This window comes from Amycolatopsis sp. NPDC024027 (genome assembly GCF_040638975.1).
Lineage (GTDB): Bacteria > Actinomycetota > Actinomycetes > Mycobacteriales > Pseudonocardiaceae > Amycolatopsis.
The window spans coordinates 37,212-147,140 of the sequence record NZ_JBEZYY010000022.1; the positions used below are offsets into that span (position 1 = coordinate 37,212).

Sequence of the window (109,929 nt, forward strand, 5' to 3'; positions counted from 1 at the left end):
CGGGCCCGGCGCCTTCCTCGACCGCCGGGCCCGCGCCACGCCCCTCCGCCTCGGCCCTCCGCCGCTGTCCTCCGCCTCAGCCCTGCGGGCGGGGGGTGCCGACCGGCGGTATCGGGTGCGAGGTGCCCGCTCCCGGCTCGGTCCGACGCCGGGCGGCCGAGGGCGGTCGCCGTCGAAGCGTGCTTCGCGACCTCCGCCACGGCCCGCCGCTCCCCTTCACCGACACATCTCCGGATAGCGCGACAGCTCGCGGAGCGCCGAATGCCACAGCGCCGCGACGGCTCCCATGGCCCGATGCCCCCGCGACCACCATGGCGCGCATCTTGGCGTAGCCGGCGAGCGCGAAGCACGCGGCCCCGCCCAGCACGACGAGCGCCTCGCCGCCCGGGCGGGGCCCCGCCCCCTCCCCCCCCCCCCGCCCCCCCGCCACTCCCCTCCGATCAGCCCTGCGGGCGCGGGGTGCCGACCGGCGACGTCGGGGTGCTGTCCACGCCGACCGTCGCGCGCGGGGCCGCCGGGCCCGTGCCCATCTCGCCCGTGCGCTGCGCCGGGGTCTCCAGCTGGTGCTCCATGTTCGCCATCCAGCCGCGCCAGCGGTCCTGGGCCGGCTTGATCAGGCCGCCGCCGAAGCCGACCACGATCACGCCGCCGATCGTCGCCAGGACCGCGATCAGGATCGGGCCCGTGATCGCCGTCGCGATGTTCACCTGGCCGAGGGCCGCGATGATGCCGAACGCCATGATCAGCCAGTACGCCGCCACCGAGAGCGGCCGCGCCGCGCCGCGGCCGGACAGCGCCGACGCGACGACGTCCCGCACCACCTTCGCGATCGCCGCGGCCACCACGACGAGCACCAGCGCCACCACGATCCGCGGCAGGAACGCGATGATGTCGTTGAGCAGCTGGCTCACCGGGTTGGTCGGCCCGAACACGCCGAACGCCAGCTGCAGCGCGATCAGCAGAATGAAGTAGTAGACCAATTTGACGAGGATCCCGGTCGCGTCGATCTTCTGCTGGCCGATCTTTCCGCTCAGCCCGGTCCGCTCGACGAGTTTGCCGAAACCGGCTTTCCCGAGCACGAGCGCCAGCCCTTTCGACACGGCTTTCGCGATCAACCAGCCGATCAGCAGGATGATCAGGAATCCCACGAGTTTCGGGACGAACGTGGCCACCATGGCCCACGCCTGCCCGAGCCCGTCCTTCAGTTGCTCGCCCATACCGACTCCCTCCACGGATTTGCACCGGATCGTCGATCAAGTACCCAGGGGCGGCAACTCGTGCGCCCCACGATCGAGTGAGACGACTGGCGCGGAAAGATCACCCGTGGCCATACTGGTTCTACCGGTGGGGACCGGGGAGACGAGGCCGTCCGGCGCAGCGTAAACCGCAAGCGCCGGGCGGCCTCGAGCATTCTCGGCAGACAAGCTCGGCGGACAGGCACGGTCCGGACGAATCCGGCCCCCGGGGTCGCCGGGGGCCGGATCAGGGAAACGTCAGGCGGCGCGCAGGGCGTCGCGGAGTTTCACTTTCGCGCCGGTCCGCATCACAGCGTTGCGGTAGATCCGGGCGGCGAACCAGATCAGCCCCGGAATCATCAGCACCACCAGCCCCACCGACACCACCGCTTCCCAAACGGGCACCCCGCCCATCGCCAGGCGCATCGGCATCAGCGTCGGCGAGAACACCGGAATCACCGATAGCACTTCGACGAACGTGTTGCCCGGATCCGACGGCAGCACGGAAATGCCGATCACGTACCCGGCGATCACGAACATCAGGGCCGGCATCGTCGCGCCGCCGACGTCTTCCTGGCGCGAAACCAGCGCCCCGAGCGCGGCGAACACGATCGAGTACAGGAAGAACCCGAGCAGGTACCACACGATCAGCCAGACGACCGTGCCCACGGCCGCCGAGATGCTGATCGGGAACGCCTTGGTCGCCAGCACCGTGGCCATTCCGCCGACGCCGATCACGAGCATCTGGATCAGCCCGACCACGCCGATGCCCAGCACCTTCCCGGCCATCAGCTGCCACGGCTTGATCGTCGACAGCAGCAGCTCGACCACCCGGGACGTCTTTTCCTCGACGACACCCTGCGCCACGCTCTGGCCGTTGATCATCAGCGAGAGGTAGATGAGGATCCCCGCCGCGATGCCGAGCCCCAGCTGTGCGCCGTTGTAGTCGTACGGCTCTTCCAGCGGCGGGTCCTCGATGAACTTCGCCGAAGCGACGGCGGCCTGGAACTGCGCCGGGTTCCCGCCCAGCGCGGTGATCTGCCCGTCGATCGCGACCTGGCGGGCCAGCAGCTGCAGGACGTTCGCGAGCTTGCCGTCGAGGTCCTTCTTCACCTGGACGTGCACGCTCTTGCCGTCGCCGGTGAGCAGCGCGTCGAGCGAACCGTCGGCCAGCTTCGCGCGCCCGGCGGCCTCGTCGGCGACCTGGACCGTCTCGATCTTCACGTCGACGGCCTGGCCACCGGCCTTCAGCGGCGCGGCGAGCGGAGCGGACGCCGAGGTGTAGCCGACCGTCGAGTCGGCGCCGTTCCCGCCCGCGAGCAGCTTGATCGCCACGATGCCGACCACGATCAGCAGCAGCATGATCACGGTGCTGACGCGGAAGGCCTTCGACTTCACGCGGGTGCTGATCTCGCGGGAGGCGACCAGGCCCACCGCCGCCGTGGGGCTCATCCGGACGTCCGGAGCCGGGGTACTCATGCGGAAACCTTTTCGGTCGTGACGACGGAACGGAACAGTTCGGTCAGCGACGGCTGCTCACGGGCGAACTCGCGGACCGGCCCGGTGGCCAGCGCCGCCTTGAGCACGGCCTGGTCGTCGGCGCCCTCGCCCAGTTCGAGCTCGGTCACCGAACCCGTCCGGCCGAGCACCTTCACCCCGGGCAGGCCGTCGGCCCACCCGTTCCCGGCCTCGGGAACGTCGACCCGCAGCCGCACCGCGCCGCCGGCCCGCAGCTCGTCGACCGTGCCGACGGCGACCATCTGTCCACTGCGGACGATCCCGACCCGGTCGCACAGCCGTTCCACCAGATCGAGCTGGTGGCTGGAGAACACGACCGGCACCCCCTCGGCCGCCTTCTCCTTGAGCACCTGGCTCATCACGTCGACCGCGACCGGGTCGAGGCCGGAGAACGGCTCGTCGAGCACCAGGATCCGCGGCTCGTGCACCAGCGCCGCGGCCAGCTGGACGCGCTGCTGGTTGCCGAGGGACAGCTTCTGCACCTCGTCGTCGCGGCGGCCGGCGACGCCGAGCCGTTCGGTCCACGCTTCGGCCGACGCCCGCGCGTCGGCCGCGGGCATGCCGTGCAGCCGCGCGAGGTAGGTCAGCTGCTCGGCCACCTTCATCTTGGGGTAGAGCCCGCGTTCTTCGGGCATGTACCCGATGTGACGGCGCGTTTCGTGCGTCACCGGCACGCCGTCGTAGCGGACTTCACCGGCGTCGGCGGACAGCACCCCGAGCGCGATCCGCATGGTCGTGGTCTTCCCGGCGCCGTTGCTGCCGACGAACCCGAACAGTTCGCCCGGCCGGACGTCGAACGTCATTTCCCGCAGGGCGACCACGTCGCCGTAGCGTTTGGACACCCCATCGATCTCCAAACCGGTCATTCCGGTTCCCCCGTTCTGTGTGGCGTCGATCCTAGGCAGTGCGTACACGCCCCGCCTACCCTCGCGCGTTGCCGCGAGGGCCTACCAAAGTTGCGGGCACGTAGGATCGCCTCGCCATGGATGGAACCACCGCCCCGCGCCAGGTGCCGAAGCACCACGGACTGTCCGCGAAGACGCTCCGGCGGCTGGAGCACGCGTCCGGCAGCCTGGCGAGCGCGAGCATCGCGGTGATGGAACGGCGGCTGCCCTGGTTCGCCCGGCTGCCCGCCGACCAGCGCGCGAGCGTCCTGCTGATCACCCAGGCCGGGGCCGCCGGCTTCGTCGACTGGCTGCGGGACGCCAAGGAAGCCCTGAAGCTCACGACCGAGGCGTTCCGCGACGCACCGGCCGAGCTGTCGCGGTGGATCAGCCTGCGCCAGGCGGTCGGCATGGTGCGGCTGGCCATCGAGGTGTTCGAGGAGCAGCTTCCCGATTTCGCCGCGAACGAAGCGGAACGCGCCGCTTTGATCGAAGGAATCCTGCGCTACGGCCGGGAAATCGCCTTCGCGGCGGCGAATTCCTACGCTGCCGCGGCCGAAGCGCGCGGTGCCTGGGACGCGCGGCTGGAGGCGCTGGTCGTCGACGGCATCGTCCGCGGCGACGCCGAGGAGTCGGTGCTCTCGCGGGCCACGGCGCTCGGCTGGGACCCGTCCGCGGCGGCGACCGTCCTGGTCGGCAACCCGCCGTCGGAGGACCCGCCGACGGTGGTGTTCGAGGTCCGCAGCCGTGCGGCCCGCGTCGGGCGTCCGGTGCTGCTGTCGGTGCAGGGGTCCCGGCTGGTGGTCGTGGTCGGCGGCCCGACCGACGGCGGGGTGAAGGAGCGGGAGATCCTGACCCGGATGTCGGTGGCGTTCGCCGAGGGCCCGGTGGTGGCCGGCCCGACCGTGCCGACGCTGGCGGAGGCCCACCACAGCGCGACGGAAGCGTTGTCCGGGCTGCGGGCGGTGGTCGGCTGGCCGGGCGCGCCCCGGCCGGTGCGCTCGGGCGACCTGCTGCCCGAGCGCGCGCTGTCGGGCGACGCGGAGGCCGAGCGGCTGCTGGTGGACACGATCGCCCGCCCGCTCGAGGAAGCCGGCCCGACGCTGCAGCGCACGGTGGAGGCCTACCTGGAGAGCGGCGGCGTGCTGGAGACGTGCGCGAAGACGCTGTTCGTCCACCCGAACACGGTCCGCTACCGGCTGCGGAAGGCCGCGGACCTCACGGGCTGCCAGGCGACCGACCCGCGCGACGCCCTGGTGCTGCGGATCGCCCTGACCGTCGGACGGCTGGCGAGGGCTCGCGGGCTTTGGTGACGCCGCGGATGTCGAGAACGTCGTGCCGGCTCCGTCCCTGGTTTGCGAGCGGCCACCGGGGCCGCGGGACGGAGGAGACACCATGACGATCCAGCGGATGGACAACGTCGGCGTCGTCGTCGAGGACCTCGCGGCGGTGACCGCGTTCTTCGTCGCTCTCGGAATGGAGCTCGAGGGCGAGGCCACGGTCGGCGGACCGGAGGTGGACGTCCTCGTCGGGCTCGAGGGGGTGCGCTGCGACATGGCCGTGGTGCGGACCCCGGACGGCCACGGGCGGCTCGAGCTGATGAAGTTCCACGCGCCGGCGGCCCCCGCCGCCGCCGACCGGGACGCGCCGGTCAACGCGTTCGGTCTCCGCCGCATCATGTTCGCCGTCGAAGACATCGAGGCCGTCCTGGCCCGGGTCCGCCCGCACGGCACCGAGCCCGTGGGCGAACTGGTGCGGTATGAAGACGACTACCGGCTCTGCTACCTCCGCGGCCCCGAGGGCATCATCGTCGCGCTGGCCGAGAAGCTCCGCTGAACCCCCTCCCTCGCGAAAGGACACACCATGGCCGTCGCCGACGACCTCGACCGCGCCACCGACTCGCAGTGGGACTGGGTCGCCGAGCAGACCCGGACGTACCTCGACTCGGGCGGCACCGTCGGCCACGAGTCGAACGGCCTGCACACCCTCATCCTCGCCACGACCGGCCGCCGGACCGGCCTGCCCCGGCGCACCTGCCTGATCTACGGCACCTCGGGGGACGACTTCGTCGTCGTCGCGTCCAAGGCCGGTGCCGACGACGACCCGGCGTGGTTCAAGAACCTCGTGGCGGAGCCGAGCGTCGGGGTCCAGGCCGGCACCCGCCGGTGCACCGCCCGCGCCCGGGTCGCGACCCCGGCCGAGCGCGCGCACCTCTGGCCGCGGATGGCGGCCCTCTTCCCGCTCTACGAGGAGTACGCGCAGAAGACCGATCGGGAGATCCCGGTCGTCCTGCTCACCCCGCGGGACTGACCCTTCCGGAGACGGCCGTCACGTGATGGACTTAACAGCGAAAGGTGATTGAACCCGACAAGGCTTCCGGGTTACGCGCGAGCTTCTGCGGCGCATCTTTGGAGGGTTCCGACAAAGACGCCGCGCAGACACTGTGAGCGTCGGCATCCCGGAAAACACCCTCCGCCGTGTTGTCTAGAAGGGTGACAGCAGCAGTCCTCGCTCCCGGCCAGGGGTCCCAGGCCCCCGGCATGTTCACGCCCTGGCTCGACCTCGACGGGGCGCGCGAGCGCGTCGCCCAGTGGTCCGAGCGCGCCGGGCTCGACCTGCTCCGCCTCGGCACCGAGGCGGACGCCGACGAGATCCAGGACACCGCGATCGCCCAGCCGCTGATCGTCGCGCTGTCGCTGCTCACCTTCGAGCACCTCCAGGCCACCGCGCCGGTCGCCGCGGACGCGCCGGTCGCCGGCCACTCCGTCGGCGAGCTCGCGGCCGCCGCGATCGCCGGGGTGCTGAAGCCGGAAGACGCCGTCGCGCTCGCCGCCGTCCGCGGCGCCGAAATGGCGAAGGCGTGCGCGCTGGAACCGACGTCGATGGCCGCGGTCATGCTCGGGGACCCCGAGCAGGTCGTCGCGTGGCTCGAAGAGCAGGGCCTGACCGCGGCGAACCGCAACGGCGCGGGGCAGATCGTCGCCTCCGGTGCCGCCGACACGATCGCGAAGATCGTCGACGAGCCCCTCGAAGGCACGAAGATCCGCGCCCTCAAGGTCGCCGGCGCCTTCCACACCCGGTACATGGCGCCCGCCGAAGAGGCGATGCGCGCCCACGCCGCCGAGCTGACCCCGGCCGACCCGGTCCGCCCGCTGCTGTCCAACGCGGACGGTACCGTGGTCACCAGTGGGGCCGAGTACCTCGCGCGGCTGGTCTCCCAGGTCACCCGCCCGGTTCGCTGGGACCTGACGATGGACGGCCTGGTCTCCCTCGGCGTCACCCGCACGATCGAACTCGCGCCCGCGGGCACCCTGACCGGCCTGGTCAAGCGGCAGCTCAAGGGCGTCGTCACCACTATCACCGCGCTGAAGACGCCGGCCGAGCTGGCGGCGCTGCGCCAGGAGGACGCCTCGTGACCGACCGACCCACCCTGAGCCTCAACCCCGGCTCCCGCGGCAGCCGGGTGCTGGGCGTCGGCAGCTACCAGCCCGCGAAGATCGTCACCAACGACGACCTGTCGCAGGTCATGGAAACCAACGACGAGTGGATCCAGACCCGGGTCGGGATCGTCGAGCGCCGGTTCGCCGAGAAGGACGAGCTGCTCACCGACATGGCCGTCGCCGCCGGCACCGCCGCGCTGGCCGACGCTCGCGTCGACCCGTCCGAAGTGGACACGGTGATCCTGCCGAACTGCACCATGCCGACGCTGATCCCGAACGCCGCCGCACAGGTCGCCGCCCGGATCGGCATCCCCGGCCCCGGCGCGTTCGACCTCAACGCCGCGTGCGCCGGGTTCTGCTACGGCCTCGGCGTCGCCTCCGACCTGATCCGGGCCGGCTCGGCGAAGAAGGTCCTGGTCATCGGCGCGGAGAAGCTCACCGACTCGGTCGACCCGGCCGACCGGGCCAACGCGATCATCTTCGCCGACGGTGCCGGCGCCGCGGTCGTCGGCGCGTCCGACGAGCCGCTCATCGGCCCGGTGACCTGGGGCAGCGCGGGCGACCTGGTCGACCTGATCTACATGCGCGACGAGAAGTACATCTACCAGGAGGGCCAGTCGGTCTTCCGGTGGGCGACCACGAAGATCGCGCCGATCGCGATGGAGGCGCTGGAGGCCGCCGGGCTCAAGCCGTCCGATGTGGACGTGCTGATCCCGCACCAGGCGAACCTGCGCATCGTCGAGGCGATCGCGAAGAAGCTGCGGGCCAACGGCGCCCGGGAAGACATGGTCGTCGCCGACGACATCAAGTACTCCGGCAACACCTCGTCGGCGTCCATCCCCCTCGCGCTGGACCACATGCGCAAGGCCGGGACGGCGAAGTCCGGCGACGTGGTGCTGGCGGTCGGGTTCGGCGCGGGCCTGTCCTACGCCGGGCAGGCGTTCATCTGCCCCTGATCACCGTTACGCTCCCCGCGGGCATTCGCCCGAGGGAAACAGACCCCCAGTAAGACCGAGAAGGGAACACCCCCATGGCTGACAACGCTGAGATCCTCGCCGGCCTCGCCGAGATCGTCGAAGAGGTCGCCGGTGTGGCTCAGGACGACGTCACCGCCGAGAAGTCTTTCGTGGACGACCTGGACATCGACTCGCTGTCGATGGTCGAGATCGCCGTGCAGGCCGAGGACAAGTTCGGCGTCAAGATCCCGGACGACGAGCTCGCCAACCTCAAGACCGTGGGCGACGCCGTGAACTACGTGTCGGCCAACTCCAAGTAAAGTCTTTCCCCTCCTTGAGGAGACTCCCATGAGCAACATCGACGTCGTGATCACCGGTCTCGGCGCCACCACACCGCTCGGCGGGGACGTGACGTCCACCTGGGACGGTCTGCTGGCGGGACGGAGCGGGATCCGGGCGATCGAGGCCGACTGGGTCGAGGAGCTGCAGCTGCCCGTCAAGATCGGCGGCATGCTGGCCGTCGATCCCTCGGAGGTCCTGCCGCGGGTGCAGGCCCGCCGGCTGGACCGCTGCGAGCAGGTCGCGCTGATCGCCGCCCGCCAGGCGTGGGCCGACGCCGGGTACACCGAGCCGACCGACGAGCACACCGACGTCGACCCCGACCGCCTCGGCGTGTCGATCGGCACCGGCGTCGGCGGCCCGGTCACCCTGCTCACCCAGAACGACCTGTTGCACCAGCAGGGTCTCCGCAAGGTGTCGCCGCTGACCGTGCCGATGCTGATGCCGAACGGCCCGGCCGCGCACGTGGGCATCGACCTCAAGGCGCGGGCCGGGGTGCACTCCCCGGCCTCGGCCTGCGCCTCGGGTGCCGAGGGCATCGCCAGCGGGGTGGAGATGATCCGCTCCGGGCGCGCCGACGTCGTGGTCGCGGGGGGCGCCGAAGCGTGCATCCACCCGATCACGCTGGCCGGGTTCGCCCAGGCCCGCACGGTCTCCACGCGCAACGACGACCCGGCGGCCGCGTCGCGGCCGTTCGACGCCAACCGCGACGGCTTCGTCCTCGGCGAGGGCGCCGGCGTGGTCATCCTGGAGCGCGCCGACCAGGCCAAGGCCCGCGGGGCGCGCGTCTACGCGACGATCGCGGGGCACGGCATCACCTCGGACGCCTACCACATCACCGGCAACCACCCCGAGGGCATCGGCCAGATCGCCGCGATGCGCGCGGCGATGAAGATGGCCGGGGTCACCGCGGCGGACGTCGGGCACGTGAACGCGCACGCGACGTCCACTGTGGTCGGTGACATCGGCGAGGCGGCGGCGATCCGCAAGGCGGTCGGCGACCACGCGATCGTGACGGCGCCGAAGGGCTCGCTCGGCCACCTCGTCGGCGGGGCCGGCGCGGTCGAGGGGATCATCACGATCCTGTCGCTCTACCACGGTCTCGTGCCGGCCACCCTGAACCTGACGGACCTGGACCCGCGGGTGCAGCTCGACGTGGTCGCGGGCGAGCCGCGCAAGGTCGAGCTGACCGCGGCGATCAGCAACTCGTTCGGGTTCGGCGGGCACAACACCGCACTGCTGTTCACGGTCTGATTTCTCCGGAACTCCGGAACGAAAGCGGGGCCCGGCTTCGGCCGGGCCCCGCTTTCGTTTTCAGCACTTTTCGTGTTCGGGCGGCGGTCCGCCGTCGATGGCGGCGGCGATCTTCAGGGCCTTGTTTTCGAGCACCATCGGCAGGACGAGCCGCCACTTGATGCACGGCTCGCGGAAGAACAGCGGGGCGTCCTCGATCGCCTGCCGGCTGGTGAACCCGACCAGGACGCGCAGCGAGTTCCCGGACGAGCGCTCGATCCGGTAGACGAGGGCGTCGCTGTCCTTTGTGGTGCGCACCCCCCGCCTCCAGTCGGTCTGCGTCTGGGAGGCGGCCCGCTCGTCGGTGACCACCTCGGTCCACAGCGGGTACTGCCTGGTGTTGATGGCCGTGAAGTACTTCTCCAGCACCCGGCGGACGGTATCGGCCTGCGGGTGCCGCTTGGCGTCGTCGGTCATCCGGACGCCGTCGTCCACCGCGGCCGGCGCGCCGATGCTGGACGACGACGGCGTCGACATCGCGACGGAGGCGTCGTCGGCGGGCTGGTCGGGACGGCGGTAGATTTCGCGCGCGAGCAAGCCGCCACCGACGGTCACGGACAGCACCACGACCACGACGGGCACCAGCCAGCGCTGGCGAGAGCTGGGGGCGGGGGTGGTCACGCGGAAAGCGTACCGGCCCCCGTCCCGGAGCTCAGCCGACCTGGTGCAGCCAGGTCACCGGCGCGCCGTCACCGGCGTGGCGGAAGGGCTCGAGCGCCTCGTCCCAGCTCGCGGCCAGGAGTTCGTCCAGCTTGTGCGCGAGGGACTCCCCGCCGCGGGTCATCGCGACGAGTGCGCGCAGCTGGTCCTCGCCCACCACGATGTCGCCGTTGGCGCTGGTCCGTCCGTGCCACAGGCCGAGGCCGGGCGCGAAGCAGAACCGTTCGCCGTCGACGCCCGCGCTGGGCTCTTCGGTCACCTCGAACCGAATCATCGGCCACGCCTTGAGGGCGGACGCCAGTCTGGCGCCGGTGCCCGCGGGCGCGCGCCATCCGCATTCGGCGCGAAGCTGACCCGGACTGGCCGGCTGCGCCGTCCACTTCAGGTCAACGCGGGCACCCAGGGTGCCCGAAATGGCCCACTCGACGTGCGGACACACCGCAGACGGCGACGAGTGGACGTACACCACACCTCGGGTGCTGCCACGGGTGCTCACTGCTACCTCCGCTTGTTGCTCGACGAGGGACGTCTTCCCCTACGCCCTACTCCGAGCTGCAGCGTGGCCTCAGTGCGGCTCCCGAATGCCGCCTCCGATGCGTTGTAGCACATTCTGCACCCCAACCGTGCCGTTTGGCCACACGAACACCACAAGTCACCCGCCACACACTTTCGGAGGGCAAGCGGCCGCGGCGCGCCCGTGTCGCGCGGATCCTTGCGCTGGGCGCGCTAGCGTGTTGACCCGGAACGACGAGCGGGGAGGGACAGCGGTGCGACTGGTGCGCCTGGAGCGGCAGCAGTCCCGGGTGGCGGACGACATCCGGGCCGCACTGGCGTCCCTGGGCCGCGGCAGCACCGTGATCGGCGGGATCGCGCTGGTGGGCGTGGGCGGGGTGACGGACCGCCCGATCGAGGCGGTGGTCCTGCTTCCCCACGGCGTGATCATCGTGATCGGCGTGGACCTCCCGGACCCGGCCCTGCGCCTGGAGGCCCCGCTGGGCGGCCCGTGGAAGGCGGACGGCTGGCCCCTGGTCGCGGACGACGATTCGGTGAACCCGGCCACGGAAGCGCTGGACATCTCGCAAGCTTGCGAACGGCAAATTGCCGCGCTGGTCCCGGGAACGGCCCCGGTGGGCACGATCATCGCGGTGGGGCCCTACGTGGAGACGGTCGACCAGCCGGCGGCCGACCTGGCCGGCCCGGTCCGGGTACTGCACCCGACCCCGACGACGATGCTGGCGGCCACGGTATCCCTGGCCACGGCGCACCGGCCGCGATCGGTGGACCAGGTGCGGGCGCTGATCAGGGGACTGGCGCCAGCGGCACCGGAGTTCACGGACGAGGTCCTGCTGGCCGAGGGCTTCAGCCGCCTGACGGACGACGCACCCCCGGAGTCCCTTTGGGACGATGCCCCGCAGCCGCCGGCTTCTCTCGCAGCGCCGGCAGGGGTGGGAACCACCGACTGGCGGACCAAGACGCCGGTCGAAGCCGCACCGGAGCCCGCTGCGGCTTCGGAGGCTGGAGTTCCTGCGGTGTCAGAGATTTCGGAGGCCGAAGTTCCTGCGGCCGCGGAAGTAGCCGAGGCTGTCTCGCCGCCTGCCCAGGCGGAGTCGGGCCCTGCGGATCCCTCGGCGCGACCGGTGTTCCCCGGGACCAGTTCCCCGCCCGCCGAGGCGGAAGCTACCGAGGTTCCTTCGCCGCCTGCCCAGGCGGAGTCGGGCCCTGCGGATCCCTCGGCGCGACCGGTGTTCCCCGGGACCAGTTCCCCACCCGCCGAAGCCAACTCGTCGGATGGTTCCGAACCGGTCGAATCCTCCGCTGCCGAGTCCGAGCGGACCGAAAACCTCCGCCTTCCCGCGCCGAGCAGCAAGCAAACCGCGGCACTCGACCCCTCCGCCGCAGCCGGGCAGGCCCCCGAGCAGCCGGCCCCGCCGCCCACAAACACCGAGCAGGCCAGCACCCGATCCGCCGCGCCCGAGCACCCCACCGAGACCGGGCAAGCACCCGAATCCCCCGCACCGCAGCCCGCAAGCACCGAGCAGGGCACCCCGCAACCCACCCCACCCGAGCCTCCCCAGGGCGGCCCTTCCGCTCCTCTGCCCGCGGCCTCCCCGCAGCCCTTCCCCCGCCCGCGGCCGAAACCCGAGCCCGCCGCCACTCCTCGCACCGGCCGATGGCTCCCCCTCGGAGCCATCGGTGCCCTCGTCCTCCTGGTCGTCGCCGCCGTCGCCGTGGCCACCACCGGTGATGACACCGCCGCCGCTCCGGCGCCGCCGCCGGCCACCTCGAAATCACAGCCGCCGCCCACCACTCCGGTGCGGAGCCTCCAGTTCGCCCTTCGCGCCGCCGGCGGTGATCAGCGGTGTGCCTCCCACGCCTTCGGGGATGCCCAAGCCAGCCTGCAGCAGACCAGCTGCTCCGGCGTCAAACGCGCCAGCTACGCCGCGGCCGTCGACGGCCGCGGCGGGGCCGTCACCGTCGGGGTCGTCGAATTCCCCGATGCCGCGCAAGCCGCCGCCTTCAAGGCCGTGGCCGACACCCCGGGCGGGGGCGGGGTCCTCGACCTCGCCACCGAGACCGGCCAGTGGGGTGCCACCCCCGTCCCGCGGTTCGAGAACGCCGCCTACGCCAGCAAGCTCGACGGCTCGTCCGTCCGGATCGTGCAGGCCGTCTGGGCGCCGGGACCGTCCACTCCGGACGATCCCGGCCTGGTCAGGGCGGCCGAGGCCGCCCTCGAACTGCCCGCCCAGTAGCCCTCAGAGCCCGTACGCCTCCAGCAGCCGCAGCCACACCTCGCTGATCGTCGGGAACGACGGCACCGCGTGCCACAGCCGGTCCAGGGGCACCTCGCCGACGATCGCGATCGTCGCCGAATGCAGCAGCTCCGAGACGTCCTGGCCGACGAACGTCACGCCCAAAAGCACGTTCCGCTCCGTGTCGACGACCATCCGGGCCTTGCCCGTGTACCCGTCCGCGTGCAGGGACGAACCCGCCACCGCGATGTCGATGTCGACGACGCGGTCCGCCGAGCCCGGTCGCGCGTCCGCCAGGCCGACGGCCGCCACCTCCGGGTCGGTGAACACCACCTGCGGCACCGCGTGGTGGTCGGCCGTCGCGGTGAACCGGCTCCACGGCGAAGCCGACACCGGTGTGCCCGCGGCCAGCGCCGCCACCGTGTCCCCCGCCGCGCGGGCGCCGTACTTGCCCTGGTGGGTCAGCGGCGCCCGGCCGGTGACGTCGCCGGCCGCGTACAGCCAGTCACCGTCCACTGCGGACACCCGGCCGGTGTCGCCGGTCTCCAGCGGGTGCCCGGGCTCGACACCGAGCCGCTCCAAGCCGAGCCCGGCGGTCGCGGGACGGCGTCCCGTGGCCACCAGGAACTCGTCGACGACCAGCGTCGAGCCGTCCTTCAGCGTCAGCTCGGTCCCGGCGTTGCCCCCGGCGACCTTCGAAACACCCGAGTCCGTGTGCACCTCGACGCCGGCTTCGCGCAGCCCCGCCAGCACGAGGTCACCGGCGAACCCGGCGTTGCGCGGCAGCGGCCGCGGGCCGGAGATCACCAGGTGGACCTCCGACCCCAGCGACGCGAACGCCTGCGCCATCTCGACGCCGACCACACCGCCGCCGAGGACGCCGAGCCGGGGCGGCACGGAAGACGCCGACGTCGCTTCGCGCGAACCCCACGGCCGGATCGTGTCGAGCCCGGGGATCGACGGCGTGCTGGGCACGCTGCCGGTGCAGACGATCACCGCGTGCCGGGCGGTCAGCACGCGGTCACCGCCGACGGTCACTTCCCGCTCCCCGGTGATTTCCCCGTGCCCGCGAACCGGCTCGATGCCCGCGCCGCGGGCCCAGTCGACCTGTCCCGAGTCGTCGCCCTTGCCGGTGAACCAGTCACGGCGCGCGAACACCGCCGCCGGGTCGATCCGGTCGCCGACCGGCACGCCGGGCACGCGCTTCGCGGCGGCGAGGAGATTTCCCGGCCGCAGCAACGCCTTGCTCGGGATGCAGGCCCAGTAGGAGCACTCGCCGCCGAAACGTTCGTGCTCGACGAGGGCGACTTTCAGGCCTCCGCGAGCCGCCCGTTCGGCGGCCACCTCCCCCACCGGTCCCGCACCGATCACCACTACGTCAAAAGTCTCTGCAGCCATGGCTTCAGCGCACACCACCACGCGGGATCACGCAAGCCAGCGGCTATCCTCCGTCGGGAAGCTGCAAGTTTCGGCGGCACCGGGTGCCGTCGGACCTGGTGCTCGCGAACACATCACACGTTCGAGCACGGGAGGTTTGTCGTGGCCAGGAACACGGCTGTGCGGGTGCTGGATGATCTGACCGGTGCGCCCGCGGCGGAGACCGTCGGCTTCGGCCTGGACGGCATCGACTACGACATCGACCTCTCCGTCGCCAACGCCGAGGCGTTGCGCGGGCTCCTGCAGCGGTACGCCGACGCCGGCCGCCGCACCGGTGGCCGCAAGAACCGGCCGCGGCTCGTCGCCGGCGTGCAGAAGACCTCACCGAAGCCGGTTGCCGAGAAGGCCGCCGCCACGCCCGGGAGAACGAAGGCCGCGCCCGCCACGAAGGCCGCGCCCGCCAAGGTTGCGCCCACCGAAGCCACGTCGGCCAAGGCTGCCCCCGGCAAGGTGGCATCCGCCAAGACGAAGGCCACCACGGCGAAGGCCGAACCCGCGAAGACCACCCGCGCCAGCAAGGCCGCGGAGCCCGCGCTCGCCACGCGGGCCGCCGCGCGCAAGGTGCCGACCGTCATGTTCTCGGCGGCCGAGTAAGTCCACAGTAGACGGCTCAGGCCGCGCGCTGGGCGCCGTCGGCGTGCCAGGCCGGGTAGTGGTAGCGGGTGTGCAGCAAGGCCCGCTGCCGCGCCAGCTCGGCCGCCGACGGCGGGCGGGGCACGAACGTCCCGAGCAGCTGCGACGCCGCCGCCCGCACCGCCGCCTCGACCGCCGGGAACCCGGGCCGCAAGCCGTGCTCGGCCAGCGACGCCACCGGGCTGCGGTGCGAGTCGAGCGGCCGCGGGTCTGGCGGCGCGCTCGTGAGGTAGCGGCCGACGAGACCCGCGGCCGTCTCGACCAGCAGCGTCGAGTGGGCCAGCAGGCCGGTCTTGGTGCGGAACACGGCGAACCCGCACAGCTTCGCGTCGCCGACGAACAGCCCGCGGTCGCCGATCCGCGGCACCAGCCCGAGCTGGTCGACGGCGGCGCTCATCACCTGGCCCAGCGCCTCCAGGGGCCGGTCCGCCGGGCCGGGCAGGACCAGCGTCACGTTCAGGTTGCCGGGGTCGTGGAACACAGTGCCGCCGCCGCTGGCGCGCCGCAGCACCGGGACGCCGTCGCGGGCGCACTCGTCGGCCCGCACTTCGCGCGCAATCCGCTGCCCGCGCCCCACCACGACGCAAACCGGGTTGCGCCAGAGCCACAGCACCGGTGACTCGGGCGCAACCCGGAGGAGTGCTTCGTCGAAAGCGAGGTTCTCGGCCGGATCCGTGAACGCGGCACGGACGTCCGACCCGGTCGTCATAGCGCTTTGAGTTCCTCCACGATCTCGCCCACCGACGACTTGGCGTCCCCGAAGAGCATGCTGGTCTTCGGATCGTAGAACAGGTCGTTGTCGATTCCGGCGAACCCCGAGCTCATCCCGCGTTTCAAGACGATCACGGACCGGCTCTCGTTGACCTTGAGGATCGGCATCCCGTAGATCGGCGAGCTGGGGTCGGTCTGCGCGGCCGGGTTCGTGACGTCGTTCGCGCCGATCACCAGCGCGACGTCGGTCTGGGCGAACTCGGAGTTGATCTCGTCCATCTCCTTGAGCTGCTCGTACGGCACGTCGGCCTCGGCGAGCAGCACGTTCATGTGCCCGGGCATCCGGCCGGCCACCGGGTGGATCGCGTACGCGACCGTGATGCCCTTCTTCTCCAGCAGCTTCGCCATCTCGCGGACGGTGTGCTGCGCCTGCGCCACGGCCATGCCGTAGCCGGGCACCACGACGACCTTGCTGGCGTACGCCATCTGGATCGCGGTGTCGGCCGCGCTCGTCGAACGCACCGGGCGGGCTTCCTTCGTCCCGGTGCCGGCCGCGACCGCCGGGCCGCCGCCGAAGCCGCCCGCGACGATCGCCGGGATGGACCGGTTCATCGCCTTGGCCATGAGGTTGGTCAGGATCGAACCGGACGCGCCGACGATCATGCCGGCCACGATCAGCGCCGTGTTGTCCAGCGCCAGGCCCATCGCCGCGGCCGAGAGCCCGGTGAAGGCGTTGAGCAGCGAGATCACCACCGGCATGTCCGCGCCGCCGATCGGCAGCACCACGGTGAGGCCGAGGATGCCCGCCGCGACGAGCAGCCCGACGATGAGCAGCCAGGAGTCACCACCGGCGACGATGGCCACCGCGCAGGCGAGCGCGATCAGCAGGAGCAGCGCGTTGACCGGCTGTTGCAGCTTGCCCATGGTGATCGGGCGGCCGCTGATCAGCTCCTGCAGCTTGCCGAACGCGACGTTCGAGCCCCAGAAGGAGATCGACCCGATGATCGCGGCGAACAGGGACGCGATCGCGATGTACGCCGGCTCGTGCGCGTACCCGTCGGTCGAGTTGAACTCCACCCAGGCGATGAGCGCGACCGCGCCGCCGCCGACGCCGTTGAACAGCGCCACCATCTGCGGCATCGCGGTCATCTTGACCTTGCGCGCGGACGGCACGCCGACCACCGCGCCGATCGCGACGCCGAGGACGATGAGCAGCCAGTTGCCCATGCCCGGGGTGAGCAGGGTGGCGATCACCGCGATGCCCATGCCGGCCGCGGCGATCCAGTTGCCGCGGACCGCCGTGCGCGGCCCGGTCAGGCCCATCAGGCCGTAGATGAAGAGGGCGAACGCGATGATGTAGAGGATCGCGACGAAGTCGGTCACTTGTCCTCCTCCTCACCGGGCACGGGCTTCTTGCCCTTGAACATCGACAGCATCCGGTCGGTGACCAGGAACCCGCCGACGACGTTGATGGTGCCGAAGGCGATGGCGATCACCAGCAGGATCTTGTTGAACACACCGTCGACGCCGAGGCCGAGCACGACCAGGCCGCCCAGCAGCACGATGCCGTGGATGGCGTTGGTGCCGGACATCAGCGGCGTGTGCAGGGTGTTGGGCACCTTCGAAATGACGGCGAAGCCGACGAACCCGGCGAGCACCAGCACCGCCAGGTTCTGCACCAAAGGACTCACGACGCGCTCCCTTCGCGCCCGGCCACGCAGGCACCGGCGACGATCTCGTCCTCGAAGTCCAGCTTCAGCTCGCCTTCCTTCGTCACGAGCAGCTCCAGCAGCTCGGTGACGTTGCGGGCGTACAGCTCGCTGGCGTGCGAAGGCATTTCGGCGGGCAGGTTCAGCGGGGCGGAGATGGTGACGTCGTGCTCCACGACGTCCTCGCCCGGCTTGGTCAGCTCGCAGTTGCCGCCGGTCTCGCCCGCGAGGTCGACCACGACCGACCCCGCAGGCATGCCCTTGACGGCGTCCGCGGTGACCAGCGTCGGCGCCTTGCGGCCCGGCACCAGCGCTGTGGTGATCACGACGTCGAACTTCGTGATGGCCTCGGTGAGCCGCCGCTGCTGCTCCTCGCGCTCCTCGGCCGTCAGCTCGCGGGCGTACCCGCCTTCGCCGACCGCCTCGATGCCGAGGTCGAGGAACTGCGCACCGAGCGACTTGACCTGTTCGGCGACCTCGGGCCGCACGTCGTAGCCGGTGGTCTGCGCGCCGAGCCGTTTCGCCGTGGCCAGCGCCTGCAGCCCGGCGACGCCGGCGCCGAGCACCAGCACCTTGGCCGGCGGGACGGTGCCCGCCGCGGTGGTGAGCATCGGGAAGAACCGCGGGAGCTTCTGCGCGGCGAGCAGCACCGCGCGGTAGCCGCCGATGCTGGCCTGCGACGACAGCGCGTCCATCGCCTGCGCCCGGGAAATCCGCGGGACCGCCTCCATCGCGAAGGCGCGTAACCCCGCTTCTTCGAGCTTCGCGAGCCCGTCCGGGTTGCCGCGCGGATCGAGGAAACCGACGAGCACGGCACCCCGGCTCAGTTTCCCGACTTCCGCGGGCGAAGGCGGGTTGACCTTCACGACGATCGGCGCGCCCCAGGCGTCGCCGAGTTCGGCGCCCGCCTGGGTGTACGCGTCGTCACTCAGGTGCGCACCGGATCCGGCACCCGGCTCGACGACGACGCGCAGCCCTCGCTGCACGAGCCGCCCGACGAGCTTGGGCACCATGGCCACCCGCCGCTCCCCGGGGCGTGATTCGGCCACCACACCCACGGTGAGCTGCTGACTCTGTTCGCTGTCCGTCACACGACCTCCTCATCGGCGAGGCACGATCCGAGGGTTGTACCACGCCGGACCGACAGTCCCCAGTGACGTGGGTCGCAAGTCTCGCGGTTGTGCCAGAAGATACGAGCGGCCGGGAGGAAACGCTCAGCTGCTTTTCCAGTGCGGGACGCCGAGCAGGACCAGGCGCAGCCGTTTTTCCGCCGTTCCGGTGATTTTCGCGTCTTCACCTGGGCGGGCTTCCAGCAGTTCGACAATGGTCGTCAGCATCACGGAAACGATCAAGTCGGCCAGCATGTGGAGGTCTTCGGTGCTCCACTCGCGCAGCTTCGGGAACCGGGCGAGGTCGATCGCGAGGTCGCCGGAGAACAGGCGCAGTTCGACGCCGATCGCCTCGGCGAGCGAGCCGCCGGCGTACCGCTCGCGGGTGAGGAACCGGAAATGGTCCTCGTTCGCCCGGACGAATTGGTGCAGCGTCGTCACCGACGCGCTGATCATCCCCTGGTAGGTGTCCGGATCCGTGCGCGCGGAGCGGATCATGCCGCGCAGCGTGCGCGTCGCCTCTTCGACGAGCGCGACACCGAGGTCCTCCATCGAGGCGAAGTGCCGGTAGAAGGCCGTCGGGACGATACCGGCGCCCTTCGCGACCTCGCGGAGGGACAGCGTCGCGAACGGCCTGTCGGCCAGCAGCTCGAGGGCGGTGTCCAGCAGTGCCTGCCGGGTGCGCAATTTGCGCTCTTGGCGGCTCACCGGGGTCAGGGGTTCGGACACGGGTTCCAGCGTACGGATGTCCACCGCGTTGCTCACGTCACATCCTCGGGGTCTCGCGTTGACAGGGCGTCCACTCCTGCAGTGCACTGTTGAGTGTACAGCCGTTCACTGTAACCGAGGAGGTTCGGAGATGACGGCGCTCATCCCCCGGCGGGTGCGCGGCCTCGCCTCGCTGGCCGAGGCGCTGCTGACGCCGCACGGGATGGACCGGTACCTGGAGCTCGTCGACCCGATGCTGGTCCGCCGCGAGATCCGCGGCCTGGTCACGGCGGTGCGCAAGCAGACGCCCGACACCGTCACGCTCACCGTGCGGCCCAGCCGCGCGTGGCCGGGTTTCACCGCCGGCCAGTACGTCCGCCTCCAGGTGGAGATCGACGGCGTCCGGCGCACGCGCTGCTATTCGCCGTGCGGTTCGCAGTACGACGGCGAGCTGGAGTTCACGGTCAAGGAACAGGGCCTGGTCTCCGGGCACCTGAGCCGTTCGATCGGCGTCGGCTCGGTCGTCAACCTGTCCACTCCGGACGGTGTCTTCACGTTGCCCGCCGAGCGGCCGGACCGCGTCCTGCTGATCGCGGGCGGCAGCGGCATCACGCCGGTGCTCGCGATGGCGCGCACCCTCGTCGACGAGGGCCACGCCGGCGAGATCGTGTTCGTGCAGTACTCGAACGGCCCGGCCGACGCGCTGTACCGCACCGAACTGGCCGAGCTCGCCGCCCGGCACCCCGGGCTGCGGGTCGTGCACGCCTACACCCATTCGAAGGGTGGCGACCTCAACGGGTTCTTCTCGCCGGAGCACCTGGCGCGGGTCGCCCCGTGGTTCCGCGACGCGGAGGCGTTCGTCTGCGGCCCGAAGCCACTGATGGACGCCGTGCGCGAGGAGCTCGGTGAACGCGTGCACACCGAAGAGTTCACGCCGCCGGCGTTGACCTTCGACACGGAGAACGCCGAGGGCCAGGTGCGCTTCAAGCGCAGCGGCCGCGAGTGCGCGAACTCGGGGAAGCCGTTGCTGGAGCAGGCCGAAGAGGCCGGGCTCTCGCCGGAGCACGGCTGCCGGATGGGCATCTGCTTCTCCTGCACCCAGCTCAAGACCGCCGGACGCGTCCGCAACGCCAAGACGGGCGAGATCTCCGGCGAAGAAGACGAAGAAATCCAGCTCTGCATCTCCGTCCCCGTCGGGGACGTCGAGATCGACGCGTGAGGAGACTGCCATGACCGGTCTGCAGGACCGCCTGACCCCGGAACAGGTCGAGGAGTTCGGCCGCGAGCTCGACGCGCTGCGGCAGCGGATCGTCGACGACCTGGGCCAGGAGGACGTCGACTACATCCACGACATCATCAAGAAGCAGCGCGGCCTGGAGGTCGCCGGGCGGGCGCTGCTGTTCGCCGGGTTCTTCCCGCCGGCGTGGCTCGCCGGTGTCGGCGCGCTGTCGCTGGCCAAGATCCTCGACAACATGGAGATCGGCCACAACGTCATGCACGGCCAGTACGACTGGACGCGCGACCCGGCGCTGAGCTCGCAGCGGTTCGAGTGGGACACCGTGGCGCCGGCGGAGAACTGGCGGCACTCGCACAACTACATCCACCACACGTACACGAACATCGTCGACAAGGACCGCGACGTCGGCTACGGGATCCTGCGGATGGACACCGCCCAGAAGTGGCACCCGTACTACCTGGGCAACCCGGTGTACGCGACGCTGCTGGCGATCTTCTTCCAGTGGGGCGTGATGCTGCACGACCTCGAGGTCGAGAACGTCGTCAAGGGCGAGCGGTCCTGGGCCGACAACGTGCCGGTGCTGCGGCGCATCCTGCGGAAGGCGTCGCGGCAGGTCGGCAAGGACTACGTCCTGTTCCCGCTGCTGACCGGCCCGCTGGCGCCGCTGACGTTCCTCGGCAACGCGACGGCGAACCTGACCCGCAACCTCTGGGCGTTCGCGATCATCTTCTGCGGCCACTTCCCGGCGGACGTCGAGAGCTTCACCGAAGAGGAGACGTCCGAAGAGTCGCGCGGCCAGTGGTACCTGCGCCAGATCCTGGGCTCGGCCAACATCAGCGGCGGCCCGCTGTTCCACGTCCTGAGCGGCAACCTGTCGCACCAGATCGAGCACCACCTGTTCCCCGACATCCCGGCGCGCCGGTACCCGCAGATCGCCGGCGAGGTGCGCGCGATCTGCGAGAAGTACGGGTTGCCGTACCACACGGGCCCGCTGCGCAAGCAGCTCTGGTCGGTGGCGAAGAAGATCGTGAAGCTGGCTCTCCCGCAGAGTGCGCCGGCGCCGACTACCGTGGAACCCGACCGGCAGCTCCGAGCAGCGTGAGGGTGACATGGTGGGTCAGTTCGAACGAGAGAAGGACACCCTGCAGGTGATCACCGAATCAGCGGCGACGCACGTCGGCAACATCGCAAGCATCATCACGGGCGCGATCCGCGACATCGCCCGGGAGACGGGCGACTGGCTCACCGACGTCATCGAGATGCGGGAAGCCGCGCAGCGGGCCCAGGAGGACGACCCGGAGACGCCCTGACGCCTGACCCCGAGTGCCGCGAATGACTCATTCGAGACCTCCCAGGTCCCCAATGAGTCATTCGCGACCTCATGTCTCCCGGCCGGCACGGAATTGTCGGTGTCGGCCGGTAATGTGGAAACGGGGGGCGCGCCCGCGCGGGCAACGCACCGAACGCCGCATCGGGGGCGTTGCCGGGGACGACACTCCCGGGGTCTCCCAGAGCCGAAGCCGGGGGAAAACCGGATGGGCAACGCCCCGGGCCCGGGCAACACTGAATCCGTGACCGCCCTCGACCCACCCCACCCCCTGCGCCGCGTCTTCGGCCCCCTCGTCACGCGGGACTTCCGGGCCGAGTACCTCTGGCTGTGGCTCGCCGCCCCGCTCACCGTCTTCTCGTTGCTCAGCTTCCTCGTCCTCCTCGCGCTCGGCCTCTGGCTCACGCCGGTGCTGCTCGGCTTCCTCGTCCTCGCCGGAGCTGTCTCCTACGCCCGCGGCCTCGGCGCCGCCCATCGAGGCCTGGCGAAACACCTGCTCGGCGTCAGCGCCCCCGCCCCGCGGCGGCCCGAGCTCAAGCCCGGGCTGTGGAGCTGGGTCAAAGCGCGCGTCGGCGATCCCGCGGGCTGGCGGGCCGCCGGTTACCTGCTCCTGCGCCTGCCGCTGACGCTCGCCGGACTCTTCACAGTCTTCACCGCGACCCTCTACAGCTTCGCCGCCACCACCTACTCCTTCTTCTGGTTCCCGCTCGGCGAACGGCAGCTGCCCGTCTTCGACATCCGCGCCGACAGCTGGGCCGGCGCGCTCGCCTGGTCGGCGTCCGGGCTGCTCGTGCTGGTCGCACTGCCGCGGGTGACGCACGCCTTCGTCGCCCTCGACCGGCTGCTGGTCGTCGGGCTGCTCGGCGAGCGTGTGCTGTCCGAACGGGTGCGCGACCTCGAAGCGAGCCGTGCGACGGCGGTCGAGGACGCCGCCCTGCGGCTGCGGCGCATCGAACGCGACCTCCACGACGGCGCGCAGGCCCAGCTCGTCGCGCTGGCCATGAAGCTCGGCCTGGCCAAGGACGAACTGGCGGACGCCGATCTCCCGCAGGTCGAAGAGCTGGTCACCGCCGCGCACGCCAACGCCAAGCAGGCGCTGACCGAGCTGCGCGACCTCGCCCGCGGTATCCACCCGGCGGCCTTGGACGCCGGCCTCGACGTCGCTCTCGCCACGCTCGTCGCGACGTCCGGGATCGACGCGCGGGTGATGGCGGACCTGCCGCGCCGGCCACCGCCGTCACTGGAGACGATCATCTACTTCAGCGCCGCCGAGCTGCTGACCAACGCCGCGAAACACGGCGGGATGACGCTGGTCGAAGTCACCGAGGAGCGGGACGTCCTGCGCCTGCGTGTCCGCGACAACGGCCCCGGCGGCGCCCGGATCGTGCCGGGCGGCGGGCTGGCCGGCGTCGCCGAACGGCTGCGGACGGTCGACGGCGAACTGACCGTCACCAGCCCGCCGGGCGGTCCGACCGAAGTGTCCGCGCGGGTGCCGCTGTCCCGCTAGGGTCGCGGCATGCGGATCGTCATCGCGGAGGACTCCACCATCCTGCGCCACGGCCTCGTCGAGCTGCTCACCTTCCGCGGTCACGAAGTCGTCGCCGCGGTGAAGGACGCCGAAGCGCTGCGCGAAGCGGTCAGCACCCACGCACCCGAGGTGTCCATTGTGGACATCAGGATGCCGCCGACGCACACCGACGAAGGGCTGCGGGCGGCGATCGCGCTGCGCCGCGAGCTCCCGGGCTGCGCGATCCTGCTGTTTTCCCAGTACGTCGAGACGAGGTACGCGGCCGAGCTGCTGGCCGACCGCGCGGGCGGCGTCGGCTACCTGCTCAAAGACCGCGTGGCCGAGGTCTCGGACTTCCTCGACGCGCTGCGCCGGGTGGCAGACGGCGAAACGGTCCTCGACCCCGAAGTCGTCAGCCAGCTGTTCTCGGCGACGCGCCGGACGGACGCGCTGAGCGGGCTCACCCCTCGGGAGCGCGAAGTGCTGGGCCTGATGGCGGAGGGCCGGTCGAACTCCGCGATCGCGGCGGAGCTGTTCCTTTCGCCCGGCTCGGTCGAGAAGTACGTGACGTCGATCTTCGGCAAGCTCGGCCTGCCACCGTCCGAAGGGGACAATCGCCGGGTGCTGGCGGTGCTGCGCTACCTGGATTCCTGAGCGAGCAGCCCGTCGACGAAAGCGCGTAGCCCGGCCCGGTAGGTGTCGCGCGCGGCCAGCTCCGGCCAGCGGTCGCCGACGGCGGCGAGGTTCGGGAAGCGGGCACCGTCGAGCGCGGCGAACACCCGGTCGCGGTAGCGGGGCCGGTCCTCGGCCGCGCGCCGCGCGGCGCGCGCACGGACCAGGATTTCGCCGATCGTGTAGTACCAGACGTTCCGGTAGAGCTCGACGGCCCGCTCGGGCGGGCACCCGCAGCCCAGCGCGCCGCCGACGATCGCCTCGACCATCCACAGCGCCGACTCGCCGAGGAAGTCGTCGGCCGTGAGCACCTCCGCGAGCTCGGGCCGGGCGGCGAGCGCGTCGTGCATCAGGATCGCCGCGGCGACGATGCGCTCCCGCGGATCATCCGGCAGCCCGGGCCGCGGCAGTTGCCCGGCGTAGTGCTCGAGCAGCTGGACCAGCAGGTCGTCCTTGTCGCGCACGTGGTGGTACAGCGTCGTCGCGCCGACGCCGAGCTCCGCGGCGAGCCGGCGGATCGTGAGCTTCTCCCGGCCGTCCCGGTCGAGGATCGCCCGCGCGGCTTCGAGGATCTGCTCGCGGGACGTCGAGGGCGGCCGCCCGATGCGGCCGGAGGGGCGTGGCACGCCCCCATCATGCCCGCAAGCCGTTCGACAGCGCCCGTCGACCGGTGCTACTTTCGGAACATGTTCGAAAACTATGACCTGTTCAGTACCGTGCTTCAGCTGCGACCTGGGAGTGTGGCCGCGCCAGGGGGCACCGGCGGCGAGAGCCTGTGGACCCTCAGCGCGTTCCACGCCGCCGACGACCGCGCCGTGCACTCGCACGTCTGGGAGCGCCACCCCGGCGGCCACGAAGTCCTCGTCGTCCTGTCCGGATCGCTGCGCGTCCACCTCCGCGACGAAGGCGTGGTGACCAAGGTGACGGCCGGGCGGGCGGTCGTCGTCCCGCCCGGCCGCTGGCACCGGCTGAGCGTCGACGAGCCCGGCGACCTGCTGTCGATCACGCCCCGCACCGGCACCGAGCACGAGAAGGCCGGGTCATGAGCCGGCCGGTCCTCGTGGTCTGCCTGGCCGTGTTCGGCCTGATGGCGGGTCAGCAGCTGCTCAACCCGATCCTGCCGCCGCTGGCCCGCGAGTTCGGGTTCAGCGAGTTCGCACTGGGTGCCGTGTGGGCCGTCGGCGGCGCGGGAGTCGTGCTGGCCAGCCCGTTCTGGGGCCGCCGGACCGCGCAGTGGGGACACCGGCCGGTGCTGCTGTTCTCCCTGCTCGGTGCCATGGCGAGCCTGCTCGGGTTCGCCGTCGTCGCCCAGCTCGGCCTGGCGAAAGCCCTCGCCGTGCCGGTGCTGTTCACCGCCGTTCTGCTCACCCGCGGCGTCCTGTTCGGCCTCGCCTGGGCCGCGACGCCGGTGACCGCGCAGTCCTACATCGCCGACGTCACCGACGGGCCCGCCGAGCGGGTGCGGGGCATGGCCGCCTTCGGTGCGGCCCAAGGCCTCGCGCTCGCCGCCGGCCCCGCGCTGGGCGGCGTGCTGAGCCTCACCGGCAATCTGCTCGTCCCGGTCTACGCCGCCCCGGTCGTCCTGGCCGCGATCGCCGTGGTGATCACGTTCGCGCTGCCGAAACCGCCGAAGCGCGAGACCCGGCCGGTGACGGTGAAGGTCAGCCCGTTCGACCGGCGCCTGTGGCCGTTCCTGACCATCGGCTTCGGCCTGTACCTCGCGCTCGCGATCGTCCTGATGACCGTCGGCTTCCTGGTGCAGGACCGGCTGCACCTGAGCACGCAGGACACCGGCCGCGTCACCGGCCTGGTCATGCTGGCCGGCGCCGGGATGATCATCCTCGTCCAGGTGGCCGCCGTCCCGCGGCTGGGCTGGCCGCCGCTGCGGCTCGTCCGGGTGGGCGCGGTCGTCATGACCGGCGGGATGCTCGTGGTGGCCGTCGGCTCCGGCGGGCTCCTGCTCGGCGCCGGGGTGGCCGCGCTCGGCGCCGGGATGGGGTTCGCGACGCCGGGGTTCATGTCCGCGCCGACCCTGCTCGCCACCCGGGAGGAGCAGGGCGCCGTCGCCGGGCTCACCGGGTCCGCGAGCGCGCTGGCGTTCATGGGCGGGCCGCTGCTGGGGACGGGCCTGTACGAGATCGCTCCCGCCGTCCCCTACTTCGCCGGCGCGGTGCTCCTCGCGGCGTTGACGGTGTTCGCGTTCACGATGACCGGCGAACCCGCGAAGGAGCCCGTGGCTCCTTAGGCTGGACCGCATGTACTCCACCGAGATCGAGGTCCGCACCGGCTCCGAAGCCGTCGTCCACGACCTCACCCACGAAGCCGAGGCCTTCCTGCGCGACGCCGACGCCACCGACGGGCTGCTGCACGTCTGGGTCCCGCACGCCACCGCCGGCCTGGCCATCCTGGAAACCGGGGCCGGCAGCGACGAGGACCTGCTGACCGCGCTCGACGAACTGCTCCCCCGCGACGGCCGCTGGCGGCACCGGCACGGGAGCCCGGGTCACGGCCGTGACCACGTGCTCCCGGCGCTGGTGCCGCCCTACGCGACGGTCCCGGTGCTCGGCGGCGTCCTGGCGCTCGGCACCTGGCAGTCGATCTGCCTAGTGGACACCAACCTCGACAACCCCGTCCGCAAGGTGCGGTTCAGCCTCCTGGCGGGCTGACCGGCCCGGCCACAGCGCCACCAGCAGGCCCCCGGCCAGCAGGGCGCCGAGCACCCACAGCGCGGTCGTCACGTCCGGCGCGTCCGGCACGCCCTGCAGCAGGCTGCGCAGGCCTTCGGTCGAGAACCGGAACGGCGTCCACGACCACAGCAGCGCGCGGTAGGCCGGGTTCAGCAGCTCCGGCACCTGCCCGGCCACCGCGGGCGCGACCAGGTACAGCGGCGCGAGGACGGCCATCGCGCGCAGGCCCAGCAGGCGCAGCAACCCCGCCTGCAGTGCGGCGAAGGCCGTCGCGGCGAGGAAGACGAAGCCGAGGACGTCGGCGGTCAGCGGCAACGTCGAATCCCACAGCGCGAAGAACCCGGCCACCACCGCCGTGATCAGCACGCCGGCCCCGGTCACCTGCAGGAACCGCGCCCCGGCCCCGATCGGGCGGCCGGTGCGCTTCGCGAGCTGCGTCAGCGCGAGCCCGGCGACGAGCGCGCCGATCCACGCCAGCGCGCTCGCGGCCAGCGGCGCGACCCGGCCCGCGACCCCCACCGGGTGCAGGACCTCCTGCTTCGGCGCGCCGGCCAGCGCGGTCGCGGCGCCGGTCAGCGCCTGCTGGGCGACCTGGGTGCCGGCCGGGTTGACCGCCCCCGAGGTCACGACTGTCACGACCGTCGCGGCTGGTCCCGGCGCGAGTTCGAGCACGCCGTAGACCTTCTTGTCTTCCAGGAGCTGCCGCGCTTCGGCCGGGGTCGCGACGGTCCAGGCGAGCTGGCCGCCGCCGTGCGCGGCGATGCGCTGCGCTATCTCCGGCGGAGCGGCGACGGCGACCGGGACGCCGTCGGGTGCGACGGTCGCCTGCGCGCCGAAGGTGAGGAATCCGAGCACCACCGCCACCAGCGCGCCGGCCACGGCGGCGACCAGGGCGAGTACCCCCGCGGGACGGGTCATCACTGCCTCCATTTATTCGTCACTTGTTGAATTACGCCCCAAGGTACGACTCGGCCTCGCAGAAGTCAACGCGTGTTGAATAACGTCCCCGGTAGCCTCGGAGCCGTGACGAAGAAGCGGCTGGTGCTCTGGGACATCGACCACACGCTCGTGGACTTCTCCGAACTGGGCGCGGCCTGGTACGGGACCGCGTTCACCGCCGCGACCGGGGCGACCCTGCGCGTGCACCCGGTGTTCGGGGGCCGCACGGAACGCGCGACGACCACCGACCTGCTCACCGCGAACGGCTTCGAGGCCGCGGAGGAGACCATCCAGGCGCTGTTCGAGGCGCTGGTGGCGGAGTCGGAACGCCACCGGCACACCTTCGCGGAGACGGCCCGCGCGCTGCCGGGAGCGGCCGAGGCGCTGACCGCGTTCGCCGCGGGCGGGGACGTCGTGCAGACGCTCGTCACCGGCAACCTGCCGGAGATTTCGCGGCACAAGCTCGTCCCCTTCGGCCTGGACGAGCACCTCGACCTGGAGATCGGCGGCTACGGGACGCTGTCGGTGCACCGCCCGGACCTGGTCCCGCACGCGGTGGGCCTGGCGGCGGCCAAGCACGGCACCGAGTTCGGCGCCGACGCGGTGGTCGTCATCGGCGACACGCCGAACGACGTCCGGGCCGCGGTGGCCAACGGCGCGGTCTCGGTCGCCGTGGCCACCGGGCACTATTCCGCCGAGGAACTGCTGGCCGAAGGCGCGCACACCGTGCTCCCCGACCTGACCGACACCGAAGCGGTCCGGCGCGCGGTTCTCGGCTGAGCCGCGAGCAGCTTGCCCGCGCAGGGTTCCGGCCGGTCCTGCCGCGCGGCCGCTGAGCAGCGCACATCCACCTTTGGAAGGGTCATCCCTCAGCCGAAAGGACGATACCCCTAGGGGAAATCTCGTTCCCTTGCCCGATGTCCACGGCGGCGGGAACTCGACAGACTCTTCCCCATGACTGACGCAGGGGCGGCGGCCGGGTCCGCCGGAGGGGGCCGCATCCGGAGCACGGTTGCGGTGTTGAGACAGCGGCTGCCGTTCACCAGCGGCGTCACGCTCGCGATGCTGGTGCTGGCCATCGCGAGCGGGGCACTGTGGAACGCCGCGGAAGACCGGGCGGTCTACCCGTTCGTCGCCTACGGGCTGCCGTCGCTGGAAGCGGGCCGGTGGTGGACGATGCTCACCGGCCCGTTCTTCGCCGTCATCCCGTTGTACTACCTTCCGATGGTCGGCAGCTTCGCGCTCTTCGCCGGCTTCGCGGAGTGGAAGCTGGGCACCCGCCGCGCGATGGCCGTGACCATCGGCGGCCAGCTGGTCTCGGTGCTCGTCGCGACCCAGTTCCTCGCGCTGTCCCGCAACTCCGGCTGGCTGTGGGCCGAGCGGGTCGCGGGCAGCCTGGACGTCGGGTTTTCCGGGGGCGCGCTCGCCGCGGTGGCGATCGCCACCGCGACACTGCGGCCGCCGTGGGCCCTGCGGCTGCGGGCCGGCCTGTGCGTGTACGCCGGGGTCGCGATCGTCTACGTCGGCACGCTGGCCGACCTCGTGCACTTCTTCGCGCTGCTGCTGGCGCTCCCGCTCGGCAAGCGCCTGGTGGGCACGCGGCAGGCGGGCGAGGTGGCGACACCGAACCTGCGGGAGTGGCGGGTGCTGGCCGTGGCCGGTCTGCTGCTGCTCACCATCGCCGAGATCGTCATGTTCCTGGTGCCCGGTGACGGCCCGTTCGGCTCGGACGACGGCGTTTCGCTGTCGGCGCCGGAGCTCGGCGTCCTGGTCCTGATGGTGGTGCCGATGCTCAACGGGCTGCGCAAGGGCAGCCGCGTCGCGTGGCGCTGGGCGGTCGGGCTGTCGGCGTTCGTGACGTTGCAGGGTCTCGCCGTCGCGACGCTCCTCGGGGTGGCCGACATCTTCGGCGGGGACTACGACACCGCCGGCCTGCCGCTGTTCTTCGTGGACAATCTCTTGTGGACGGTCGAGCTGGCCGTCCTGATCGCCGCGCGGCACGCGTTCCGCGTCCCTTCGCGACGCCGGCTGCGGCGCCACGCGCAGGGCCCGGGGCCGGCGCTGGCCCGCAGCCTGCTGGGGCGCCACGGTGGCAGCACGCTGTCGTGGATGACGACCTGGCCGCGCAACACCTACTTCGTCCGCGCGGACGGCCGGTCGTACCTCGCCTACCGCCGCCACGCGGGGGTCGCGGTCGCGCTCGGCGACCCGATCGCGCCGGACGGCACGGCGGCCGCCACGGTCACCGAATTCGCCGCGATGTGCGAAAACTCCGGCCTGGTGCCGTGCGTGTTCTCGGCGACGGAGGCCACCGTCGCGGCGACGCGCGAGCTGGGCTGGCAGCACGTCCAGGTGGCCGAGGACAACGTGCTGGACCTCGACGGCCTCGAGTTCCGCGGCAAGGCCTGGCAGGACGTCCGCTCGGCGCTGAACAAGGCGGCCAAGCAGGACATCGAGTTCCGGCTGGTCCGCCTGGCCGATCAGCCCGAGCCGATCCTGGCCCAGGTCCGGGCGCTGTCGGAGGAGTGGATGTCCGGCAAGGCCATGCCGGAGATGGGCTTCACCCTCGGCGGCCTCGACGAGGCGATGGACCCGGCAACCCGGGTGGGCCTGGCGGTCGACGCGGAGGGCACGGTCCACGGCGTGACGTCGTGGCTCCCGGTCCACACGGGCGCCGGCAAGATCGGCGGCTGGACCCTGGACGTCATGCGCCGCAGCGCCCACGGCTTCCGCCCGGTGATGGAGTTCCTCATCGCCTCGGCGTGCCTGGCCTTCCGCGAAGAAGGCGCGCGGTTCGTCTCGCTCTCGGGTGCACCGCTGGCCCGCACCAGCTCCGGCCCGACGCACCCGGTGGACCGGGCACTGGAGTCACTGGGCCGCGTGATGGAGCCGTACTACGGTTTCCGTTCCCTGCACGCGTTCAAGGCGAAGTTCCAGCCGCGGCACGTCCCGCTGTACCTGGCGTTCCGCGACGAAGCCGACCTCCCGCGCATCGGGCTGGCGCTGAGCCGGGCCTACCTGCCGGACGTCCGCCTGCGCCAGCTGGCCAAGCTGGTCAGCAGCTCCCGAACACGCTGACCCGCTGCGGCAACCGGCTCCCCCGCCTGCCGACGACGCGCCGGACTCTCGGGACCAGCGCCCGTCGGACAGGCGGGGTCCGGCTGCCCATCCAAGGCAATCGCCGGGCCCCCACCGGCCGCGACTGCCAACCGCATGTCCGGTCGCGGCAACCGGCAAAGCCGATCAATAGCTCTCCGGCACGCTGATCCGCTGCGGAAACCGGATCTTCCGCCTGCTCACCACGTTCTGGTCCTTCGGAATCAGCCGCCCATCGGTCAGGCGGAGCCAGTGGCCGTTCCGCGAGTCGGTGAAGGCGAGCATCACTCCCGGGGTCAGGTGCGGGCGCCGCCACTCCTCGCGGATCGGCATCCGCCACTTCCCGGGCGGCAGGATGGCGTAGAGGTACTCGTCGTCCTCGATGTTCGGGCCCCGGTGCAGGGTCGAGCCGGTCATCGGCAGGTGGCGCACGAGGTCGAACGAGACCACGACGTGGTTGACCGCCTCGGCGTTCGCGTTCGACACGACCATGTAGCCGTGGTCGCCGGCGTACTCGATCCACGCGGTGACCTTCGCGGCCTGTTCCTGCCGCTCGCGCAGGTCCCGCTCCCGCCGATCGGCCTGCGCGAGCCGGCCGTCGCGGATGGCTATCCACAACGCCACCACCACGGCGCCGATCGTGCCGATACCGCCCACCCACTGCCCGGAAGCGCCCCACCAGTCCGGATCACGCGGCTGGACCAGCCAGATCCAGGCTTTCGCCAGCAACGGTCCGAAGAGGAGCAGGACACCCCCGGCCGCCAGCACGCCGAACGCGAAGCCCCGGATCACCGCGAGCCGTCTCTCCGCATCACCGCTCATGCTGGGCAGCCTGCCGAATCGGGACGCTCAGCGGAAGGCCGAACCGCCGGTGCTACCTTCGGTGTCGTGCCCGACGAGCCCCCGGCGAACTCGCATTCCTGCGCTCCGAACTCGACCAGCAACTGCGCTGGTACTCGAAACGCCGCAAGCGCGACAAGCGGAAGGCGTTCGGGCTGCGGCTGTCGACGGTCCTGTTGTCCGCGGCGATCAGCGTCCTGCTCGGGCTGCGGAACCTCGGCGGCTACGCCGATCTGTTCGCCGACATCGCGCTCGCGTTGGGTGCGCTGATCACCGTGCTCGCGGCGGCTGACGCCTTCTTCTCCCACCGTGAGCTGTGGATACTCCGCACGCACACCGTCCGCGATCTGGAAGACATTTCGCGGGATCTGCGGTACTGCATGAGCAAAGACCTTTCGGAAGACGCGCTGAAGCAGGACGTCGAGCGGATCTACGGCGACCTGAACCGGGCCATCGCGCGTGACAGCAAGAACTGGGACCGCCTGCGCGCACCCGCCGCCACGCAGTCGAAGGAATGACCCGGACGGCGCCGCCGCTCTAGCGGTACGTGGTCGGCGGCGGAGTCGTCATCCCCCGGTCCGCCACCGGCACGAACCGGTAGCTGCCCACGATCCGCACCAGATCCTCGCGGACCGAGGGCCCGGACCGGTCGCTGTCCGCGTACGCCACCACGACACCGGACGTCCCCGAATCACCACCGAACGCCAGCGCCGCCACCAGTGCGTGCCGGGCCGAGCACTCCCCCGTTTGCGCCGGGGTCACCGAAGCGACCACGACCTTGGCGGGAACGGCAGCGCCGTCGGCCCGGGAAACCTGTGCGTCCGACACCGCGCCCACCTCGGGAACCCCGCCGTACGCGGCCGTCGCGAGGTCCGTGGCGGCCTTGCGTGCCGCCGCGTCGACGTCGGCCAGGGGTTCCGTGGTGACGCCCGCGCCACCCAGCGTCGCCTGGCCGCACTTGCCCAGGAACGCGCTCGTGATGAGCCTGATCCCGTCCCAGCCGTGCTGGGTGCCGGGTGCCGGCTGCCAGTTCGGCGGGACGTCGTAGGCGTACGCGCCGTCCCGACCCGCCACGGACTGCCAGCCCGCGACCACGGCCGGTACCGCCGCGCGCGGCGAAGGCGTCGCCACCAGCGGCGCAGGCGGCGGCGAAGACGATGCCGGGTGCGGCTTGCCGACGCCCAGCGCGTTCAGCACGCCGGCGACCAGGGCGATGAACGCCAGGCCGAACCACGGCGCCCGCCGCCACTTCAGCGGCTTCGGCCGCGGGCGGATCCGCTTCGGCCGCGCGCGCGGCGCGTCCGCGGGTTCGTAACCGCCGAACCCGCGAAGCGCCGCGTTGTCCTCGTAGCCCGGCCCGTCTTCGGGCCGCCGCGAGAACCGCCCCATCAGGAGCGGACGAGTTTGACCAAGTGCTCGACGACGGCGTCGACCGCGATTTCCTCGCGTTCGCCGGTGCGCCGGTCCTTGACCTCGACGACGCCGTTGGCCAGCCCGCGCCCGACCACGAGGATGGTCGGCACGCCGACCAGCTCGGCGTCGGCGAACTTGACGCCCGGGCTCGCCTTGCGGTCGTCGAGGATGACCTCGACACCGGCCGCGTCCAGCTCGGCGGCGAGCTTCTCGGCGCCGGCCGCGATCGTCTCGTCCTTGCCCGCGATGACGATGTGCACGTCGAACGGCGAGACCATGCGCGGCCAGATCAGGCCGAGGTCGTCGTGGTTCTGCTCGGCGAGCACGCCGACCAGCCGCGAGACGCCGACGCCGTAGGAACCCATGGTGATCCGGATCGGCTTCGAGTCGGGGCCGAGGGCGTCGAGCCCGAACGCGTCCGCGTACTTGCGGCCGAGCTGGAAGATGTGCCCGATCTCGATGCCGCGCGCGGCGACCAGGGTGCCGTGGCCGTCCGGCGACGCGTCGCCCTCGCGGACCTCGGCGGCCTCGATGGTGCCGTCCGGGGTGAAGTCGCGGCCGGCCAGCAGGTCGACGACGTGGTGGTCGACCTTGTCGGCCCCGGTGACCCAGGCGGTGCCGGGCACGATCCGGGGGTCGGCGAGGTAGCGCACGCCGTTGTCCTGCAGCGCCTTCGGGCCGATGTAGCCCTTGACCAGGAACGGGTTCTTCGCGAAGTCGGCCTCGTCGAGCAGCGCGACCTCGGCCGGCTCCAGCGACGCTTCGAGGCGCTTCATGTCCACTTCCCGGTCACCGGGGAGCGCGACGCAGACGAGGTCCCACTCCTTCGCGCCCGGCTGACGCGCCTTGACCATGACGTTCTTCAGCGTGTCCGCGGCGGTGAACGTGCGGCCGAGGTCCGCCTTGTTCAGGAAGTTGACCAGCGACTCGATGGTCGGCGTGTTCGGCGTGTGGTGCACCTGCGCCTCGGGCCGGCCCTCGATCGGCTGCGCGGCCGGCGCGGGCGTCACGACGGCTTCGACGTTCGCCGCGTAACCGGACTCGGTGCTCCGGACGTAGGTGTCCTCGCCCGTCTCCGCGACCGCGAGGAACTCCTCGGACGCCGAGCCGCCCATGGCCCCCGACGTCGCCTTGACCACGACGTACTCGAGGCCGAGGCGGTCGAACAGCTTCGTGTAGGCGTCGCGGTGGGCCTGGTAGGAGCGCTCCAGGCCCTCGTCGTCGAGGTCGAAGGAGTAGGAGTCCTTCATGACGAACTCGCGGCCCCGGAGAATCCCGGCCCGCGGGCGGGCTTCGTCGCGGTACTTCGTCTGGATCTGGTACAGCGTGACGGGGTAGTCACGGTACGAGGTGAACTCGCCCTTGACCGTCAGCGTGAAGAGCTCTTCGTGCGTCGGGCCGAGGAGGTAGTCGGCGCCCTTGCGGTCCTTGAGGCGGAAGAGGCCGTCGCCGTACTCGGTCCAGCGGCCGGTCGTCTCGTAGGGCTCCTTCGGCAGCAGGGCGGGGAACTGGATCTCCTGCGCGCCGATGGCGTTCATTTCCTCGCGCACGACGGCCTCGATGCGGCGCAGCACGCGCAGGCCGAGGGGCAGCCAGGAGTACCCGCCCGGGGCGACCCGGCGGACGTAGCCGGCGCGTACCAGGAGCCGGTGGCTCGGTACCTCGGCGTCCGCCGGATCCTCGCGCAACGTGCGAAGGAACAACGACGAAGTCCTGGTGATCACTGGGGGGCTCCCTGCTCCGGGCGGGTGTGAAAGTCCCGCTCAGGGTAGTCAACCACCCGGCCGTGACTCCAACGGGTTACTCGGCGGCCCGTTTTTGTCGGTGGTGGCCGCTAGCTTCGGGGCATGGCGATCCACATGGGCATGATCACGATCGACTGCGCCGACCCGCGGCGGCTGGCGGAGTTCTGGACGGCGGCGCTGGGCACGAAGGTGGCGCAGGACTACGGCGAGTTCGTGATGCTGGCACCGCCGCCGGGAGGTGGGCTGGCGGTGGGGCTGCAGCGGGTGCCGGAGGCCCGGGCGGGCAAGAACCGGGTGCATGTGGACTTCGGCGGTGACGATCGCGAGGCCGAGGTGAAGCGGCTGGTGGAGCTGGGCGCGAAGGAGGTGGCGGAGCACGAGGTGCCGGGCCTGGCGTGGACGGTGCTGGTCGATCCGGAGGGCAACGAGTTCTGCGTGTCGGCGGGGGTGCACTGAGGGCTGGTTCGACCGCCCCGGCCGGCCCTCATCCGGGTGCCCCAGCCGGCCTGCTCCCGCCGGCGTCCCGGGTCACCGGGCGGCGAGCACGCGCGCCCACGGTTCGTCGATGTCGGCCAGCCCCAGCACGGCGACCACGTTGTCGAGCATTCCGGCGCCGAACCAGTGCCGCACGGCCTCGTCGTCGCCCAGCAGCTCCCGGACGGTGTCGACCTGCTTGGCGTAGCACCGGCGCACGGCCTGCCCCACCAGCGGCTCGCCGGCGGCACAGTTGGCGTGCATGAGGAAACGCAGGATGGTCCGGTCCGCGACGAGCGCGGCGTAGGCGCCACGCGCCGCCTCGGTTCCGCCCGACGCCGGCGGGTGCGCGAGCAGGGTTTCGGTCATCACGACCGATACCTGGTCGACCGCCGCTGCGAACAGGGCTTCCTTGTTCGGGTACAGGCGGTAGAGGCACGGCTGGGAGATCCCGGCCCGGTCGGCTATCTCGTGCGTCGTCGTACCGTAGAAACCCTTTTGGGCAAAGCAATCGGTCGCGGCGGCCACGACGGCCCGGCGTCGCTGGTCGCTCTTGGCGCTGGTGCCGGCGGCAGGCATGGGTGTCAGCCGCCGAAAGACACGCTGAGTTCGGGGTCGGCGGGCGTGGTCGGCCGTGCGGTGCCCGTCGAGCGGAACTCGGCGATCACCAGGCCTGGGTCGGCGGTCTCGTGGAACACCAGGTCGACGAACTCGACGTCGAACGTCTCGGGAAACCCGCTCATGTACGCGACGAGCGCGTCCCGCCCCGTCACCTTCCGGGGCACGCCGGCCGGCGCGTACGGGAACTCGAGCACTGCGTCCGGGGCGAACAGCTCCACCCATTCCTCCGTGCGTCCCGCGGCGGTGAGCCGCAGGTGCTCGGCCACGGAATGCTGGGCGGCAGCGCGCCGGCGAGCGTCGAGCCACCACGGTCGACAGCGGGTAGAAAGGCGGCATGAGCGCTCGCGTACTGCTGCCGTGGACCGACATCGACGTGCCGGAGGGGCTCAGCGCCGCGTACTACGACGGTGTCGACGCCCCGCCGGCCGATCTCGGTGACGTCGAGTTCTACGTGCTGCCCTACGACCGGGGGCCGGAGCCCCCGAAGCTGATCGAGGAACTGCCGTCGCTGCGGGTGGTGCAGTCGCTGTCGGCCGGGGTCGAGACGCTCGTGCCGCTGCTGCCCGAGGGCGTGCGCCTCGCGAACGGGCGCGGGCTGCACGACCTGAGCGTCGCCGAGCACGCCCTCGCGCTCATCCACGCGGCGCAGCGGGACCTGCCGCGCTGGTTCGCGCAGCAGACGCGCGGCGAGTGGGTCCGCGAACACACGCGCTCGCTGGCCGACAGCCGGGTCCTCCTGGTCGGGTACGGCTCGATCGGGCAGGCCGTCGAACGCCAGCTGGTCGCCGCCGAGGCCGTGGTGACGAGGGTGGCGAGCCGCCCCCGCCCGGGTGAGGGTGTGCACGGCGTCGCCGAACTGGCCACGCTGCTGCCCGAGGCCAACATCGTGGTGCTGGTCCTGCCGGACACCCCCGCGACGCGCGGCCTCATCGGCCCCGGCGAGCTCGCCGCCCTCCCCGACGACGCCCTGGTGATCAACGTCGGCCGCGGCACGGCGATCGACACGGAAGCACTGCTCGCCGAGACCCGCTCTGGGCGCCTCCGCGCCGGTCTCGACGTCGTGGACCCGGAACCGCTGCCCGCTGATCATCCGCTGTGGACGGTGCCGGGTGTGGTCCTCACCCCGCACATCGCCGGCGGGTCGGCTTCGTTCTATCCGCGCGCGAAGAAGCTGGCGGCGGAGCAGCTGCGGAGGTACGTCGAGGGCGAGGAGCTGCTCAACCTCGTAGTGCAGTGACGGCCGCGGCCCACGCCGCGCGCGAGACGGTCAGCTCGCCGTGCTCCCGGGTCTTCGTGTCCCGGATGCCGACCGAGCGGTCCAGCTTCACCTCGACACAGTTGGACTGACCACCGCTGTAGCTCGACTTGCGCCAGACCATGTCCCTCACGCCGAGGCCTCCCGGGCTATCGCGCGACCTCCCGAAGCATGGCTCGGGTGTCGTCTTCACTCAGTGCCTTGCCAGCCAGGATCTTAGCCTGTTTCCGATAGCTGCCGACTACCTGATCTTCGTGCAGGAACGCGGTGGCATGCGAGTTCTCCAAGTGCACGATCGGCGGCAAGCCGGCGAACTCGTACAGGATGAACGAGCCATTCATCCCTGGGTGATAGCCGATGTTCGCGGGCACGATCCGCAGCGAAATGTTCGACCGCCCCGTCATCTTCAGCAGGTGATCCACCTGGTCCGACATCACGTCGGCACTGCCGATTTCCTCGCGGATCGCGATTTCGCCCACCAAAGCGGTGAGCCGGACGGGATCCGGCCTCGTGAGAATTCCCTGCCGGTTCAACCGCGCGACCAGTCTGGTGTCGGCTTGCGGCAGCTCGATCTCCGAATTGGTCAGGATCGCCCGCGCGTAGTCCGGCGTCTGCAGGAGGCCCGGCACGATCGCGAGCTCCCAGTTCGTGATGCGGGTGGCGGTGCGCTCGTACTCCACGATCCCGCTCAGCGCGGGCGGCAGGTCGGACGGGTTCGAGTCCAGCCAGTTGTCGTCGCGGGCGTGCCTGGCCAGGCGCATCATGCGGTCGTAGGTCACGTCGTCGACCCGCAGCGCGCCCAGCAACCTCGCCACGTCCTCCGGCTGCGGCACCCGCTGTCCCTTTTCCCACGCCGACAGCAGCTGCGGCAGAATCCGGACCATCCGGGCGAGTTCGCGCAGTCCCTTTCCTCGCGCTACTCGCACTTCGCGCAGCGAAGCGGCCAATGCCCTCGAACCGGGCGAGGTGGAAGTCGGCTTCATGTCGTGATGGTACGAATGCCGTCCATTCCCCGATCGGCGGTGGGGCGTCCCATTTTCAGGACAGCACGTACACGTGCCATTCGTCGTCGACGCGATATCCGCAGCGTTCGTAAACGCCCAGCGCGCGGTGCGCATTGTCGACGTCGACGTTGAGGGCGGACCGGTCGAATCCCGCGTCCTTCGCCGCCCGGAGGGTGTGCCCCAGCAACCCGGACGCGACGCCACGGCCACGCAGCGCCGCCCGGGTTCCCACCCAGGTGGCGTAGTGCTCGCGGATGCCCGTTGCCTCGAATTCGGACGCGTAGTGGTGGCTCAGCACGAAGGCCTGCACCTTTTCGCCGTCCAGGACGAGGAACGACAGCTCCGGGCGGAAGTCCTTCGAGCCGGTGACCAGGTGGCGCCAGGCGTCCGGCTCGTAGACCGTGCTGCCCCAGTGGCCGGCGAAGGTGTCGTTGCGGGCGTCGAGCGCGGCGAGGTCGTACTCGAAGGCGAACGGCACCGCCTCGAAGCCGTCCGGCAGCGGGGGCTGCGGCGGCAGGTCGGCGAGGCCGACGCGCATGTTGACCATCGTCCGGCCGTGCGTGTAGCCCGCGCGGGTGAGGACGTCCGCGATCCAGCGCTCGTTCTGGTGGCTGCCGTGGTGCAGTTCGAGGGGCGCGCCCGGGAAGGCGCGCTCGTGGACCTCGCGGCTCGTGCGCGCGAACCACTCGATCAGGTGAGTGCCGACGGCGTCGGTGCGGTGCTCCGGGTGCACGACCGACTGGAGCCGGATCATGTGCACGGGATCGGCGGCGTCGCGGCGGCGGACCAGGCCGTAGCCCACGAGCCGGTCGCCCGCCCAGGCGCCGGCGGTGGCGCGGAGCAGGTCGACGTTGGGGGCGTCCAGCTCGTCGCGGAGGTCTTCCGCGCTGAAGTGTTCACCCGTCCGGTCGACTTCCTCGGCGGCCGCGTACAGCCGGGCGAGGGCGGGAGCGTCGTCGAGGGCCAACGGGCGCCAGATCAGGTCCATGCCGGGAGGCTAGGCCGGGCGGCGGCGCCCGTGCACCCCGATTACCAGTCCGGACGAAAGCCCGCGGACACCGCCGGCGAGCCGACCCCGCTCACCCGGCGCCCCGGTCCGCCGTGGCTGCCCGGCCGGACCGGCACGATCGGCAAAGTACGCTCGGGGCGTGCTGGTGCTCCTCCCCCCTTCCGAAACCAAGGCCGACGGCGGCCGCGGCGGCCCCCTCGACCTCGGCGCGCTGTCGTTCCCCGAGCTGAACCCGACGCGCGCGAAGCTCGTCGACGCACTGGCCGAGCTGGCCGCCGACGTCCCGGCCAGCATCGCGGCCCTGGGCCTCACCGAGCGGCAGGCGGGCGAGGTGGCGCGCAACGCGGAGCTGTGGACGTCCCCGACGATGCCGGCGCTGCGCCGCTACACCGGCGTGCTGTACGACGCCCTGGACGTGAAGAGCTTCACGAAGGCGGGGCTGGAGAAGGCCCACCGGCGCCTGGCGGTGACGTCATCGCTGTTCGGCGTGGTGTCGGCCACCGACCCGATCCCGGCGTACCGGCTTTCGGGCGGCAACTCGCTGCCGGCCCTGGGCACGGTCCGCGGGCTGTGGAAGCCGGTCCTCGAGCCGGTGCTGCGGGAGATCGATGGCCTGGTGGTGGACCTGCGCTCGGGAACGTACTCGGCGTTCGCGAAGCTGCGCCCGGACGCGGTGACGGTCCGCGTGGTGACGGAGAACGCCCGCGGCGAGCGCGTGACGGTGAGCCACTTCAACAAGGCGTACAAGGGCCGCTTGGCCCACGTGCTGGCGGCCACCCGCGCCGAGCCGTCCACTGTGGACCAGCTGGCGAAGGTGATCACCAAGGCCGGGCTGCTGGTCGAGCGCACCGGCGAGAACGCGCTGGAGCTGGTCACCGAGGGCTGACGTCCCGTTCGAACAAGGCCCCGGAGAGGCCGCCGACGATCCGCACGAGCCGGAAACCCTGCCGGCGGTAGTAGTCATGCAGCCGGCTGTTGGTGGTCCAGGCATCAAGCCGGACAAACCGTTTCCCCCGCCGCCCGGCCTCCTCGGCGGCTTCCCGGATCAGCCACGAACCGACGCCGAGCCCGGCAAAGCGCCGGTCAACGGCGAACCGGCCGAGGTAGAGCGCGGAGCCGGGATCGTCGGCCGGGAGCCAAGGAGCGGGGGCCGCTTCGCCGAGGGTCATGGTGGCGACGGGAACCGCCTGGGTCGATGGTCCGCCGCCGCCAAAGGTGCCGCCGCCCTCACGAACGCCGAAGCTGCCGCCGCCCTCCTCACCGCCGCCCTCCCCGACCTCGCGATCGCCGAAGCCGCCGCCGCCGCCCTCCCCACCGCCGCCCTCCCCGACCTCGCGTTCGCCACCACCGACCTCACGGACGCTGAAGCGGCCGTCGCCCGCGCTCCCGCCACCGCCTAAGCCGCCGCAGCCCCCGCCACCGCCGAAGCCGCTCCCGCTCCCGCCACCGCTCCCGCTCCCGCTCGCGCTCCCGCCACCGCCGCCGAAGCCTCCGCAGCCCCCGTTACCGCCGCCGCCGAAGGTGCCGCCGCCCTCGCCACCGTTCGCCGGGGTGGCCGTTACTGCCGCGGAATCCCGCAGCCGCGGCACCGGCGCGATCAGCGGGCCGGGTAGCTTCTCCGCCACCCGGAGACCGCCCGTCTCCAGGCCGGGGTGCAATTCCTCCGCACGCCACCGCGCTCCCGCCCATTGGTCGGTGCCCTGGGACCCGAGCCAGTCACTCGCGCCGTCGAGGATCTCCAGCAACCTCGGCAAATCCGCCTCTGTCGCCGTGCGGAGGCGAAATCCCCTCAAAACCGGTCCGGTGCGAACGGGCTCAAGTCGAAGCCCGGGTCCTCGCCCACCGCGACCGCCGCCACCAGCTTTCCCGCGAACGGTGCGTTCGTCAGCCCGCCCGCGCCGAAGCCCGTCGACACGGCCAGGCCCGGGCGGATCAGGCCCAGCACTGGGAGCCCGTCCGGCGTGCCCGGGCGGAAGCCGACCCGGGTCTCGGTGAGGGTCGCGTCCGCGAGGCCCGGCGCCACCGCCAGCGCGTTCTCCAGCACCTCGCGCTGCCCGGCCGCCGTGACGCGGTAGTCGAAGCCCGACTCCGCCTCGCGCGTCGCGCCCGCCACCACCCGGCCGCCGCCGAACGCCAGGAGGTAGTGGCCGCTGGTCTGCGGGAGGACCACCGGCCACGCCGCCGTTTCCGTGCCCGGCAGGTCGAAGTGGCTGATCTGGCCGCGGTGCGGCGTCACCGGCAGGTCGATCCCCAGCGGCGCCAGCAGGTCCCGGCTCCACGCGCCGGCCGCGACCACGACGCTGTCCGCTTCGAGCGGGCCGTCCGGGCTCGCCACCGTGCCGTCGGCGCGGAACGCGACCTCCCCCTCGACGAACTTCGCGCCCCGGCGCTCGGCGGCCGCCAGCAGGGCGCGGCGCAGCAGATGCCCGTCGACGCGGCCGGCGCCCGCCAGGTGCACCGCGCCGAGCCCCGGCGCCAGCGCCGGGAACAGCTCTCGCGCCTGCGCCGGTTCGAGACGCCGGACCTCGCCGATCTCGGGGGCGTCCGCCGCCCGCGACGTCAGGCGCTCGTGCGCTTGCGCCAGCTCCGCGTCGTCGGCCGAGACCACCATTCCGCCGACCACCTCGAACGACGAACCTTCGAGTTCCGCGGTGAACTCCCGGTAGTACCGGCCGGCGGCCGCCGCCAGTGGGTACAGCGCTTCGTTCCAGCGCGACGTCCAGGGACTGACGATGCCGGCGCCGGCTTCGGTCGCCGTCCCCGGGCGCGCCGCGTCCGCCACGATCACTTCCGCGCCGAGGCCCGCAAGGTGCCAGGCCGTCGCCGCGCCGCCGATTCCGCTGCCGATCACGAGCACTCGCATGGTCCCCACCCTGCCCGATTTTGCCGCGCCCGGGCCAACGGGATAACCCACGCCGACGCGCGACCGGTCGTATGCTGCGCGCCATGCCGAGCCGTGCCGAGCGGTATTTCGCCCATCTCGACACCCTGACGGGGTCCGCCGCGCCCCGGCTGCAGCCCATCCCCTCGACGCAGCCCGGGCTCGACGACGTCATCGCGTTCGTCTACGCCGACGAGCCCGAACCGCGCTACCTGACCGGCGCGACCTACGGCCTTTCCCTGGCCGACCACCCGGACTGGCACGGCGTGCGACCGGAGCTGTGGATCAGCGTCCGGTCCGACGACCCGATCTGGGCGCTGGCCATCGGTTACCTGGCCGAGCAGCTGCGCGGGAGGTGCCCGTTCGTCTACGGCGACACCATCGACTTCGGCCAGCCGATCGCCCCGGAGTCGTCGATGACGGCGTTCGCCATTTCGGCGCCGTCCGGCCTCGACGCCCACCAGTACACGCTGATCGACATCGGCGGCGCGCCGATCAGCATCGCGGGCTGCTACCCCGTGCACGACACCGAGCGGAAGTACATCCGCGAGCACGGCATCGACGCGTTCTGGCAGCTGGACTGGGACCTCTACGACGTCCGCCGCCCACCCGTGGTCTAGCCGCGCCGCCGCACGAGCTCGCCGACCGCGGCCACGAACGCCTCGACGTCCAGGCTGTCGTCCCAGGATGCCTGCAGCAGCAACCCTTGGTGGATGGCGACGAGCACCCGGATGAGAGCTGCCGGCGCGACGTCCCCGAACGCCTCGAGTTGCTCGTCGACACCTTGGCGGGCGAGGGCGCGGATGCGGGGTTCGCGGACGGTCTCGGCCCACGCCTGCATCCCGAGGTTCCGCTGCCGCGCCGCGTCCGGGGCGGCGATGGCCCGCAGGAGGCCGAGGTAGGCGTCGAGGGGATCGCTCGCGGTCCCCAGGCCGGCCGAGCGGGTCGTGTGCCATTCCTCGACGATCGCGAGGATCATGTCCTCCTTGCCGGGGAAGTACCGGTAGATCAGCCCGGCGGACAGACCGGACTCCTTGACGATGTCCTGCATCGACGTGCGGTGGAAACCGTTGCGGGCGAAGCAGCCGGCGGCGGCGTCGAGGATCTGCCGGCGACGGTTCGTCAGGTGCTCCGCGCTGACCTTGGGCATCTACCGGACCACCGCCCACGCGATCCGGTAGAACTCCGCGGCGGGCTCGTCCCGGCGGTAGCGGGCGGCCGCTTCCTTCGCCGACAGGTCGCCCTTCAGGTCCAGACCGCGTTCGGCCAGGTAGCCGGGCACGTCGGCGGGGTGGAGGCCGAACGTCCACGGCTCGCCGACCTTCTCGACCTCCCGGTGCCACGGGGTGTCGGCGCCGAGCGCCGCACGGTCGACGTAGGTGAAGATGATCGTGCTGCCGGACGCGACGATCGTGGTCAGGTCGTGGAAGGTCGCGTCGACGGCCTGCGCGGTGAGGTAGTTCGTGACGCCCTCCCAGATGACCGCCGTGCGCCGGGCGGGGAGGCCGTCGAGGGCCACGGCGAGGCTTTCGGCGTTCAGATCGACGGGGAAGTAGTGGACGTGCGGACGGTCGGCGATGTGCTGCCGCTTGACCCGCTGGGTGGCCGGGTGGTCGACCTCGTAGGTGGGCGGCATCCCGGGAACGCGGTGGGCGCGGCTGTCGTAGCCGGCGCCGAGCAGGAGAACCTGTTCCGGCCGGGCTTCGGCGAGGAGATCGTCGATCAGCCGGGTGCGCGCGACGGCGGACGTGCGGGGGCCGCCCGGATAGCGGCGGTCGATGAGCCGCGCGATGCCCTGGCCGACGGGCGGCACCGCGGCGGCCCGCACGAGCCAGCGGTAGCGGGCGGACAGGAACCGGATGGCGTGGTCGTCGGCGAAGAGCCGGTCGCGGCGCCGGGTCTCGAGGGCTCGGAAGAGGGCGACGTGCTCGGCGGTGCGACTGGCGGAGCGCATGCGATCAGCATAGTGAATGAACGTTCGTTTTTCCAGGCCGACCCCGCTCATCCCCGGTACGCGGCCACCGCGAGCTGCACGAACGACCGGACCAGCGGCCCGGTGTCCCTCCAGGCGACGAGCACGGGGCTCGGCGCCATGTCGGTGAGCGGCACCACGACCAGTTCGCCCGGCGGCCGGTGCCCGAGGGGCATCAGCCCGACGGTGCCGTTCCAGAGCACGGCCTGCAGGCACTCCTGGACCGCCCGCACGACCGGCCCTTCGCGGTGTTCGCGGCCGTGCCAGTACGCCTGCCAGACCGGGTCCGTGCCGTCGGGGAACCGGAACCAGCGCCGTCCGGCCAGGTCGGCGAGCGTGACGTGGGCACGCCCGGCCAGCGGGTCGTCCGCCCGCAGCACGGCGCCCACCGGGTCGGCGCGCAGTTCGTGCACCGCCAGGCCGGTCTCGTCGAAGGGCCCGCGGGTCAGCGCGACGTCGACCACTCCGGCGCGCAGCCCGCACGTCGGATCGGTGAGGTCGGCGTCGCGGACGCGGACCTCGACGTCCGGGTGCTGCCGCCGGTAGGCGTCGGCGAGCCGGGTCGCCGCCGGGTCGGCGCCGTCGCCGAGGATGCCGACGGTGAGGCTCGGCGCGCCCGCCGCCGCGGCGACGCGCACGCGAGCCTGGTCGGCCTGGTCGAGCAGCGACCGCGCCTCGGCCAGGAGCGCCGACCCCGCCGAGGTGAGCGTGACGCCCGCGGCGGACCGCACCAGCAGGACGGCGCCGACGTCGGTTTCCAGCTGCTTGATCGCCCGGCTCAGCGGCGGCTGGCTCATGTGCAGCCGCGCCGCGGCCCGGCCGAAGTGGAGTTCCTCGGCGACAACCACGAATCTTCTGATGCGCTCTAGATCAAGCGCTGACCTGCGGTTATCCACTTTGTCACTCCAGACCCCGATGTGGGTCTCCCCGCGCTGGCAAAAACGATCACCACAACGGGCAGGTACTCCCGTCCCGTCCATCCTGCCGTGCGCCGCCACGAACCGCCCTGTTCCAGGCCCGGACGTAGAAGGAGCCGCCCGATGCTGTGTCTACAGCGTCGGGCGGCTCAACTCTGGCAGCCCACGTGAGCGCAGGTGTATCAACGCGGCATGAGTGTATGACCACTGCGCCGAACGACGTAGCACTTTAGATCAATTAGCGGATCGTAAAGCAATTTTTACCCCTACTATAGATACACTATGTGAATAGATCACCCACATGGCAGATGTCAACAGTTAGGGTTAGCAAATAAGCTTATCTGTCGTTATATCTCAACGGCGCGTGCCAAATTAATACGAGGGGTGTAATGCGTAAGCGCAACAAGAGGATTACTTCACTTCTCCTTGCGACCTTTTGTTCTTTAGTCTCCGGGGCTTCGTTGGCTTCAGCAACGACAGTTGCAAGCTCGAATCTCGTTGATATTCCCGCAAACGAATTGCAGGCATTAGTAAGCACGGCTTACGGAAACTCGACCTTGTATTCAAGTCTACGTTTCGACGCAGTGAGACATACTTACATTCTCGGTGCAGTTGACATTGACGCCGCCACCAGGAACCTAAATCAACTTTTTCACGGTAACACTGTAAATAGGACGAGTTCGGTCGCGGACTCCTCGATTCGAGTGGAGGTCACAAAGCAAAGCACGAGCCGAAACATTCTCAAATCTGTCATGTCGCAAGTGGCAGCCGACGTCAAGAACAAGAATATCGCTGACGGTCGAGTAACTGCCTGGCACATTGACGAAGATACCAATCAGGTCGTAATCGAGGTCGCCAATCCATCCGACAAAGACGTTCTGGCATTACGCGATCGCTACGGATCGGGACTTGTTAGGGTTATTTCCGGTAGTCGGCCGATAACGGCAAGGAAAGTGACGACCTCGGAGAAGCCGATAAAACTTCAGAAAGTGAGTAAAAGCTCGATTGCAATGCTTGATCAGGCAAAATCTCCGAGTCGACTTCTCGATTTCGCGGCGTACAACTCCGCGGTTCGCATTTTCACGCTTGACCCCAACGGTAACAAAATTTATCAGTGCACTACCGCGATGCACCGGAAGTCGTTGACCGAAGTGGTCACCGCGGGGCATTGTGGACCGACAGGCGCCACATTTTATCAGGGATACTACGACCAAGCTGCCAGTACCGCCTACTACACTGACATTCTCGGCACTGTCAGCTTGAGTATTGACGGAAATGGCAACCCTGATTTCGCGAATATTAAGGCATCCGTCCCGCTTTCCGACCAGCAGTACACCTCCGATGTCGTTAATCTCGAAGAATACGTCGCCACAACCCAGACTAGCGATTCGATCAAGTTTGTGGTCGGTCAGAGCGTTTGCACAAACGGGTCATTCACAGGGTACGTGTGTCGCGGTGCGACGGTCAATGCCGTAGATATTTGCATAGACACCGACGCAGCAGACCTAGTCTGCGGCATTGACCGCGCAACATCTGGTGATGGCGGCTCGATCGTGCAGTCCGGCGACAGTGGCGGCCCTATTCTGACTGGATCCCTTTCCGCTGGGGCTCAGGTAGGAGGCGTAATAGTCGCAGAGGACCGCTTTGGCCTCGACGTCTTCACATCTGAAGCCAGTCGCACCTAAGCAGTCGGATAGCCTGAACTGTGATATAGTGGGGGTGAGTCGTGACAATGACTCACCCCCACTATATCGACTCGGACAAGGCTGAGAAGTGAATAGCTCAAGACGGTATGGCTTGCTGGCAGGGAGCGTCCTCGTTATCATAGTTGCAATCGGGGTCGTTTTTTATTTAATCGATAAATCCCAGCCCCCGCACGCTACTCTGGTTCCCCCGGCAACTGGGACGATTAAATCGCTTGTCCAAGTGACGCCTACTGCGACTAAATAATCAGACGTCTAAAATAAGCGATTCTCACGTTCACGTGAGGTCGGTCGCTCTGCAGTCTAGAAGAATAGCAGCTGTTCGGCCACCGCGACGAAGTACCGCAGCGTGCGCAGCTCCATGACCGGCGACGATATTCGCCCGGTATCGGCCCCACCGAACCGGTCTTGGACGCCGGTGCCCGGGCGGCGGTGGAATCGGGGCATGACCGAGCTGACCGATCCCGCCGTGCGCGTCTCCGGCGCCCGCGAGATCGCCCCCGACCTGCTGGTGATCCCGAACGACCACGTCGACCTGGTGCCCAACATCGGTGTCGTCGGCGGCACCGAGGCCGTCCTGGTCGTCGACACGGGCATCGGCACGGCCAACGCGGCGCAGGTGCTCGCCTTCGCGCGCGAAGTGGCGAAGGGCCGACGCCTGTACCTGACCACGACGCACTTCCACCCCGAGCACGCGTTCGGCGCGCAGGTCTTCGCCGGCGAGGCCACCTACCTGGTCAACCGCGGCCAGGCCGAGGACCTCGCCACCAGGGGCGCGGGCTACCTGGCGATGTTCCGCGGCCTGGGCGAGACCATCGCCCGCCGCCTCGACGGCGTCCACGTGCCTGCGCCCGACGAGGTCTACGACGGCTCCCGGGATCTCGACCTCGGCGGCCGGACCGTCCGGCTGCGCCCCACCGGCCGGGGCCACACCGCCGGTGACCAGGTCGTCGAGGTCCCGGACGCCGGCGTCCTGTTCACCGGCGACCTGGCCGAGACCGGGCAGTTCGCCATCTTCCCGTGGTTCCCGCCGCACGACACGGACGTCTCGGGCGTCGGCTGGCTCGCCGTCCTGGACCGGCTGGTGTCGGCGGGGCCTCGAGTGGTCGTCCCCGGGCACGGTGACATCGGCGGGCTGCCGGTGCTCATCGACGTCCGCGACTACTTGCGCGAGCTGCGTGACGAGACCTGGCGGCGCCGGGACTCGGCGATGGACTCCGAACAGCTCGTCGCGGAGGTCCGGGCGGTGCTCGTCGAGCGCCGTCCGGAGTGGGCGGGCCGGGAGTGGATCGAGCCGGGCATCGGCTGCCTCTGCGCGGAATACGACGTCACGGCGTGACGAGCCACTCGACGATCGCCCGCGAGATGGCGCCGCCGGCTCGCTCGTCGTAGCCCTCGAAGCACGGCATCGAGTTGGCCTCCAGGAAGAACCACTCGCCGGTGGCACGGTCGATCTTGAAGTCGACACCCAGCAACGGGACGCCGCAGTGCCCGGTCAGCCGCGCACAGCCTTCGGTGATCTCCGGGGGTGGGATCAGCGGGCGGTAGTCATTGGTCCCGCGGACGGTCCGGTAGTCGAGCACCGGCGAGTCGATCAGCTCGCCGAACGACCGGCCGCCCACGACGTGGACCCGCACGTCCGGCCCGACGATCCGCTCCTGGAACAGCACCGGCAGGTGGACGAGCCGCGGCAGCCGGGACTCGTGGTGCGGTTCGAAGACCGTCGCCCACGTCTTCGTCGCGCTGGCGCCCTTGAAGATCGCGCCGGCGCGGCAGCCGCGGACGAAGTCCCGTGCCTCCTGCGGGTCCGAGGTGAGGCAGGTTTCCGGAACCCGCCAACCGCCGACTTCGCCGAGGGCCACCGAATGCAGCAGCTTGGTGAATCCCGATGCTTCGCGCAGCGGCGGGTTCATCACCTTGCCGGGCACGAATTCGAGGATCCGCGCCAGCGCCTCGGTCTGGCCCGCCGAGGCCGCCGCCAGTTCGGCGGTGGGCGCGGCGGAGGCGACCGCCACCAGCCGGCACCAGACGGCGGCGTAGTCCCCGGCCCGGTGGCTCTCGCCGTCCAGCGACAACACGGTTTCGGCCGGGCACTCCAGGGAAATCCGGATGCTGCCGCGCATCGCCAGCGAGGGCAGGTCGACCGGCCGGAACGCGATCCCGGCCCGGCGCAGGGCCCGCAGCCCGGCCGTGAACGTCGGGTCGGCCGCGACACCGAGGCAGAGGATCACGGGGTGAGCCCGGCCAGCAGCGCCGCGTAGACCTGGTCCTCGAGGTCCGGGAACAGCTCGTGCCCCGGCCAGCACGAGACGTCGGCCAGCCGCGGACCAGCGGCTCCGAGTTCCGCCCGGAAGTCGGCGAACACCGTGCCCCGCCCGCGGAGCCAGCCGACGATCGGAGCCACCCGCTCCGCCGTCTCCCGGGCGAGCCGTCCTCCGGCGCCGCCCACCTCGAAGACCTCGGCTCCGGCGACGAGGAACCGGCGCGCGCGGCCGGGGTCGGCGATCTGGACGACGTCGAACCGGCTGCGCGGCGCGTCGGGATCCATCACTGTCCACTCGGGAATGCGGTACACCTCCCGTCCTGGCGCCGAGCCGTCGTTGAGGATCACCGTGCGCGGCGGCTCGACGACCCCGGCGCCGGCGAGTTCCAGCGGGTCCAGGCGTGCCAGGAAGCCGTGTTCCGACGGCCGGTTGACCACTGGCCCCGGCCACAACGCCACCGCCGACCACAACGCCGCGTAGGTCTCGGCCGCGGCGAACGCGCGATCCGGGTCCGGCTCGTCACCCCAGCCGCCGGTCCCGCGGTTGAGGATCCCGCTGACCTCGGCGCCGTCGACCGTCAGCCGCGCACGGCAGACCCGCTCCCGGGTCGCCCGCACCGAGACGCCGACCCGGCCGAACCCGTGCGCGACGACCGCCGGAATCCCTTGCCCGGTTGCGAAACCGGCGAACCGCGCCGCCGTCTCGTCCGTGTCCGGGGCTATGACCAGGAGCGTCATCGCCCGCTGGTTTCCCAGACCTCGAGGGCCGCCGCGACCTGCCAGGCGGTTCTCGCCAATTCGTCGGCCACCGGGGGCCGTGCTTCGGCCGGGATGAACGGTTCGCCGGGCACGACGGTGCCGCCGTCACCTTCAGCGGAACCGGCCGGCATACCGCTCCGCGGATTCGCTGGTCTCGGTGTTCTCGCTGGTTTCCGTCATCTCGGAACGCTCGGTGCTCTCGCTCCCTTCGGTGCCTTCCTTTCCTTCGGAACCCTCGGTGCTTTCGGAACTCTCGGTACCCTCGGACCCGATCCGTGACGATTCGGGAATTCCGGTCCGGGCGGTCACGCCGAGGTAGCTCGCCGCGCGCCTTCTGACCTCGAGCGGGAAATCCGTGAATGCCGCGTGTTCGTCCATCATGACCCCTCCCGCGCCCCACCGCCGCCGGCCTTTTCATGGGAGCACCGGTGGATCCGGGTGTCAACGCCGCTCCGCGCGATGCACCTGCATGGGGCAGCGCCGATTCGGCGGAAACAGTGTCTTTTTCACCGGATATGGAGCGCGGGCAATTCAGGATCACCGATTCCGGTCAGGCACCCGGGCGCCGAGCACCGCCATCGCCGCGTTGTGGCCGGGGATGCCGCTGACACCACCTCCTCTCGCGGCACCCGCGCCACACAACAGGATGCGTTCGTGGGCGGTCTCGACGCCCCAGCTGCCCGCCTGGGCCGGATCCTCCGCGTACGGCCACGACAGGTCCCGGTGGAAGATGTGCCCCGCCGGAAGGCCCAGCTCGGCTTCCAGGTCCAACGGGGTTTTCGCTTCCACACAGGGCCTGCCGTCCGGCGCGGTCAGCAGGCAGTCCTCGATCGGCTCGGCCAGCACGCTGTTCAGCGAAGCCAGCGTCGCGCGCAACGCCGCTTCGCGTGCTTCTTCGTTGCGCCCCTCGAAGAGGCGGGCCGGCATGTGCAGGCCGAACAGGGTGAGGGTGTGCGTGCCGGCCGAGCGTTCGGCCGGGCCGAGGATCGACGGATCCGTCAACGAGTGGCAATAGATTTCGCAGGGCGGCAGCGTGGGGATCCTGCCCGCCGCCGCCTCGCGGTACGCCGCCTCCAGCTGCGTGAAGGTCTCGTTGACGTGGAAGGTGCCACCGAACGCGTCGGCCGGATCGACGCCGGGGTCACGCAGCCTCGGCAGCCGCGTCAACACCATGTTCACCTTCAGCTGCGCGCCTTCCGGGCGTTCCGCCGGTTCCTCGCCCAGCAGCCGCGCGAGCGTCGCCGGCGCGACGTTCGCCAGGACGTGCCCGGCCCGGACGACGAGTTCGGCGTCTTCACGCCGGTAACGCACCTCGCCGTCCGGGTCGACCGAGAGCACCTCCGCACCGGTCATCAGGCGCGCGCCCGCCGCGGCGGCAGCCGCCGCGAGCGAACGGGTGACCGCGCCCATGCCGCCGACCGGGACGTCCCAGTCGCCGGTGCCGTTGCCGATCACGTGGTAGAGCAGGCACCGGTTCTGCCGCAGGTCCTCGCCGTCCGCCGGGGCGAACGTGCCGATCAGCGCGTCGGTGAGCACCACGCCGCGCACCGTGTCGTCGACGAACCACGATGTGAGCGCTTCGCCGATCGGCCGTTCGAACAGCAAGGACCACGCCTCGGCGTCGCCGAGGCGTTCGCGGAAGTCCACTTCGGACAGCAGTGGCTCGGTGAGCGTCCCGAACGCGCGCCCGGCGACGCGCCCGGTCAGCTCGTAGAACCGCCGCCAGGCCGAGAAGTCCGATGTGGACCCGGTGACCGCCCGGAACGACGACGCCGTCCGGACGGCGTCGTCGTTGTCGACAAGGAGACCGGAGCCGCCCGACGGGGTGTAGGACGACATCCGGCGCCGTCGCAGCTCCACGTCGAGGCCGAGGTCGGCCACGATCTTCTTCGGCAGCAGGCTGACCAGGTACGAGTAGCGCGAAAGCCGGACGTCCACGCCCTCGAACGCGCGGAACGATACGGCGGCGCCACCGGTCTCACCCCGCCGTTCGAGCACGAGCACCGACCGGCCCGCCCGCGCCAGGTACGCGGCCGCCACCAGGCCGTTGTGCCCGCCGCCGACGATCACCACGTCGTAGCTGTCCATCTGCCGCCCTTCCTGGTTCGGCCTGCCCTTTCATCGTGACCACGGCACCGGGCCGATTTCAAGGAAACGTCACGAGTGGCCCTTTCGCGCTATTCGGTTGCGCGGAGCGTGACCGGTCCGCCAAGCTGAGCGCGGCCGGCAGGGAGCCGGTGGATGAGAACGGGAGGTGCCTGTCGTGATGACTGTCCGGGCCCTTCCGCGCCCTCACCCACCCGCCCCCCGAGGCTGATCACGCGCCCGGTGGGGCAGCCCTGAACAAGGAGAACCCCACCAGTGCGCCAGCACGACTTCGAAGACTTCGACCTGTTCGACGACCAGCCGACCCGCCGCCAGGCGCGTTCGCGGCGCCGCGGGCGGTTCGACGAACCCGAACCCACCCGCAGCGGCCGGCTGACCGAAGCCGAACGCGTCCGGCTCGCGAAACTGCGCGACGACGCCTACACCGAAAACCAGCTGCCCGACGGGGCCGACCGCTGGTCCACCTGGGACGACGCCGAACACGGTCCGTCACCCCGGCCGGACTGGGTCGTCACCGAGCTCGCCGCGGTCGACACCGACCTCGGCGTCCTCAAGACCGGCAAGGAGGCCGACGTCCACCTCCTGCGGCGCGGGCTGCCCGGCACACCGGGCACGCTGCTCGCGGCGAAGCGCTACCGCAGCGACGAACACAAGCTGTTCCACCGCGACGCCGGCTACCTCGAAGGGCGGCGGATGCGCCGCTCCCGCGAGATGCGGGCGATGGCGCAGCGCAGCGCGTTCGGCCGCAACCTCATCGCCGAACAGTGGGCGGTCGCGGAGTTCGCCGCGTTGAGTCGCCTGTGGACGCTCGGCGCGCCGGTGCCCTACCCGGTGCAGCGCGAGGGCACGGAACTGCTGCTCGAGTTCCTCGGCGAGGAAGACGGCACCGCCGCGCCCCGGCTGGCCCAGGTCCGCCCGGACCCGGACGAGCTGAAGGACCTGTGGTTCCAGGCCACCGCCGCGCTCGAGCTGCTCGCCTCCGAGGGGCTCGCGCACGGCGACCTCTCGGCGTACAACGTGCTCGTGCACCGGGGCCGGGTGATGGTGATCGACCTGCCTCAGGTCGTCGACGTCGTGGCCAACCCCGGCGGCGTCGAATTCCTGGCGCGGGACGTGCGCAACCTGGCCGGGTGGTTCCACGGCCGGGGTCTCGGCGAGGACGTGACGAGGACCGGAGAACTGCTGGTGGAGCTCGTTTCCGCCGCCGGACTGGAGTAAATCGTGGGCGGCGTCGCGGCTGTGGCCTGGACCACGACTGCGACACCGCCCACAACCGGTGACCTCGATGAGTAGTCCTGGCTCCGGTTCGGGTACAGTAAGTACAGACCGCAACCGGCGGCGTGGATGAGTTGGTGTCCGTCGCCTCCAGAGCCACCGAATGGCTCGCGGTGATCCGTAACCCAAGCGGCGCGCAGTGTCGGCAAGCGATGACACGGTGTGCCGGGTCCGTCCCTGTGAACGCCCATCGCACACCATCTTGCCCTGCCTGCGCGCGGGCTGCCCGGGCCTCCCTTGCGACGAACCACGTCCGAGAGGCATTTGTGACCGTCACGTTCAACTCCGGCCCTTCCTCGACGTCCGCGCACGCGGGCCGTCCCGACCGCAAGCCGCGCACCCGCCCGGCCGGCGGCGACATGCTGCGCGACGACGCGGTCGAGCTCGTGGCCACCAAGACTTTCGCCGAGCTGGGCCTGCCGGAGCCGCTGCTCCGCGCGCTCAGCGAGGCGGGCATCAACAGCCCCTTCCCGATCCAGTCGGCGACCATCCCCGACGCGCTGGCCGGCCGCGACGTGCTGGGCCGCGCCCAGACCGGCTCCGGCAAGACCCTCGCCTTCGGCCTGGCCATGCTGGCCCGGCTCGCCGACGGCAAGGCCCGGCCGAAGCGCCCCCGCGCGCTGATCCTCGTTCCCACCCGCGAGCTGGCCATGCAGGTCGCCGACTCGCTCACCCCGCTGGCCAGGTCGCTCAACCTGTGGTGCCGCACCGCCGTCGGCGGGATGGCCTTCGCCCGCCAGGCGGACGCGCTGTCCCGCGGCGTCGACCTGCTCATCGCCACCCCGGGCCGGCTGTCGGACCACGTCCGGCAGGGCACCGCGCACCTGGGCGACTGCAACTTCATCGCCCTCGACGAGGCCGACCAGATGGCGGACATGGGCTTCATGCCGCAGGTCCGCGAGATCATGGACCTCACCCCGCCGGGGGGCCAGCGGCTGCTGTTCTCCGCGACCCTCGACGGTGACGTCAACCGCCTGGTCCGGCAGTACCTGAGCGACCCGGTCACGCACTCGGTCGCGCCGTCGACCGCCAGCGTGACGACCATGGACCACCACGTGCTCCAGGTCTCGCACCAGGACAAGCAGGACGTCATCACCCAGATCGGCGCCCGCGACGGCCGCACGATCATGTTCGTCCGCACCAAGCACCACGTCGACCGCCTCGCCGAGCGCCTGCGCGAGCAGGGCGTCAACGCGGCGGCGCTGCACGGCGGCAAGACGCAGGGGCAGCGCAACCGCGTGCTCGCCGACTTCAAGGAAGGCCACACCCCGGTGCTGGTCGCCACGGACGTCGCCGCGCGCGGCATCCACGTCGACGACATCTCGCTGGTGCTGCACGTCGACCCGGCGGCCGACCACAAGGACTACCTGCACCGCGCGGGCCGCACAGCGCGCGCCGGGGCGTCCGGGGTCGTCGTCACGGTGGTCACCAACGACCAGCGTCGCATGGTCAAGCGGATGACCGACCGGGCCGGCGTCCGCGCCGAGTCCACGATGGTCCGCCCGGGCGACGAAGCACTGACTCGCATCACCGGTGCCCGCGAGCCCAGCGGCGAGCCGGTCATCGAGCGTCGGCGCGAGAGCCCGCGTCGTGGCGGCGGTGGCGGTTTCCGCGGCGACCGCGGCTTCGGCGGCTCGAGCCGCGGTGGTTACCGCGGCGGCAGCAGCAGCAGCAGCCAGGGCGGCGAGCGCGGCGGCAGCAGCTACGGCGGCGACCGTGACCGCGGTGGCGACCGTGGCGGTTACCAGGGTTCGCGCGAAGGCGGCCGCCCCGGCGGCTTCGGCGGCCGCAGCCGTCAGCCCCGCACGGGCAACGGCGGTGGCTACGGCCGTCCGAGCCGTGGCCCGCGTCGCGGCTACGACAGCTGATCGTCTCTTTCGCATCATTCGGAAGCCCCGGACCTCGCGGTCCGGGGCTTCCGGCGTTTCCAGGCCCGCTTGGCGGAGCTTCGAGCTTCGGATGGGAGACTGCGGGACGTGACTACGCCGCCGACGCTCCCGCCCGAAGAGGTTTTCGACTGGCTCGACGTCGAAGCGGAGAAGCGGGCGAGCGCGGGCCTGGTGCGGCAGCTGCGACCGCGTCCCGCCAAGGCCGATGAGCTGGACCTGGCGGGCAACGACTACCTCGGGCTGGCCCGCGACAAGCGCGTCGCCGGAGCCGCCGCGGCCGCCGCGCTGCGCTGGGGTGCCGGGTCGACCGGGTCCCGGCTGGTCACCGGATCGACCGAGCTGCACACCGAGCTGGAGCTGGAGCTCGCCCGGTTCTGCGGCGCGCAGGCGGCGCTCGTGTTCTCCTCCGGCTTCGCCGCGAACCTCGGCGCGGTGACGACGCTGTCCGGGGCCGAGTCCGCGATCGTCACCGACAAGTACATCCACGCGTCCCTGATCGAGGGCTGCCGGCTGTCGCGGGCCGACGTCGCCGCGGTTGCGCACGCGACGCCGTCGGCGATCAAGCACGCGCTGGCGACCCGCCGCAAGCCGCGGGCGCTGGTGGTGACGGACTCGGTGTTCTCGGTCGACGGCGACCTCGCCCCGCTCGAAGAGCTGGCCGGAATCTGCCGTTCGCACAGCGCGGCCCTGCTGGTGGACGACGCGCACGGCTTCGGCGTCCTGGGCGAAGGCGGCCGCGGCGCGGTCCACGCGGCCGGGCTGTCGGGCGCGCCTGACGTCGTCACGACGTTGACGCTGTCGAAGTCCCTCGGCGCCCAGGGTGGTGCGGTGGTCGGGCCGCGCCGGGTGATCAAACACCTCGTCGATACCGCGCGCAGCTTCATCTTCGACACCGCGCTGGCGCCCGCGAGCGCCGCGGCCGCGCTGGCGGCGTTGCACGCGTTGAAGGAAGAGCCGGGCTTGGCGGGGAAGGTCCTCGAGAACGCGGGCAACCTGGCGATGTCGTTGAAGGCGGCCGGGTTGAAGGCGAGCGTGCCGGACGCCGCCGTGATCTCGGTTCAGGCGCCGTCCGCGGAGACGGCGGTGGCGTGGGCCGCGGCGTGCGCGGAACAGGGCATCCGCGTCGGGTGCTTCCGGCCGCCGTCGGTGCCGGACGGGATCTCGCGGCTGCGGCTGACCGCGCGGGCCGACCTCACGGAGTCCGATGTGGACCGTGCGGTGAAGGTCATCACCGCGACGGCGCCGCCGGGTGCGCTCGCCTGAGCCGTGCCTCTGCGGGCATCTCGCGTGACTCTGCGGGCATCTCGCGTGATTGAGGGGGCATCTCGCGTGATTGCGCGGGCTTCAGGGGCGGCGGCGCATTTTGATGTGGGGGATTCCGTCGTCGTCGGTGTACTCCGGGCCTTCGGGGACGAAGCCGTAGCGGGCGTAGAAGCCTTGGACGTACGTCTGGGCGTCGAGGACGTACTCGCCCGGGGTGGTGAGGGCCGCGTCCATCAGGCGGGCGGCCAGGCCGGCGCCGCGGGCGGGGGCCGCCGTCACCACGCGGCCGATGCGGCGGATGCCGCCCGGGTCGAGCAGGACCCGCAGGTACGCCAGGACCGCACCGTCGTCCTCGAACCACAGGTGACGGGTGTCCGGGCGCAGGTCACGGCCGTCGAGCTCCGGGTACGCGGCCTTCTGCTCCACGACGAACACGTCGACGCGCAGGCGGAGGATGTCGTGCAGCTGGGCGGCGGTCAGCTCGGGACCGGTCGCGTCGTGCAGGGTCGGCATACCCCCTGCTTAGCACGCTCAGCCGAGGAGGCGGGGCTTGGCCTGGGCTTCGATATCCTTGGCGTAGGTGGAGACGCGCGTGTAGACGCCCGGCTTGCCCGCCTTCGCGCAGCCGTCGCCGAACGAGACGATGCCGATCAGCGTGTCGCCGACCACGAGCGGGCCGCCGGAGTCGCCCTGGCAGGCGTCGACGCCGCCCTCGGGGTAGCCCGCGCACACCATGGTCCGCTGGTCGTAGACGCTGTAGTCGGTGTGGCATTCGCTGTCCGAGACCACCGGGACCTCGGCACCGCGCAGGTAGTCGGAGCGGGCGCCGCCGTCGGCGATGCGGCCCCAGCCGAGCACGGTCGCCTGGGTGTCCTTGGCGTACAGCCCCGTGTCGCCGCTGCCGGGCAGCTTCGCCGGCCGGTAGTCGAACTGGCCGCGCACGGTCAGCACCGCGACGTCGGCCCCCTGCGTCGGGTCGGTGTAGCCCTGGCTGACCCAGACCTTGGAGACGCCCAGGACCTGGCCGTCGCTCGTGCGCTTGTCCTCGCGGCCGGCCACCACGCGGATGTCCTGCTTCGCCACCGCCTTGGCGCAGTGCGCCGCCGTCGCGACCGAGGTGGAGCTGACGATCACCGCGCCGCAGAACTGGTTGCCGCCCGCGTCGGTCAGGTACACCGCGTACGGGTGGTCGGCCAGGGAAGCCTGGTTGCCGCCGACGATCCGCGCCTGGTTGCCGGACCCGGCGGCACCCGGGTCCGCCGCCGCCGTGCCCACCACGACCGGGACGGCGACCGCGGCGACCGCGAGGAGCGCGCCGCTCACGAACAGCAGGGATCGGCGGGACTTCACGGACATGGGTCTTCCCCTTTTCGACGCAGCACTTTTTCGAAGCAGCACTTTTCGGCGCAGCACGGAGCTGAGCAGTCGGCACCCGGACGACTCCGGTGCGTGAACGACGTTCGCTCAATACCCTAAGCCGAGGGGGCCCAAAACGGTGTCACTGGAACGGGTGGTCTCCGCCCGGGGACCGCTTCTGCCAAGCTGGCCGGATGTGGCGGAAAGCAGCGGCGGGGGCGGCACTGGCCCTCGCCGTGAGCGGGTGCTCGCCGGAAGCGCCGCCGGTGCCACCGCCGGTACCTGCGCCGACGACGTCGACGTCGAACGCGCCCAGCACCGCGGCCCGGCCGGCGACGGCGTCGAGCGCACCCGCCGCCGGCTGGCAGGTGGGTGCGCGGCCGCTCCCCCGCCGTTCCGACGGCTTCGGCGAGGTCGAGCCGACGCCACCCGAACTGGTGAATCGGGCACTTCCGACAAAAGACGTGCTGCCCCCACCCGCAGGCACCGCGTACGCGTCGACGATCAGCGCCGTGCCCGCGGACGTCCTCGCGCGCAGCACCTGGCAACCCGGCTGCCCCGTCAAGGCGGCCGACCTGCGTTACCTGACGATGTCCTTCTGGGGCTTCGACGGGCGCGCGCACACCGGCGAAATGCTGGTGAACGCCACCGGCGCGGCGGGCATCACCAAGGTCTTCGGGCAGCTGTTCGCCGCGCGCTTCCCGCTCGAAGAAATGCGCGTGACCGGCCCGGCCGAGCTCACCGCGCCGCCGACCGGGGACGGCAACTCGACCAGCGCGTTCGTCTGCCGCCCGGCCCGCGGGCAGACGACGTGGTCGGCGCACGCCTCCGGGCTCGCCGTGGACGTCAACCCGTTCTGCAACCCCTACACCCAGGGCGATCTCGTGCTGCCCGAACTCGCGTCGGCGTACGTCGACCGCTCGCGCAACCGGCCCGGCATGGTCCTGGCCGGCGACGCGACCGTGCGCGCGTTCGCGGCGATCGGGTGGAGCTGGGGCGGGAACTGGCACAGCCCGACCGACCGGATGCACTTCACCGCCACCGGCCACTGACCACGTAATACGACGTGAAGCACAGCGGGGAACACCTGCCTCCGCGGCGAGGTTGGCTAGGGTGAAACGACCGGACCCGGACCCGCGGAGGATGCAGTGCCCCACTACGACCTGGTGATCGTCGGGACGGGATCGGGGAACTCCATCCTCGGCCCGGACTTCGCCGGCAAGAAGACGGCGATCGTGGAGAGGGGCACCTTCGGCGGCACCTGCCTCAACGTGGGCTGCATCCCGACGAAGATGTTCGTGTACGCCGCCGACGTCGCGTACACGCCTTCGCACAGTGCCAAATACGGCGTCGACGAAGAACTGAAGGGCGTGCGCTGGCGCGACATCCGCGACCGCGTCTTCGGCCGGATCGACCCGATCGCCGCGGGCGGCGCGGAGTACCGCCGCAGCCACGAGGACAACGCGAACGTCGACGTCTACGAGGGCACGGGCCGCTTCACCGGGCACAAGGAACTGCGGGTCAGCTTCGCCGACGGACGCCCCGACGAGGTGCTGACCGCCGACGAGTTCGTGCTCGCCGCGGGCGGCCGCCCGGTCATCCCGGACATCCCGGGCCTGGACGGCATCGACTACCACACCTCCGACACCGTGATGCGGCTCGACGAGCTGCCCCAGCGGATCGTCATCCTGGGCGGCGGGTACATCGCGGCCGAGTTCGCGCACGTCTTCGCCTCCTTCGGCGTCCAGGTCACGCTGGTCAACCGCTCCGGACGGCTGCTGCGCTCGGAGGACGAGGACGTCAGCGCGCGCTTCACCGAACTGGCCGCCGAGCGGTTCGACGTCCGCCTCGACCGCAAGACCGTGCGGGCGCGCAAGACCGAGAACGGCATCGCGCTGGACCTCGAAGGACCGCAGGGCGCCGAGACCGTCGAGGGCGACGTGCTGCTGATCGCCACCGGCCGGAAGCCGAACTCCGACCTCCTCGACGTCGCCGCGACCGGAGTGACCACAATGGACAGTGGGCACGTCGTGGTCGACGCCTACCAGCAGACCGCGGTCGAGGGCATCTACGCGCTCGGCGACCTCTCGTCGCCGCACGAGCTCAAGCACGTCGCGAACCACGAAGCCCGCGTGGTGCAGCACAACCTCCTGCACCCGGACGAGCGGATCACCGCCGACCACCGCTTCGTGCCGCACGCCGTCTTCACCCACCCGCAGGTGGCCTCGGTCGGCCTCACCGAGCAGAAGGCCCGCGACCTCGGGGTGTCCTATGTGGTCTCCAAGCAGGACTACGCCGGGATCGCCTACGGCTGGGCGATGGAGGACACCACGGGCTTCGCGAAACTGCTGGCCGACCCGGCGACCGGGCAGCTGCTCGGCGCGCACATCATCGGCCCGCAGGCGTCGTCGGTGATCCAGCCGCTCATCCAGGCGATGAGCTTCGGCCTCGACGCGCGGAGCATGGCGCGCGGCCAGTACTGGATCCACCCGGCGATGCCGGAGCTGATCGAGAACGCGCTGCTCAACCTGCCCCTGGACTGAGCCGCGGGGGACGGTTCCCCCACCGCACGCCGATCGGTGCGCCAACCCGGGGCGGGGCTGATGCGTCCTGCGACTGTGACCGGTGGCAGAGAGCTTTCTTGGGACAGGTGTGTCAACGTTCGCGACCTGGGCGGCCTGGGCCGGGTCAAACCGCGGGCGGTGGTCCGGATGGAGGCACCGGCGCGCTTGAGCGAGGCCGGCTGGGCGGCGGCTTGGGCATACGGGGTACGCACTGTGGTCGACCTGCGAAACCCTGACGAGCGCGAGCCGGACCACGCGCCGCGGCCGGCGGGGATCACCACCGCGTGGACTCCGCTGGATCCGGTCGGCACACCGTTCCACGAGCGGTGGACGAAGATCGACGGCTTGGGTTCTCCGCTGCACTACCCGGCGATGCTCGCCGAACACCCCGAGCCGGTGATCTCCGCCGTACGCACGATCGCCAACGCCCCACCCGGGTGCGTGGTGTTCCACTGCGTCGGCGGCAAGGACCGGACCGGGCTGCTGGCCCTTGTTCTGCTCACGCTGGCCGAAGCGGCGCCGGACGAGATCATCGCCGACTACCTGCTGACCTACGACCGGATGAAGCAGCGTTACGACGAACTCGGTTTCCGTGACCAGCTCACCGTGGTGACCGAACTTCTCACGGCCGGGAACACCACCATCGAAGCGGCGCTGAGCTCGACGATCACGTCATTGACGATGCCCGGCTTCCTCCTCGGCAACGGTCTGTCCACCACCGAACTCGCCGCCCTGCAAGCCCGCTTGACCGTCGGCTGAGAGTCGCCTCCAGCGTCATTCACGGCTTCAGACGAAGCGGTGGCGGCCGGCGAGGGCGCCGAAGGTCAGCTGGACCCCGAGCAGGCCCAGCAGCATGGCCAGCGGCACGGTCCAGCCGCCCGCGAGGTCGTGCAGCAGGCCGAAGAGGAACGGGCCCAGCGCGGCGAACAGGTAGCCGAAGCCCTGCGCCATCCCGGACAGCCGGGCGGTGTCCGCCCCGGTCCGCGCGCGCAGCGCGATCACGGTCAGGGCCAGCGAGAACGTGCTCATCCCGAGCCCGACGAGGATGCTCCAGAGCAGCGGCGACCACGACGGCGCGAGCATCAGCCCGGCCGTCCCGGCGACGCCGAACACGCCCAGCCCGACGATCCACCGGCTCTGCCCGCGCTGCCGGGCCGCCATCGGCGCGACGACGAGGCTGATCGGCACGGCGATCAGCGAAACCAGGCCGAACAGCAGCCCGGCGTCGTCGCGCCGGACGCCCGCGTCCATCAGCACCTGCGGGAACCAGCCCATCGCCGCGTAGGCGTAGAACGCCTGCAGGCCGAAGAAGGCCGTGACGATCCAGGCCAGCCGGTTGCGCAGCAGCGAGCGACCGCCTTCGGCGCCGTCGGCGGGCCGCGGTGCCCGGCCGGTGCCGCGGGCTGCGAGGATCCAGGCCAGCAGCGCGACGACGGCCAGCGCGGCCCAGCCGCCCAGCGCCGGGCGCCAGCCGCCGAGGGCGTCGCCGAGCCGGGGGGTCACCGCCGACCCGAGGGCACCGCCGCCCTGCAGCGCGGCGGTGTAGACGCCGGTCAGCAGGCCGATCCGAGCCGGGAAGGAGTCCTTGATGACGACCGGGATGAGCACGTTGATCAGGGCGATCCCGGCGGTGGCGACGAGCGTCCCGCCGAGCACCACGGCGGGGCCGTCGAGCACGCGCAGCACCAGCCCGGCGGCGAGGGCGGCCAGCGCGACCGCGATGGCCGCGCCGACCCCGGCCCGGCGGGCGAGCAGCGGCGCGGCCAGCCCGGCCCCGGCGAAGCAGAGCGTCGGCAACGTCGTGAGAACCCCGGCCCAGACGACGGAAGCGCCCAGGTCGGAGCGCATTTCGGCGAGCATCGGCCCGACGCCGGTGATGGCCGGGCGCAGGTTGAGGGCGGTGAGCACCACCGCGATCGCGAGCAGCGCCCCGGCGGCGACCACGCCGGGCGTCCGGACCTCGGCGACGCCGTCCAGTTCGGGTTCACGGTGTTCGACGTGCATGCCCGCTACTATGGCATACGTAGGATGATTGGATGAAGGGATAATCCTGTGCCTCTGGCCACCACGCGCCGAGCAGGCCTCGTCGACCAGGTCATCGACCAGCTGCGGACCGCGGTCACGCAGGGCGAATGGCCGATCGGCGAACGCATCCCGACCGAGGCCGAGCTCGTCGAGCAGCTCGGCGTCGGGCGCAACACCGTCCGCGAAGCCGTCCGCGCGCTCGCGCACACCGGGCTCCTGGAGGTCCGGCAGGGCGACGGCACCTACGTGCGCGCCACGAGCGAGGTTTCCGGCGCGATCCGGCGGCTCTGCGGCTCGGAGCTGCGTGAAGTCCTGCAGGTCCGGCGCACCTTGGAGGTCGAAGGCGCGCGGCTCGCCGCCGTCGAGCGGACCGAGGAAGAGGTCGCCGCGCTGTGGTCGCTGCTCGGCCGCCGTGAGGTCGAGCTGCGCGAAGGACGCTGGCAGGACTTCGCGCGCACGGACGCCGAGTTCCACTGCGCGGTCGTCGGCGCCGGCCACAACCGGCTGCTGACCGAGCTCTACCGCGGGCTGACGGAGGTCATCGCGGCCAGCATCGCGACGACGTCCAGCATCGCGCCGGGCGCGGCCCACTCGCCGGAGATCGGCCACGAAGGTCTCGCCCGGGCCATCGCCGACCGGAACCCGGACCGCGCTGCCGCCGAAGCTTGCGGGTTCCTCGACGAGCTCCTGGAGCGCATCGAACGCTCCTGACCTGAGGATTTATCGACGATGACCCCTAAGGGTGCCATTTCAGGGTTGTCGTGGCACCATCGCGGTGCCACAGTAGTGCCATGGACCTGACGCCCTTCGTGGACAGCCTCCGCCGCGAGTTCGCGGTCGCCGCCGAGGCGGCCGGCGAGGACGCTGTCACCCTGGCCGAACGGCTGGCCTCCCCGCTGGAGTCCGCCATCCGGCTCACCCTGCTCGACGCGCTGTCGGCCGCGGCCGACGAGATCACGCGCGATCTCGCTCCCGGCTCCGTCGAAGTACGCCTTCGCCGCCGCGAACCGGAGTTCGCGGTTTCCCTGCCCACGGCGCCCGAACCGGCTCCGGCGGAGGCCCCGCCGCCGCCCGAGGCCGACGACGGCGCCGTCTCCCGGATCAACCTGCGGCTGCCCGAACAACTGAAGCAGCGCGTCGAGGAAGCCGCCGGCCGGGAGCGCATCTCCATCAACGCCTGGCTCGTCCGGGCCGCGAGCAGCGCGCTGGGGACCGACCGCGGCCGCCCCACCCAGCGCCGCTCGGTCTTCGGCGAGAAGTACACCGGCTGGGTGCAATAACCCCCTTTCCCCTTTGCCTTTCACGTCTCCGACCTGCGGAGACGCCACCCGAGCACCCCAGGAGGGCGCAGCCATGCCCGTTTTCCCCACCCCCGAGCCGATCACGGCCACGATCGACGTGAGCGTCGCGGACGTCCGGATCGTCGCCGGTGACGGCACGGAAACGACCGTCGAGGTCACCCCGGCCGACCCGGGCGACCACGAGGACGTCAAGGCCGTCGCGAAGACCCGCGTCGAGTTCGCCGGCGGCGAGCTGCTGGTCAAGGGCCCGAAGTACGTCACCAAGCTCTGGGGCAAGGGCGGCGCCCTGCACGTCACGGTCGAGCTGCCCGCCGGTTCGCAGGTCAGCGGCACCGCCGCGATGGGCGACTTCCGCGTCACGGGCCGGGTCGGTCCCAGCCGCTTCAAGACCTCCGTCGGCGACATCCACCTGGACGAAGCCGCCCGGGTCGAGGCGAGCACGGCGACCGGCGACGTCACCGTCGAACGCGCCACCGGGCACGCCGAACTCGGCACCGGCTCCGGCGAGCTGCGGATCCGCGAGATCGACGGCACCGCGGTCCTCAAGAACTCCAACGGCGAGACCCGCGTCGGCGAAGTGACCGGTGACCTGCGCGTCAGCACGGCCAACGGCGACATCCTCGTCGACCTGGCCCACGCGGGCGTGCACGCCAAGACCGCCGCCGGCGACATCCGGCTCGGCGAGGTCGTGCGGGACCGGGTCGTCCTCGAGACGGCCGTCGGGGAGATCGAGGTCGGCATCCGCGAGGGCAGCGCCGCGTGGCTCGAGCTGAACTCGCTGACCGGGTCCGTGCGCAACACGCTCAGCGCCGCCGACGGACCCGGCGCCGGCACCGAGACCGTCGAGGTCAAAGCCCACACCTACACCGGCGACATCGTCATCCGCCGGGCCTGAAGACTCCACACACGAAGGGGAAGATCCATGGCAGACGCCATCGTGGCCGAGGGACTGGTCAAGAAGTACGGGAAGGTCACCGCGCTCGACGGGATGACCTTGTCGGTACCGGAAGGCACGGTGCTCGGCGTGCTCGGGCCGAACGGCGCCGGGAAGACCACCACCGTCCAGATCCTCACGACGCTGCAGAAGCCGGACGCGGGCCGGGCGACGGTCGCCGGGTTCGACGTCGTGAAGGACGCGCAGGAGCTGCGGTCGCACATCGGCGCTTCGGGTCAGTACGCCGCCGTCGACCTGGAACTGACCGGGGCCGAGAACCTCGAGATGGTCGGCAGGCTCTACCACCTGGGCACCAAGCGGGCCAAGGCCCGCGGCCGGGAGCTGCTCGCCCGGTTCAGCCTGGCCGACGCCGCCGACCGCCCGGTCAGGGGCTACTCCGGCGGCATGCGGCGCCGCCTCGACCTGGCCGGCGCGCTCGTGGCCAACCCGCCGGTGCTGTTCCTCGACGAGCCCACCACCGGGCTCGACCCGCGGGCCCGCACCGAGCTGTGGGACGTCATCACCGAGCTGGTCGCGGGCGGCACGACGCTGCTGCTGACCACCCAGTACCTGGAGGAGGCCGACCGGCTGGCCGACAGCATCGCCGTCGTCGACCACGGGCGCGTGATCGCCCGCGGCACGGCCGACGAGCTCAAGGACCTCGTCGGCGGGGAGCGGATCGAGCTGACCGTCGGCACGCACGACGACGTCGCCGTCGCGCAGCGGGCGCTGGCCCGCCTGTCGAGCGGCGAGCCGCAGGCCGAGGGCTTCCGGCTCACCGTGCCCGTGTCCCACGGCGCGAAAGCGCTTACCGAAGCGCTGGCGCTGCTGGCGGCCGACGGCGTCGACGTCCGTGACGTCGGCGTCCGCCGCCCCACCCTCGACGACGTCTTCCTCACCCTGACCGGCCACGAACCGGCCGAGCCCGCCGAACTCGCGAAGGAGGCCGTGTGATGAACGCGGTGCAGATGGCCGTGACCGACGGCGTGACGGTCGCCAAGCGCAACTCGATCAAGATCTTCCGGTCGCTGGACCTGCTCGGGTCCCTCGTGTTCACGCCGGTGATGTTCGTCCTGCTCTTCGGGTACGTGTTCGGCAGCGTCATCGACATCCCCGGCCTGTCCTACCGCGAGTTCATGCTGCCGGGGATCTTCACGCTCGCGGTGGCGATGGGCGGCATCGTCACCGGCTACGGGCTGACCGACGACCTGCAGAAGGGCATCATCGACCGGTTCCGCTCGCTGCCGATGTCACCGGCCGCCGTCCTGATCGGGCGGACCACCGCCGATCTCATCCTCAGCACGGCGAGCCTGCTCATCATGGGCCTGGTCGGCCTGCTGGTCGGCTGGCGCATCCACACCGGCGTGCTCGAGGCGCTGGGCGGAATCGTCCTGCTGCTGGCGTTTTCCTACGCGCTGTCGTGGGTGATGGGCGCGCTCGGCCTGGCCGTGCGCAAGCCCGAGGTGTTCAACAACGTCTCGATGGTGGTCGTCTTCCCGCTGACGTTCCTGGCCAACACCTTCGTCGACAGCGGACGGCTGCCCGGCCCGCTGCGCGCGATCGCGGACTGGAACCCGGTTTCGGCGGTCACGCAGGCGGCGCGGGAGCTGTTCGGCAACACGAGCGCGGCCCTCCCGCCGCGCGACGTCTGGCCGATGCAGCACGCGCTCCTGGCCTCGGTGCTGTGGATCGCGGTGTTGCTGGTGGTCTTCGTGCCGCTTTCGGTGCGCTGCTACAAGAAGGCCACCAGCCATTGACTCAGGGCAGCGTGAGGATCTCGCTGCCGTCGGCCGTCACCACGAGGGTGTGCTCGAACTGGGCCGTCCACTTCTTGTCCTTCGTGGTGACGGTCCAGTCGTCGGACCAGATGTCGTAGTCGATGGTGCCCAGGGTGATCATCGGCTCGATCGTGAAGGTCATGCCCTCCTCGATGATCGTGTCGACGGAGGGCTCTTCGTAGTGCAGGACCGTCGGGGGCGTGTGGAACGCCGGGCCGACGCCGTGGCCGGTGAAGTCGCGGACCACGCCGTAGCCGAAGCGCTTGGCGTAGGCCTCGATGACCCGGCCGATGACGTTCAGCTGGCGCCCCGGCCGGACCGCCTTGATCGCCCGCATCGTCGCCTCGCGGGTGCGCTCCACCAGCAGGCGGGCCTCTTCCGAGACGTCGCCGGCCAGGAAGGTCGCGTTCGTGTCGCCGTGGACGCCGCCGATGTAGGCGGTGACGTCGATGTTGCAGATGTCGCCGTCCTCGATCACCGTCGAGTCCGGGATGCCGTGGCAGATCACCTCGTTGAGCGAGGTGCAGCACGACTTCGGGAAGCGGCGGTAGCCCAGCGTCGAGGGGTAGGCGTGGTGGTCGAGGAGGAACTCGTGCACGACCTTGTCGATGTCGTCCGTGGTGGCGCCCGGCTTGACGGCCTTGCCGCCCTCCTCCAGGGCCTGGGCCGCGATGCGGCTCGCGATCCGCATCGCCTCGATCACCTCGGGCGTGCGCACGCCGCTGCCGGTGTCCCGCTTCGGCGCCGGCTTGTCCACGTACTCGGGACGGGCGATGGAACTGGGGACGTCACGGCGCGGCGTCTGGACGCCGGGAACGAGCGGGGCACGAACGGACATGCCTCCACCTTACGACGGTCCGGTCAACCGATCCCCGCCAGGAACCGGTGTGCGGCCTGCACCGCCGGCTTGGACGACCCGGCGTCGGTGAGGAGCACGGCGAACGCCAGGTCGCCGCGGTAGCCGACGAACCACCCGTGCGAGTGGGAGCCGTCGCCGAACTGGGCGGTGCCGGTCTTGCCCGCGACGTCGGGGATGTCCCGCAGCCCGGTCGCGGTGCCCACCGTGACGACGTCCCGCATCATCCCGCGCAGCGCGTCGAGGACCTCCTGCGACGGCGGGTCGCCGACGTTCTTCGTGGCCGCCGGCATGCCCTTGACGATGGACGGCGACGGCACCTTCCCGGCCTGCACGGTGGCCGCGACCAGCGCCATGCCGAACGGGCTGGTCAGCACCCGGCCCTGGCCGAAGCCGTTCTCCGCCCGCTGAACGGCGGAGTCGCTGGCCGGGACGTCGCCGGTGACCGTGGTCAGGCCCGGGACGACGAAGTCGGCGCCGAGGCCGAAGGAGCGGGCGGTGTCGGTGAGCGACGAGCCGGCGAGACCGGCGGCGAGCCGGGCGAAGGTCGTGTTGCAGGACCGCGCGAACGCCGTCTTCAGCGGCACCCGGCCCAGATCGAACCGGCCTTCGTTCGGCACGACGCGGTTTTCGATCGTCGTCGTCCCCGGGCAGTCGACCGGGCTGCCCGCCTCCACCTCCCCCGCCGACAGCGCGGCCGCCGCCGTGACGATCTTGAACGTCGAACCCGGCGGGTAGCGCCCGGACAGGGCCAGCGAGCCCTCCTCGTCGGCGGCGGCGTTCTGCGCCACGGCGAGGATGTCCCCGCTCGAGGGCTGGATCGCGACCAGCGCGGCGGAGTACGGCTCGGGTTCGAGGGCCTTCTCGGCGGCGGCCTGGATCTTCGCGCTGAGCGTGCTGGTGACGGCGGGCGCGGGCCGCGGCGGCTCGGCCATGAGCTCGGCGGCCTCGCCGCCGGTGACGTCGCGGGTGACGATCCGCCAGCCCGCCGCCCCGGCCAGCTGCTGCTCGACCAGCGCGCGGATGCCGGGCAGGACCTGCTGCCCCGACCCACGGGTCACCGGCAGCAGCCGCTCCTGGCTGGCGAAGCGGACGCCGGGCAGGTCGTAGATCGCCGGCTTGACGCGCTGGTAGTCGCCGGCGCGCAGGGTGATCACCGGGTAGGCGTCGCCGGGCTTGGTCTTGCTCATCCCGTCCAGCACGGACCGGCCGGTGACCGAGGGCTCGTACCGGTGCAGCGCCTTGGCCAGCGTCCCGGCGACGGCGTTCGCGTCGCCGGCCTTCTGCGGGTCGACGACCACCCCGATCACCGTCTGCGGGCGCATCAGCGCCACGCCGTCGCGGTCGAGGACCGGGGCCGTCTCCGGCAGCTGCGGCAGCAGGCCGAGGGTCTGGCCGACGGCCAGCTGGGGGTGCACCACCGTCGGCTGCCAGTGCACCTGCCAGCCGTTCTCGGCCGCCCGCAGCTGGGCGTCCGCGCGGTAGGACCAGGTGCGGCCGTGCGGCAGGTGCCAGGTGAGCCGGTAGCCGGCGGTCACGACGTCGCCGTCCGGCTGTTTCACCTCTTCGTCGTCGACGTCGAGGGCCTCGGGGTCGAGCACGCCGCGGACCTGGCTCAGGACGGCTTTGGCGGCTTCGGGTGAGTCCGTGTTCGCCGCCGCGGCGGCGACGTCCCCGGACGCGACGGCGTCCAGGAAGGCGGAGAGGGCGTCCTCGGGACTGTCGCCCGAGCACCCGGCCGTGGTCGCGGCGACGAGCAGCAGCACCGCGAGAGCACGGTGTCGACGTGCGCTCATGGCCGGATGATGCCTGGTCAGAGCGTTGCGGCGGCTTCGCAACACCGCCACGGAAGGGTGGTTGGACCAGGTTTGGAACAGCGTTTAGAACAGCACCGTCGCGTACTGGCCGACCTGCTCGAACCCGATCTTGCGGTAGGCCGCGAGAGCGGGGGTGTTGAAGGCGTTGACGTAGAGGCTGGCGGTGCGGCCGAGGCCGCGGACCAGCCGGTTCACGACCGCGGCGGTCCCGGCGGTGCCGACCCCGTCGCCCCGGCGGTCGGGGTGCACCCAGACGCCCTGGATCTGCCCGACGGTGGCCGACATGGCGCCGATCTCGGCCTTGAAGACGACCTCGCCGTCCTCGAAGCGGGCGAACGCGCGGCCGGCCGCGATCAGCTCGGTGACCCGGGCGCGGTAGCTGGCGCCGCCGTCACCACTGCGCGGATCGACGCCGACCTCCTCGATGAACATCGAGACGGCCGCGGGCAGGTACCGCTCGAGCTCGTCCGACCGGACGGGCCGGACCTGCGGATCGGCGGCGACGAGCGGGGTGCTGTCCAGCGCCATCAGCGGCTGGTCGCCCCGGATCTCGCGAGCCGGGCCCCACTCGCCTTCGAGTTCGTCCCACAGGCCGAGGACCTGCTCGGCCGGGCCGACGAGCGAGGAGCAGGTGCGCTGCCTTCTCAGTGCGCGGTCGGCGAAGGAGCGCAACGCGGGCGCGTTGCCGCGCAGGGGGATGAGGTTGGGCCCGGAAAAGCACAGCCCTTGGAGCCGCCCGGCCCGGACCGGACGGCTGTCGGCGGCCCAGAGCTCGCCACCGAGCCGCCACGGGTCGAGGCCCGCGGCCTCGACCCGGGCGCTGACCATGCAGCTGCCCACCGGGTCGGCGGCCAGCGCGGCACGGACCGCCGGATAGTCCCGATCATCGAGCAGCCGTGCACCTGCAAGCCGCAACACGGGCTCCAGGGTGCCAGATTCGACTGCTAAACGGAACGCAAGCCTTCCGACACGGTGAGATGAACAGCCGCCGCCGGGCATTCCGGGCAGTATCGGAGGTATGCAGCGTTATGCGTACAAGGTCGTCGAGGTCCGCGAGAAGCTGCTCGGCGGCAAGATGTCGGGCGGCAAGCTGGAGAAACTGCTGAACGACCACGCCGAGGACGGGTGGCAGCTGAAGGCCATCACGGCCACCGAGGTGAAGGGCCGGGTCGGGCCCGGCGGGGTCGAAGGGCTGCTGGTGACCTTCGAGCGGCCGGTGCAGTAGCGGGCGCGTCGCGAATGACTCATTCGGGACGTCGGAGGTCCCGAATGAGTCATTCGCGGCACTCCGAGGCCGGGTCCGGTCAAGCGCCGCGGTAGGTGCCGATCGTCCAGGCGTTGCCCTCCGGGTCGCGCAGGCTGAACGTGTGCGAGCCGTACTCGGTGTCCGTCAGCTCGGCCGTGATCTCCGCACCCGCGGACTGCACCCGCGCGTACACCTCGTCGACCTTGTCCGACACCACGTACACCGCGGACGCACCCGGCTTCATCGCGTCGTGGACGCCGTCCGGCGGGCGGACGCTGCCCAGCATCACCGCGCCGCCCTCGGGCCAGCGCAGCTCGGCGTGCGCGATCAGCCGATCCCCCTCGGGCACCACCAGCGCTTCGGTGAAGCCGAGGACGTCGACGAGGAAGCGGACCGCGGCCGGGGCGTCGTCGTAGCGGAGGGCGGGCCAGACGTTCGGTTCAGGAGTCATGCCGTCAGCTTCGCGCCACCTCCGCCTCCTGGTCTTGGAGGAACGGGAGCTCCTCGGCGATCCACGTCCCCGGCGTGCACCCCGCCAGCGCGCGCCATTCGTTCGTCAGGTGCGCCTGGTCGTAGAACCCGCACTCCGCCGCCAGCGCCGCCAGGTCAGTCCGCCCGCGCCGCAGCAGGCGCCCGGCCCGCTCGAACCGCAGCACCCGCGCCGCCTGCTTCGGCGCCAGCCCCAGCTCCGTGCGGAACCGCTCGCCCAGGTGGCGGCGGCTCCAGCCGACCTCGTCCGCGAGATCCGCGACGCGCACCCGCCCGTCCGCACCCCGCAGCCGGCGCCACGCCTCCCCCAGCTCGGGCGGCGGCACCACCGGCTCGACGGCCCGGGCCGCCAGGACGTCGTCCAGCAGCGCGAACCGCTCGCGCCAAGACAGCTCCCTCAGCCTTTCGGGCAACCAGCCGAGACCGAACTCCGCCAGGTCGGCCACCTCGCCGCTCAGCTCGGCCGCCGTCACCCCGAACAGCGTCCGGACGCCCAGCGGGTCGAGCTCCAGCTGCACGCCCTCCTGCACGCGGTCCTGCCGGATCAGCACCGCGCGGGTGTGCAGCCCGCCGACCAGCGCCTGCAGGCTCTGCCCGGCCATCCGCACCGGCCCGGCGAGGCTGATGACGAGCGTCACATGCCGGGACGGCAGCCCGCGGTGGACGGCCAGCGTGACGTCGTCCTGCGCGTACCCCACATAGCGCGTGACCAGGGGCCGCACCACCGGGTGCGGCTCGTGGAGGGCCCAGGTCACGCTCACGAATACGAGCCTAATCGTCACCACCGACAGTTCCGCGTCTGCTAACACGGACAGTGCGTCCCCACCGCGGAAGGAAACACCCCGATGACGATCCAAGAGCAGGCGCAGCAGCTGGAGCTGCTCGCCGACCAGGTGCCGACCGGCATCGCGCTCGCCACGAAGAGCGACCTCGAAGACCTCCAGGCCCACGTGCTCGGCCTGCTCGGGGAGACGTCCTCCGCGACCGCGATCCAGGGCGCCATCCAGCTCGCTTCCCAGCAGATCGACGAGGTCGCGGCCGCGCTCGAGAACGTCCGCCTGCAGATCCGCGACGCCGCCCAGCACCACCTCCAGGGCTAGGGCGTGCCTGCGCGACGATCGCACGGGCAGTGTCCGTGCGGTGTCAGGCCGGTGTCAGGCGCGCCGCGCACAGTCACCGCATGACCGAGAACAGCACTGCCCCGATCACCGCGGACTGGACCGGCCTGGTGCCGGTGGAAGACACGGCACTGGCCGTCACCGACACCGGCGGGCCCGGCCTCCCCGTGGTCTACCTCAACGGCCAGTTCGCCACCCAGGGCTACTGGCGCCGCGTCCTCGCCGAACTCGGACCGGAGTTCCGGCACATCACCTACGACGAGCGGGCCCGCGGCAAGTCGCGGCGCTCGGCCGACTACTCGTTCGAGGCCGCTGTCCGCGACGTCGACGCCGTCCTCGCCGCCCGGGGCGTGGAGCGGGCGCTGGTGGTCGGCTGGTCCTACGGCGCGGTCGTCGCGGCGCACTGGGCCGAGCGCAACCCGGGCCGGGCCGTCGGTGCGGTCCTGGTCGACGGCGCCTTCCCGCACGACTGGCTCGACGACGCCATGGAGCAGCGGATCCGCAAGCTGTTCAAGCGGATGAGCTGGTTCCTGCCGCTGCTGCGCCCGACCGGGCTGGCCCCGCGGATGACCGCGGCCCAGCAGGCCGAGAGCAACATCGAACTCGGCAAGCTTTCCCGCGAGCGCGAGCTGGGTCCGGTGCTGGACGGCCTGACGGTCCCGGTGCGGTACGTGGTCGCCTCGGGCACGTCGCTGGGCAGCAAGGGCGACGAGCAGGAGCGGATCCGCGCCGCCCTCGACGCGGTGACCGCCCGGAAAGCGAACATCACCAGCGAGAAGGTCGCGAGCAACCACGGCGCCATCCTGCGCAAGGACTTCCGCGCCGTCGCCGGCGCGGTCCGCGGTCTCGCGGCCCGTGCCCGCTGAGCACCGATCACCCGGGCAGGACACCGGGTTCGTAGTGCGAACCGACCGCGGGCCGGCCCGTGTAGCCGGGGCCGTCCCGCCGGATCCGGTGTGCTCTCGAGTCGTACGTGAAACCCGCTTCGCGCAACGCGCGCAGAACCCGGCGCGTCCCGCCCGGCGCCTCGATGCCCGCGACGTCGAAGTTCGGCACGAACACGCCGCCGCCGCACGGGCCCGGCCGCCGCGAAGTAGCCGACGAGGTCGACGCCCGTGATGTCCAGTTCCGGCCGGGCCTCGGCCGCGTCCAGGAGCGCCCGCCCGCTGCCGCAGCAGAGATCGAGCCAGCGCGCACCGGACGGCAAGCTCAGGACGTCGAAGCCGAGCACCCGTGAATAGCCGTCGCGACCGGCCAACCGGCGCCGGAACCCCCGAAGACCTCAGCCGGCGGTGACCACCGGCGCGCCCTCGCCGAGGGACTCGCCCGCCTCTTCGGCGATGCGCATGGCCTCTTCGATGAGCGTCTCGACGATCGCGTGCTCGGGCACGGTCTTGATGACCTCGCCCTTGACGAAGATCTGGCCCTTGCCGTTGCCCGACGCGACCCCGAGGTCAGCCTCGCGGGCCTCGCCCGGGCCGTTCACGACGCAGCCCATGACGGCCACGCGCAGCGGGATCTCCATGCCCTCGAGCCCGGCCGTGACCTGCTCGGCGAGCGTGTAGACGTCGACCTGCGCCCGGCCGCACGACGGGCACGACACGATCTCCAGCTTGCGCTGCTTGAGGTTCAGCGACTGCAGGATCTGGATGCCGACCTTGACCTCTTCGACCGGCGGCGCGGACAGCGAGACGCGGATCGTGTCGCCGATGCCCTGGCGCAGCAGCGCGCCGAACGCGACGGCCGACTTGATCGTGCCCTGGAAGGCCGGGCCCGCCTCGGTGACGCCGAGGTGCAGCGGGTAGTCGCACTGCTCGGCGAGGATCTCGTAGGCGCGCACCATGACCACCGGGTCGTTGTGCTTCACCGAGATCTTGATGTCGTGGAAGTCGTGCTCGGCGAACAGCGACGCCTCCCACAGCGCCGACTCGGCCAGCGCCTCCGGCGTCGCCTTGCCGTACTTGTCCATGATCCGCTTGTCGAGCGAGCCGGCGTTGACGCCGATCCGGATCGGCGTGCCGTGGTCCTTCGCGGCCTGCGCGATCTCCTTGACCTGGTCGTCGAACTTCCGGATGTTGCCCGGGTTGACGCGCACGGCCGCGCAGCCGGCCTCGATCGCGGCGAAGACGTACTTCGGCTGGAAGTGGATGTCGGCGATCACCGGGATCTGCGACTTCCGCGCGATCGCGGGCAGCGCCTCGGCGTCGTCGGCCGACGGGCACGCGACGCGGACGATGTCGCAGCCCGCGGCGGTCAGCTCGGCGATCTGCTGCAGGGTCGCGTTGACGTCGGAGGTGAGCGTCGTCGTCATCGACTGGACGGAGATCGGGTGGTCGCTGCCGACGCCGACCGGACCCACCTGGAGCTGGCGGGTCTTGCGACGCTCGGACAGGACGGGCGGGGGCAGGGCGGGCATACCGAGTGCGACGGTCACGGCTTCCAGCGTACCTACCCCTACTGGGCCACCTTCACCATGTCAACCGTCACGGTGAGCAGTATTACGGAGGGGGTGAGCGGTCCCGGGCGGACCGCACCCCCTCCGTGGGACTACTGGCCGATCCGGATCGGGTTGACGATGTCGGCCGTCACGGTGAGTAGCGTCACGGCGCCGCCGATGAGCACCAGTGCCATCGTGATCCCGGACAGTTTCGTGTAGTCGACCGGTCCCCCGGCCACCTTGCCCCGCCGCGCCCGGATCCAGTCGCGGACGCGCTCGTACCAGACCACCGCGATGTGCCCGCCGTCCAGCGGCAGCAGCGGCAGCAGGTTGAACACGCCGATGAAGAAGTTCAGGCTGGCCAGCAGGAAGAAGAACAGCACCCAGAGGCCCTGCTCGACCGCCTGGCCGCCGATCCGGCTCGCGCCGACGACGCTGACCGGGGTGTTCTCGTCGCGTACGCCGCCGAAGATCGCGGTGACCACGGCGGGGATGCGCTGAGGGAACTGGATGAGCCGCTGCGCCGTCTCGGCGAACATCGTGCCGGTGAAGCTGACCGTGGCGCCGACCGCGGCGACCGGGCCGTACTGCGTGGTCAGCTCCGGCTGCTGGGGCGAGGCGCCGATCATGCCGACTTCCTTGACGGTGGCGCCGTTCCAGCGCTGCACCTTCGGCACGTCGACGACGAGCCACAGGGCCTGACCGCCACGCTGCACCTGGAACACCGTCCGGCCGCTGGTGGCCTGCACGGCGGCGAGCATCTCCTCCCAGGTCGCGACCGGCTTCCCGCCGACCGCGGTCACCTTGTCGCCGGGCCGCAGCCCGGCCGTCGCCGCCGGGGTCGGCGCGTCCGCCGGGCAGCCGGAGTTCTTGGCCTTGGACTGGGCCTCGGCCTGCTCCTTCGTCGTGGCCGACTGGGCGCAGGAGGTGGCGGCCAGCACCGGCTCGGTCGGGGCGGGCGCCAGCTTCGGCAGGCCCATGGTCACGGCCATCAGGTAGAGGACCAGGAAGCCCAGGATGAAGTGGGTGATCGACCCGGCCGACATCACGACGGTGCGCTTCCAGGTCTTGAACCGCCACATCGCGCGCGGCGCCTCGTCCGGGGTCACTTCGTCGAGCGCCGTCATGCCGGCGATGTCGCAGAACCCGCCGAGCGGAATCCACTTCAGGCCGTACTCGGTCTCGCCGCGGCGCCAGGAGAACACCGTGGGCCCGAAGCCCACGAAGTACCGGCGGACCTTCATGCCGAAGGCCTTCGCGGTGACCATGTGGCCGGCCTCGTGCAGTGCGACTGAGACGCAGATCCCCAGCGCGAAGAGCACCACACCGATGATGTAGGCGAGCACCCGCTACTTCCCCTCGATGATCGAACCGGCCCGCGCACGAGCCCACCGCTCGGCCGCGAGAACGTCCTCGACGTCGCGTGGTTCGCGACGCCATTCGTCGGCGGCTCCCACCACCTCGGAAACAGTGTCCACTATCGACGTGAAGCTGGTGTTCTGCGCCAGGAAGGCGGACACCAGCTCCTCGTTCGCGGCGTTGTAGACCGCGGGCAGGCAGCCGCCCTCGGTACCGCAGTGCCGGGCCAGCTCCACGGCCGGGAAGGCCTCGTCGTCCAGCGGCTCGAACGTCCAGGTCGCGGCCTGGTCCCAGGTGCACGCGGCGGCGGCGCCGGGGACCCGGTCGGGCCAGTGCAGCGCGAGCGCGATGGGCAGCCGCATGTCGGGCGGGCTGGCCTGGGCGATCGTCGAGCCGTCGGCGAAGGTCACCATCGAGTGCACGATCGACTGCGGGTGCACGGTGACGTCGATCTTCGCGGGCTCGATGTCGAACAGCAGCGCCGCCTCGATCAGCTCCAGGCCCTTGTTGACCAGGGTGGCGGAGTTGATCGTGATGAGCGGACCCATGGACCAGGTCGGGTGCGCCATCGCCTGCTCGACGGTGACGCCGGCCAGCTCCGCGCGCTTGCGGCCGCGGAACGGGCCGCCGGACGCGGTGAGGACCAGCCGGGCGACCTCGCTCCGGTGCCCGGCGCGCAGGGCCTGGGCGATGGCGGAGTGCTCGGAGTCGACGGGCACGAACTGCCCGGGCTTGGCGGCGGCGAGCACCAGCGGCCCGCCGGCGATGAGGGACTCCTTGTTGGCCAGGGCCAGGGTGGCGCCGGTGGCGAGCGCCCGCAGCGTCGGCTCGAGGCCGCGGGAGCCCGGCAGCGCGTTGAGGACGGTGTCGACCTTGACGGCGTCGATCAGCTCGGTGACCGCGTCGGACCCCGCGAAGAGCCGCGGGAGCTTGAACTCGCCCCGGGCGTACCCGCGCTTCTGCGCTTCGGCGTACAGCGCGAGCTGGACGTCTTCGGCGGCCGTGGCCCTGGTCACGGCGACGGCCTCGACGCCGTGCGCGATCGCCTGGGCGGCGAGCGCGGCCGGATCGGCCCCACCGGCGGCGATCCCGGCCACCCGGAACAGGTGCGGGTTGCGCGCGGCGACGTCGAGGGCCTGCACGCCGATGGACCCGGTCGAGCCGAGCACGAGAACGCTTCGCGAGGTAGTCATCGCCGGTCATTGTCGCGCGGGGCGTCTCCGCGGCGCACCCGGAGGTGTGGGATCATCGGCGGGTCCGAGGTTCACGGGGTTTGAGGGAGTTCATCGTGGCAGGCAAGGCGGTCGAGAAGAGGCGGCCCGAGGTCGACCCGCGCGACGAGCCGTCCGCGGCCTGGGGCTGGCACGGCTCGTTCCCGAAGGCCACCCGCATCGCCGGCTGGGTCAGCGCGATCATCCTGCTCGTGATGATCAAGGGCAACCACGAGAACAACACCGAGAACGTGTGGCTGGTCGGCCTGGCGCTGTTCCTCGTGCTGCTGCTGGTGCTGGACATCCGCAAGCAGCGCACGGCCTGGCGCAAGTAGTTCGTCATTCGCTAACGTCCCCGGCATGAAGCTGCGCTGGGGACTGGCTGTGTTCGCTGTTCTGGGTGCCCTGGTGGTGCCCGCCGCGCCGGCATCGGCTTCGGTGCCGTTGGTCCGGTGCACCTTCACGCCGACCCCGGACAACCCGGCGGCGCGTCCCGTGGTGCGTCCGTTGCCCGTGGCGCCGACCCGAGGGACCGTGGACGTGACGTTCCGGTTCAACTACGGGCCGGTGACGGTGCGGCTGGACCGCGCGGGAGCTGCTCCGTGCGCGGTGCACAACATGGTTTCGCTGGTTTTGCAGCGGTTCTACGACCGCTCCCAGTGCTGGCGGCTTTCGAATTCGGCTCGGCTCGGGGTGCTCCAGTGCGGAGACATCTACGAAGTCGAGAAGGGCGGGCCGGGGTACAAGTTCCCGGACGAGGTTTCGGGTGCCGAGACGTACCCGCGCGGGACGATCGCGATGGGAAACCAGGGGCCCGGGACGAACGGGTCGGAGTTCTTCATCGTGCACTCGTTCGCGAACATCCCGGCGAACTATTCGGTCATGGGGCGGGTGATCCGCGGGATGTCCGCGATCGACCGGATGGTGGCCGACGGGATCATCCCGACCGATCCGAACGGGCCGCTGGACGGGGCTCCGGCGCACCCGGTGAAGATCCAGCGCGCCACGGTCGGCTGGTAGGCCTGACCGCTCACTCGCGAGCGCGCGCCCAAGCGACCTCGAACTCCGCGGCGGTGATGACTTCCGCGTGGAACTCCGGCTGAGCGTCGATCTCCGCGAGGGCGGGGAACGGCAGCTGCCCCAGCCCGATCTCGTCCGTCTCGCGCCCCGCGTCCGCCCAGTCGGCCCGGCCGTCGCGGTAGACGGCCACCTTGCGCACCTCGAAACGGTCCGCACCCAGTTCGCTGAACAGCTCGACCGGCTCGTCGGCGAAGTCGTGGTCCCAGCGCACCTTCACGTACGAGGTCATGGAAGAACGACAAGGGGCCGGGGTGCGACCCCGGCCCCTTGTCGCGTGGTTCAGCGTTCGGTCGACGGCGACACCAGTTCGCTCGGCCCGCCGCTCGACTCCCCGGCGACCGCGGCGAGTTCTTCGCCCACCGACTCGCCGTTCTCCGGGCGGGTGTCCTTCGTCAGCAACGACGCCACCGCGCCGATCAGGCACACGACGATCGCGAAGCCGAACGCCACCGCCAGCCCCGACTGGAACGGGCCCGAGATCAGGTTCGGGAAGAAGCTGCGCCCCGTGAGGAACGCCGCCTGGTCCGGCGGCAGCGACGACAGCTGGCCGCCCAGGAGCTGCTGGATCGGGTTGTAGCCCAGGAACGCCGCGAACAGCACCGCCACCGCCGGGAGGTTGGCGATCTGGGCCGCCGAGGCCGCCGGGACGCCGTGCTCGGTCAGGCCCTGGCTCATCGTCGCCGGGAGGCTGCTCGACAGGCCCGCGATGATCAAGCTGAAGAAGAAACCGATCGACAGGACCATCGCCGCGTTCTGGAAGGTCGTCATCATGCCCGCGCCGGAGCCGCGCGCGTCGGCCGGGAGGCTGTTCATCACCTCGGCGCGGTTGGGCGAGGAGAACATCCCCATGCCGATGCCGTTGATCAGCAGGATCGCCGCGAACGCCCAGTAGTCGAAGTTCACCGGCAGGATGATCAGCAGCAGGAACGTGATCGCCGTGATCAGCAGCCCGGTGGAGGCGAGCAGGCGGCTGCCGATCCGGTCGGCGAGGATGCCCGACGTCGGCGCGGCCAGCAGGAAGCCGACCGTCATCGGGAGCATGTAGATGCCCGCCCACAACGGCGTCTGCTCGAACGTGTAGCCGTGCTGGGGCAGCCAGATGCCCTGCAGCCAGATGATCAGGATGAACTGCAGCCCGCCGCGGCCGAGGGAGGCCGTCAGGTTGGCGACGTTGCCCCAGGTGAACGCGCGGATCCGGAACAGCGACAGGCGGAACAGCGGGTTGTCGACCTTGGTCTCGATGACCACGAAGGCGACCAGCACGGCGGCGCCGCCGATCAGGCAGCTCAGCACGAACGGGCTGCCCCAGCCGGTCGGCGACGAGCCGTAGGGCTGGATGCCGTAGGTGATCCCGACGAGCACCGCGATCAGGCCGACCGCGAAGGTGATGTTGCCCCACCAGTCCATCCGCGCGTGCTTGCGGACGCCGGTGTCGTGCAGCTTGAGGTACGCCCAGACCGTGCCGATGACGCCGAACGGCACCGAGACCAGGAAGATCAGGTTCCAGTCGATCGGAGCGAGCACCCCGCCCACGACCAGGCCGAGGAACGAGCCGGCGATGGCCGCGACGCCGTTCATGCCGAGCGCGAGCCCGCGCTGGTTGGCCGGGAAGGCGTCGGTGAGGATCGCCGAGGAGTTCGCCATCAGGAAGGCACCGCCGACGCCCTGCACGATCCGCCAGCCGATCAGCCACAGCGCGGCCGCGTCACCGTCGAACCAGGTGACGGCCAGCATGATGGAGGAAACGGTGAAGACGGCGAAGCCGAGGTTGTACATCCTCGCGCGGCCGTACATGTCGCCGAGCCTGCCGAAGCTCACCACCAGCACCGCGGTGACCACGAGGAAGCCCATGATCATCCACAGCAGGTAGCTCGTGTTGGCCGGCTCCAGGGGGTTGATGCCGATGCCCTTGAAGATGTCGGGCAGCGCGATCAGCACGATCGAGGAGTTGATCGTGGCGATCAGCATGCCCAGCGTCGTGTTGGACAGCGCGATCCACTTGTACCGCGGCCCCAGTTCCGCGATCGAATACGTCCGGCGTTCCGCCACTGCGCAACCTCTCTGCTCGCCAGTCCCTTAGCTAGGCTAAGCAACTTGCTTGCGTATGGCAACCAACGGCGCGGATTGCCCAGGAGAGCATGATCACAGCGGGTTGACTGTCCTTTGAGGACTCTTTACGGCGGGGGTTGTGCACAACTCGGGCGTGGCGGGTCGGGGTGTGGACAACTCCGGTCGCCGGGCCGGGAACTGTCGGTGCCTCCCGGTAATGTTGAAACCGGGGGTCCCCCTCACGGCGAGGGGATCGGCAGAAGCGGGCGGCGCCGTGAGTACCGTTCGGGCGCGTGACCGCAGACGAGGTGCTGCAGGACCGGCCACATCGGCGGGTGGTGCGGATCGGCGACACCGTCCGCCGGCCGACGTTTCCGTGGTCGCCGGCCGTCCACGCGCTGCTCCGCCATCTGGAGGCCGTCGGTTTCCGGTGGGCACCTCGTTTCCTGGGCCTGGACGAAGAAGGCCGTGAGGTGCTGACCTACCTGGAAGGCGAGTCCGGCCCGCAGGGCTGGGCCCAGGTGGTCGGCGATGCCGGTCTGGCGAGGTTCGCCCGGTTGCTGCGGGACTACCACGACGCGGTGGCCGGCTTTCGGCCGCCGCCGGAGTCCAGGTGGTTCGACGGAACGACCGGAACCGGTGGCAGCGAGGTGATCTGCCACGGTGACTTCGGTCCGTGGAACGTCGTCTGGCAAGGGGAGCAGCCGGTCGGCATCCTCGATTGGGACTACGCCCGCCCCGCACCCCGGCTGCACGACGTCGGCTACGCCCTGGAGTACGTCGCTCCCTTCCGCGATGACGCCGAATGCCTGCGGTCGCTGCGCTATCCCCGTCCTCCCCACCGGCGGCACCGCTTGGAGGTGTTCGCCGGCGCCTACGGCCTGACGTCCACGTCGGGACTGGTCGATGCCGTGATCGACGTCCAGCGGACCGTGCTCGCGCAGGTCCGGAGGCTGGCCGAAGCGGGGCATCAGCCTCAGGCCGGCTTGGCTGCCGACGGCCATCTCGAGCAGCTGGCGGGCCGGCTCGCCTGGAGCCGGGAAAACAGGCACCTGTTCGAGTAGGCGGCACGCTCTGTGGTCACGGTCGCGAGTCCCGCACCAGCCGCCCGAGCTCGGCCACGCCCTCGGCGATCTCCGTCGCCGTCCGGGCCGCGTACCCCAGCACCAGCCCCGGCCGTCCCGGACGTTGCCGGTGCCAGGACAGCGGCTGCACCTTCACCCCCTCCGCCAGCGCGGCCGCCGCCACCGCGACGTCGTCCACCTCGGCGTCGAACGTCACCGTCAGGTGCAAACCGGCGGCCGCGCCGTGGACCACCGCGCCCGGCAACTCGGCGGCGACCGCGCGGATCATCGCGTCGCGGCGGCGGCGGTGCCGGGCGCGGACCACCCTCAGCTGACGCTCCAGCTCGCCGGTCTCCATCAAGCGCGCCAGGACCAGCTGGGCCAGCACCGGGTTGCCCAGGTCCGCGAACCGCTTCGCCGCCACGAGGTCGTCGCGGAAGCGCGGCGGCGCCAGCAGCCAGCCGACGCGCAGCGCCGGTGCCAGCAGCTTCGAAACGCTGCCCGTGTAACAGACCTCCGGCACCATCGACCGGACCGCCGGCACCGGGGCGCGGTCGTAGCGGTGCTCCGCGTCGTAGTCGTCCTCGACGACGATGCCGCCCTCGGCCACCCAGCGCATCAGCTCGCGGCGGCGCTCGCCGCCCAGCACCACGCCCATCGGGAACTGGTGCGCCGGAGTCAGCAACACCGCCGGGGCGTGCAGCTCGGACACCAGCAGCCCGTCGTCGTCCACCGGGACCGGCGGCGTCGCCAAACCGCAGTGGTGCAGGTGCTGGCGCGCGCCCAGCGAACTCGGGTCCTCCACCGCGATCTCGGCCAGGCCGTGCTGCCGCAACACCTCGCCCACCAGCGTCAACGCCTGCGCGACCCCGGCCACCATGATGATCTCGCCCGGGTCCACGCGGATCCCGCGGTTGCGCGCCAGCCAGCGCGAAACCGCCAGCCGCATCGAAGGCGCGCCGCGCGGGTCGCCGTAGCCGAAGTGGGACGGCTCCAGCTCGTCCAGCACCGCCCGCTCGGCCCGCAGCCACGCCGCGCGCGGGAACGCCGTCAGGTCCGGGACGCCGGGGGTGAGGTCGATCCGGGCCGGCGCCGCGCGCATCGCGTCGAAGACCTCCACCCCCGGCAGAGCCGTGATGACCTCGGGGAAAAGCCGGTCCGGCGACGGGTCCGGCGGCAGCACGGGCGCGGCGACGACGACCGTGCCCACCCGGCCGCGGCCCGCGGCGTGGCCGTCGTCGATCAGCCGCTGGTAGGCCTCGGTCACCACACCCCGCGACACGCGCAGCTCGGCGGCCAGCACCCGGGACGCGGGCAGCCGGCCGCCGACCGGGAGCCGGCCGTCGGCGATCGCCGCGCGCAGCTGCCGGGCGAGCCAGTCCGCCAGCCCGCCCGGCGGCGCCTCGCGGACGTCCAACTGGAGGAAGTCCGACCCTATGGACCCCTCGGAGAGCGCGGTTTTGGCTCTGTCCATCGAGCCATTGTCGCAGGACGCTGGGCTCATGGACACCGCTTACGTGCACGGGTACACCGAACCCGAGACCCGCCGCCTGGGCGACCAGGCCGACACCCTCGCCGACCTCCTGCACGCCGGAACGGCCTACCCCGCCGGGAGCCGGGTGCTGGAGGCCGGCTGCGGCGTCGGCGCCCAGACCGTCCACCTGGTGGCCCGCAGCCCGGGCGCGCACCTGACCGCGGTCGACGTCTCCGCCGCGTCCCTCGCCCAGGCACGCAAGCAAGTGAGCGGCGTCGACTTCCGCCAAGCCGACCTGTTCGACCTGGACGGCGAGTACGACCACGTCTTCGTCTGCTTCGTGCTGGAACACCTGCCGGAGCCGGAGAAAGCCCTCGCGCACCTGATGACCCTGCTGCGGCCGGGCGGCACCATCACCGTCATCGAAGGCGACCACGGTTCGGCGTTCTTCCACCCGCGCAGCGGGCACGCACAGGCGGCGATCGACTGCCTGGTCCGGCTGCAGGCCGACGCCGGCGGCGACGCCCTCATCGGGCGGCGGCTCCACCCGCTGCTGACCGGCGCCGGGTTCGGCGACGTCACCGTGGAGCCGCGGACGGTCTACGTCGACGCGTCGCGGCCCGGGCTGGTCACGGGGTTCGCCCGCGACACCTTCACCGCGATGGTCGAAGGCGTCGGCGAAACAGCCGTCGCCCGCGGGCTGATCACGCAGGACCGCTGGGACCACGGCGTCGCGGACCTGCACCGGACCACCGGCGAAGACGGCACCTTCCACTACGCGTTCTTCAAGGCCACCGGGAGCAGGCCGTGATCGCCCGGCGCCCCCGGCCCCGGCTCGCGGGCAGCACCGACGTCGTCGACCGGGACCTCGAACGCCTCGAAAACGACCTCGCCGCCCGCGAGCCCGCCTACCCCGCGACGCACTCCAGGGCCGTCAGGTGGTTCCGGACCCGGATCGCGCCGGGCACGCATTCCCCGGCGTAGCAGGCCAGCGCGCGTTCCCAGTGCTCGCGCGCGGCCTCCGGGTCGCCGAGTCCACTGTGGACTTCTCCGAGCCCGCAGTGGGCTCGGCCCTGTTCGGGACGGCAGCCGGTTTCCTTCGCCACGGCCAGGGCTTCGCGGTGGTACCGCAGCGCCTCCGAAGCGGCTCCGCGCGCGGCGGACAGGCTGCCCAGGCTGTTGAGCACCCGGGATTCGACGCCGCGGTCACCGCATTCGCGGGCCAGGCTCAGCGCTTCTTCGAGGTGCTGGGCCGCTTCCGCGGGCCGGCCCTCCGCCAGCCGGACATCGCCCAGGTGCTTCAGCGCGACGCTGCGGTTGGGCGGGCTGCCCGTCTCCTGCGCGATTTCCAGCGCCCGCTCCAGGTGCGCCGCGGCTTCGGCGTACCGGCCCCGCGCGTGCTCGACGTCGCCGAGGATGCCCAGCGCGTACCCCTCGCTCACCCGGACGCCCATCGCCCGCAGGTGCGCCAGCCCCTCGTTCAGGACCCGGACCGCCTCGTCGTGGCGGCCCAACGCCGACAGCGAGTCGCCCAGGTTGACCAGCGCGTAACCCTCGCTCGTGCGGTCGGCGATGTCCCGCGCCAGGGCAAGGGCTTCTTCGAGGTGACCGATCGCTTCGCCGTACCGGCCGATGCCGCGGCAGGAACAGCCGAGCACCACCAGGACCAGGCCTTCGCTGGTGCGGTCGCCCGTCTTCCTGGCCAGCGCGAGCGCTTCCGTCGAATACCGGATCCCCTCGGCGAACCGGCCCAGCGCCCGGCAGACGAGGCCCAGGGTGTTGACCGAGTGGATTTCCGTGCGCCAGTCGCCGGTCTCCCGGGCGAGGACGAGGGCTTCCTCCAGGTACCGCAGCGCCTCCGGCGACCGGCCCACCCGCCAGTGGCCCAGCGCGATCAGGATCAGCGGCTCGGCTTCGGCCGCCCGGTCGCCGGTGTGGTGGGCCAGCGCCGACGCGTGCGTGTGCAGGACCAGCGCTTCCTCGTGGTAGCCGCCGACGTCGAGGTAGTGCCACAGGATCCCGGACAGCAGCCGCAGCTGGTCCGGCCAGCCGTGCCGCGTCGCGTGCGCGGCGATCGCCAGGAGGTTGCGGCGCTCGGCCTCCAGCCACGCCGGGGCGTCGAGCACCTTGACGTCCGGCTCCGGCGCGCGCGGCCGCAGGTGCCGCTCCTGCGGCAGGACGACGTCCATGGCCTGGCCGGCCGAAGAGACGTAGAAGTCGAACAGCCGCTGCTGCGCCTCGTGGCTCTCGGCGGGATCGCCGGCCGCGAGCTCGGCGGCGTAGACGCGCAGCAGGTCGTGCAGCTGGACGCGGTCGTCGCCGGTCTGCTGCACGAGGTGGGCGCGCACCAGGACCCCGGCCAGCCGTTCGGCCTCCGGCAGGGGCACGCCGGCGAGGGCGGCCAGCGCGGGCGGCGTCAGGTCGCGGCCCGGGTGCAGGCCGCAGAGCCGGAACACGCGGGCCGCGTCGGGCGCGAGGTTGCGGTAGGACCAGGAGAACACGGCCCGGACGGCGGTCAGCGGGTCGCCGCCGCCGTCGAGCAGGTCGAGCCGCCGCCGTTCGTCGGCCAGCTCGGCGGCCAGGGCGGCGAGGCGCTCCCCCGGCCGGCTCAGCGCCAGTTCCGCGACCAGCCGCAGGGCCAGCGGGAGCCGGGCCGCGTAGCCGATCAGCGCCGCGGCGGCCTCGGGTTCGCCGTCGGCGCGCGGGCCGAGCAGCGCCCGGAGCAGGTCGCGGGCTTCGGCCTCGGTGAGCAGGTCGACGAGCACCCGCCGGGCGCCGTGGCGGGCGACCAGGCCGGGCAGCGCGTCCCGGCTGGTCACCAGCACCAGGCAGGTGGGCGAGCCGGGCAGCAGCGGGCGGACCTGCCCGACCGAGTTCGCGTTGTCGAGCACCAGCAGCATCCGCCGCCCGGTGAGCGCGGTGCGGAACTTCGCGGCGCGCTCGTCCGGCTCGGCGGGGATGTCCGCGCCCGGGACACCGAGAGCGCGCAGGAACCCGGACAGCGCGTCGGCCGGGTCCACCGGCCGGACCGTGCCGTAGCCGTGCAGGTCGAGGTAGAGCTGGCCGTCCGGGAATTCCGCGGGCACGCGCTGCGCCCAGTGGACGGCGAGCGCGGTCTTGCCGACCCCGCCGGTGCCGGAGAGGACGGCGATGCGCGCGCTCGTGTCGCGTTCGTCGCGACGCAGCAGCGCGTCCAGCTCGGCCAGCTGGGCGGCCCGGCCGCGGAAGCCGGGGACGTCGGCGGGCAGCTGCGCCGGGACCCGGGCCGGCGGCTCCGGCGCGGCGAAGTCCTGCCGCAGCACCTGCCGCTGGGCCGCCCGCAGCTCGGGGCCCGGTTCCAGGCCGAGCTCGTCGGCGAGCCGCCGGCGCACCTCGTCGAAGACGTCCAGCGCGGCGGCCTGCCGCCCGGACGCGGCGAGCGCCAGCACCAGCTTGGCGTGCGCCGACTCGTTCAGCGGCTCCTCGGCGGTCAGCACCCGCAGCTGCACCGCCGCGTCTTCGGGGTCGGCGACCCCGGCGTAGGCCAGCACCGCCTTGGCGCGCCGCATCACCAGCGCGAGCCGGGCGGGGTGCTGGCGCAGCCGTTCGACGTCGGCGAGTGCCGGGCCGCGCCAGAGGTCCAGGGCCTCCTGGAGAGCGTTTCGGGCGAGCAGGGCTTCGAAGCGCAGCAGGTCGAGCTCGTCCTCACCGACGGCCAGCCGGTAGCCGCCCTTGTCCGTGGCGATGAGGTCGGCCGGCCGCAGCGCCCGCCGCAGCCGCGCGACGTAGGTGTGGAGCAGCTCCAGGCACGACGGCGGCGGCTCGTCCCAGATGACGTCGACGAGGTCCTCGCGCCGGACGGTCCGGTTCGGCTGCAGGGCCAGCAGCGCCAGCAGCAGGCGCTGCTTCTCCGCGCCGATCTCGACCGGCTCGGTGCCGCGCGTCACCGTCAGCGGGCCGAGGACACCGAGCCGCACGGGCTCCGGCGGAGCTTCGGCGAGCGCTTCCCGCAGCTTGCGGGCCGTCTCCGGCCGGGGCCGCCGGACGCTGCCGAGCTCGGCGTTGCGCACCGCGCGCAGGCTCACGCCGGCCCGCTCGGCGAGCTGGGCCTGGGTGAGGCCGGCGAGGGCACGCCGGTCCCGCAGCCATCCGGCGAACGACAGGCCTTCGTCCACAGGCGTCCTCTCCTGCGTGCCCCGAGCGGAACGTACCTCTCCAGCATCACGATCGTGCCGCCCGAGCTGTACCACCGATCGGCGAAGATAACCGTTTCCGCAGGTACGGACGGTGACAGCGGCGGGGAGCAGCAGTACAGGCGCTCGTCCACCGCGCTTTCCTAGGCTTTCTCGCGTCCGGTGGTGGCGAGGGGTTCGCGGAGCAGCCGTCGCGTGGGGTACGACGGCTGCACCCGGAACTTCACACGCCGAAGCGCTCGAGCAAGGCCCGCACGGCGGGCGGGTCCTCGACGTGGGCGTTGTGCCCGAGACCGGCGAGCGTGACGGCGTCGGGATCGAGCGCCCGCAGCTGCTCCGGACGGCTCATCGGGTCGTTCTCGCCCGCGGCGAGCACGACCGGGCAGCGCGCCCCGGCCAGCAGGGCCGGCATGTCCGGCGCGCCGAGGCCGAACGCGGCCGGGTCCATCGCGAGGCGCCAACCTCCCTCGGTCTCGCGAAGCCCGGCCGGGTCGGTGGGCGCGATGCCGAGCAGCCCGGACACCTTCAGGTAGGCCTGCTCGGCGTCCTCCCGCGTCGCGAACACCCGGGGCGGCTTGGCCGCGAACGAGGCGGCGCGGTTCAGGTCGTCCTGGCTCCACTCGACCTTCACGCCGAGGGCCAGCACGCCGGCGACCTCGACGTCGTAGCGGCCGGACGCCAGTTCCAGCGCGAGCACACCGCCGAGCGAGTGCCCGGCGATGATCAGCGGGCCGCCGTCGGGCAGCGCCCGCGCGACCCCCTCGGCGAGGGTGGCGAAGCTGTAGTGCGGCAGCGGGGCGGACGGGCCGTGACCGGGCAGGTCGGGCACGAGAACGCGCCGGTCGAGCAGGACGGCGAAGTGGTTCCAGACGGCGCCGGTCGAGCCGAGGCCGTGCAGGAGGAGGACGGCCGGTTCGCCCTTGCCGCCGGTGCGCATGTTGAGCGTGTCCATCCGCGCAGCTTCCCAAACTGTCGGTGGGCGCGGCTAGGGTCGCCTCGTGACGATCACCGATCCGGACACCTATGTGCGAGGTGTCCCGTACGAGGAGCTGGCGCGGCTGCGGCGCGCCGGCCCGGTGGTGCGCGTCGACGACTTCTGGGCCGTGCTCGGCCACGCCGAGGTGCGGCGGGTGCTGCGCGACCCCGGGGTGTTCTCCTCGCAGCTCGGCGGGACGCAGATCCGCGACGCGGCAGACCTCGCCTACGTGCGCCGGATGATGCTGAACATGGACCCGCCCGAGCACGGCCGGCTGCGCGGCCTGCTCACGAAGGCGTTCACCCCGCGAGCGGTCGCGAAGCTGACTTCGCAGATCGAGAGCTGGGCGCGGGAGCTCGTCGCGGCGGTCGCCGATCGCGGGGAATGCGACTTCGCGCAGGTGGCCGCCGACCTGCCGCTGCGCACCCTGGCCGGGGTGTTCGGCGTGCCGGAGCAGGACCGGCGGCTGATGTACGACTGGAGCAACCGGGTGATCGGCTACCAGGACGCCGAGTACGCGGTGAGCTCGACGGTCTCCGTTTCCGAGGTGAGCGAGCTCGCCCGGGCCGCGCTCGCCGTCCGCCCGTCGCCCGGGCCGGACGGGTCGATGCCGGATCCCCGCACCCGCGCGGGCATGCCGGATCTCTACGCGTACGCGAACGCGTTGGGCGAGTACAAGCGCGAGCACCCGGGCGACGACGTGATGAGCAACCTGATGCGGCACGTCGGCGACGACGGCGGCCGCGTCTCGCTCGCCGAGTTCGAGAACCTGTTCTGGCTGTTTTCCGTGGCGGGCAACGAAACCCTCCGCAACGGCCTGCCCGGCGGGCTGCTCGCCCTGCTCTCGCACCCCGCGGAATACCGCCGGCTGCTCGACGACCGGTCGCTGCTGCCGACCGCGGTCGAAGAGATGCTGCGCTGGTGGACGCCGGTGATGCACTTCCGGCGCACCGCCGTTTCCGACATTCGGCTGTCCGATGTGGACATTTCCGCCGGGGACAAGGTGGTGGTCTGGTTCTCGTCGGCCAACCGGGATCCTTCGGTGTTCCCCGACCCGGACACCTTCGACGTCGGCCGCACCCCGAACGACCACCTGACCTTCGGCCACGGCCCGCACTTCTGCCTCGGCGCGCACCTCGCGCGGGTACAGCTGCGGGCGATGTTCGACGCGGTGCTCGACCGGCTCGGGTTCGTGGAACTCGCGGGCGAGCCGGTGCGGCTGCGGTCGAACTTCCAGAACGGCCTCAAGTCGCTGCCGATCCGGTGGGGGCGCTGATGGAGATCCGGGAGCTGCGGACGTTCGTCGCGGTCGTCGAGGCGGGCGCGATGTCGAAGGCCGCGCGGCAGCTGCACGTGAGCCAGCCGGCGCTGTCCCAGACGATCACGGCCCTCGAAAGGCGGCTCGGCGTCCGGCTGCTGGTGCGCACGAGCACCGGCGTGCAGGTCACCGACGCCGGGACGACGCTGCTCGGCGAGGCCCGCGCCGTGCTGGCGCGCCACGACCAGGCGCTCGCCGCGATGGCCCGGCACACCGCGGACGGCGGCGGCGTGCTGCGCGTCGGCGTCCCCCTGGAACTGCCGCCGGAGCTGCTGCCCTCGGCGCTCGCGCGGCTGCCGGACACGCGGGTGCAGGCCCGGCACCTGTCGTCGGTGGCCCAGGTGGCCGCGCTGCGGGCCGGCGAGCTGGACGTCGGGCTGGTCCGCGAGCGACCGCCCGGGCCCGACCTCGACGCGGCACTCGTGGTGACCGAGGACGTCGGCGTCCTGCTGGCCACGGACCTGGCGGAGAAGCTGGGCTCGCCGGTCCGGCTGGAGAACCTGGCCGGCCTGGAGTGGTTCGCCTTCCCGCGTGCGGGCAGCCCGGCCTGGTACGACGAGCTGGCGGCGATCCTGCGCAGCCACGGCCTCGACGTCGGGCCGGAGGTCCCGGAGGAGCAGCGGCTGATCGTCGAGCTCAAGATCCCGGCGGTCAGCGCGGGCGGGGCGTACGCGTTCGCGCCGCCCGGGTGGCCGTACCCGCTGCCGGACACCGTGCGCTGGGTGCCGCTGGCCGGGAACCCGATCGTCCGGCGGACCTGGGCGGTGTGGCCGGCGACGTCGCGCCGGCGGGACGTCGCGGAGTTCGTCGCGGCGCTGGAAGACCATCGGCGGAACGGATCGCGGGCATAAGGAGGGCCGAAGGCTCATGCGGAAGGGTTTTGCGGGCGGTCTCGCTTGAACTCTGCGACCGGGGAAACACCCCGGTTGCGAAGGAGTTGAGCATGACTGCGGAACTGTCCGGGTCGACGGCCCTGGTGACCGGTGGGACGAGCGGCATCGGCCGCGCGACGGCGGTCGCGCTGGCCGGGCTCGGCGCGCACGTGGTGCTGTCCGGCCGGGACGCCGGGCGCGGCGCCGAGGCCGTCGAGAAAATCCGTGCGGCGGGCGGCAAGGCCGACTTCGTCGCGGCGGACCTCAAGGACGCCGCGTCGGCGCGTGCCCTCGCGGCCCGGGCGCGCGAGGTGGGCGGGCCGATCGACGTGCTGGTGAACAACGCCGGCGTGTTCCCGACCGGGCCGACTTCCGGCTTCCCGGAGGCGGACTTCGACACGGTCTTCACGACGAACGTGAAGGTGCCGTTCTACCTCGTCGCCGAGCTGGCGCCGGAAATGGCCGCGCGCGGGCACGGCGCGATCGTCAACGTGTCGACGATCGTCGCGTCGGCCGGCATGGCGGGCATGGCGCCCTACGGCGCGTCGAAGGCGGCGATCGAGCTGATGACGAAGGCGTGGGCGGCGGAATTCGGCCCGTCGGGCGTGCGCGTCAACGCGGTGAGCCCGGGCCCGACCCGCACGGAAGGCACGGCGGCGTTCGGCGACGGCCTGGACGACCTGGCGGCGGCCGGCCCGGCCGGCCGGGTGGCGGCCCCGGAGGAGATCGCGGCGGCGATCGCCTTCCTGGCGGCGGGCGACGCGAGCTTCGTCCACGGCGCGGTGCTCCCGGTGGACGGCGGCCGGCTGGCGGTGTGAGCCCCGGCGGACGGCGTCACCGCAGGAAGGTGACGCCGTCCCGCGGCCGCTCGTCCACCGTCAGCGAGAACACGTCCGGCCGCGCGTAGTGCCCCGAAACGTCGAGACTGTGCCGCGCGGCCACGATCTCCTGCAGGTCGATCTCCGCCGTGATCAGGCCTTCCGCGTCGCGCAGCGGGCCGGCCAGCACGTCCCCCAGCGGGCCGACGATCACGCTGCCGCCGCGGAACGGGTCCTCGCCCGCGGACTCGTAGGGGCACGCCGAAACCACGAAGCACCGGCCCTCGTCGGCGATGTGGCGCATCGACGCCTGCCAGACGTCGCGGTCGTCCGCCGTCGGGGCGCACCAGATCTCGACGCCCTTGGCGTACATCGCCGCCCGCAGCAACGGCATGTGGTTCTCCCAGCAGATCGCCGCGCCGGCCCGGCCCGCCGCCGTCGGGACCACCGGGAGCGTCGAACCGTCGCCGCGGCCCCAGAACACGCGTTCCCGCGCCGTCGGCACCAGCTTGCGGTGCTTGCCCACCAGCCCCAGCCCCGGGTCGAGGAACACCACCGTGCTGTAGAGCGTCGAGCCGTCGCGCTCGATGACGCCCACCACCAGCGTCGCGCCGGTCCGGGAAGCGAGCCCGGCCAGCGCCGCCGTCTCCGGGCCCGGCACGGCCACCGCCGTGTGGAAGTACTCGACGAACGGCACACGGCCCGGATATCCGCCGAGCACCGCCTCCGGCAGCACCACCAGGGAGACGCCGCGGAGCTCGTCCTCGAACGCCAGGATCCGCTCCAGCGGAACACCCGTCCCGAGCTGCAGCGCGGCGACGACCGTCATCCGCGCGCCGGCCACGGGACCACCGCCGACGTGCGCCGCTGGTAGTCCGCGTACTCGGGGTACCGGGACTTCGTGATGCTCTCGGTGAACCGCGTCGAGCCCACGAACAGCAGCGTCAGCAGGACCGCGCCGGCGACCGTCCACTGCGGACCGCCCGCGACCACCCCGAACGCGGCGAACGCCCACCACTGCGCCTGCTCGAAGAAGAAGTTCGGGTGCCGCGAGTAGCGGAACAGCCCGGCCTGCAGGAACCGCGTCGGCGCCCGGCCCGCGTGCTTCTCGCGGTGGAACTCCCACTGCTGCTGGTCGGCGACCGTCTCGCCGGCGAGGAAGGCGGCGAACACCACCGCGACGACGACGTCCGCGACCCCGAACCCGCCGGGGTGCTCCAGCGCGGTCAGCGCCGGGAGGGTGATCAGCAGCAGGATGGCGTTCTGGTACAGCGAGATGAAGAAGAAGTTGAACAGCTGGAACTGCCACGGCGCCATCCGTTCGCGCAGCACCGCCCACCGGTAGTCCTCGCCGCCGGGCGCGTAGCCGCCCTTGCGGGCGAAGTTGAACGTCAGCCGGGCGCCCCACAGCATCACCAGCGCGAACATCACGTCGAGCCGGGCGTCGGCGAACCCGGCGGCGCCGGCGAAGATCCCCACGTAGGCGACCGGCACGATCGACCAGATCCGGTCGACCCAGGAGTACTCCCTGGTCAGCACCGAGACCAGCCAGGTGCCGAGCGTCACCCCGGCGAAGACGTACAGGCACACCCGCAGCGCGTCCATGTGCTCACCTTAGAACCTACGATCGGCGTCGTGCCGCATTCCTTCCTCAGCCACCTCGAGTGCTCGCGGACCGGCGAACGCCTGGACGCCGACGTCGTCCAGGGCCTCTCCCCGGCGGGCGCGCCGCTGCTCGCGCGTTACGACCTCGAGGGCGTCCGCGACGCCGTGACGCCGAAGGAGATCGCCGGGCGCGAACCGACGCTGTGGCGCTACCACGAGGTGCTGCCCGTACGCTCGGCCGAGCACGTCGTCAGCCTCGGCGAGGGCATGACACCGATGCTGCGGCTGCGGCGCTACGGCCGCGAGCTGGGGCTGTCACGCCTGTGGATAAAGGACGAAGGCCTGGTCCCGACCGGCACGTTCAAGGCCCGGGGTGCCGCGGTCGGCGTCTCCCGGGCGGCCGAACTGGGCGTGCGCGGGATCGCGATGCCGACGAACGGCAACGCCGGCGCGGCGTGGGCGTTGTACGCGGCGCGCGCGGGGCTGTCGAGCCTGGTCGCGATGCCGGCCGGCGCCCCGGCGATCACCATGCGCGAGTGCGTCGCCGCCGGTGCCGAGCTGTACCGGGTGGACGGTCTCATCGGCGACGCGGGCAAACTCGTCGCTTCGGCGGTTTCGCGGCGTCCCGGAGTGCAGGACGTCTCGACGTTGAAGGAGCCGTACCGCATCGAGGGCAAGAAGACGATGGGGTACGAGATCGCCGAGCAGTTCGGCTGGCGGCTGCCCGACGTCATCCTCTACCCCACCGGCGGCGGTGTCGGCATCATCGGGATCTACAAGGCGCTGCTGGAGATGCGGGAGCTGGGCTGGGTTTCCGGTCCGCTGCCCCGGCTCGTCGCCGTCCAGGCCACCGGGTGCGCACCGATCGTCTCGGCGTTTTCGCGCGGGGCGCGGGAAAGCACGCCGTTCCCGGATGCCCGGACGGTCGCCTTCGGCATCACCGTGCCCAAGGCGCTGGGCGACTTCCTCGTGCTCGACGCCGTATACGTGACCGGCGGTACCGCGATCGCCGTCACCGACGAGGAACTGCTCGCGGCCCAACGGGAACTGGCCTCACGTGAAGGCACCTTCGTCTGCCCGGAGGGCGGCGCGTGCTTCGCCGCGCTGCGGCACCTTCGCGAGTCCGGATGGCTCGAGGGCGACGAAGACGTCGTCGTGCTCAACACCGGCGCCGGGATCAAGTACCCGGAGACGGTGCCCCTGGACGTCCCGCTCCTGTCGACGACCGACGCGATTCCTTAAAGGACCGAGCGCACGGTCTCGGGGTCGCGGGCGACGACCGCCGTGCCGTCGTCGGCCGTGATGATCGGCCGCTGGATCAGCTTGGGGTGCCCGGCGAGCGCGTCGATCCACTTCGGCCGGTCCTCGGGCGTGCGGCCCCTGGTCTTGAGGCCGAGCTCCTTCGCGACGGGCTCGGCGGTGCGCGTGATGTCCCACGGTTCGAGGCCGAGGCGGGTCAGGACGGCTTCGAGCTCGGCCGCCGTCGGCGGGTCCTCGAGGTAGCGGCGCACGGTGTACTCCGCGCCGGCCTCGTCGAGCATCGACACCGCGGACCGGCACTTCGAGCACGCCGGGTTGATCCAGATCTCCACGGCGGCAGCTTACCGCCCTGGTTTTGGAGCGCGTGCTCTGTTACGGTCTCGGCATGCCCCGCCCCCGCGTCCACGACCTCGACGCGCTCCTCGACGTCGCCGAGCGGCTCATCGCCTCCTCGGCGGAGGTCACCGTGCGTGGCCTGGCGACGGCCGCGGGCGTCCCGAACGGGACGATCTACCACGCGTTCGGGTCACTCAGCGCCCTGCGGGCCCGGGTCTGGCTGCGCGCGGCGACGGCGTTCCTCGACCTCCAGACCTCGCGCGTGGACCAGGCTTCGTCGCCGGTGGAGGCGGTCGTCGCGGCGGCGGACACGCCCGCGGTGTTCGCATCCCGGCGTCCCGAGGGGGCGCGGATGCTGCTGTCGGTGCGGGGAGACCGGCTCTTCGGCCCCGAGCTGCCCGACGAACTGGCGGAAGCCCTGCACGCGCTGGACAAACGCCTGGTCGCCCTGCTGGTCCGGCTCGCCCGCGGGCTGTGGGACCGCGGCGACGGCCTGGCGGTCGAGGTGATCACGACGTGCGTCGTCGACCTGCCGACGGCGTTCTTCCGGCGTGACATCACCGATCCACTGGTGCGGGAAAGGCTGGCCGCCGCGGTGCGGGCGGTGCTGACCGTGCCCCCTCGAGAAAAGGACCGACCGTGACCGTATCCGTGCTCGACTTGGGCGACGACGAAAACCGGTTCTCCCCGGACTGGCTGCAGCGCGTCCATTCCTTTTTGGACGGCGTCGAGGGCGCCCTGGTGACCACCGGGGGCGGCAAGTTCTATTCGAACGGCCTCGACCTCGAATGGCTGACCGCCCACGGCGACCAGGCAGCCGGGTACGTCGCGGAGGTCCAGGAGCTGTTCGCCAGGGTGCTGACCCTGCCGGTCCCGACCATCGCGGCGATCAACGGCCACGCGTTCGGCGCGGGCGCGATGCTGGCGATGGCCCACGACTTCCGCGTGATGCGCGGGGACCGGGGTTATTTCTGCTTTCCGGAGGCGGACATCAACATCCCGTTCACCCCGGGAATGGCGGCGCTGATCCAGGGCAAGCTGACGCCCTCGGCGGCCATCGCGTCGATGACGACGGCCCGGCGTTTCGGTGGCTTGGAAGCGGCGGAGATCGGGTTGGTGGACGTGGTCGCGGGCGAGGGCGAAGTGGTGAAGGTGGCTCGCGAACGGGCGGAGGCATTGGCGGGCAAGGACCGCGGAACATTGGGCGCGATCAAGGCGACGATGTTCGCGCCGGCCGTGGCGGCTTTGCGGGCGGGGTAGGCCTCCGGCCCCCGGTATCCAGCTTACCGGGGGCCACCGACAGTTTCGGTTGGTCGGCGGGGCAGCGGCGGCGCGAGGGCAGCGGGGAAGCTGCAGTGCAGCGCGAAGCGCAGCCGCAGTGCAGCGCGAAAGCGGGGCGCGCGGGAAAGCGGTGAAGCGGTAGCCGCAGGGCAGCGCACGAAGCGCGCCCAGCGAGGCGACCGCGCGGGGAAAGCGCGCAGCCGCACTGCGGCACGGAGGCACTGCGGCGCAGAGGCGGCGCCAGGCCCGCGCGGCGAAGCCCGCCGCGCGGCAGCGAGCGACCGCCACAGAGAGCGGCGTGCCCGCAGCTCACCGCTCTTGGCCCACTCGAGCCAACCGGCCACGCAAATGAACCCGCTCCGGCTCGGTCCCCGCCAGCTCCAGCGCCTCCCGGTACGCCACCGCCGCCTCCGCATGACGACCCAATCGGCTGAGCAAGTCGCCCCGCGCCGCCGGGAAGGGGCTGTAGCCGCTCAACCTCGGCTCCTCCGCCAGCCCGTCCAGCAACGCCAGCCCCGCCGCCGGGCCGTCGCGCATGGCGACCGCCACCGCTCGGTTCAGCTCCACCACCGGTGAGGGTGCCAGCCCGCGCAGCACGTCGTACAACGCCACGATCTGCGGCCAATCCGTGCTCGCCACGTCCGGGGCCTCGTCGTGCAGGGCCGCGATCGCCGCCTGGACGCCGTAGCGGCCCGGTGGGCCTCCCGTCAGCGCCGCCACCACCAAATCCGCCCCCTCGGAGATCATCGCGCCGTCCCAGCGGGTGCGGTCCTGGTCGTCGAGGAGCACCAGGTCGCCGTCCGGGCCCGTGCGGGCGTCGCGGCGGGCGTGGATCAGCAGCATCAGCGCCAGCAGGCCCGCCACCTCCCGCTCCCCCGGCAGCAGCCGGCGCAGGATCCGCGCCAGGCGGATCGCCTCCTCCGCCAGGTCGAGCCGCTGCAGGTCCGGGCCGGAACTCGCCGCGTAGCCCTCCGTGAAGATCGAGTAGACGACCTGCAGCACGCCCGGCAGGCGCCCCGGCAGCTCGGCGGCGTCCGGCACCCGGAACGGGATCCGCAGCGTGCGGATGCGGTTCTTCGCGCGCACGATCCGCTTGCCCATTGTCGCGCTCGGGACCAGGAACGCGCGCGCCACCTCCGGGGTCGTCAACCCCGCGAGGCAGCGCAACGTCAGGGCCGCGCGGTCCTCGGCCGGCAACGCCGGGTGGGCGCAGGTGAAGAACAGCTGGAGCCGCTCGTCGGGCAAGCCGCCGTCGATGAGCGGGGCGGGCGCCGGGCGCTCGGCTTCGACCTGCAGCACCGCGAGCCGGGCCGCGTAGGCCTGGTCGCGGCGCAGCCGGTCGACGGCCTTGCGCCGGGCCGTCGTCATCAGCCAGGCGCCCGGCTTCGGCGGCACGCCCTCGGCCGGCCAGTGCACCAGCGCCGCCTCGATCGCCTCCGACGTCACCTCCTCGGCCAGGTCGAGGTCGCCGAACCGCCGGACGAGCGCGGCGAGCAGCAGCCCGCGCTCCTCCCGGAACACCGCCTCGACCGACGCCTCGGCCCGCCCCGCCACCGCGGTCAGTCCCCGTACGAAGCGAGCGGCCGGACGACGATGTGCCCGCCGCCGCGGGATCCCGGGCAGCGCGCCGCCCAGTCGAGGGCGACGTCGAGGTCCGGCACGTCGACGACGAAGTAGCCGCCGAGCACCTCCCGCGATTCGGCGAACGGCCCGTCGGTGACGACCCGCTCGCCGTGGTCGTCGACCCGGACGGTGGTGGCCGTGGTGAAGTCGGCGAGCGAGTTCCCGGAGACGTAGACCCCCGAGTCCTTGATGGTCTTGTCGAACAGCTGCCAGTCCTCGACCGTGCAGCCGCCCATGGCTTCGCCGTCCGCGTCGAGCGAGGCGTTGATCAGCATCAGGTACTTCACGGGATCCTCCAGTGGCTCGGTTGCCGTACGCGGTGACAACGAACGGCCGACGCCGCCTTGGACATCCTCGCCGGAGATTTTCTCATGTCAAGAAACTTTGACACGATGTCTGGTTTGTTTTACCTTGACGAGGTGACCCACGAAGAGAAGCGCGCCTGGATCCTCGGGATCGCCGCGGTAGCGAGCTACGCGGTGTACCTCGTCCTGATCCTCGGCCGGGCCGGCGGGCACCCGCTGGCCGAAGTCCCCTACGTCGCGACGCTGCTGTGGACGGTCGGCGCGTCCATCGTCGCGACGATCGTGCTGAGCATCGCCGCCGCGATGGTTTCGAAAGACGGCGCGAAGGACCAGCGCGACCGCGAGATCGGCCGGTTCGGCGAATACGTCGGCCACTCGTTCGTCGTCATCGGCGCCGTCGCCGCGCTGCTGCTCGCGATGGCCGAGGCGCCGCACTTCTGGATCGCCAACGCCGTCTACCTGGCGTTCACGCTCTCGGCGATCCTCGGGTCGATCGCCCGGATCTTCGCCTACCGCCGGGGTTTCCAGCCGTGGTGAAGCCGACGCGCGTCACGAACTCGCTGCGCGCCCTCCGCTTCGCGCACGGCCAGCTGACCCAGGCCGAGCTCGCCACCCGGCTCGGCGTCACCCGCCAGACCGTCATCGCGATCGAGCAGGGCCGGTACTCGCCGTCGCTCGAGATGGCCTTCCAGATCGCGCACGTGTTCGGAGTTCCGCTCGAAGAAGTGTTCCAGTACCCGGAGGAGACGTCGTGAAAGCCATCGTCCAAGACCGTTACGGCAGCCCGGACGTCCTCGCGCTGAGCGAGGCCGGCAGACCGTCGCCCGCGGCCGGCGAGGTCCTCGTGCGCGTGCACGCGGCCGGCGTCGACGCGGGCGTGTGGCACTTGACCACCGGGCAGCCGTACCTGCTGCGCCTGCTGGGTTTCGGGCTGCGCCGGCCGAAGCAGCCGGTGCGGGGGCTCGACTTCGCCGGCACGGTCGAGGAGGTCGGCGACGGCGTCACGCGGGTCCGGCCGGGTGACGAGGTGTTCGGCGTCTGCGAGGGCGCGTTCGCCGAGCACGCCGTCGCGAAGCAGGAGCTCGTCGCGACGAAGCCCGAACGCGTCTCGTTCGAGGAGGCGGCGGCGGTCCTCGTCTCCGGCGGTACCGCCCTGCAGGCCCTGCGCGACGTGGGCCGCGTCCGGCCCGGGCAACGCGTCCTGGTCATCGGCGCGGCCGGCGGCGTCGGATCCTTCGCGGTGCAGCTGGCCAAGGCCTTCGGCGCGGACGTCACGGGGGTGTGCAGCACCGCCAAGACGGACCTGGTCCGCAGGCTCGGCGCCGGGCACGTCGTGGACTACACGCGGGAGGACTTCGCGGCGCGGCGGTACGACCTGATCCTGGACACCGCGGGCCTGCGTTCGCTGACCGACCTGCGCCGGGCGCTGACCCCGCGCGGCACGCTCGTGATCGTCGGCGGTGAAGGCGGCAAGTGGTTCGGCGGCATCGAGCGCGTCTTCCGGGCGGCGCTGCTGAACCCGTTCGTGCGGCACCGGTTGTGCGGGCTGGTCGCCCGCGTCCGGCCCGCGGACCTCGAGACCCTGCGCGAAATGCTCGAGACCGGACGGCTCACGCCGGCCCTCGACCGGACCTATCCCCTCTCGGACGCCGCCGCCGCGGTCGGCCACCTCCGCGCCGGACGCGCGGCGGGCAAGGTCGTCCTCCTCCCCTGAGGCCGCGATCCTCCGGCTTCCCGGCCCGGTCGACGTGGCCGGCGGCGCCCGGGAGCAGCGGAAGACGCTCAGCCGTAGCGCGCGTGGCAACGTCCGGATGCCCCAGTACTGGATGAACGCGGTGCTCTCCCGGCTGAGGGCCCGCACCGTCTCCTCGAGCAACTGGGGATCCGGCCGGCCGTTGAGCGCGGCGTACCCGGCGAGCCGGGTCCCGCCCTCGTCGTCACCGCCGGTTGCCGAGGGGCCTTGCGCAGCCGCCGGCACTCGTCGGCGAACAGCCGGACCGTTTCCATCGTCGGCGGGAGGTCTTCACCCCGGGCCAGATCAAGTGGGTCGCGGCCCCGAGGAGCGCGACCAGGCTGACCGCGGTGCCCCGCCACCGCCGGCGTCCCTTCACGGCGTCAGCGAAAGGCGCCGGCGTGCGCCTCGGCCCACTCGGCGAAAGTCCGGGCCGGCCGCCCGGTCACCTCCGGCACCGCCGGGTACACCGTCGCCTCGTCCAAAGTCCCGTCCACGTAGAAGTTCCAGAACGCGTCGACGTACTCGCGCGGCATGCCCGCCTCGAGCTCGGTGCGCGTCTCGTCGTTCGACAGCCCCACGAACCGGAGGTCCCGCCCCAGCACCGAACCCAGCACGGAAACCTGCTCCACCGGCCGCATCGCCACCGGCCCGGTCAGCTCGTGGACCAGCCCTTCGTGCCCGCCGGCCAGCGCGAGCGCCGCGACCGCCGCGATGTCGGCCGGGTCGATGCACGCCACCGGGACGTCCGGGAACTGGACGCGGACCGTGTCGCCGGAGCGCAGCTGCGGCAGCCAGCGCAGGGCGTTCGACATGAACGCGCGCGGCCGCAGGAACGTCCAGTCCAGGCCCGATTCCCGCACCGCGCGCTCGGACAGCGTCATGTAGCGGGAGACCGCGTTGTCCAGGTCTTCCAGCGCCGCCGATCCGCCGGACAGGAGCACGATCCGCCGCACACCAGCGTCCCGCAGCATGCCGGACATGTCCTCGTAGCCCGACATCAGGAAGACGCCCTCGACACCCTTGAGAGCGTCGGTGAGGCTGCCAGGCGAGTTGAGGTCGCCCACCGCGGCCTCGACGCTGTCCGGCAGCGGGACGTCCGGCCGGCGCACCAGCGCCCGGACCGGGGCGCCCGCCGCCGCGAGTGCCGAAACCACTTCCGCGCCGACATTGCCGGTGGCGCCGGTGACCAGGAACATCGCTCCACCCCCCGAGAGCCGTTCCGGCCAGCCTAGCGCCACCGGCCGCCCTCAGTCCTGCGTCGGCAGTTCGTCGAACTCGACGACCTGGCGGATCTCCACCTCGATCTCCTGGTCGAACAGCTCGACGTACCGCTTGGCGAACTCGACGGCCTCGGCCCGGTCGGCCGCGTTGATCAGCGCGAACCCCCCGATGACCTCCTTGGCCTCGGCGAACGGCCCGTCGGTCACGCGGATCGCGGCGCCGCGGGCTTTGCGGACCAGCGAGCCCTTCTCCGTCGGGTGGACGCCCTCCGCCGTGATGAGGATGTCCTTCTCCGCCGCCTCCTGGATGAACGCGCCCATCTTCCCGATGAACTCCTGGCTGGGGTTCCACGACTGCGGGTCACGCTCGTCGACGCGGTGCATCATGAGGAAACGCATGGTCTGCTCCCTGGTGTTTTTCGGCCGGGGCCCGGTTCCTCCCGGACTCGCTGACCGGCCTTCACCCCCGCGTCGAACGGCCGCTTCCGGCGTTCGACATTTCCCCGGGGAGATTTTTCCGGCAGAGTACCTGTGACCTGCATCACCGGAGGAAGGTGCCCGATGTCCGTCCTGCTCGCGATCGGCACGCGCAAGGGTCTGTGGCTGGCGACCAGCACGGACGACCGGGCCACCTGGGAGGTCACCGGCCCGCACCACCCGATGACCGAGGTGTACGCGGTCGGCATCGACACGCGCCGGGCCACGCCGCGGCTGCTCGCCGGGGTCACCAGCGAGCACTTCGGGCCGAGCGTGGCCACCAGCGACGACCTGGGCGCGACCTGGGCCGAACCCGACCACGCGCCGATCGCGTTCCCGCCGGACACCGGCGAATCCCTGGCCAGGGCGTGGCAGCTCGTGCCGGGCCCGGTGAGCGAACCGGACGTCGTCTACGCCGGCACCGAGCCGTCCGCCCTGTTCCGCTCGTCCGACGGCGGCCGCACCTACGAGCTCGTCCGCGGCCTGTGGGACCACCCGCACCGCGAGCACTGGACGCCCGGAGGCGGCGGCAAGGCCCTCCACACCGTGCTCCCGCACCCCACCGACCCCGGCCGCGTCACGGTGGCGATGTCCACCGGCGGCGTCTACCGCACCGAGGACGGCGGCGAGTCCTGGGAGGCGAGCAACACCGGGATCAAGGCGGTCCACGTGCCCGACCCGTACCCCGAGTACGGCCAGTGCGTGCACAAGGTCGCGCGGCACCCCTCCGAGCCGGACCGCCTGTTCGCCCAGGTCCACCATGGCGTCTACCGCAGCGACGACGCGGGCGCGACCTGGCAGTCCATCGCCGGCGGCCTGCCCAGCGACTTCGGCTTCCCCATCGTCGTCCACCCGGACCGGCCCGAGGTGATCTACACGTTCCCGCTGGTCGCCGACGCGATGCGGTTCCCGCCGGAGGGCCGGTGCCGGGTGTACCGCAGCGAGGACGCCGGGAAGTCGTGGGAGGCGCTGGGGCGGGGCCTGCCGGACGGGTACTGGGCCGGCGTCATGCGGGACGCGATGTGCACCGACGACGCCGACCCGGCCGGGGTGTACTTCGGCTCTCGGACCGGCGACGTCTACGCCAGCCGCGACGAGGGCGACAGCTGGCGGCTCGTCGCGGCACACCTGCCCGACGTGCTGAGCGTCCGCGCCGCGAGGGTGTGAACCGTGCGGATCACCGTGCTGCTGCCCGGGACGCTGCGGGAGAAGGCCGGCGGCGAATCCCGGCTCGACGTCGAGGTCGCCGGGCAGGCCACGCTGGGTGGCCTGCTCGACGCGCTCGCCGAGCGGTACCCGGCGCTCGAGCGGCGGCTGCGCGACGAGCAGGCGGGGCTGCGCCGGTACGTCAACTTCTACGTCGACGGCGAGGAGTGCCGCCACCGCGAAGGCACCGCGACGGTGCTGCGGGAGGACGCCGAGGTGCAGATCATCCCGTCGGTCGCGGGAGGCTGAGCTCGTCGAACAGCGCCGCCGCGCGATCGGCCGTCGCGGCCGCCCGGCGTCCGGTGCTGAGCAGCGCCAGTGCAAGGAGACCGGCCCCGAGCCCGGCGACCAGCCACCACACGCCGTGCGTGTTGCCCGTACCGGCGAGCGCGACGCCCAGTGTCGTGCCGGTCTGCCGTCCGGCGGAGGCCAGCGACGCGGCCACCCCGGCCATCGACCCCGGCATCCCGGAGACGGCGGTGTTGGTGATCGGCGGGTTCACCGCGCCGAGGAACACGCCGAACAGCAGGAAGGTCGCGAGCACGGCGGGCAGCGGCGTCGCCGGGCCGAGGAACGCGGAGACGGCACCGCCCGCGGCGAGGGCGACACCGGCGACGACGAGCGGCCACCGCGGCCCGCGCGTGCCGACGAACCGCCCGGTCCGCGGCGACAGGACCAGGACGAGCACGCCGACCGGCAGCAGGCACAGGCCCGCCGTCAGCGGGGTCATGCCCCGGACGTCCTGCAGGTACTGCGTCGTGACGAAGAGGAAGGCACCGAACCCGCAAAGCGCGAACAGCGCCATGACGATCGCCGCGCTGAAGGACACGCTGCGGAAGAGGCGCAGTTCGAGCAGCGGGTCGGCGCGGCGCGGTTCGTAGGCGAGGATGCCCAGCACGCCGAGCCCGGCGAGGGCGAGCAGGCCGAGGATCCACGGTGACGTCCAGCCCAGCCGGTGCGACTCGATGAGGGCGGCGACGACGCTGCCGAGCACCAGCAGCACGAGGCCCTGCCCCACCGGATCGAAGCGGCGGGCCCGCGGTGCTCGCGACTCGGGCACGAACAGCGCGGTGGCGACGAGCGCGGCTGCGATGATCGGGACGTTGACCCAGAAGACGGCGCGCCAGCCCAAGCCGTCGACGAGCGCACCGCCGAGGATCGGCCCGAGCGCCAGCGCCAGGCCGGACATCGAGCCGAACACGCCGATGGCGCGGGCGCGCTCGGCCGGGACGGGAAAGGTGGTGGCGACGATGGCCATCGCGACCGGGTTGAGCATGGTGCCGCCGACGGCCTGCAGCGCGCGAGCCGCGATCAGCCAGCCGATGCCCGGGGCCACGCTGCACAGCAGCGACCCGAGGCCGAAGACGGCCAGGCCGCACTGGAAGACGCGCTTGCGGCCGAACCGGTCGGCGGCCGAACCGCCGAGCACGAGGAAAGCCGCCAGGACCAGCGTGTAGGCGTCGACGGTCCACTGCAGGCCGGAGACGGAAGCGCCCAGGTCACGGCGGATCGAAGGCAGCGCGACGGTGACGATGGAGATGTCCATCACCACGACGACGATGCTGGCGCAGCAGATCGCGAGCACGAGGCGGGGGCGGCTGGTGGTCGGAACGTTCATGCGATCGACGCTAGGATTTAGAGCGTGCTCGAAGTCAAATCGCCGATCCCCGCGGAGGGCCTGACCATCGCGGACGCGGCCCGCCGCACCGGGGTCAGCGCGCACACGCTGCGCTACTACGAACGAGCGGGCCTGGTGGTCACCCGGGTCGACCGCACCAGCGGCGGCCGGCGCCGCTACCGGAAACTGGACCTCGACTGGATCAAGATCTGCACCAAGCTGCGCGCCACGGGCATGCCGATCAAGACGATCCGCCGCTACGCGGACCTGGTCGCCGCCGGCCGCGGCAACGAGCCGGAGCGCCTGGCGCTGCTGGAAGAGCACCGCGCCGAGGTGCTGGCCAGGCTGGCCGAACTGGAGGAGAACCTGCGGCTGATCGACCACAAGATCGGCGTGTACCGGGGCCGCTTGGAAGCGGGCGACGCGGACGGCCTGTGGGCGCCGGCGCCGCCGGGCTGATCGCGCGCCACCGCTATCCGAGACCGCTGTAGGCCGCGCCCACCATGGTCATCCCCCGGCCGTCGCCCACGATGGCGTCGAGCATCTGGTTCATCACGTAGGCGACCGTGAGGCCGGCGTCGAGGTCGTTGAACACGAGGGAACCGCCCATGCCGCCCCAGAAGCAGTTCCGGCCGCTGATGCCGTAGCCCAGGCCGTACCGCATCGGCACGCCCAGTCCGTAGTCGAGCCCGTGGTACTGCTCTTCCAACGCCCGCTCGCACCCGGCCCGCGACAGCAGTCCCGCGCCGCCGGAGGTGAGGACCGACTGGACCACGGCGACCGACCGGGCATTGCCGTAGCCGGCCCCCGACGGGATTTCCGCGCGCCGCCACGCCGCGGTGTTCGTGTCCTCGGGCACCAGCTCGGGATTGGGTGCGACGTCGAAGTGCTCGGTGGGCGGCGGCACGGTCATCCCCCCGGGCGGGGCGAGGGACGGCGCGACGCGGTGGTGGTGGCGCTCGGGCAGTCCGATGTGGAAGTCCGCGCCCAGCGGGCCGGCGACCTCCGCGGCGAAGAAGGCGCCGATCGTCTTCCCGGTGACCCGCCGGATCACCTCGCCGAGCAGAAACCCTTGCGTGAGCGCGTGATAACAGCCGATTTCCCCCGGCGTCCACCGCGGTTTCTGCGCAGCCAGCAGCGCGGTGACTTTCGGCGGGTCGCCCAGATCGGCGAGGGTGATGGGCGTGTCCCAGACGGGCAGCCCCGAGGTGTGCGACAGGACGTGCCGCACCCGCACGTCCGCGGCGCCGAACTCCGGCCAGTACCGGACGAGCGGCGCCTCGAGGTCCAGCTCCCCGCGATCGGCGAGGATCAAGGCGCACAAGGCGATCATCGTCTTGGTGGTGGACCAGACGTTGGTGATCGTGTCCCGTTCCCAGGCCACGGTCCGGTCGGCATCGGCGTACCCGCCCCAGAGATCGACCACGGGCTCACCGCGGAAGACGACCGCCACCGAGGCGCCGACATCGTCCTTGGCCAAGGACTCCGCCAGCGCGTCGCGCACCTCGTGGAACCGTTCATCGCACGTCCCGTGCACCTGCACCATGGGAATCGACTTAACCCGGTCGCCGCCGGCGGCGCCACCGAATTTAGGCGGCCCGGAGAAATGGCCGGCCGCGCATTCTCCACGAAATGTCCTTTATCAACTTGTAGTGCGCCACCCGGGCGCGCGGGTGCAACGATGGCTCCAGTGCTCCGGATGGAGCACATCGGAGGTGCGCCGATGGCGACCGAAGTGGCGACGTTCTGCCCGCTGTGCGTGTCCCGGTGCGGAGCCACCGCCACCGTCGACGAGGGACGCCTGCTCGCCCTGCGCCCGCTGCCCGGCCACCCCACCGGCCAGGCGATCTGCGTCAAGGGCAAGGCCGCGCCGGAGATCGTCGCGCACCCCGATCGGCTGCTGCACCCCCTGCGGCGGACCGCTCCGAAGGGCGCGGCCGACCCCGGCTGGGAGCGCATCGGCTGGGACGAGGCGCTGGCCACCGTCGCGGCGCGGCTGACGGCGATCGCCGCCGAGTCCGGGCCGGAAGCGGTCGTGTTCGGCACCGCCTCGCCGTCGACGTCGGCCATGTCGGACTCAGTCGACTGGCTGACGCGGCTCCGGCGGGCCTTCGGCAGCCCGAACCTCGTCAGCTACATGGAGCTGTGCGGCTGGGGCCGCCACCTGGCCACCACCTACACCTGGGGCGAGCCGGTGCCCGGCGCCTACTTGCCCGACCTCGAACGCGCCGGCTGCATCCTCTACTGGGGGTACAACCCGTCGGTGTCCCGGCTCGCGCACGCCACCGCGACCACGGCCGCGCTGCGGCGGGGCGCGAAGCTCGTCGTGGTGGATCCGCGCCGGGCCGGGCTGGCGAGCAAGGCCGACCACTGGCTGCGCGTCCGGCCCGGCACGGACGCCGCGCTCGCGCTCGCCATCACGCACGAGATGATCGAAAACGGCTGGTACGACACGGATTTCGTCACCCGGTGGACCAATGCGCCGTGGACGGTCCGGACCGACACCGGCGAGCTGCTGGCGCCCGGCACGCCCCCGCCGGACGGGGTGGCGACCCGCCGGGTGTGGGACCTCATCGCCGCGGAGTGCGCCCGGTTCACCCCCGACGTCGCCGAGCGGATCACCGGCGTGCCCGCGGACCGGATCACCGCCACCGCCCGGCTGCTCTGGGAAGCGCGCCCGGTCGCGTTCTACACCTGGAGCGGGCTCGAACAGCACAGCAACGCGACGCAGACCGTGCGGGCCATCGGCCAGCTGTACGCCCTCACCGGCTGCCTCGACGTGCCCGGCGGGAACGTCCTGTTCACGCCCGTGCCGGCGAATCCGGTCGACGGGATGCCGTTGCTCTCCGCCGGGCAGCGAGCCAAGGCCATCGGCGTCGCCGACCGGCCGCTCGGCCCGGCGCGGTTCGAGTTCGTCACCGGCGAGGACTTCTACCGGGCGGCGCTGGACGGCGTCCCGTACCGGGCCCGGGCGCTGGTCAACTTCGGCGCCAACCTGGTGCTGGCCCACGGCGACAGCGCACGCGGCCGGGACGCGCTCGGCGCGCTGGACTTCTTCGTGCACACGGACCTGTTCCTGAACCCGACCGCGGAACAGGCCGACATCGTGCTGCCGGCGACCAGCGCGTGGGAAGCCGAGGCGCTGCGGATCGGGTTCGAGACCAGCCAGGACGCGCAGTCCACCGTCCAGCTGCGCCGTCCGTTGGTCGCCCCGCGCGGCGAAGCCCGTCCCGACCTGCGGATCATCTTCGACCTGGCGCTCGCGCTCGGCCTGGGCGAGCACTTCTTCGACGGTGACATCGAGGCGGCCTGGCGTCACCGGCTCGCGCCCAGCGGCGTCACCCTCGAACAGCTGCGGGCCGCGCCGGAGGGCATCCGCCTGCCGTTGCCGACGGTCCACCGCAAGTACGAGCAGCGCGGCTTCCGGACGCCCTCCGGCGTGGTCGAGCTGTATTCCGAGGAGCTGCTCCGGCAGGGCTACCCGCCGCTGCCGGGCTACGACGAGCCGTCGCTCAGCCCGCTGTCCCGGCCGGACCTGGCGGCCCGCTACTCGCTGATCCTCACCTGCGCCAAGTCGCTGTTCTTCTGCGAGACCCAGCACCGCGCCATCACCAGCCTGCGCAAGTCCGCCCCCGGCCCCCAGGTCGAGCTGCACCCCGAAACGGCGGCGGCGCGCGGCATCGCCGCCGGCGACTGGGTGCGGCTGGAGACGCCCCTGGGCAGCGTCCGCGCGCGGACGAAGTTCAACGTCAACCTCGACCCGGGCGTGGTGTGCGGCCAGCACGGCTGGTGGCAGCCCGCGGCCGGGCTCGGCGAGCCCGGCTATCCGGTCACCGGCGACGGCAGCGCCAACCTCAACCTCGTGCTGAGCCAGGGACCGAGCGACCCGGTGAGCGGCAGTTCACCGCTGCGCGCGTCGTTGTGCGAAATCGCCCGGGAGAACGGTTAGCGGCTCCGGGTCCCCGGGGCGGGCGATGATCGACTGGGGTGCCGTCGTCTACGGTAAGGGCGGAAGGGGCTACCGTCCGTGGTCCTCCGACGGCGATGGCAAGGCGGCTGGTGAAGGAACGCGAGTTGCGGCGCCGCTGCAGGCGGCTGCTGAACGAACTGGGCATCCGGCCGCCGCTCGACGTCCTCGAGCTGTGCCGCAGCGTCGGCCGGCAGCGCGGCCGCCCGATCCGGCTGCTCCCGCACCGGATCCCGGTGCCCGGGCCGTTCGGGGCCTGGATCGCCACCGCCCAGGCCGACTACATCGTCTACCAGCAGGACACGAGCAAGCCCCACCAGCGCCACATCATCCTGCACGAGCTGGGCCACCTGCTGGCCGGCCACGGCGCCACCGAGGAGAACCACGACCTGGTCGACCGGCTGGCACCGGGCCTGGAACCGGCGGCGGTCCGGCGGGCCCTGCTGCGCACCTCCTACGACACCGATCACGAGCGGGAGGCCGAGACGGTGGCGACGATCATCCTGGAGTGGGCGTCGGTCCTCGACCGGGTCGCCCCGCCGTCGTCGGGCGAGGGTGCCGCGCGGGGGATCGACGCCGCGCTGGACGAACGGCTGGGCTGGCTGTGAACAGCAAGATCACGCTCATCGTGGTCCAGGGCGTGATCCTGTTCCCCGCCCTGCTGTGGAAGGTCTACCAGCTCACCCGCGCCCCGGGCGACGTCGCGCGCTGGATGGTCACCGCCTGCCTGGCCTGCTTCGCGGCCGCCTACCCGCTGGGCCTCTTGGCGGGCGACGTCAACCAGCCCGACCCCGGGCGGATCGTGCCGCTGCTGTTCCAGCACATCTTCCTCTGCGGCCTGGTCTTCTCGCTGGCGTGCTTCTTCCTGTTCTCGGCCCGCCCGGCCGCCCGGGCACGACGGCGCGCCCTGCTGGAAGCGGTACCACTGGGCGCGGCGATCCTGGTGATGGCGACCGTCACGGTGCTCATGCCGGACGTCCCCCCGGCGCAGTACCCCCGCGCGGGGGTCTCGATCTTCTACCTCGCGGCCGACCTGTACCTGACCTACGGCATCGCGAGCGCCTGCTTCTTCGCCCGCCGCTACGCGCGCGGGGCGGCGCCGCGGCTGGCCCGCGGGCTGTCGGTGGCGTCACTGGGGTTCGCGATCGGCGCGGTGGGCGGAGCGACCCTGATCGCGGTGGTCCTGGTGCACTGGGCGGGCGCGGCGATCCCCTGGCTGCTGGTCCAGGCGACGGTCTGGCTGGTGTTCCCGAGCGCGATCCTGCTCGTCGTCGGCCTGTCCTACCCCGGCGTCGCGACCCGCCTGGCGGCGGCCCGGGTGTGGTGGCAGCACCTGCGGACGTACCACCGCCTCCGTCCGCTGTGGACGAAGCTGCACGAGGCGTTCCCGGAGGACGCGCTGAGCCGTACGCCGCTCAGCCGCTGGCGGGACGCGCTGAGCGTGCTCGGCGTCCACCGCCGCTACTACCGGCGGGTGATCGAATGCCGCGACGGGCTGGTCCGGATCAGCCCGTACGTCGCGCTCTTGGACGGTTCGTTGCCGGATCGGTTGACGGAGGCGTTGCGAGCCCACGCCCGCCGCGAACCGGTCCCGGAGGAGCCGATGCCGATAGCCCTACCGGACGGCGGCAGCCTCGACGACGACGCCCGCGAGCTGGTCACCCTGTCCGAATCGCTGGCGGGGGCCGCTGAAGCGTCCCGGCCGGCACGCACAGCCGGAAGACCGGTCAGCCGCAGGGCACGCTGAGCACCACGCCGTTGGCGGTGTAGGTGTTGATCGCGGCACCGTTGCACTGGTACTGCACAACACCCTTGCCGCTGGCCACGACCTGCGCGGAACCGTCGACCAGCCGCGAAATCGAGACGGGCAACGGGATGATGGGCCCGAGCGGGAAGTAGGAATACTCGTTCACCGCGGTCAGCGCGGTCCCGGTGAACGTGAAGCTCTGGATCGGGCCACTGACGGCGTGCGCGGGTGTGACACCGGCGCCGGTCAGAGCGACGACCCCGACGGCGATGGCGGCGTACCGAGAAATCCGATGCGTCATGCCCACCGTTCTAACACCGCGGCCGGGGAACTGTCTGCCACCATTCGTACGCCCTCACCGGCACCGTTTGCCGGTGTCGCGAGCGCCGCCGTCGTCTGGCCACCCGGCAACGCATTGCTGAAAAAAGAAAGGACCGACAATGGCGAAAGCCGCTGACCACGACCGGTTTCCCCGGGCAGTACCGGCCGAACTGACGGGGCCGGTCACGGCGGCTCGACGCTGGTCAGCGGTCAAGCCACGGCGCGAGCAGCTTCTCCAGATCGGCATCCGACAGCGCCCGCGGCCCACCGTGGAACTCGTGCCACCGCGAAGCGTCCCGCGCCGCGTTGTACTCGACCTCGTACGCCCGCATCAGCACGTACATGAACGTCACCGAGCTGAACCGCTCACCCAGCAACGTCCGGGCTTCCCGGGCGACCTGCGTCGCACCGCACACGTCCGACAGCTTCAACGATTCCGCAGCCGGGTCCAGCAGGCTGGGGGCATACATCACGACGATTTCTCCATAACCGAAACGAAAACTCAGCCTTCAGCGGCCAGCTGGCCACAGGCGGCGGCGATCTCCTGACCGCGCGTGTCACGTACCGTGCACGCTACTCCCCCGGCATTGACCAGCCGCACGAACTCCCGCTCCACCGGCTTCGGCGACGCGTCCCACTTCGAACCCGGAGTCGGGTTCAACGGAATCACGTTCACGT

General features: G+C 71.7%; 117 protein-coding genes and 2 pseudogenes (1 of these 119 cut by a window edge). 59 read left to right on the forward strand and 60 right to left on the reverse strand.

What is annotated here, in order from left to right; all coding sequences use genetic code 11:
* Positions 1-440: 440 nt before the first annotated feature.
* The 3 genes from AB0F52_RS39525 to AB0F52_RS39535 form a co-directional block, all read right to left on the reverse strand.
* On the reverse strand, positions 441-1,217 hold the full coding sequence (locus AB0F52_RS39525; protein ID WP_360182345.1) for a hypothetical protein: 777 nt from the start codon (positions 1,215-1,217) through the stop codon (positions 441-443).
* Between the two features lie 276 nt (positions 1,218-1,493).
* Positions 1,494-2,714 (reverse strand): ABC transporter permease, encoded by a 1,221-nt coding sequence (locus tag AB0F52_RS39530; RefSeq protein WP_360182348.1) that lies wholly within the window; start codon positions 2,712-2,714, stop codon positions 1,494-1,496.
* A complete protein-coding gene (locus AB0F52_RS39535) occupies positions 2,711-3,619 on the reverse strand; it encodes an ATP-binding cassette domain-containing protein (protein WP_360182351.1) in 909 nt (302 codons plus the stop codon). The genes AB0F52_RS39530 and AB0F52_RS39535 overlap by 4 nt, the downstream gene beginning before the upstream one ends.
* Positions 3,620-3,735: 116 nt before the next feature.
* Here AB0F52_RS39535 and AB0F52_RS39540 point away from each other — a divergent pair, with 116 nt between their 5' ends.
* The 7 genes from AB0F52_RS39540 to AB0F52_RS39570 all read left to right on the forward strand — a co-directional run bounded on the left by AB0F52_RS39540 (position 3,736) and on the right by AB0F52_RS39570 (position 9,626).
* Complete coding sequence (locus AB0F52_RS39540) at positions 3,736-4,950, forward strand: helix-turn-helix domain-containing protein (protein WP_103342993.1); 1,215 nt, start codon at positions 3,736-3,738, stop codon at positions 4,948-4,950.
* 82 nt (positions 4,951-5,032) lie between these two features.
* A complete protein-coding gene (locus AB0F52_RS39545) occupies positions 5,033-5,473 on the forward strand; it encodes a VOC family protein (RefSeq protein ID WP_360182354.1) in 441 nt (146 codons plus the stop codon).
* A 27-nt stretch (positions 5,474-5,500) separates the two neighbouring features.
* Positions 5,501-5,947 carry a nitroreductase family deazaflavin-dependent oxidoreductase gene (locus AB0F52_RS39550; RefSeq protein ID WP_360182357.1) on the forward strand — a complete coding sequence of 149 codons (447 nt, stop codon included), beginning with the start codon at positions 5,501-5,503 and terminating at the stop codon, positions 5,945-5,947.
* Positions 5,948-6,129: 182 nt separating this feature from the next.
* A complete protein-coding gene (locus AB0F52_RS39555) occupies positions 6,130-7,053 on the forward strand; it encodes an ACP S-malonyltransferase (RefSeq protein ID WP_360182360.1) in 924 nt (307 codons plus the stop codon).
* Positions 7,050-8,033, forward strand: a complete 984-nt coding sequence (locus AB0F52_RS39560) for a beta-ketoacyl-ACP synthase III (protein ID WP_103342997.1) — start codon at positions 7,050-7,052, stop codon at positions 8,031-8,033. Before AB0F52_RS39555 ends, AB0F52_RS39560 begins: the two co-directional genes overlap by 4 nt.
* A 74-nt stretch (positions 8,034-8,107) precedes the next feature.
* Positions 8,108-8,353: an acyl carrier protein gene (locus AB0F52_RS39565; RefSeq protein WP_004559006.1), complete on the forward strand. Its 246-nt coding sequence runs from the start codon at positions 8,108-8,110 to the stop codon at positions 8,351-8,353.
* A gap of 28 nt (positions 8,354-8,381) precedes the next feature.
* Positions 8,382-9,626: a beta-ketoacyl-[acyl-carrier-protein] synthase family protein gene (locus tag AB0F52_RS39570; RefSeq protein ID WP_360182363.1), complete on the forward strand. Its 1,245-nt coding sequence runs from the start codon at positions 8,382-8,384 to the stop codon at positions 9,624-9,626.
* Between the two features lie 60 nt (positions 9,627-9,686).
* On the opposite strand, the gene AB0F52_RS39575 is transcribed toward AB0F52_RS39570, so the two are convergent.
* Both AB0F52_RS39575 and AB0F52_RS39580 read right to left on the reverse strand, forming a co-directional pair.
* A complete protein-coding gene (locus AB0F52_RS39575; protein WP_360182366.1) occupies positions 9,687-10,286 on the reverse strand; it encodes a hypothetical protein in 600 nt (199 codons plus the stop codon).
* Between the two features lie 31 nt (positions 10,287-10,317).
* On the reverse strand, positions 10,318-10,821 hold the full coding sequence (locus AB0F52_RS39580) for a DUF3145 domain-containing protein (RefSeq protein ID WP_103343000.1): 504 nt from the start codon (positions 10,819-10,821) through the stop codon (positions 10,318-10,320).
* Positions 10,822-11,092: 271 nt separating this feature from the next.
* Here AB0F52_RS39580 and AB0F52_RS39585 point away from each other — a divergent pair, with 271 nt between their 5' ends.
* Positions 11,093-13,075 carry a hypothetical protein gene (locus tag AB0F52_RS39585; RefSeq protein ID WP_360182369.1) on the forward strand — a complete coding sequence of 661 codons (1,983 nt, stop codon included), beginning with the start codon at positions 11,093-11,095 and terminating at the stop codon, positions 13,073-13,075.
* A gap of 3 nt (positions 13,076-13,078) precedes the next feature.
* On the opposite strand, the gene AB0F52_RS39590 is transcribed toward AB0F52_RS39585, so the two are convergent.
* Complete coding sequence (locus AB0F52_RS39590) at positions 13,079-14,473, reverse strand: NAD(P)/FAD-dependent oxidoreductase (protein ID WP_360182372.1); 1,395 nt, start codon at positions 14,471-14,473, stop codon at positions 13,079-13,081.
* A gap of 141 nt (positions 14,474-14,614) precedes the next feature.
* Here AB0F52_RS39590 and AB0F52_RS39595 point away from each other — a divergent pair, with 141 nt between their 5' ends.
* Positions 14,615-15,106: a histone-like nucleoid-structuring protein Lsr2 gene (locus AB0F52_RS39595; RefSeq protein WP_360182375.1), complete on the forward strand. Its 492-nt coding sequence runs from the start codon at positions 14,615-14,617 to the stop codon at positions 15,104-15,106.
* A gap of 16 nt (positions 15,107-15,122) precedes the next feature.
* On the opposite strand, the gene AB0F52_RS39600 is transcribed toward AB0F52_RS39595, so the two are convergent.
* From AB0F52_RS39600 to AB0F52_RS39620, 5 genes are all read right to left on the reverse strand, one after another.
* A complete protein-coding gene (locus tag AB0F52_RS39600; protein ID WP_103343004.1) occupies positions 15,123-15,854 on the reverse strand; it encodes a lipoate--protein ligase family protein in 732 nt (243 codons plus the stop codon).
* Positions 15,851-17,239 carry an NAD(P)(+) transhydrogenase (Re/Si-specific) subunit beta gene (locus AB0F52_RS39605; protein WP_360182378.1) on the reverse strand — a complete coding sequence of 463 codons (1,389 nt, stop codon included), beginning with the start codon at positions 17,237-17,239 and terminating at the stop codon, positions 15,851-15,853. The genes AB0F52_RS39600 and AB0F52_RS39605 overlap by 4 nt, the downstream gene beginning before the upstream one ends.
* The gene (locus AB0F52_RS39610; RefSeq protein WP_360182706.1) at positions 17,236-17,538 is read right to left on the reverse strand and encodes an NAD(P) transhydrogenase subunit alpha; all 303 of its coding nucleotides are present in this window, start codon (positions 17,536-17,538) and stop codon (positions 17,236-17,238) included. The genes AB0F52_RS39605 and AB0F52_RS39610 overlap by 4 nt, the downstream gene beginning before the upstream one ends.
* A gap of 5 nt (positions 17,539-17,543) precedes the next feature.
* A complete protein-coding gene (locus AB0F52_RS39615; protein WP_360182381.1) occupies positions 17,544-18,656 on the reverse strand; it encodes a Re/Si-specific NAD(P)(+) transhydrogenase subunit alpha in 1,113 nt (370 codons plus the stop codon).
* Between the two features lie 123 nt (positions 18,657-18,779).
* Positions 18,780-19,439, reverse strand: a complete 660-nt coding sequence (locus tag AB0F52_RS39620) for a TetR family transcriptional regulator (protein WP_360182384.1) — start codon at positions 19,437-19,439, stop codon at positions 18,780-18,782.
* Between the two features lie 94 nt (positions 19,440-19,533).
* On the opposite strand from AB0F52_RS39620, the gene AB0F52_RS39625 reads away from it, so the two are divergent.
* From AB0F52_RS39625 to AB0F52_RS39645, 5 genes are all read left to right on the forward strand, one after another.
* Positions 19,534-20,601: an FAD-binding oxidoreductase gene (locus AB0F52_RS39625; RefSeq protein ID WP_360182387.1), complete on the forward strand. Its 1,068-nt coding sequence runs from the start codon at positions 19,534-19,536 to the stop codon at positions 20,599-20,601.
* A gap of 10 nt (positions 20,602-20,611) precedes the next feature.
* Positions 20,612-21,721 carry an acyl-CoA desaturase gene (locus tag AB0F52_RS39630; RefSeq protein WP_360182390.1) on the forward strand — a complete coding sequence of 370 codons (1,110 nt, stop codon included), beginning with the start codon at positions 20,612-20,614 and terminating at the stop codon, positions 21,719-21,721.
* A gap of 7 nt (positions 21,722-21,728) precedes the next feature.
* Entirely contained in the window at positions 21,729-21,929 is a 201-nt protein-coding gene (locus tag AB0F52_RS39635; protein ID WP_360182393.1) for a hypothetical protein, read from the forward strand.
* 261 nt (positions 21,930-22,190) lie between these two features.
* Complete coding sequence (locus tag AB0F52_RS39640; protein ID WP_360182396.1) at positions 22,191-23,453, forward strand: sensor domain-containing protein; 1,263 nt, start codon at positions 22,191-22,193, stop codon at positions 23,451-23,453.
* Between the two features lie 9 nt (positions 23,454-23,462).
* Positions 23,463-24,107: a response regulator transcription factor gene (locus AB0F52_RS39645; protein WP_103343012.1), complete on the forward strand. Its 645-nt coding sequence runs from the start codon at positions 23,463-23,465 to the stop codon at positions 24,105-24,107.
* On the opposite strand, the gene AB0F52_RS39650 is transcribed toward AB0F52_RS39645, so the two are convergent.
* Positions 24,092-24,751 (reverse strand): TetR/AcrR family transcriptional regulator, encoded by a 660-nt coding sequence (locus AB0F52_RS39650; RefSeq protein ID WP_360182401.1) that lies wholly within the window; start codon positions 24,749-24,751, stop codon positions 24,092-24,094. The genes AB0F52_RS39645 and AB0F52_RS39650 overlap by 16 nt on opposite strands.
* 60 nt (positions 24,752-24,811) lie before the next feature.
* On the opposite strand from AB0F52_RS39650, the gene AB0F52_RS39655 reads away from it, so the two are divergent.
* Genes AB0F52_RS39655 through AB0F52_RS39665 form a run of 3 tightly spaced genes read left to right on the forward strand, consistent with a single transcriptional unit; the run spans position 24,812 to position 26,791 of the window.
* A complete protein-coding gene (locus AB0F52_RS39655) occupies positions 24,812-25,171 on the forward strand; it encodes a cupin domain-containing protein (RefSeq protein WP_360182404.1) in 360 nt (119 codons plus the stop codon).
* Positions 25,168-26,370, forward strand: a complete 1,203-nt coding sequence (locus AB0F52_RS39660; protein ID WP_360182407.1) for an MFS transporter — start codon at positions 25,168-25,170, stop codon at positions 26,368-26,370. The genes AB0F52_RS39655 and AB0F52_RS39660 overlap by 4 nt, the downstream gene beginning before the upstream one ends.
* Positions 26,371-26,380: 10 nt before the next feature.
* Positions 26,381-26,791, forward strand: coding sequence for a secondary thiamine-phosphate synthase enzyme YjbQ (locus tag AB0F52_RS39665; RefSeq protein ID WP_014466759.1), 411 nt, complete (start codon positions 26,381-26,383; stop codon positions 26,789-26,791).
* On the opposite strand, the gene AB0F52_RS39670 is transcribed toward AB0F52_RS39665, so the two are convergent.
* Positions 26,729-27,730: an ABC transporter permease gene (locus tag AB0F52_RS39670; protein WP_360182410.1), complete on the reverse strand. Its 1,002-nt coding sequence runs from the start codon at positions 27,728-27,730 to the stop codon at positions 26,729-26,731. The two genes, AB0F52_RS39665 and AB0F52_RS39670, sit on opposite strands and share 63 nt — an antisense overlap.
* Before the next feature lie 105 nt (positions 27,731-27,835).
* Between AB0F52_RS39670 and AB0F52_RS39675 the strand changes: the two genes are divergently transcribed.
* Complete coding sequence (locus AB0F52_RS39675) at positions 27,836-28,531, forward strand: haloacid dehalogenase-like hydrolase (protein ID WP_360182413.1); 696 nt, start codon at positions 27,836-27,838, stop codon at positions 28,529-28,531.
* A gap of 237 nt (positions 28,532-28,768) precedes the next feature.
* Entirely contained in the window at positions 28,769-30,829 is a 2,061-nt protein-coding gene (locus tag AB0F52_RS39680; RefSeq protein ID WP_360182708.1) for a DUF2156 domain-containing protein, read from the forward strand.
* Positions 30,830-30,994: 165 nt separating this feature from the next.
* On the opposite strand, the gene AB0F52_RS39685 is transcribed toward AB0F52_RS39680, so the two are convergent.
* Positions 30,995-31,669, reverse strand: a complete 675-nt coding sequence (locus AB0F52_RS39685; RefSeq protein ID WP_360182416.1) for a hypothetical protein — start codon at positions 31,667-31,669, stop codon at positions 30,995-30,997.
* Positions 31,670-31,767: 98 nt separating this feature from the next.
* On the opposite strand from AB0F52_RS39685, the gene AB0F52_RS39690 reads away from it, so the two are divergent.
* A complete protein-coding gene (locus tag AB0F52_RS39690; RefSeq protein WP_360182710.1) occupies positions 31,768-32,205 on the forward strand; it encodes a DUF4231 domain-containing protein in 438 nt (145 codons plus the stop codon).
* 19 nt (positions 32,206-32,224) lie between these two features.
* Here the strand turns inward: AB0F52_RS39690 and AB0F52_RS39695 are convergent, their stop codons facing one another.
* Together AB0F52_RS39695 and AB0F52_RS39700 are read right to left on the reverse strand one after the other, a co-directional pair.
* Entirely contained in the window at positions 32,225-33,076 is an 852-nt protein-coding gene (locus AB0F52_RS39695) for a hypothetical protein (RefSeq protein ID WP_360182419.1), read from the reverse strand.
* Positions 33,076-34,824 (reverse strand): proline--tRNA ligase, encoded by a 1,749-nt coding sequence (locus AB0F52_RS39700; RefSeq protein WP_360182422.1) that lies wholly within the window; start codon positions 34,822-34,824, stop codon positions 33,076-33,078. Before AB0F52_RS39700 ends, AB0F52_RS39695 begins: the two co-directional genes overlap by 1 nt.
* 123 nt (positions 34,825-34,947) lie before the next feature.
* On the opposite strand from AB0F52_RS39700, the gene AB0F52_RS39705 reads away from it, so the two are divergent.
* Complete coding sequence (locus AB0F52_RS39705; protein ID WP_360182424.1) at positions 34,948-35,301, forward strand: VOC family protein; 354 nt, start codon at positions 34,948-34,950, stop codon at positions 35,299-35,301.
* 72 nt (positions 35,302-35,373) lie between these two features.
* Here AB0F52_RS39705 and AB0F52_RS39710 read toward each other — a convergent pair whose 3' ends face one another.
* Positions 35,374-35,898, reverse strand: coding sequence for a TetR/AcrR family transcriptional regulator (locus AB0F52_RS39710; protein WP_360182427.1), 525 nt, complete (start codon positions 35,896-35,898; stop codon positions 35,374-35,376).
* A gap of 5 nt (positions 35,899-35,903) precedes the next feature.
* Positions 35,904-36,218, reverse strand: a pseudogene (locus AB0F52_RS39715) (nuclear transport factor 2 family protein); the annotation flags it as partial.
* Positions 36,219-36,274: 56 nt separating this feature from the next.
* Here AB0F52_RS39715 and AB0F52_RS39720 point away from each other — a divergent pair.
* Complete coding sequence (locus tag AB0F52_RS39720) at positions 36,275-37,177, forward strand: 2-hydroxyacid dehydrogenase (RefSeq protein WP_360182430.1); 903 nt, start codon at positions 36,275-36,277, stop codon at positions 37,175-37,177.
* On the opposite strand, the gene AB0F52_RS39725 is transcribed toward AB0F52_RS39720, so the two are convergent.
* The 3 genes from AB0F52_RS39725 to AB0F52_RS39735 are packed head-to-tail and all read right to left on the reverse strand — an operon-like array spanning position 37,158 to position 39,187.
* Positions 37,158-37,319: a DUF397 domain-containing protein gene (locus tag AB0F52_RS39725; protein ID WP_360182712.1), complete on the reverse strand. Its 162-nt coding sequence runs from the start codon at positions 37,317-37,319 to the stop codon at positions 37,158-37,160. The genes AB0F52_RS39720 and AB0F52_RS39725 overlap by 20 nt on opposite strands.
* A 25-nt stretch (positions 37,320-37,344) precedes the next feature.
* Positions 37,345-38,178 carry a helix-turn-helix transcriptional regulator gene (locus tag AB0F52_RS39730; RefSeq protein WP_360182433.1) on the reverse strand — a complete coding sequence of 278 codons (834 nt, stop codon included), beginning with the start codon at positions 38,176-38,178 and terminating at the stop codon, positions 37,345-37,347.
* Between the two features lie 55 nt (positions 38,179-38,233).
* On the reverse strand, positions 38,234-39,187 hold the full coding sequence (locus tag AB0F52_RS39735) for a GNAT family N-acetyltransferase (RefSeq protein WP_360182436.1): 954 nt from the start codon (positions 39,185-39,187) through the stop codon (positions 38,234-38,236).
* A 160-nt stretch (positions 39,188-39,347) separates the two neighbouring features.
* On the opposite strand from AB0F52_RS39735, the gene yaaA reads away from it, so the two are divergent.
* Positions 39,348-40,094 (forward strand): peroxide stress protein YaaA, encoded by a 747-nt coding sequence (gene yaaA / locus AB0F52_RS39740; RefSeq protein ID WP_360182439.1) that lies wholly within the window; start codon positions 39,348-39,350, stop codon positions 40,092-40,094.
* Here yaaA and AB0F52_RS39745 read toward each other — a convergent pair.
* Together AB0F52_RS39745 and AB0F52_RS39750 are read right to left on the reverse strand one after the other, a co-directional pair.
* A complete protein-coding gene (locus tag AB0F52_RS39745; RefSeq protein ID WP_360182442.1) occupies positions 40,081-40,962 on the reverse strand; it encodes a GNAT family N-acetyltransferase in 882 nt (293 codons plus the stop codon). The genes yaaA and AB0F52_RS39745 overlap by 14 nt on opposite strands.
* A gap of 35 nt (positions 40,963-40,997) precedes the next feature.
* The gene (locus AB0F52_RS39750; RefSeq protein ID WP_360182445.1) at positions 40,998-42,071 is read right to left on the reverse strand and encodes an FAD-binding oxidoreductase; all 1,074 of its coding nucleotides are present in this window, start codon (positions 42,069-42,071) and stop codon (positions 40,998-41,000) included.
* Positions 42,072-42,154: 83 nt separating this feature from the next.
* On the opposite strand from AB0F52_RS39750, the gene AB0F52_RS39755 reads away from it, so the two are divergent.
* Entirely contained in the window at positions 42,155-42,709 is a 555-nt protein-coding gene (locus AB0F52_RS39755; protein WP_360182448.1) for a suppressor of fused domain protein, read from the forward strand.
* On the opposite strand, the gene AB0F52_RS39760 is transcribed toward AB0F52_RS39755, so the two are convergent.
* From AB0F52_RS39760 to AB0F52_RS39770, 3 genes are read right to left on the reverse strand one after another with little or no spacing between them, the layout of a single operon-like run.
* Complete coding sequence (locus AB0F52_RS39760; RefSeq protein WP_360182451.1) at positions 42,706-43,239, reverse strand: TetR/AcrR family transcriptional regulator; 534 nt, start codon at positions 43,237-43,239, stop codon at positions 42,706-42,708. The genes AB0F52_RS39755 and AB0F52_RS39760 overlap by 4 nt on opposite strands.
* Positions 43,240-44,043 carry an SAM-dependent methyltransferase gene (locus AB0F52_RS39765; RefSeq protein WP_360182454.1) on the reverse strand — a complete coding sequence of 268 codons (804 nt, stop codon included), beginning with the start codon at positions 44,041-44,043 and terminating at the stop codon, positions 43,240-43,242. It abuts the gene before it with no gap.
* A gap of 47 nt (positions 44,044-44,090) precedes the next feature.
* Positions 44,091-44,957 carry a LysR substrate-binding domain-containing protein gene (locus tag AB0F52_RS39770; protein ID WP_360182457.1) on the reverse strand — a complete coding sequence of 289 codons (867 nt, stop codon included), beginning with the start codon at positions 44,955-44,957 and terminating at the stop codon, positions 44,091-44,093.
* A gap of 782 nt (positions 44,958-45,739) precedes the next feature.
* On the opposite strand from AB0F52_RS39770, the gene AB0F52_RS39775 reads away from it, so the two are divergent.
* A complete protein-coding gene (locus tag AB0F52_RS39775) occupies positions 45,740-46,663 on the forward strand; it encodes a hypothetical protein (RefSeq protein ID WP_360182460.1) in 924 nt (307 codons plus the stop codon).
* A gap of 321 nt (positions 46,664-46,984) precedes the next feature.
* On the opposite strand, the gene AB0F52_RS39780 is transcribed toward AB0F52_RS39775, so the two are convergent.
* Positions 46,985-47,128, reverse strand: a complete 144-nt coding sequence (locus AB0F52_RS39780) for a hypothetical protein (RefSeq protein ID WP_360182463.1) — start codon at positions 47,126-47,128, stop codon at positions 46,985-46,987.
* Between AB0F52_RS39780 and AB0F52_RS39785 the strand changes: the two genes are divergently transcribed.
* On the forward strand, positions 47,127-48,020 hold the full coding sequence (locus tag AB0F52_RS39785) for an MBL fold metallo-hydrolase (RefSeq protein WP_360182466.1): 894 nt from the start codon (positions 47,127-47,129) through the stop codon (positions 48,018-48,020). The genes AB0F52_RS39780 and AB0F52_RS39785 overlap by 2 nt on opposite strands.
* Here AB0F52_RS39785 and AB0F52_RS39790 read toward each other — a convergent pair.
* From AB0F52_RS39790 to AB0F52_RS39805, 4 genes are all read right to left on the reverse strand, one after another.
* A complete protein-coding gene (locus AB0F52_RS39790; protein WP_360182469.1) occupies positions 48,010-48,912 on the reverse strand; it encodes a hypothetical protein in 903 nt (300 codons plus the stop codon). The genes AB0F52_RS39785 and AB0F52_RS39790 overlap by 11 nt on opposite strands.
* A complete protein-coding gene (locus AB0F52_RS39795) occupies positions 48,909-49,682 on the reverse strand; it encodes a hypothetical protein (RefSeq protein ID WP_360182472.1) in 774 nt (257 codons plus the stop codon). Before AB0F52_RS39795 ends, AB0F52_RS39790 begins: the two co-directional genes overlap by 4 nt.
* 132 nt (positions 49,683-49,814) lie before the next feature.
* Positions 49,815-50,081, reverse strand: coding sequence for a hypothetical protein (locus AB0F52_RS39800; protein WP_360182475.1), 267 nt, complete (start codon positions 50,079-50,081; stop codon positions 49,815-49,817).
* A 159-nt stretch (positions 50,082-50,240) separates the two neighbouring features.
* Positions 50,241-51,791 carry an NAD(P)/FAD-dependent oxidoreductase gene (locus AB0F52_RS39805; protein ID WP_360182478.1) on the reverse strand — a complete coding sequence of 517 codons (1,551 nt, stop codon included), beginning with the start codon at positions 51,789-51,791 and terminating at the stop codon, positions 50,241-50,243.
* Between the two features lie 273 nt (positions 51,792-52,064).
* On the opposite strand from AB0F52_RS39805, the gene AB0F52_RS39810 reads away from it, so the two are divergent.
* The 3 genes from AB0F52_RS39810 to AB0F52_RS39820 all read left to right on the forward strand — a co-directional run bounded on the left by AB0F52_RS39810 (position 52,065) and on the right by AB0F52_RS39820 (position 56,236).
* Entirely contained in the window at positions 52,065-53,027 is a 963-nt protein-coding gene (locus AB0F52_RS39810; protein ID WP_360182481.1) for an RIO1 family regulatory kinase/ATPase, read from the forward strand.
* Between the two features lie 323 nt (positions 53,028-53,350).
* Positions 53,351-54,952: a DEAD/DEAH box helicase gene (locus AB0F52_RS39815; protein ID WP_360182484.1), complete on the forward strand. Its 1,602-nt coding sequence runs from the start codon at positions 53,351-53,353 to the stop codon at positions 54,950-54,952.
* A 108-nt stretch (positions 54,953-55,060) separates the two neighbouring features.
* On the forward strand, positions 55,061-56,236 hold the full coding sequence (locus tag AB0F52_RS39820) for an 8-amino-7-oxononanoate synthase (RefSeq protein WP_360182486.1): 1,176 nt from the start codon (positions 55,061-55,063) through the stop codon (positions 56,234-56,236).
* Positions 56,237-56,317: 81 nt separating this feature from the next.
* Here the strand turns inward: AB0F52_RS39820 and AB0F52_RS39825 are convergent, their stop codons facing one another.
* Entirely contained in the window at positions 56,318-56,749 is a 432-nt protein-coding gene (locus AB0F52_RS39825; RefSeq protein WP_360182489.1) for a GNAT family N-acetyltransferase, read from the reverse strand.
* 18 nt (positions 56,750-56,767) lie between these two features.
* Positions 56,768-57,592 carry a serine protease gene (locus AB0F52_RS39830; protein ID WP_360182492.1) on the reverse strand — a complete coding sequence of 275 codons (825 nt, stop codon included), beginning with the start codon at positions 57,590-57,592 and terminating at the stop codon, positions 56,768-56,770.
* A 194-nt stretch (positions 57,593-57,786) separates the two neighbouring features.
* Here AB0F52_RS39830 and AB0F52_RS39835 point away from each other — a divergent pair, with 194 nt between their 5' ends.
* From AB0F52_RS39835 to AB0F52_RS39845, 3 genes are all read left to right on the forward strand, one after another.
* Positions 57,787-58,644 (forward strand): M15 family metallopeptidase, encoded by an 858-nt coding sequence (locus AB0F52_RS39835; protein WP_360182495.1) that lies wholly within the window; start codon positions 57,787-57,789, stop codon positions 58,642-58,644.
* Positions 58,645-58,740: 96 nt separating this feature from the next.
* Complete coding sequence (locus tag AB0F52_RS39840) at positions 58,741-60,135, forward strand: mycothione reductase (protein WP_360182498.1); 1,395 nt, start codon at positions 58,741-58,743, stop codon at positions 60,133-60,135.
* Positions 60,136-60,195: 60 nt separating this feature from the next.
* Positions 60,196-60,915, forward strand: coding sequence for a tyrosine-protein phosphatase (locus tag AB0F52_RS39845; protein ID WP_360182501.1), 720 nt, complete (start codon positions 60,196-60,198; stop codon positions 60,913-60,915).
* Between the two features lie 27 nt (positions 60,916-60,942).
* On the opposite strand, the gene AB0F52_RS39850 is transcribed toward AB0F52_RS39845, so the two are convergent.
* Positions 60,943-62,160: an MFS transporter gene (locus AB0F52_RS39850; protein WP_360182504.1), complete on the reverse strand. Its 1,218-nt coding sequence runs from the start codon at positions 62,158-62,160 to the stop codon at positions 60,943-60,945.
* Positions 62,161-62,208: 48 nt separating this feature from the next.
* Here AB0F52_RS39850 and AB0F52_RS39855 point away from each other — a divergent pair, with 48 nt between their 5' ends.
* The 5 genes from AB0F52_RS39855 to AB0F52_RS39875 all read left to right on the forward strand — a co-directional run bounded on the left by AB0F52_RS39855 (position 62,209) and on the right by AB0F52_RS39875 (position 66,173).
* Complete coding sequence (locus AB0F52_RS39855; protein ID WP_360182507.1) at positions 62,209-62,892, forward strand: GntR family transcriptional regulator; 684 nt, start codon at positions 62,209-62,211, stop codon at positions 62,890-62,892.
* Positions 62,893-62,972: 80 nt separating this feature from the next.
* Positions 62,973-63,461, forward strand: coding sequence for a toxin-antitoxin system HicB family antitoxin (locus AB0F52_RS39860; protein WP_360182510.1), 489 nt, complete (start codon positions 62,973-62,975; stop codon positions 63,459-63,461).
* 73 nt (positions 63,462-63,534) lie between these two features.
* The gene (locus AB0F52_RS39865; RefSeq protein ID WP_360182513.1) at positions 63,535-64,377 is read left to right on the forward strand and encodes a DUF4097 family beta strand repeat-containing protein; all 843 of its coding nucleotides are present in this window, start codon (positions 63,535-63,537) and stop codon (positions 64,375-64,377) included.
* A 27-nt stretch (positions 64,378-64,404) separates the two neighbouring features.
* Positions 64,405-65,370 (forward strand): ATP-binding cassette domain-containing protein, encoded by a 966-nt coding sequence (locus AB0F52_RS39870; RefSeq protein ID WP_360182516.1) that lies wholly within the window; start codon positions 64,405-64,407, stop codon positions 65,368-65,370.
* Positions 65,370-66,173: an ABC transporter permease gene (locus tag AB0F52_RS39875; RefSeq protein ID WP_199191069.1), complete on the forward strand. Its 804-nt coding sequence runs from the start codon at positions 65,370-65,372 to the stop codon at positions 66,171-66,173. Before AB0F52_RS39870 ends, AB0F52_RS39875 begins: the two co-directional genes overlap by 1 nt.
* 1 nt (position 66,174) lies before the next feature.
* On the opposite strand, the gene map is transcribed toward AB0F52_RS39875, so the two are convergent.
* The 3 genes from map to AB0F52_RS39890 form a co-directional block, all read right to left on the reverse strand.
* Complete coding sequence (map, locus tag AB0F52_RS39880; protein WP_360182519.1) at positions 66,175-67,032, reverse strand: type I methionyl aminopeptidase; 858 nt, start codon at positions 67,030-67,032, stop codon at positions 66,175-66,177.
* Between the two features lie 23 nt (positions 67,033-67,055).
* Positions 67,056-68,846: a penicillin-binding transpeptidase domain-containing protein gene (locus AB0F52_RS39885; RefSeq protein WP_360182522.1), complete on the reverse strand. Its 1,791-nt coding sequence runs from the start codon at positions 68,844-68,846 to the stop codon at positions 67,056-67,058.
* A gap of 84 nt (positions 68,847-68,930) precedes the next feature.
* Positions 68,931-69,785 carry a GNAT family N-acetyltransferase gene (locus tag AB0F52_RS39890; RefSeq protein WP_360182525.1) on the reverse strand — a complete coding sequence of 285 codons (855 nt, stop codon included), beginning with the start codon at positions 69,783-69,785 and terminating at the stop codon, positions 68,931-68,933.
* A 100-nt stretch (positions 69,786-69,885) separates the two neighbouring features.
* Here AB0F52_RS39890 and AB0F52_RS39895 point away from each other — a divergent pair, with 100 nt between their 5' ends.
* On the forward strand, positions 69,886-70,092 hold the full coding sequence (locus tag AB0F52_RS39895) for a DUF4177 domain-containing protein (protein ID WP_103335566.1): 207 nt from the start codon (positions 69,886-69,888) through the stop codon (positions 70,090-70,092).
* Between the two features lie 79 nt (positions 70,093-70,171).
* Here the strand turns inward: AB0F52_RS39895 and AB0F52_RS39900 are convergent, their stop codons facing one another.
* On the reverse strand, positions 70,172-70,564 hold the full coding sequence (locus AB0F52_RS39900; RefSeq protein ID WP_360182528.1) for a VOC family protein: 393 nt from the start codon (positions 70,562-70,564) through the stop codon (positions 70,172-70,174).
* Between the two features lie 4 nt (positions 70,565-70,568).
* Positions 70,569-71,363 carry an AraC family transcriptional regulator gene (locus tag AB0F52_RS39905; RefSeq protein ID WP_360182531.1) on the reverse strand — a complete coding sequence of 265 codons (795 nt, stop codon included), beginning with the start codon at positions 71,361-71,363 and terminating at the stop codon, positions 70,569-70,571.
* A gap of 84 nt (positions 71,364-71,447) precedes the next feature.
* On the opposite strand from AB0F52_RS39905, the gene AB0F52_RS39910 reads away from it, so the two are divergent.
* Together AB0F52_RS39910 and AB0F52_RS39915 are read left to right on the forward strand one after the other, a co-directional pair.
* Positions 71,448-71,702: a hypothetical protein gene (locus tag AB0F52_RS39910; protein ID WP_103343055.1), complete on the forward strand. Its 255-nt coding sequence runs from the start codon at positions 71,448-71,450 to the stop codon at positions 71,700-71,702.
* 80 nt (positions 71,703-71,782) lie between these two features.
* Positions 71,783-72,586, forward strand: coding sequence for an alpha/beta hydrolase (locus AB0F52_RS39915; protein WP_360182534.1), 804 nt, complete (start codon positions 71,783-71,785; stop codon positions 72,584-72,586).
* A gap of 7 nt (positions 72,587-72,593) precedes the next feature.
* Here AB0F52_RS39915 and AB0F52_RS39920 read toward each other — a convergent pair whose 3' ends face one another.
* The 4 genes from AB0F52_RS39920 to dxr all read right to left on the reverse strand — a co-directional run bounded on the left by AB0F52_RS39920 (position 72,594) and on the right by dxr (position 76,709).
* A complete protein-coding gene (locus AB0F52_RS39920) occupies positions 72,594-72,782 on the reverse strand; it encodes a hypothetical protein (protein ID WP_360182537.1) in 189 nt (62 codons plus the stop codon).
* 220 nt (positions 72,783-73,002) lie between these two features.
* On the reverse strand, positions 73,003-74,154 hold the full coding sequence (gene ispG, locus AB0F52_RS39925; protein WP_167384597.1) for a flavodoxin-dependent (E)-4-hydroxy-3-methylbut-2-enyl-diphosphate synthase: 1,152 nt from the start codon (positions 74,152-74,154) through the stop codon (positions 73,003-73,005).
* Between the two features lie 113 nt (positions 74,155-74,267).
* Positions 74,268-75,503: a site-2 protease family protein gene (locus AB0F52_RS39930; protein ID WP_360182541.1), complete on the reverse strand. Its 1,236-nt coding sequence runs from the start codon at positions 75,501-75,503 to the stop codon at positions 74,268-74,270.
* A gap of 3 nt (positions 75,504-75,506) precedes the next feature.
* A complete protein-coding gene (dxr, locus tag AB0F52_RS39935; protein WP_360182544.1) occupies positions 75,507-76,709 on the reverse strand; it encodes a 1-deoxy-D-xylulose-5-phosphate reductoisomerase in 1,203 nt (400 codons plus the stop codon).
* Between the two features lie 95 nt (positions 76,710-76,804).
* Here dxr and AB0F52_RS39940 point away from each other — a divergent pair, with 95 nt between their 5' ends.
* The gene (locus tag AB0F52_RS39940; RefSeq protein WP_013223923.1) at positions 76,805-77,062 is read left to right on the forward strand and encodes a DUF2631 domain-containing protein; all 258 of its coding nucleotides are present in this window, start codon (positions 76,805-76,807) and stop codon (positions 77,060-77,062) included.
* A 25-nt stretch (positions 77,063-77,087) separates the two neighbouring features.
* Positions 77,088-77,747 (forward strand): peptidylprolyl isomerase, encoded by a 660-nt coding sequence (locus AB0F52_RS39945; RefSeq protein ID WP_360182547.1) that lies wholly within the window; start codon positions 77,088-77,090, stop codon positions 77,745-77,747.
* Positions 77,748-77,757: 10 nt separating this feature from the next.
* On the opposite strand, the gene AB0F52_RS39950 is transcribed toward AB0F52_RS39945, so the two are convergent.
* Entirely contained in the window at positions 77,758-78,036 is a 279-nt protein-coding gene (locus AB0F52_RS39950) for a hypothetical protein (protein ID WP_360182550.1), read from the reverse strand.
* 50 nt (positions 78,037-78,086) lie between these two features.
* Positions 78,087-79,856 carry an MFS transporter gene (locus tag AB0F52_RS39955; protein WP_360182553.1) on the reverse strand — a complete coding sequence of 590 codons (1,770 nt, stop codon included), beginning with the start codon at positions 79,854-79,856 and terminating at the stop codon, positions 78,087-78,089.
* A gap of 293 nt (positions 79,857-80,149) precedes the next feature.
* Between AB0F52_RS39955 and AB0F52_RS39960 the strand changes: the two genes are divergently transcribed.
* A complete protein-coding gene (locus AB0F52_RS39960) occupies positions 80,150-80,920 on the forward strand; it encodes an aminoglycoside phosphotransferase family protein (protein WP_360182556.1) in 771 nt (256 codons plus the stop codon).
* A gap of 16 nt (positions 80,921-80,936) precedes the next feature.
* Here AB0F52_RS39960 and AB0F52_RS39965 read toward each other — a convergent pair whose 3' ends face one another.
* Positions 80,937-82,394, reverse strand: coding sequence for a PLP-dependent aminotransferase family protein (locus AB0F52_RS39965; RefSeq protein WP_360182559.1), 1,458 nt, complete (start codon positions 82,392-82,394; stop codon positions 80,937-80,939).
* A 28-nt stretch (positions 82,395-82,422) separates the two neighbouring features.
* On the opposite strand from AB0F52_RS39965, the gene AB0F52_RS39970 reads away from it, so the two are divergent.
* Complete coding sequence (locus AB0F52_RS39970) at positions 82,423-83,205, forward strand: L-histidine N(alpha)-methyltransferase (protein WP_360182562.1); 783 nt, start codon at positions 82,423-82,425, stop codon at positions 83,203-83,205.
* Between the two features lie 97 nt (positions 83,206-83,302).
* On the opposite strand, the gene AB0F52_RS39975 is transcribed toward AB0F52_RS39970, so the two are convergent.
* Together AB0F52_RS39975 and AB0F52_RS39980 are read right to left on the reverse strand one after the other, a co-directional pair.
* On the reverse strand, positions 83,303-86,548 hold the full coding sequence (locus AB0F52_RS39975; protein WP_360182565.1) for a tetratricopeptide repeat protein: 3,246 nt from the start codon (positions 86,546-86,548) through the stop codon (positions 83,303-83,305).
* Positions 86,549-86,789: 241 nt separating this feature from the next.
* Complete coding sequence (locus AB0F52_RS39980) at positions 86,790-87,518, reverse strand: alpha/beta fold hydrolase (protein WP_360182568.1); 729 nt, start codon at positions 87,516-87,518, stop codon at positions 86,790-86,792.
* A gap of 46 nt (positions 87,519-87,564) precedes the next feature.
* On the opposite strand from AB0F52_RS39980, the gene AB0F52_RS39985 reads away from it, so the two are divergent.
* The 3 genes from AB0F52_RS39985 (at position 87,565) to AB0F52_RS39995 (ending at position 90,550) form a co-directional block, all read left to right on the forward strand.
* Positions 87,565-88,818 (forward strand): cytochrome P450, encoded by a 1,254-nt coding sequence (locus tag AB0F52_RS39985; RefSeq protein ID WP_360182571.1) that lies wholly within the window; start codon positions 87,565-87,567, stop codon positions 88,816-88,818.
* Positions 88,818-89,711: a LysR family transcriptional regulator gene (locus AB0F52_RS39990; protein WP_360182574.1), complete on the forward strand. Its 894-nt coding sequence runs from the start codon at positions 88,818-88,820 to the stop codon at positions 89,709-89,711. The genes AB0F52_RS39985 and AB0F52_RS39990 overlap by 1 nt, the downstream gene beginning before the upstream one ends.
* A gap of 92 nt (positions 89,712-89,803) precedes the next feature.
* Positions 89,804-90,550: an SDR family oxidoreductase gene (locus AB0F52_RS39995; RefSeq protein WP_360182577.1), complete on the forward strand. Its 747-nt coding sequence runs from the start codon at positions 89,804-89,806 to the stop codon at positions 90,548-90,550.
* Positions 90,551-90,566: 16 nt separating this feature from the next.
* On the opposite strand, the gene AB0F52_RS40000 is transcribed toward AB0F52_RS39995, so the two are convergent.
* Positions 90,567-91,394 carry a carbon-nitrogen hydrolase family protein gene (locus tag AB0F52_RS40000; protein ID WP_360182580.1) on the reverse strand — a complete coding sequence of 276 codons (828 nt, stop codon included), beginning with the start codon at positions 91,392-91,394 and terminating at the stop codon, positions 90,567-90,569.
* The gene (locus AB0F52_RS40005) at positions 91,376-92,155 is read right to left on the reverse strand and encodes a DUF1295 domain-containing protein (RefSeq protein WP_360182583.1); all 780 of its coding nucleotides are present in this window, start codon (positions 92,153-92,155) and stop codon (positions 91,376-91,378) included. Before AB0F52_RS40005 ends, AB0F52_RS40000 begins: the two co-directional genes overlap by 19 nt.
* Before the next feature lie 30 nt (positions 92,156-92,185).
* Between AB0F52_RS40005 and AB0F52_RS40010 the strand changes: the two genes are divergently transcribed.
* Entirely contained in the window at positions 92,186-93,397 is a 1,212-nt protein-coding gene (locus AB0F52_RS40010) for a threonine synthase (protein ID WP_360182586.1), read from the forward strand.
* Here the strand turns inward: AB0F52_RS40010 and AB0F52_RS40015 are convergent.
* Entirely contained in the window at positions 93,394-93,747 is a 354-nt protein-coding gene (locus AB0F52_RS40015; RefSeq protein ID WP_360182589.1) for an arsenate reductase family protein, read from the reverse strand. The two genes, AB0F52_RS40010 and AB0F52_RS40015, sit on opposite strands and share 4 nt — an antisense overlap.
* Before the next feature lie 53 nt (positions 93,748-93,800).
* Between AB0F52_RS40015 and AB0F52_RS40020 the strand changes: the two genes are divergently transcribed.
* Both AB0F52_RS40020 and AB0F52_RS40025 read left to right on the forward strand, forming a co-directional pair.
* The gene (locus tag AB0F52_RS40020; protein ID WP_360182592.1) at positions 93,801-94,394 is read left to right on the forward strand and encodes a TetR/AcrR family transcriptional regulator; all 594 of its coding nucleotides are present in this window, start codon (positions 93,801-93,803) and stop codon (positions 94,392-94,394) included.
* Complete coding sequence (locus tag AB0F52_RS40025) at positions 94,391-95,011, forward strand: enoyl-CoA hydratase/isomerase family protein (RefSeq protein WP_360182595.1); 621 nt, start codon at positions 94,391-94,393, stop codon at positions 95,009-95,011. Before AB0F52_RS40020 ends, AB0F52_RS40025 begins: the two co-directional genes overlap by 4 nt.
* A gap of 330 nt (positions 95,012-95,341) precedes the next feature.
* Here the strand turns inward: AB0F52_RS40025 and AB0F52_RS40030 are convergent, their stop codons facing one another.
* Positions 95,342-96,586 (reverse strand): RNA polymerase sigma factor, encoded by a 1,245-nt coding sequence (locus AB0F52_RS40030; protein WP_360182598.1) that lies wholly within the window; start codon positions 96,584-96,586, stop codon positions 95,342-95,344.
* A gap of 5 nt (positions 96,587-96,591) precedes the next feature.
* On the reverse strand, positions 96,592-96,942 hold the full coding sequence (locus AB0F52_RS40035) for a YciI family protein (RefSeq protein WP_285989297.1): 351 nt from the start codon (positions 96,940-96,942) through the stop codon (positions 96,592-96,594).
* A 105-nt stretch (positions 96,943-97,047) separates the two neighbouring features.
* Here AB0F52_RS40035 and AB0F52_RS40040 point away from each other — a divergent pair, with 105 nt between their 5' ends.
* The 3 genes from AB0F52_RS40040 to AB0F52_RS40050 are packed head-to-tail and all read left to right on the forward strand — an operon-like array spanning position 97,048 to position 98,674.
* Positions 97,048-97,497, forward strand: coding sequence for a hypothetical protein (locus AB0F52_RS40040; protein WP_360182601.1), 450 nt, complete (start codon positions 97,048-97,050; stop codon positions 97,495-97,497).
* Complete coding sequence (locus AB0F52_RS40045) at positions 97,491-97,715, forward strand: helix-turn-helix transcriptional regulator (RefSeq protein ID WP_360182604.1); 225 nt, start codon at positions 97,491-97,493, stop codon at positions 97,713-97,715. The genes AB0F52_RS40040 and AB0F52_RS40045 overlap by 7 nt, the downstream gene beginning before the upstream one ends.
* On the forward strand, positions 97,712-98,674 hold the full coding sequence (locus tag AB0F52_RS40050) for an NAD(P)-dependent alcohol dehydrogenase (protein ID WP_360182607.1): 963 nt from the start codon (positions 97,712-97,714) through the stop codon (positions 98,672-98,674). Before AB0F52_RS40045 ends, AB0F52_RS40050 begins: the two co-directional genes overlap by 4 nt.
* Before the next feature lie 401 nt (positions 98,675-99,075).
* On the opposite strand, the gene AB0F52_RS40055 is transcribed toward AB0F52_RS40050, so the two are convergent.
* Positions 99,076-99,891 carry an NAD(P)H-binding protein gene (locus AB0F52_RS40055; RefSeq protein ID WP_360182610.1) on the reverse strand — a complete coding sequence of 272 codons (816 nt, stop codon included), beginning with the start codon at positions 99,889-99,891 and terminating at the stop codon, positions 99,076-99,078.
* Positions 99,892-99,942: 51 nt separating this feature from the next.
* A complete protein-coding gene (locus AB0F52_RS40060; RefSeq protein ID WP_360182613.1) occupies positions 99,943-100,314 on the reverse strand; it encodes a YciI family protein in 372 nt (123 codons plus the stop codon).
* Between the two features lie 162 nt (positions 100,315-100,476).
* Here AB0F52_RS40060 and AB0F52_RS40065 point away from each other — a divergent pair, with 162 nt between their 5' ends.
* Both AB0F52_RS40065 and AB0F52_RS40070 read left to right on the forward strand, forming a co-directional pair.
* A complete protein-coding gene (locus AB0F52_RS40065; protein ID WP_360182616.1) occupies positions 100,477-101,559 on the forward strand; it encodes an exo-alpha-sialidase in 1,083 nt (360 codons plus the stop codon).
* A 3-nt stretch (positions 101,560-101,562) separates the two neighbouring features.
* Positions 101,563-101,847, forward strand: coding sequence for a ubiquitin-like small modifier protein 1 (locus AB0F52_RS40070; protein ID WP_360182619.1), 285 nt, complete (start codon positions 101,563-101,565; stop codon positions 101,845-101,847).
* On the opposite strand, the gene AB0F52_RS40075 is transcribed toward AB0F52_RS40070, so the two are convergent.
* Positions 101,822-103,216, reverse strand: coding sequence for an MFS transporter (locus AB0F52_RS40075; RefSeq protein ID WP_360182622.1), 1,395 nt, complete (start codon positions 103,214-103,216; stop codon positions 101,822-101,824). The two genes, AB0F52_RS40070 and AB0F52_RS40075, sit on opposite strands and share 26 nt — an antisense overlap.
* 24 nt (positions 103,217-103,240) lie before the next feature.
* Here AB0F52_RS40075 and AB0F52_RS40080 point away from each other — a divergent pair, with 24 nt between their 5' ends.
* The gene (locus AB0F52_RS40080) at positions 103,241-103,675 is read left to right on the forward strand and encodes a MerR family transcriptional regulator (RefSeq protein ID WP_360182625.1); all 435 of its coding nucleotides are present in this window, start codon (positions 103,241-103,243) and stop codon (positions 103,673-103,675) included.
* A 13-nt stretch (positions 103,676-103,688) separates the two neighbouring features.
* On the opposite strand, the gene AB0F52_RS40085 is transcribed toward AB0F52_RS40080, so the two are convergent.
* Positions 103,689-104,762, reverse strand: a complete 1,074-nt coding sequence (locus AB0F52_RS40085) for a serine hydrolase domain-containing protein (RefSeq protein WP_360182628.1) — start codon at positions 104,760-104,762, stop codon at positions 103,689-103,691.
* Between the two features lie 177 nt (positions 104,763-104,939).
* Between AB0F52_RS40085 and AB0F52_RS40090 the strand changes: the two genes are divergently transcribed.
* The 3 genes from AB0F52_RS40090 to AB0F52_RS40100 all read left to right on the forward strand — a co-directional run bounded on the left by AB0F52_RS40090 (position 104,940) and on the right by AB0F52_RS40100 (position 108,930).
* On the forward strand, positions 104,940-107,165 hold the full coding sequence (locus AB0F52_RS40090) for a molybdopterin-dependent oxidoreductase (RefSeq protein ID WP_360182631.1): 2,226 nt from the start codon (positions 104,940-104,942) through the stop codon (positions 107,163-107,165).
* A gap of 110 nt (positions 107,166-107,275) precedes the next feature.
* Positions 107,276-107,791, forward strand: coding sequence for a hypothetical protein (locus AB0F52_RS40095; protein ID WP_360182634.1), 516 nt, complete (start codon positions 107,276-107,278; stop codon positions 107,789-107,791).
* The gene (locus AB0F52_RS40100; RefSeq protein ID WP_360182637.1) at positions 107,788-108,930 is read left to right on the forward strand and encodes an MAB_1171c family putative transporter; all 1,143 of its coding nucleotides are present in this window, start codon (positions 107,788-107,790) and stop codon (positions 108,928-108,930) included. The genes AB0F52_RS40095 and AB0F52_RS40100 overlap by 4 nt, the downstream gene beginning before the upstream one ends.
* Here the strand turns inward: AB0F52_RS40100 and AB0F52_RS40105 are convergent.
* The 3 genes and pseudogenes from AB0F52_RS40105 to rlmN form a co-directional block, all read right to left on the reverse strand.
* A complete protein-coding gene (locus AB0F52_RS40105; RefSeq protein ID WP_360182640.1) occupies positions 108,911-109,231 on the reverse strand; it encodes a hypothetical protein in 321 nt (106 codons plus the stop codon). The genes AB0F52_RS40100 and AB0F52_RS40105 overlap by 20 nt on opposite strands.
* A 223-nt stretch (positions 109,232-109,454) precedes the next feature.
* Positions 109,455-109,721: a hypothetical protein gene (locus AB0F52_RS40110; RefSeq protein ID WP_103343090.1), complete on the reverse strand. Its 267-nt coding sequence runs from the start codon at positions 109,719-109,721 to the stop codon at positions 109,455-109,457.
* A 32-nt stretch (positions 109,722-109,753) separates the two neighbouring features.
* Positions 109,754-109,929, reverse strand: a pseudogene (gene rlmN, locus AB0F52_RS40115) (23S rRNA (adenine(2503)-C(2))-methyltransferase RlmN) (its annotated part continues 415 nt past the right edge of the window); the annotation flags it as partial.

Excerpts from the sequence above, each read along its gene's own strand:
- AB0F52_RS39525 (WP_360182345.1), bottom strand. The coding sequence starts at position 1,217 with ATGGGCGAGCAACTGAAGGACGGGCTCGGGCAGGCGTGGGCCATGGTG.
- AB0F52_RS39530 (WP_360182348.1), bottom strand. The coding sequence starts at position 2,714 with ATGAGTACCCCGGCTCCGGACGTCCGGATGAGCCCCACGGCGGCGGTG.
- AB0F52_RS39535 (WP_360182351.1), bottom strand. The coding sequence starts at position 3,619 with ATGACCGGTTTGGAGATCGATGGGGTGTCCAAACGCTACGGCGACGTG.
- AB0F52_RS39540 (WP_103342993.1), top strand. The coding sequence starts at position 3,736 with ATGGATGGAACCACCGCCCCGCGCCAGGTGCCGAAGCACCACGGACTG.
- AB0F52_RS39545 (WP_360182354.1), top strand. The coding sequence starts at position 5,033 with ATGACGATCCAGCGGATGGACAACGTCGGCGTCGTCGTCGAGGACCTC.
- AB0F52_RS39550 (WP_360182357.1), top strand. The coding sequence starts at position 5,501 with ATGGCCGTCGCCGACGACCTCGACCGCGCCACCGACTCGCAGTGGGAC.
- AB0F52_RS39565 (WP_004559006.1), top strand. The coding sequence starts at position 8,108 with ATGGCTGACAACGCTGAGATCCTCGCCGGCCTCGCCGAGATCGTCGAA.
- AB0F52_RS39570 (WP_360182363.1), top strand. The coding sequence starts at position 8,382 with ATGAGCAACATCGACGTCGTGATCACCGGTCTCGGCGCCACCACACCG.
- AB0F52_RS39590 (WP_360182372.1), bottom strand. The coding sequence starts at position 14,473 with ATGGCTGCAGAGACTTTTGACGTAGTGGTGATCGGTGCGGGACCGGTG.
- AB0F52_RS39600 (WP_103343004.1), bottom strand. The coding sequence starts at position 15,854 with ATGACGACCGGGTCGGACGTCCGTGCCGCGTTCACGGATCCGGCCGAG.
- AB0F52_RS39625 (WP_360182387.1), top strand. The coding sequence starts at position 19,534 with ATGACGGCGCTCATCCCCCGGCGGGTGCGCGGCCTCGCCTCGCTGGCC.
- AB0F52_RS39630 (WP_360182390.1), top strand. The coding sequence starts at position 20,612 with ATGACCGGTCTGCAGGACCGCCTGACCCCGGAACAGGTCGAGGAGTTC.
- AB0F52_RS39635 (WP_360182393.1), top strand. The coding sequence starts at position 21,729 with ATGGTGGGTCAGTTCGAACGAGAGAAGGACACCCTGCAGGTGATCACC.
- AB0F52_RS39645 (WP_103343012.1), top strand. The coding sequence starts at position 23,463 with ATGCGGATCGTCATCGCGGAGGACTCCACCATCCTGCGCCACGGCCTC.
- AB0F52_RS39655 (WP_360182404.1), top strand. The coding sequence starts at position 24,812 with ATGTTCGAAAACTATGACCTGTTCAGTACCGTGCTTCAGCTGCGACCT.
- AB0F52_RS39660 (WP_360182407.1), top strand. The coding sequence starts at position 25,168 with ATGAGCCGGCCGGTCCTCGTGGTCTGCCTGGCCGTGTTCGGCCTGATG.
- AB0F52_RS39665 (WP_014466759.1), top strand. The coding sequence starts at position 26,381 with ATGTACTCCACCGAGATCGAGGTCCGCACCGGCTCCGAAGCCGTCGTC.
- AB0F52_RS39670 (WP_360182410.1), bottom strand. The coding sequence starts at position 27,730 with ATGACCCGTCCCGCGGGGGTACTCGCCCTGGTCGCCGCCGTGGCCGGC.
- AB0F52_RS39685 (WP_360182416.1), bottom strand. The coding sequence starts at position 31,669 with ATGAGCGGTGATGCGGAGAGACGGCTCGCGGTGATCCGGGGCTTCGCG.
- AB0F52_RS39695 (WP_360182419.1), bottom strand. The coding sequence starts at position 33,076 with ATGGGGCGGTTCTCGCGGCGGCCCGAAGACGGGCCGGGCTACGAGGAC.
- AB0F52_RS39705 (WP_360182424.1), top strand. The coding sequence starts at position 34,948 with ATGGCGATCCACATGGGCATGATCACGATCGACTGCGCCGACCCGCGG.
- AB0F52_RS39710 (WP_360182427.1), bottom strand. The coding sequence starts at position 35,898 with ATGCCTGCCGCCGGCACCAGCGCCAAGAGCGACCAGCGACGCCGGGCC.
- AB0F52_RS39720 (WP_360182430.1), top strand. The coding sequence starts at position 36,275 with ATGAGCGCTCGCGTACTGCTGCCGTGGACCGACATCGACGTGCCGGAG.
- AB0F52_RS39725 (WP_360182712.1), bottom strand. The coding sequence starts at position 37,319 with ATGGTCTGGCGCAAGTCGAGCTACAGCGGTGGTCAGTCCAACTGTGTC.
- AB0F52_RS39730 (WP_360182433.1), bottom strand. The coding sequence starts at position 38,178 with ATGAAGCCGACTTCCACCTCGCCCGGTTCGAGGGCATTGGCCGCTTCG.
- AB0F52_RS39735 (WP_360182436.1), bottom strand. The coding sequence starts at position 39,187 with ATGGACCTGATCTGGCGCCCGTTGGCCCTCGACGACGCTCCCGCCCTC.
- AB0F52_RS39750 (WP_360182445.1), bottom strand. The coding sequence starts at position 42,071 with ATGCGAGTGCTCGTGATCGGCAGCGGAATCGGCGGCGCGGCGACGGCC.
- AB0F52_RS39755 (WP_360182448.1), top strand. The coding sequence starts at position 42,155 with ATGCCGAGCCGTGCCGAGCGGTATTTCGCCCATCTCGACACCCTGACG.
- AB0F52_RS39760 (WP_360182451.1), bottom strand. The coding sequence starts at position 43,239 with ATGCCCAAGGTCAGCGCGGAGCACCTGACGAACCGTCGCCGGCAGATC.
- AB0F52_RS39765 (WP_360182454.1), bottom strand. The coding sequence starts at position 44,043 with ATGCGCTCCGCCAGTCGCACCGCCGAGCACGTCGCCCTCTTCCGAGCC.
- AB0F52_RS39785 (WP_360182466.1), top strand. The coding sequence starts at position 47,127 with ATGACCGAGCTGACCGATCCCGCCGTGCGCGTCTCCGGCGCCCGCGAG.
- AB0F52_RS39780 (WP_360182463.1), bottom strand. The coding sequence starts at position 47,128 with ATGCCCCGATTCCACCGCCGCCCGGGCACCGGCGTCCAAGACCGGTTC.
- AB0F52_RS39795 (WP_360182472.1), bottom strand. The coding sequence starts at position 49,682 with ATGACGCTCCTGGTCATAGCCCCGGACACGGACGAGACGGCGGCGCGG.
- AB0F52_RS39800 (WP_360182475.1), bottom strand. The coding sequence starts at position 50,081 with ATGGACGAACACGCGGCATTCACGGATTTCCCGCTCGAGGTCAGAAGG.
- AB0F52_RS39805 (WP_360182478.1), bottom strand. The coding sequence starts at position 51,791 with ATGGACAGCTACGACGTGGTGATCGTCGGCGGCGGGCACAACGGCCTG.
- AB0F52_RS39825 (WP_360182489.1), bottom strand. The coding sequence starts at position 56,749 with ATGCCGACCCTGCACGACGCGACCGGTCCCGAGCTGACCGCCGCCCAG.
- AB0F52_RS39830 (WP_360182492.1), bottom strand. The coding sequence starts at position 57,592 with ATGTCCGTGAAGTCCCGCCGATCCCTGCTGTTCGTGAGCGGCGCGCTC.
- AB0F52_RS39835 (WP_360182495.1), top strand. The coding sequence starts at position 57,787 with ATGTGGCGGAAAGCAGCGGCGGGGGCGGCACTGGCCCTCGCCGTGAGC.
- AB0F52_RS39845 (WP_360182501.1), top strand. The coding sequence starts at position 60,196 with ATGCGTCCTGCGACTGTGACCGGTGGCAGAGAGCTTTCTTGGGACAGG.
- AB0F52_RS39850 (WP_360182504.1), bottom strand. The coding sequence starts at position 62,160 with ATGCACGTCGAACACCGTGAACCCGAACTGGACGGCGTCGCCGAGGTC.
- AB0F52_RS39860 (WP_360182510.1), top strand. The coding sequence starts at position 62,973 with ATGGACCTGACGCCCTTCGTGGACAGCCTCCGCCGCGAGTTCGCGGTC.
- AB0F52_RS39865 (WP_360182513.1), top strand. The coding sequence starts at position 63,535 with ATGCCCGTTTTCCCCACCCCCGAGCCGATCACGGCCACGATCGACGTG.
- AB0F52_RS39870 (WP_360182516.1), top strand. The coding sequence starts at position 64,405 with ATGGCAGACGCCATCGTGGCCGAGGGACTGGTCAAGAAGTACGGGAAG.
- AB0F52_RS39875 (WP_199191069.1), top strand. The coding sequence starts at position 65,370 with ATGAACGCGGTGCAGATGGCCGTGACCGACGGCGTGACGGTCGCCAAG.
- map (WP_360182519.1), bottom strand. The coding sequence starts at position 67,032 with ATGTCCGTTCGTGCCCCGCTCGTTCCCGGCGTCCAGACGCCGCGCCGT.
- AB0F52_RS39885 (WP_360182522.1), bottom strand. The coding sequence starts at position 68,846 with ATGAGCGCACGTCGACACCGTGCTCTCGCGGTGCTGCTGCTCGTCGCC.
- AB0F52_RS39895 (WP_103335566.1), top strand. The coding sequence starts at position 69,886 with ATGCAGCGTTATGCGTACAAGGTCGTCGAGGTCCGCGAGAAGCTGCTC.
- AB0F52_RS39900 (WP_360182528.1), bottom strand. The coding sequence starts at position 70,564 with ATGACTCCTGAACCGAACGTCTGGCCCGCCCTCCGCTACGACGACGCC.
- AB0F52_RS39910 (WP_103343055.1), top strand. The coding sequence starts at position 71,448 with ATGACGATCCAAGAGCAGGCGCAGCAGCTGGAGCTGCTCGCCGACCAG.
- AB0F52_RS39915 (WP_360182534.1), top strand. The coding sequence starts at position 71,783 with ATGACCGAGAACAGCACTGCCCCGATCACCGCGGACTGGACCGGCCTG.
- dxr (WP_360182544.1), bottom strand. The coding sequence starts at position 76,709 with ATGACTACCTCGCGAAGCGTTCTCGTGCTCGGCTCGACCGGGTCCATC.
- AB0F52_RS39945 (WP_360182547.1), top strand. The coding sequence starts at position 77,088 with ATGAAGCTGCGCTGGGGACTGGCTGTGTTCGCTGTTCTGGGTGCCCTG.
- AB0F52_RS39950 (WP_360182550.1), bottom strand. The coding sequence starts at position 78,036 with ATGACCTCGTACGTGAAGGTGCGCTGGGACCACGACTTCGCCGACGAG.
- AB0F52_RS39965 (WP_360182559.1), bottom strand. The coding sequence starts at position 82,394 with ATGGACAGAGCCAAAACCGCGCTCTCCGAGGGGTCCATAGGGTCGGAC.
- AB0F52_RS39970 (WP_360182562.1), top strand. The coding sequence starts at position 82,423 with ATGGACACCGCTTACGTGCACGGGTACACCGAACCCGAGACCCGCCGC.
- AB0F52_RS39980 (WP_360182568.1), bottom strand. The coding sequence starts at position 87,518 with ATGGACACGCTCAACATGCGCACCGGCGGCAAGGGCGAACCGGCCGTC.
- AB0F52_RS39990 (WP_360182574.1), top strand. The coding sequence starts at position 88,818 with ATGGAGATCCGGGAGCTGCGGACGTTCGTCGCGGTCGTCGAGGCGGGC.
- AB0F52_RS39995 (WP_360182577.1), top strand. The coding sequence starts at position 89,804 with ATGACTGCGGAACTGTCCGGGTCGACGGCCCTGGTGACCGGTGGGACG.
- AB0F52_RS40005 (WP_360182583.1), bottom strand. The coding sequence starts at position 92,155 with ATGGACGCGCTGCGGGTGTGCCTGTACGTCTTCGCCGGGGTGACGCTC.
- AB0F52_RS40020 (WP_360182592.1), top strand. The coding sequence starts at position 93,801 with ATGCCCCGCCCCCGCGTCCACGACCTCGACGCGCTCCTCGACGTCGCC.
- AB0F52_RS40040 (WP_360182601.1), top strand. The coding sequence starts at position 97,048 with ATGTCTGGTTTGTTTTACCTTGACGAGGTGACCCACGAAGAGAAGCGC.
- AB0F52_RS40055 (WP_360182610.1), bottom strand. The coding sequence starts at position 99,891 with ATGTTCCTGGTCACCGGCGCCACCGGCAATGTCGGCGCGGAAGTGGTT.
- AB0F52_RS40060 (WP_360182613.1), bottom strand. The coding sequence starts at position 100,314 with ATGCGTTTCCTCATGATGCACCGCGTCGACGAGCGTGACCCGCAGTCG.
- AB0F52_RS40065 (WP_360182616.1), top strand. The coding sequence starts at position 100,477 with ATGTCCGTCCTGCTCGCGATCGGCACGCGCAAGGGTCTGTGGCTGGCG.
- AB0F52_RS40075 (WP_360182622.1), bottom strand. The coding sequence starts at position 103,216 with ATGAACGTTCCGACCACCAGCCGCCCCCGCCTCGTGCTCGCGATCTGC.
- AB0F52_RS40085 (WP_360182628.1), bottom strand. The coding sequence starts at position 104,762 with ATGGTGCAGGTGCACGGGACGTGCGATGAACGGTTCCACGAGGTGCGC.
- AB0F52_RS40090 (WP_360182631.1), top strand. The coding sequence starts at position 104,940 with ATGGCGACCGAAGTGGCGACGTTCTGCCCGCTGTGCGTGTCCCGGTGC.
- AB0F52_RS40105 (WP_360182640.1), bottom strand. The coding sequence starts at position 109,231 with ATGACGCATCGGATTTCTCGGTACGCCGCCATCGCCGTCGGGGTCGTC.
- AB0F52_RS40110 (WP_103343090.1), bottom strand. The coding sequence starts at position 109,721 with ATGTATGCCCCCAGCCTGCTGGACCCGGCTGCGGAATCGTTGAAGCTG.